The following is a 115,343-nucleotide window of genomic DNA, read 5'->3' on the forward strand; positions in this document are numbered from 1 at the left end:
CTTCCGGATGGACGCCGTGCCCTACCTGTTCGTCGAGGAGGGCACCAACGGCGAGAACCTCCCGCGCACCCACGAGTTCCTCAAGCTGGTGCGCAAGGTGGTGGACGACGAGTACCCGGGACGCGTGCTGCTCGCCGAGGCCAACCAGTGGCCCACGGACGCGGTGGAGTACTTCGGCGACCACGGCACCGGTGGCGACGAGGCCCAGATGGCCTTCCACTTCCCGTTGATGCCGCGCCTCTTCATGGCACTCCGCCAGGAGAGCCGGACGCCGATCTCCGAGATCCTCGCCCGGACACCCGTCATCCCGGCCGGCAGCCAGTGGGGCGTCTTCCTGCGCAACCACGACGAGCTGACCCTGGAGATGGTCACCGACGAGGAACGCGCCTACATGTACGCGGAGTACGCCAAGGACCCGCGGATGCGGGCCAACATCGGCATCCGCCGCCGGCTCGCCCCGCTGCTGGACAACGACCGACGACAGATCGAGCTGCTGACCGCGCTGCTGCTCTCCATGCCGGGCTCGCCGATCCTGTACTACGGCGACGAGATCGGCATGGGCGACAACATCTGGCTGACCGACCGGGACGGCGTGCGCACCCCGATGCAGTGGACACCCGACCGCAACGCCGGCTTCTCCACCGCCAACCCGGGTCGGCTGGTGCTCCCCGTGATCATGGACCCGACGTACGGGCACGCCTCCGTCAACGTCGAGGCACAGCTCTCGGTGGAGTCCTCGCTGCTGCACTGGACCCGCCGGATGCTGACCGTGCGCCGGTCGCATCCGGCCTTCGGGCTGGGGACGTTCGAGGAACTCGACACCGGCAACCCCGGCGTGCTCGCGTACGCCCGACGACTGGTCCGCCCCGGGCGCCCGGACGACCTGGTGATCTGCGTCAACAACCTCTCCCGGCACCCGCAACCGGCCTCCCTGCGACTGGCCGAGGCGGTCGGCCTGGTCCCGCTGGAGCTCACCGGCAACGTGCCCTTCCCCGTCGTCACCGACGAGCCCTACCAGGTGACGCTGGCCGGTCACGGATTCCTCTGGCTCTCCCTCTCCCTCCCTGGCGAGGCGTCATGACGACCCTGTTCGAGGCCCTCCCGGCGCCCGGGCTCACCGCCGCCCTGACCCACTGGCTCCCCCGGCAGCGCTGGTTCGCCGACAAGGGAAGGTCGGTGCGCCGGGTCGCCCTCCTGCACCAGCTCCCCTTCGCCGAGGCCACCGAGGCCGGCGGACCGGCGGGCGCGCTCGTGGTGGTCCGAGTCGACTTCGTGGACTCCGCCCAGTCGACCGACTACCTGCTCCCGCTCGGGGCACGGACGGTGCTGCCGTCCGGGCTCCGGATCCAGGCCGTCGCGGAGCTGCCCGGAGCGGTGGTCTACGACGCGCTGGAGGACCCGGAGCTGGTCACCCGGCTGGTCCGGCTGATCGCCGCCGGCGAGAGCGGTGGCGGGGTGCGCTTCGAGCCCGAGCTGCCCGCCTTCCGGCCGTCCGAGCAGCGCCTGGCCAGCCGACGGCTGGGGGTCGAGCAGAGCAACAGCTCGGTGGTGGTCGACGACCAGTACCTCCTGAAGGTCTTCCGCAAGCTCGTCCCCGGCACCAATCCGGACCTGGAGCTGCAACGACTGCTCCGGGACGCGAAGTCCACCCAGGTGCCCCGGCTGCTGGGTGCCGTGGAGGGCCCGCTCGGGGCGGGTCACGCCACCTTCGGCCTGCTCCAGGAGTACGTCCCCGCCGCCACCGAGGGCTGGCAGCTCGCGCTCACCGACCTCAGGCGGCTGCTCGAGGGCGAGCGGCCGGCCGGCCAGGACGAGCCGGCCGGTCCCTTCGCCGCCGAGGCCGCCCGGCTGGGCGCGGCGGTCGCGACGGTGCACGACGAACTCGCGGCACTGGGTGGGACGGTGTCCCTGCGGCGGGCCGACCTCGCACTGATCGCCGGCCGGATGACCACCCGGCTGGACGCCGCCCTGGAGCTGGTACCCGAGCTGGCGGTCCATCGCGACCGGGTGCGCGCCGTGTTCGCGGCGGTGGCCGACCTGTCGCCGGAGCTGGCCGGGGACGTCCAGCGGATCCACGGCGATCTGCACCTCGGCCAGGTCCTGCGGTCACCGTCCCGGTGGCTGGTCATCGACTTCGAAGGGGAGCCGGCCGCCCCGCGGGCCGAACGCGGCGCGATGCACCCGCCGGCCAAGGACCTCGCCGGCATGCTGCGCTCCTTCGACTACGCGGCCCACCACCAGCTGCAACAGTCCGCGCTGGGGGTCGCCCTCGACCGCCCCGGAACGCTGGTCAGGCAGTGGACGACGGAGAATCAACTGGCCTTCTGCACCGGCTACGCCTCGGTCAGCGGTCGCGACCCGGGCAGCCATGGAATTTTGCTGACGGCATATCAGCTCGATAAGGCTATTTACGAGTTGTGCTACGAGATCCGCAATCGACCCGGCTGGGCCTGGATACCACTGAGCGCGGTGGGCCGACTGCTGACCCCGTCGAGAGCGTAGCGACTCCGGCCGTGATCGTTGGATGCGCGGCCGACTCGGGTTGCCCACACGCCACACAGTCGGCCGCGTACTCCTACCCGAACCGGACAACTCTCGGCCATTTTCGGAACGCCCTTCAACAAGACCGTTCAGCATGTGTTTACTTGGGGCAAGCCTGCAGCATGTCGATCGCCGATCCAGGGAGGTAGAGCCATGATCGAACCACCCTTCGCCACTCGGCCACGGGGGGAACTTGCCTGCTGGGAACGGCTGCGGGCGGGGGAGCGCAGGTCACGGCGGCGCCCCGGGGCATTGGGTGACCGGATACCGGGACGCTCCGTTCGGGCGACCAAACCAAACCGATCGGTTTGTGCTGATGTGACGATCCATCAGCACTCCACCGGCCCGACCCAGAAGAATATCCCGGGAAGTATATTTCCCCTTTCAAAAACGTATGCATACGATCCGCATCGTATCGCGATTACGTTAGGTGGCCATTGCATGACCAACAGTCCTAGATAACCATGGTGCCCATCGGTGCCGAAGTTACTGGCGTGAACAGGGGGTAGAAAGTGTCAGTTCAGGCAGGCATAGTCAGACCGCTTACTGCATATGACAGCCTATCTGCGTACGCTAATGAAGTGTTCAGCCCGATGCTACGAGCTGATCAGCGACGCTGGGCCGAAGTATATCTCCGTGGATTACTGCTCGCCGACGGAAAGAAATCCGTCCGGCGAATAGCCGACAGTGTACGGATCTTTCGCGCCAACCAGTCCCTCCAGCAGTTCATCAACCAGAGTCCGTGGGAGTGGCAGCCGGTGCGCGCGCTGATCGCGAAGCGGGTCGAGGCCGTCCGGCCACCCGCGATCTGGCTGATCGAGCGGCTGGTGATCCCCAAACGGGGAGACCGCTCGGTCGGCGTGCAGCGCCGCTTCGTTCCCGAGGTCGGCCGCACGGTCAACAGCCAACTGGCTTTGAGCGTCGCCCTCGTGTCGGATTCCGGGAGCGTTCCGGTGAACTGGCGGATCGCCCTCGCCAACGCCTGGTCCAAGGACGCCGATCTGCGCCGGGCCGCCTACATCCCGGATTCCGCGACCGGAAAACCGGAGTGGGCGGAGGTGTCCGACATGGTGGACGAGATGGCAACCGGCTGGAGATTGTCGCCCGCGCCGATCGTGGGTGACGTGCGGCACCTCCCCGACGCCATGCGGCTGCTGTCCAATCTGGCCCGCCGGGGGATGAGTTTCTGTGTCCAGGTGGAGGGGTCGTTCCCCGTGGTGGGGACCGACTACCTGCCCCTGGCGGCGCGCCACGAGGCCACCGCACTGCCGGTCGGCCCGCAGGCCCTGGTGAGCGTGCAGCAGCACCTGGGCGGCACGGGGGCGCAGTTGCCCCGGACCTCGCAACGCACGCTCCCCGGGCTCGACCCGCGGCGTACTCGGATCGTGTCCTCGCTGGCCCGGATCCCGCTGCCCAAGAGCTCCGGCAACGGCGCCACCCAGATCGTGCGGGTGACCGGCGAGCTGAGCGGCCGGGACGGCCTCTCCAGATTCTGGGTCACCAACATGACGCACCAGAAGCTGGACGACGTGATGGCCCTCACCCGACTCGCGCAGCACAGCCGGCGAGAGGTGGAGACGGGCGCGTCGAGATTCGGGCTGCGCGACTTCGAAGGACGCTCCTACCCCGGGCTGCACCACCACCTGACCATGGTGTCGGCGGCCTTCGGCTACACCGCGATCGATCACGAGAGCGCGCTCGACGATGTCCTGAGCTCGTAGGAGGTTCCCAACGACTGACGACCACGACCGAGTGGCCGGAGGTGGAAGGGCATCGGGGCACCACGACCCCGAGCACCGTCCGGTGTCCAGCGCCCGCACCCCGGTGATCCGCGGGCCCATGGTCTGTGTCCGAGACCGGACGCAGGCCATGGGCCCGCGGATCAGTGCCGATGTCGTTCCCGACCGCTGCCCATGGGCGGTACCGCCCCTTCGATGTCCGGGTCCACGAGTCCGACCGCGGGGACCGTCCGACGCGGTCGCCGGAAGCCGAACTCTCCCTGGGAGGTGGCCCGTTGGTAGCGGCCGGAAACGGTCGCCCAGGGGCGCGGACTGGTGTCGCGTTCGAACCCCACCAGGAACCAGCCCGTTCCCGGGCCGACTACGGCCCCCAACTCCCCTACCAGTAGCGGGACATGGGAGCCGGCGGTCATCGGGTCATCGCCGCACCCCCTTCACCGGGGCCGCCTTGTGCGAGGCGTGGCGGTGCGTGCCCTTGCCCGCGAGGAGTTGCCGGACCAACTGGTGCAGCGAGACCACGGCGGTGATCGGCGGCAGGCCCGCGACGATCACGTCGGGGGCGGTGTGGGAGACGTCGGCGACACAGAGCCCGGTCGCCACGGTGGAGAAGACGACCACCACGACCCAGGAGTGCATGGGCCGGCGTCCGTCCAGGGCGGCGCGCAGCACCGACAGGCAGCCCACCAGCCACGGCCCGTAGACGATGAGCGGCCACAGCTGCGACAGCCCGCGCGGCACCCGGGTGAACGCCAGGTCCCGCAGCGGGTCGTAGGAGAGCAGCCAGCCCAGCACGCACACCGCGATCACGGTCACGGCGGTGAGCACGCCGAAGAGCGAGCCGAGCACCTGCGACCAGGTGGCCGTGAAGAGGCGCGCGCGCCGCCGGTGCCGGGGCACCGAGGGGACGGCGGGGCCGGCAGCGGACGGCCCGGGGTCGTCGACGGGAGTGCGGGGACGCGGAACGAAACCGAGGCCATCGGGGTCCCAGGCGCCCAACGCCTCGATGGTCGGATAGGGGTACAGGTCCTCCGGGTCGAACTGCACGGTGCCCCCGTGCGGGGGGAGGAACTCGCCTCTCGGGTCATACATGGCACCCTCCGTACCCTTGCCGCTCTCGCCGCCCCGGCCGCCCTCGCCGGCCGGCGGTCGTCCGCTCGGCGCGCTCCGCGGCCGTCATGCACCACTCAGGGCCGGGTCCACGCCGCAGCGCCTGGCGAAGTCCTCCTCCAGCGAACGGATCGTCCGCAGGAAGTCGGCCAGCTGGCGGGAGCAGTGCCGCAGCACGACCCGCTCGCCGTTGCACGACAGGTACCCGGTCCGCACGTCCCCCGCCGGGTTCCGCCGGTCCGGCACGAAGAGCCACTTCCCAAGACTGGTCACCGGCTCCTGCGGCGGATGATGCGGCGGAGCCATCGGCTGGCACATTGAACTCATGCCCCCATCAACGAAACGGCTTCCCGGACCCGTGTCCGGCATCCGGGCGTCGTTCCATATTCAGCATTCCGACTGCTCGCCGAAACTACCCGGCACGAGCATGACCTGGGTAATTTCGGAGCATCATTATCCGGAATTCATAATCGATCCTGCTCGTCGAAATTCCCCAGGGCCCGCCACATGCCGTCGTGGAATTTGTTGACCCGCCCGCAGCACGGCGATTCGTGGCCGGCCCGGACCGGCGCCGGTCGGTCGCGGCGGTGCGCGCGGCGCTCCGTGCCCGAGAGACCGGCACACATCGAAGTTTGATGATGATACTTTTTTGCTGGCGCACTCCCGGGCAGCCGCCCCACAAGATTCCACCGACCCCGCCCACACTGCGCCATTCGGGTTGGATTCGCCAGGGATATTTGTCCCGGGCATTTTCCACGACTCCCCCCGATCGGGTCACCCCGAGCCAGCCAAGCAGACCCGGTGGCGTCCGACAACCGATCCGTCGCAACCGGACGGACCACCCCCGCACTCCGCCGCCGTGAGCACCGAGATACTTTCCGTCATTCCTGGTCACCACCCGATCCGGACGGCCGCGCATAGTTGATCAACAGGCGTCGTTCCATATGAGTTTCCGGCAATGCTCGCCGAATCTCCCCAGTGGCGCGGGGCATGGCGCAATCCGCCCGAGCACGGTGCTCCCTGAAATTCCCCAGGGTCGCGGACCGGGACGACCTTGCCCGTTCCGCCATTCGCTCTGCCGCGATCGTGTAGCATTCACGGCCGCGTCGGGTCCAGCCGTAATTCAGGGGCCCGTCCGCGGAGGGAAGTCCGGTTTGTGAGGGGCAACGGATGCTCACCAAGGAGGAATACGAGGATGTGCGGGAACTGCAGCGGCAGGGGTGGTCCATCTCGGCGATCGCCCGGCACCTGGGGCGCGACCGCAAGACGGTGAGGTCCTATCTGGGCGGGGAGAAGATCGCGGGGGTCCGCAGTCCTGCCCAGGACGAGTTCTCCCGGTACCTGCCGTACTGCCGGCAACGGCTCACGGACGATCCGCACCTGCCGGCGTCCGCGCTCTTCGACGAGGTCGCGGCACTGGGCTATCCGGGTGCTTACTCGACCTTCACCCGGGCCCTGCGCAAGCACCAGGTCCGGCCGACCTGCGCGTTCTGCCGCTCCGCCAGGTCGAGCGAAGACGGCAGCGCCCCGCGGCCGGCGGACGAGAAGGTCCGGTTCGAGTGGCTGGAGCTGCCCGACCCGCCCGCGGAGTGGGACGGCGCGAGCCCCGCCCGCCTGCTGCTGGGCTCGCTGGTCCGGCTGGACCGCTGGCGCGCGGTGATCACCGAGGGCGGGGAACTCCCGCACCTCGTCGAGGCCGTCGACCAGGTGCTGCGGGGGCTGGGGGGTACCACCATGCGCTGGCGGTTCGGCCGGACGCCGGCCGTGTGGTGCCCGAAGACCGGCCGGGTGACGCCGGCCTTCGCGGAGGTGGCCAGGTACTACGGCGTCTCGGTCAAGGTCTGCCGCGCCGACCGCGCCGGCGCCGCGGACCCAGCCCACCACGCGGCCGTCCGGAGCTGGTGGCAGACCGTGCCGACCGGCGGCTCGCTCTGGGCCGCCCAGGAGAGCCTCGACCGCTTCGCGTCCGCCCTGGACGGCCGGCGCCGAACGACCGGTGACCCGGGTCAACCGGTTTCCGGGGAGGCGCTGTTGGACCTGCCGGCCGCCGCGTACCCGCTCCGGATCTGCGTCGAACGTACCGTCGCGTCGCAGGGCCTGGTGTCCTACCGCGGCAACTCCTACGCGGTCCCGCCCGATCTCGCGGGCGCGTCCGTGCAGGTACGCCGACGTCTTGGCGAGCCGTTCCTGTCGATCACCACCACGAGCGGAGCGGTCATCGCCCGCCACCCGGTGGCGCCGCAGGGAGCGGGGCTGCGACTGATCGGCCGGGGCGGGGCCATCGTGCTGGACCGTCCCGCCCGCCCGGCCCGGTCCGAGGCCTCGTCCTGCCGGCGCGGCCAGGGCCACCGTCCGCTCTCCCCGGCGGCCCTGGCCGAGGCCGACGCCCTGCGCGGAGCCGGCTCGGCGCCGGGGCGCTAGCCGGCCGGGATCGGCCGTCAGTCGGTGGGCTTCTCCCAGATCGAGACGTGCTGGCGGCTCTCGCCGGTGAAGGGCTCCCGCGTCCACCCGTCCCAGCGCTCGCGCAGCCGCAGCCCGGCGAGCTGGGCCATCAGGTCGAGTTCCGCCGGCCAGACGTACCGGAAGGGGATCGATCGGTACTCGCCGCGGCCGTCCACGACCTCGACGTAGTTCGAACTCATGGCCTGGGTGGCGACGTCGTAGAGGTCGAACGCCCACCGGGTCGGGCTCACCCGGAACGGCACCGCGTTCTGCCCGGCCGGGAGCCTCCGCAGCTCCGGGACCATCACCTCGACGACGAAACAGCCCCCGGGGTCCAGATGGGCCGCGACGTTGCGGAAGGAGGCCACCTGCGCCGCCTGCGTGGTCAGATTCATGATCGTGTTGAAGAGCAGGTACGCGACGGAGAACGTCCCGGCCACCCGGGTCGTCGCGAAGTCGCCGATCGTCACGCCCATCGCGTCGCCGCCCGGCTTGGCGCGCAGCCGGGCGACCATCGCCCGCGACAGGTCGATGCCGTGGACCGGGACCCCGCGGCGCGCCAGCGGCAACGCGACGCGTCCCGTCCCGACGCCCAGCTCGAGCGCCCGGCCCCGGCCGGCCAGCTCCGCCAGCACGCCGACCGTCGCGTCCACGACGCCCGGCTCGAACATCTCCGCCGACGACTCGTCGTACCTCGCCGCGACCCGTTCCCCGAAGTAGCCGTCCTCGTCATCCATGACCCGGACGGTACGGCGGAAGGCCGTTGCGAGGCACCCGAATTAACCGGCCGTCAGGAGAGGTGCTCCAGCAGTAGGGGGACGATCTGGTCCGCGTTGGCCTCGGGGAGCCAGTGGGTGGCGCCTTCCAGGGCGACGAAGCGGTACGGGGCGCGGACGTACTCCGCGGTGAGTTCCGCGGCCTCGCGGCCCAGGGCACGGTCGGCGGTGCCCCAGACGAAGAGGGTGGGCACGGTGACCTCGCCGACCGGGAGGTGCAGGTTCTCGCCGAGCGCGCGGTACCAGTTGAGCCCTCCGGTCAGCGGCCCGGGGTCGGACAGCCGGCGGACGTTGGACTCGGCCAGGTCGGCCGGCAGGATGTCGCGGTACAGGTTGCGCAGCGCGGCCGCGTCGTCCGCGAGCAGCGACTGTTCGGCGACGTGGCCGGGCGCCCGGAAGTGCTGGACGTACTCCGAGCGCTTCCGCTGGTCGCCCTCCCCGGTCATCGCCCGGTGGAGGGCCTGCGGGTGCGGGGTGGAGAGCACGGTGAGGGTGCGCAGCCGGGCCGGATTGGCGGCGGCCAGGGCCCAGGCCACCAGGCCGCCCCAGTCGTGCGCGACCAGGTGGAAGCGCTCGGCACCGAGTGCGTCGGCGAAGCCGAGCGCGTCCGCGACCAGGTGGTCCACCGCGTAGTCCGCGACGGCCTCCGGCCGGGCGCCCGGGGAGTAGCCGCGCTGGTCCACCGCGACGGCCCGGTAACCGGCCGCGCCGAGGGCGGCGAGTTCCGCCCGCCAGCAGTCGGCGAACTCGGGGAAGCCGTGCAGCAGGAGTACGAGCTCACCGGTGGCCGGTCCGGCGGCGAGTGTGTCGAAGGTGTGCGGTCCGACGGTCAGTTGGCTGGCGGCCAGTTCGGTCATGGGGCAACTCCGTTCCTTTTCGTGCGGGTTGATGGCTCACGGGAAGGTGTGTCGTGGATGACGGCGCATGGCGCGGCGGAGCGGGCGGGGCCGGCGTTGCGGGCCGCCGCGACACCGAGCAGGAACCTCGCCACGATGGCCGGGTCATGACGATCCGTGACGACCCGCTGGTGTGCCATGGTCACATCCTCACCGATGCGTGGCGCGTCGTGCACCGAAGTCGGCGCGCTGTGTCCTACCTCTCAGCAGGTCGGTCCCCGTGCCGAACAGCGCGAGGGGGACCGGGGCCCGGGGAGGGATCGTGGACGGACGGTGTCCTCGTGGGCCACACAGCCCGCCTCGGCCGGGCAGTGCGCCGCACGGGGTGCGCGCCGCCCGGCCGGGCCCGTCGCCGCCGTCGGACCCGACGGTGGCGGGGCGAGTGGGGCTGGAGTTCACCGAGTCGCCGTGTAGTGCTCATCCGCGGCGGCTCGGCGGGGGCGTCGGGGTCTCCTAGGGTGCGGGGCAAGGCGCCGGCGGGTCGCGGGTGCTGGTGAGTCTCCGGCCGTGCGGAGGTCGGAATCCCCTCGTCGAGCGGAAGATCCATGCACGTTCTCCAGCAGGCCCCACCCCCCGACACCACCGGATGCGCGCTGGAGCGACCGCTCCGGGCGCTGGTGATCACCGGGAGCGTCGGTGCCGGCCACAACGGGGCCGCGTTCGAGTTGGTGCGCCGACTGCGGGCGCGCGGCGTCGAGGCGAGCTGCCGGGACTACCTCGACGCGCTGCCGCGCCGGTACCAGCGGCTGTTGCGGGACGGCTACGAGTTCAGCGCCGGGCGCACGCCACGGGTGTTCGACTGGCTGTTCCGCAGCGAGGAGCACGACTCGGTGGTGCGCTCGCTCACCCTCTACCTGTGCCGGCTGGCCGGCCGGGAGCTGGCGCGCTGGGTCGGCGAGGGCGCGGGTTACGACGTGGTGGTCACCACCTTCCCGTTCGCCGCGCAGAGCCTGGGGATGCTGAAGGAGGACGGCACGCTGACCGCGCCCGTGGTCTGCTACCTCACCGATCCCGCGCCGCACCGTCTCTGGGTGCACCCCCGGATCGACGCGCACCTGACCGTCACCCGGGCCACGGCCGCCGAGGGCAGCGCGCGCTACGGCGTGCCGATGGCGGCCGCCGGCCCGCTCACCCCCGCCGCGTTCGCCGAACCGACCGACGCCGCCGCCCGGTCGGCGCTGCGCGCGGAGCTGGGCGTGCCGGCGGACCAGCGGATGGCGCTGCTGATGAGCGGCTCGCTGGGACTGGGAGACGTGCTGACCGGCGTCAAGGCGCTGCGGGCGGCGGACGGCACGGTGCCCGTCGTGCTCTGTGGCCGAAACGAGCGGTTGCGGCAGCGGCTCGCCGGGCTGTCCGGCGTGGTGGCGCTCGGCTGGCGCACCGACGTGCCGGCGCTGATGGCCGCCGCCGACGTGCTCGTGCACAACGCGGGCGGGCTCTCGCTGACCGAGGCGATGGTCGCCGGACTGCCGGCGGTGAGCTACCAGGTGCTGTCCGGCCACGGGCGCGCGAACGCGGCCACCCTGGCCCGGGCCGGGCTCGCCCCCTGGCCGCGCGACCCCGCCCGGCTGGCCGAGGCGCTCGCCCGGCAGGCCGCCCGCGGCCGGGTCCACCTGCCGCCACTGCCCGAGCAGCAGCAGGCGGCGCAGGTGGTCACCGAGTTGGCGCGGCGGTGGCGCGAGGAGGGGCCGACCTTCTCGGCCACCCGTCGGGGCGGTGGCATCCGGGTCGGGGCTCTTCGGGGGCGGCTGCGGCCGCGCCGGTCGTCCGTGGTCGCCGAGCCGGCCGCGAGTTCGGGGCGGGTGACCAGCGGGTGACCGGGCGGGTGACCAGCGGACGACCGCCTGGCGGGCCGCCGGTCACCGCGGTGCGCGGCTGCGGCGTCCACATCGTGGTAACCGGTTTGCCGGGGAGGTGCTCCTTACGTCAGACTCGAGCGCATGTCCGTTTCCAGCCATTCCGAGCCCTTGGTCTCGGCGCCGACCGGCGAGCTCGCCGGGTGTGCCGAGGCCCTTGCCATGCCGCCGTCCGCCAAGGGCGAGCCGGCCGGTGAGCGCGGGAGCTGGCGACGACGCGCGGACGGCGCTGCCACGGGAGGCCCCCCGGCCGGACCACCGTCCGGTCGAGGGATCGGACACCAGTTGCGGCGCCTGGGAAGCCTCCCGGCGCCGCTTCTCTGTGTGGTGGCCATGTGCACCCTCCAGGTCGGCATAGCGCTGAGCAAGCCGCTGTTCGGGCCGCTCGGCGTGGCCGGCGCGACCTTCCTGCGCCTGGGTTTCGCCGCACTGCTGCTGCTCGCGCTCACCCGGCCGCGGCTGCGCGGGCGGAGCCTGCGCGACCTGGCCTCGGCGGTACTGCTCGGGATGGCCTCGGCCGGGATGACCCTGCTGTTCGCCGGCGCGGTGGACCGGCTGCCGATGGGGACGGCGGCGACCATCGAGTTCCTCGGACCGCTCTCGGTCGCACTCGGGCTTTCCCGGCGGCTCGGCCAGCTGGCCTGGGCGCTTCTCGCGGGAACCGGGGTGGTGCTGCTGACCCTGCTCGGCGAGGGGACCGGCGGGTCGCGGCTCGACCCGGTCGGGCTGGGGTTCGCCTTCGGCGCCGCCGCCTGTTACGCCGGGTACATCCTGCTCACCAACAAGGTGGGCGCGGCGTTCGAGGGCTTCGAGGGCCTGGCGGTGTCGATCACCGTGGGCGCGCTGACGCTCGCCCCGTTCGGGCTCGGGCAGGCCTGGCACGGGCTGACCGCCTCCTCCTCCCCGGCGAGCCTGCTGCTCGGTGTGGCCGGAGTGGCACTGCTGCTGCCGGTGATCCCGTACGCGCTGGAGATGACCGCGCTGCGGCGGATGCCACAGCGGGTGTTCAGCGTGCTGGTCAGCCTGGAGCCGGCCGTCAGCGCCCTGGCCGGCCTGCTGGTTCTTGGCCAACTGCTCGGCGGGGCACAGCTGTTGGGGATCGCCTGCGTGGTCGCGGCAAGTGTCGGCGCGACCCTGACCGGCCGCCGGACGAACGCCTGACGGCCGGTCCTGGCCGGTCTCAGCCCTGGCGGTCCCGGGTGGCCTGGCGGTGCCGGCGGACCGCCCGGGTGGCCACCGGCGGCAGCAGGTCGAGCGCCAGCCGGCGGGCCGTCGTCTGCACGGCCGAGCGCGGCCGGCGCTCGGTACGGGCGGGCTCGGGCAGCCGCGGCGGGGCCTCGGGCGGGCGGTCCCGCGGCGGGCGGCCGGCGGGCAGCAGCTTCGCGACACCGCGCCCGGAGAACCGCACCAGGCGCTGCCCGGCGATCACGTCGACGTCCAGGTAGCAGTTCTCGGCGTCGCCGTTGAGCCCCAGCAGCTCCTCCTGCAGCGGCTCGGGGTCGGCCCAGGTGCCGTAGAGCTTCTCCGGGGTGACGCAGAGCGGGTGCAGATCGTGTTCGAAGACCGCCTCCCAGGTGGCGGCGGCCACGCCGGGGGTGTGCGGGGAGCGGAAGTCGTCCAGCACCACGATGCCGTGCTCGGCCAGCACCTTGCCGGCGGTCCGGATGTCCAACGCGACATGCTCGTACAGGTGCGAGGCGTCGATGTGCACGAAACGACAGCTGCTCGTCGCGATCCGGCCGTCCGCGAGCACCGAGGTGGGCGCCTGGACGATGGTGGGCAGGGCCGGGTGGAACGCCAGGTAGTTGTGCTCGAAGGCGGCCCGGGTCAGGGTCTGCCGGTAGGACCTGGTCATCTCGGCGGCGTTGTCGCCGTCTGGCGCGTCGGAGTCGAAGAGGTCACAGATCGTGAAGACCTCGCCCGGCTGGAGGTGGCGTCCCAACAGGATGGCGCTGCGCCCGAGGTAACTGCCCAGCTCCAGCAGGTCACCACGGAGCCCGGTGGCGGTCTGGCGCTTCAGCAGCCATCCGAAGAGCTGCTGGTCGAGCGGCCAGAACCAGCCGGGAACGTCGTCCAGGGTGCGGGGAAGGGGCAGCTGCGCAGGACGGGGGGACGCGGGACGGGGGTCGGTGGTGACCACGATGCCTCCTACGCGCGAGCGGTCCGGCGCCGCCGAGCACAGCCGGCACGGCTGGTAGGGGGAGACGGCGGACCGAGGTGGGCGTGATCCTCGTCACTTTCACTGTCCAGACGAGAATAGGATCATTTCCCCCGGAGCGCCCGTTCGGCCCAACGCTCGACCCGGCCCGATGCGACACCGATCGAGACGTCGACCCGGCCGACTTCCCGGGCCCGGGAGGAGAAGCGGCGCCGAAGCCGGTCAGCAGACCGAACAGGTCGATCCGGACCGGTCCAGTTCCAGTGGGCGGCGGAGGTGAACCCACCGTGACGGGGCGGTTCGCCGCTCGGCCCGGGACTCCCTAACGGCGCAACCGGCCCGGTACGGGATGCCGTCCGTGAGCATCCGTCAGGGGGCCACCGGCTTCGATCCGTTGCCGCTCGCGGTCCCGTCCGGACGGTGCGCGACCCGTCCTCGCGACGCTCGCGCGGTGTGGCCGAGCACGTCGCAGCGGGTGAGCATGGCCGGGTCAGCGACCCTTCGCGGGTGGCCCGGCCCGCTACCGGTGGGCCGCGGCGCCGTGCGAGAACGCCCGCCCGCACGCGGGGCGGCGAGAGGGAGACAACGGCGTGACGGACAGTGACGTGACACCGTCTACGGGAACCGGGCCCGCGCCCGCGCGCGACGGCAAGGCCGTGCGCGACCGCGGGGCCGCGCCGTCGGCGCTCGCCGAGCGGGGGCGCGACCACCACCCCGGACCGGTCGTGCCCCTCCTGGGAACCGCGCGGCACAAGATGAACCCGCCGGAGGTCGGCGGTACCCCGAGCGTCCCGATCGGCCTGCCTGGGGCGGTTCCCGCCCCCGTGGCGGCCGGCGGGACTGGAGCGGGGCAGGGAGCGGCGAGCCCCGGCGTCATGCCGGTGATCCCTGCCCCGCTGACCACACCGACCGGCTCGCCGCCGTCCGGTGAGGACGGTCGGCAGGTGCTCGGCGGCGTCCGCGGCGTGCCCGCCGCCCCGCGACCGGACGCGCGGCACACCTCGTACCCGGCCGCCCGGTCCGTGCCGACCTGCGGCCCGGCCCCGCCGCTGATGGCAATCGCCAAGCGCTACACGGAAGTTGCCGGTCGGGGCCGGGGCGCCGCGTGCCACCGCCGGTGCCACCGGAGGGACGACGGACGGAGACCGGGAGGAGAGCGGACGAGCTGATCGGCGACGGCACAGGAGAGGAACCCGACGGCATGACCTCCACGGACCGCCTGCTCCAGGGCTGGGGCCGGACCACGACCGGGCGTTCGCGGGTGCTCGGCCCACTGGAGCCGGACGCGCTGCGCGCGCTGGTCGCCCGCCGGCCGGAGGGCGGGTTGCTCGCCCGGGGCGCCGGGCGCAGCTACGGCGACGCCGCGCACAACACCGGCGGCCTGGTGCTGGCCCCCGCGATCGCGCCGCACATCGCGGTGGACCCGGTCGCCGGCACGGTCCGGGCCGCCGCCTCGACCACCTTCGCCCAGCTGCTCGCCGCGCTGGTGCCGCACGGTCTGCTGCTCCCGGTACTGCCCGGCACCAGCAGGCTCACCCTGGGCGGCGCCATCGCGGCCGACGTGCACGGCAGGAACCAGCGCACCGACGGCACCCTGGCCCGCTGGCTCGACTCCATCGAACTACTCTGCAGCGATGGCGAGTTGCTGGAGATCAGGGCGGATCGCGATGGGCCGGCCTTCGACGCCACGGTCGGCGGGATGGGTCTGACCGGGGTGATCACGGCCGCCACGCTGCGGCTGGTCCGGGTCCGCAGCGCGCTGGTCGAGGTCGGCTCGCACCGCGCGGCCGACCTGGACGCCGTACTCGCCCTGCTCGACCCGGCACCGAACCGCTACGCGATCGCCCGGGTGGACACCACGGCCGGCGGGCGGGCGCTCGGGCGCGGCATCGTCGACCTCGCCGACCACCGAGCCGTCCCCGACCCGGCCGCCGAGCCGGACGGCCCGCGCTACGCACCACCGCGCGGCCCGCGGGCGCCCCGGCTGCCGGTCGGCGTGGTCAACCCGCTGACCGCGCGCGCCTTCAACGGGCTCTGGTACCACCGCGCGCCCCGCCGGACCCGGACCGTGCAGGACCTGTCGACCTTCTTCCACCGGCTGGACGCCGTACGGGACTGGAACCGGTCGCTCGGGCCGGCCGGGTTCCTGCAGTACCAGTTCGTGGTGCCACCGGCGGCGCACGGCGTGGTCGCCGAGGTGCTGCAGTCGCTCCGCCGGGCCGGCGCCGCGCCGTTCCTGGGGACGCTGGAGCGGTTCGGCCCGGCGAGCGGCGGTCCGCTCTCGTTCCCGATGCCCGGCTGGTCGCTCGCGGTGGACATGCCGGCCGACCGCCCCGGACTCGGCGGCGTGCTCGACGACCTCGACCAGCGGGTCGCGGAGGCCGGCGGGCGGGTCTACCTGGCCAAGGACGCCCGGCTGGGCCGGACCGCGTTCGAGGCGATGTACGGCTCGCTGGAGGAGTGGCGGGCGACCCGCGCACGACTCGACCCGGCCGGGCTGATCCGGTCGGACCTGGGACGGAGACTGGGCCTGTGCTGAAGAAGACGACGTTCCCCACCCCGCCGGGGCGCCCCGCGCGGATCCTCCTGCTCGGCGGGACGAGCGAGATCGGCCTGGAGATCCTGCTCGCCCTCCGGGCCCCGAGCGACACCGAGGTGGTCCTGGCCGGCCGGGACGAGCAGCGCACCACCCGGGCCGCCGCGGCGCTCCCCTACCGGGTGCGGACCAGCCACTTCGACGCCGTCGAAGTGGACACCCACCAGGCCATCGTGGACGAGCTGTTCGCCGACGGGCCGATCGACCTGGTGATCTCGGCGGCCGGGATCCTGGTCCCGCAGGAGCTCCTCGACGAGGACCCGATGCAGGCCGCCCAGCTGCTCGACACCAACCTGACCGGCCAGGTGACCGCCCTGCTGGCCGCGGCCCGCCACCTGCGCGCCCAGGGCCACGGCACGGTCGTGATCCTCTCCTCGGTGGCCGCCGTCCGCCCGCGCCGCGCCAACTACGTCTACGGCGCGGCCAAGGCCGGCCTGGACGCCTTCGCCCGCGGCCTCTCCGACGCCCTGCACGGCAGTGGCGTCCGGGTCCTCCTGGTCCGCCCGGGCTTCGTGATCGGCCGGATGACGGCGGGCATGCCCCCGGCCCCGGCCGCCACCACACCCCCGGCGGTGGGCGCGGTCGTCGCCGCCGCCCTGTCCAGCACGGCATCGGTGGTCTGGATCCCCCGTCGCCTCGCCCTCCTGGCCCAGGCGCTGCGCCTGGTTCCCCGCCCCCTCTGGCGCCGCCTGCGGCGCTGACCCGGACGCCCCTCCGTGCTCGTCCGCTCTCCCGGCACCGACGAATAGTGCGGGGAATGCGGGCGGATATCGGGGCGAAAGGCGGGCGCGGCAGATTCTCCCCGACCACGTACGCACGTACGCACCGGGCCGGAGCGGCCGGGCGGTGGGACGGGAGGAATGGCGTGACGCAGGATGCGGGGCCTCCGGTGGGGGCGAGGGGATTGCGGATCTGTGTGTTCTGCGGAGCCCGGTCCGGGGAGCGGGCCGGGATCACCGAGGCGGCCCGGGAGGTCGGGCGGCTGATCGGGGAGCGCGGGCACCGGTTGGTGTACGGCGGGGGCGGCTCCGGGCTGATGGGTGAGGTCGCCTGGGCCGCCGCCAAGAGCGGCGCGCCGATCACCGGGTACACCCCGCGCTTCCTCTACGAGCGTGAACTCGCCATCGCCGCACCGGATCAGGAGCTGCACCTCACCGACGACATGTTCGAGCGCAAGCGGCTGATGATCGAGCACGCCGATGCCTTCCTCGCACTGCCCGGCGGATACGGCACGCTGGACGAGGTGTTGGACGTCCTGTCGCTCAACTGCCTTGGCGAGCAGGGAAAGCCGCTGGTGCTGGTGGACGCGGAGGGCTTCTGGGGGCCGATCCGGGCGGCGGTGGAGAAGCTGCGCGGGCTGGGGTTCGCGGACCACGGCGAGGGCGTGCTGTTCCGCACCGCGCGCGGTGGCGCCGAGGCGCTGGCGCTGGCGGAGGCCCTCGCCACCGGGGCGCGCACATGACCGCCCCGATCGCACGCACCGCCCTGCGCGTCGACGGGGTGCGCCTGCTCGACGTCCTGGCCCGGCTGGCCGAGATCGGCGCCGATCCCGCCGGCGGGGTCTCCCGGCTCGGGTTGAGTGCCGAGGAGAACGAGGGGCGCGCGTTCCTGCGCGAACTCGCCCGCGACGCGGGCCTGGTGACCGAGACCGACGCCGCCGGCAACCTGTTCGTCCGGCGCCCCGGCGGCCGCCCCGAGGCACCCGTGCTGCTGATGGGCTCGCACCTGGACAGCGTGCGCCAGGGCGGCCGGCTGGACGGCGCGTACGGCGTGGTGGCGGCCGTCGAGGTGCTCCGGGTCTTCGCCTCCGCCACGCCGTGGCTCGAACTGCCCTACGAGCCCGTGGTGGTGGCCTTCGCCAACGAGGAGGGCGCGCTGGTCCAGTACCCGTTCTGGGGCTCCCGGGCGCTCAGCGGGCAGCTGGCGGACGGGCTTTCGGCGCGGGACCGGGCCGGCCGCTCCGTGCGCGCGTACCTGCTGGCGGCGGGCGGCGACCCGGAGCGGTTGGACGCCGCCGCCTGGGCGCCCGGCCGGATCGGTGCCTTCCTGGAGCTGCACATCGAGCAGGGCCCGGTGCTGGAGCGGCGCGGCGTGCAGATCGGGGTGGTGGACGGGATCGTCGGCCGGACCATCTTCGACGCCGAGGTGGCCGGCCAGGTGCAGCACGCGGGCACCACCCCGATGCCCGACCGCCGGGACGCGCTGGCCGCGGCGGCCGACGTGGTGCTGGGCGTGCGGCGGATCGCCGCCACCGAGCGCCTCTGCTCCACCGCCACGGTCGGCTACCTCGACGTCTCGCCCAACGTCACCAACACCGTGCCGGGCACGGTCCGGCTCAGCGCCGAGGTCCGCGACACCGACCCGGAGCGGATCGCCCGGGCCGAGGCGGCCGTTCGCGAGGTGTGCGCGGAGGTGGAGAAGACCACCGGCTGCCGGGTGACGGTCACCGTCGCGGCTCGGTCCCGGCCGGTCTCCACCGACCCGCTGCTGCGCCGCGCGATCGCCGAGGCCGCCGAGGAGTTGGGGCTGACCCGGCTGACCATGCCGAGCGGCGCCGGCCACGACGCGCAGATGGTGGCCGAGATCGCCCCGGTCGGGATGATCTTCGTGCCGAGCCGGGACGGGATCAGTCACGCGCCGGCCGAGGACACCGCACCGGAGGCGCTGGTCTGCGGCGCGGACGTACTGCTGCAGGCCGCACTGCGCGTCCAGGAGCTGGTCACGGCCGTGGAGTTCGGGCCGGCGGCATTCGGCCCGGCGGAGCTCGACCCGACGGAACTCGACCCGGCGCGGACCGGCCGGCACCCGACGACCACCGACGACGGAGGTGGCCGATGAGCGTCTCGGTGCACGTCATCGACGCCTCGCTCGGCATGCCCGCCGCCAACCTGCGGGTCCGCCTGCGCGGCCGCACCGACCTCGCCTGGGAGGACCTCGCCCACAGCAGCACCGACCACCTGGGCCGGCTGGCGCACTGGCACCCGGCCGGGCTGACCCGCGGCACGTACCAGCTGGTGCTCGATCTGGACGGCTACTTCGCCGAGTTGGGCGCGGCGCCGCTCTACCCGCGGGCGATCGTCGAGTTCCGGCTCAGCGACCCCAGCACCGATCTGCACCTGCCGATGATGATCACCCCCACCTCGTACCTCACCTACCGTGGCACCTGAGCGGGGTACGGTATTTCGCCGCGCAGCCCATGAACGAGTCCATGTCAATTTGCCACCGCCATCGTTTCCGGTACCTCGACCCGGCCGGCCACGGCAGGCGCCGCCTGGCGGACGGGCAGCACCCGCACTTTGACCGGATCACCGCCGCCCACCGCAAGGCGCTTGCCGAATACGGACTCCGCCCGACAGTACGCAACGATTGGCAACACGGTCGCAACGAATCCGCTCAGAACATGTCAGGCCCCGCCCCATACCCGTGTGGGACGGGGCCTGTCGCCCTTCGTAGCGCATATCGGTGGATTGCGACTGCCAAACGCACAGGATCGTCCCCCGGGGGCAGTTTCTCGGTTCCTCTCATTGACGCCCAATCTGACGTCATGTGAAATTCCTTCGTAACCGCTGGCCGGGTTCCGGCCCGGGGGACGCTTCGGGGGGCGCGTCCGCCGGTCCGCTCCGGCCCGGCGCGCGCAGCGATGGCCACGGGGGGCCAGACACAGAGTGTATGGGGACATCCCGGTCCGCGCCGGGAGCGTTCGCCGCCCGGCCCCGGTGTGACGTGACGGTGCCCGGCGGGTGCGGGGCAGGGTTGGGCTGCCTCCGCGCGAGGGTCGGGAAGTCCGGCGGTCGCGCGCGGCCTGTGCCGTGCCGTGCGGTTCGCCGTTGCTCCCGTTTCTCCGGCGGTCCCCGCCCAGTTGACGGCGCGGTGATCCGACGAGAACCGCTGAGCAACCAGGAGTTTTTCTTTTGGACTTTCGGATTCTCGGCCCCCTGGAAGTGGCGCACGAGGGTGTTCCGGTCGATGTGAAGGGTCTGCGCCAGCAAACCGTGCTCGCCCTGCTCCTCCTGGAGGCCAATCGGATCGTCCCCAGCGACCGACTGGTGGACGGCGTCTGGGACGAGGATCCGCCCACCACCAGCCGGGGCCAGATCCAGATCGCCATCTCCTCGCTGCGCCAGCAACTGCCGAGCGATGAACTGGGGTTGGGGCGGATCGTCACGCGCGCGCCCGGCTACCTGCTGCGGGTCGCCGACGGCGAACTCGACCTGCGCCTCTTCGACGCCCGGGTCGCCACCGGCCGCCGGCTCGCGGACCAGCGACCGCGGCAGGCGGCGGAGGAACTGCGGGCCGCGCTGGCGTTCTGGCGCGGCCCGGCGCTCTCCGGGATCGGCAGCCGGCTGGTGCGGGCCGGGGTGGCGCAGCTGGACGAGCGCCGGCTGGTGGTGCTGGAGGAGTGCCTGGAACTGGAGCTGGGCCTGGGCGCGCACCACAAGCTGGTCGGTGAGCTGAGCACGCTGGTCGCGGCCAACCCGCTGCGCGAGCGGCTGCGGGTGCTGCTGATGACCGCGCTGTTCCGCGCCGGCCGGCAGGCGGAGGCGCTGGAGGAGTACCGGCGGGCCCGGGAGACCTTCGTCGACGAGCTGGGCATCGAGCCCGGCGAGGAGCTGCGGCGGCTCCAGCAGGCGATCCTGACCAGGGACCCGGTGCTGACCGGCGAGCCGGCCGTCCCAGCCGTCGGAACGCCTGCCGCCGGTACGCCTGCCACGGCCTCCGAGCACCCGGCCGCGGACCCGGCGGCCCCCGCACCGCCCAGCGTGCCACGGCTGCTGCCGGCCGGGATCGCCGACTTCACCGGCCGCGCACAGACCATCGAACGGATCCTGGCCGAGCCGGCCGGCGAGGCGGCGGGCGAGCAGGCGGTCCCGGTCACCGTGATCACCGGCCGTGGCGGGGTGGGCAAGACCACGCTGGCCGTCCACCTGGCACACCGGCTGGCGTCGGCCTTCCCGGACGGTCAGCTGTTCGCCCGGCTCTCCAACGCGGCCCAGCCGGAGAAGGCCTGCGACGTGCTCGGCCGGTTCCTGCGGGCGCTCGGGGTGGCCGCCCCGGCCGTCCCGGACGGGATCGAGGAGCGCGCCGAGATGTACCGGGACCGGCTGGCCGGGCGGCGGGTGCTGGTGGTGCTGGACGACGCGGTGTCGGAGAGCCAGGTGCTGCCGCTGCTGCCGGGCAGCGCGGAGTGCCGGGTGCTGGTCACCTCGCGGCGGCGGTTCACCGGGCTGCCGGCCGCCGACCGGGTCGAGGTGAGCGCCTTCAGCCAGCTCAGTTCGGCCGAGCTGCTGGCCCGGATCGCCGGCCGCTCGCGGATCACCGCCGAGCCCGAGGCGGTGGCCGCGCTGTGCGAGCTGTGCGGCCAACTCCCGCTGGCGTTGCGGATCGTGGCGGCCCGGCTGGCGGCCCGCCCGCACTGGTCGGTCTCCGACCTGATCGAGCGGCTGACCGACGAGTCGCGCCGGCTGGACGAACTGCGGCACGGCGAGATGGGCGTGCGGGCGAGCATCTCGCTCACCTACGAGAGCCTGAGCCCGGACGCCCGGCGGCTGTTCCGGCTGCTGGCGCTGCTGGAGACCCCGAGCTTCGCGTCCTGGATCGGCGCGCCGCTGCTGCGGACCGACCCGCTGCGCGGACAGGACCTGCTGGAGGAGCTGGCCGAGTCCTACCTGTTGGACGTCGAGGTGGACTCGACCACCCGGAGCGCCCGATACCGGTTCCACGACCTGGTACGCACCTTCGCCCGCGAGCGGCTGGCCACCGAGGAGCCGCCGTCGGCCCGGCAGGAGGCGCTGGAGCGGATCCTGGGCGCCCTGCTCTTCCTCACCGGGGAGGCCCACCGGCGGGAGTACGGCGGCGAGTTCATGCTGACCCGTAGTCCGGCCGGCCGCTGGGAGCTGCCGCCCCGGCTGGTGGACCGGGTGTTGGCCGACCCGCTCGGCTGGTACGACCAGGAGCGGATGTGGATCGTCTCGGCGGTCCGGCAGGCCGCCGCCTCCGGACTGGCCGGGCACGCCTGGGGGTTGGCGATGAACGCGGTGACCCTCTTCGAGGCGCGCGCGCACTTCCACGACTGGCGGGAGACCCACGACCTCGCGCTGCGGGCCGCCCGGCAGGCCGGCGACCGGCTGGGCGAGGCCGCGATGCGGTACTCGGCCGGCTCCCTGGACATGTTCGAGCAGCAGTTCACCCCGGCCGCCGAGCAGTTCGAGCGGGCCCTAGCGCTCTACCAGGAACTGGGCGACCGGCACGGCGCGGCCATGGTGTTGCGCAACATGGCCTTCCTGGACCGGATGAACGGTCGGCTGGACGACGCCCTGGACCGCTGCCGGCAGGCGATGGCGGTCTTCGAGGAGGCCGGCGACCGGATCGGCGAGGCGCACGTGCTCAACCACATGGCGCAGATCCACCTGGAGTACGGGGAGCACGAGTTGGCCCGTGGCCTGCTGGAGCGCGCGCTGCGGGTCTGCCAGGGGCTGGGCAACCGGCGGGTGGGCGCGCAGGTGCTGCACCGGCTGGGCGAGGCGCGGCTGGCGCTGGGCGACCTGGACGGCGCGCTGGCCGACTTCCGGCAGGTACTGGCGGACGTCCGGCTGGCCGAGGACCACATCGGCGAGACCTACGCGCTGCTGGGCCTGGCCGAGGTCCACCGGCTGCGCGGCGACCAGGCGGCGGCTGGCGAGCTGCTGGCCGCCGCGGACACCCTCGCGGTGACCGTCGGGGAGCGGCTGGCGGAGGCCCGGGTCGCCCTGGCGCTTGGCGAACTCTCCTTGGAAGCAGACGAGTTGGAGCTGGCCTGGGTACGCGCGGCACGAGCCAGGGAGTTGTTCACCGAGATGCGGGCGCCGCTGTTCCAGGCCTGCGCGCTGGAGCTGTGCGGACGGGTGCACGCGGCGGCGGGGCGACGGGCGCAGGCCGCGGAGTGCCGGCGGGACGCGCTGGCCGCGGTCGTCGGGCTGGACTCGGCCCGGGTGCGGCGGCTGGTGCAGCGGCTCAAGGAGCAGTTGGCGCGGCCCGAGCGGCCGAGCGGCCCGGGTCTGCTCCGGGCCGCCGGCGCCACCCGCTTCCCCGGCAGCTGAACGGACGAGCCGAACGGGCGCCCGGACTCCCCAGGCCGGGCGCCCGTTCGGCGTTTCCCGTGGAATTCGCCCCGACATTCCGGGGGAATTCTCGATTCAGCCCCAGTTGGTGTTCGCGGGAGCCTGCGGAACGCTGGTGGCGACCGGCGCCGGGGTGGTGCCGGCACTCGGCACGGCGGTGCCGGAGAAGCCGGTGGAGAGAACCAGCAGCGCGCCCGCCAGGGCGACCATGACGAGAGTGATTCCGCGAACGACCGACCGGGTGACTGCCACTGGTTCAGCTCCTTCGTCGAGGCCGCCGTCCCGGGCGGCCTGCTGTCTCACTGCCTGACCACCACGCTAGGAACGGCTGCTTTCCGATCGCTATCCGACCGCCCAGCCGCGCTATCGGCCGCCCGGGACCTGCCGATAGGGGATCCATAGCGTCGGAATGGCGGACAAAACCGCAGGTCAGCGCGGTGCAGCCGAGCGGGCCGGGGCACCGGGGCGCGGCCGGGTGGCTCGCCGGCAGCCGGGCGACGGTCCGTCCGGGCCGGTCAGCGGCCATTCGGACCGCCGCGCGAGAGCCCGAACACCGGTGCCACCAATGAGCCTTGACGACCCATTCAGCCCTCCCTACTGTCGGAGCACTCGATGCGGGAATTCCCGTCGCGGCTCTCCGCACCCCCTCCGTACCGAAATCCACCGGCGCCGGCGCGCACCCGCTCCGCCGTATTCCGAGGCCGCCCGAGCGCGGCCGTTCCCGGTGATTGTCCCGGCCTGGCGCCGGGTCACCCCGCTCATCCACCGGACCGACCAGAAGGGCTCTTTCATGGACGACATCCGCACCGCGGGGGACCCGATGCCGGCGCGCCCCGCCCCGGCCGGCCGCTCGGCCCGGGCGCTGCGTCCCCGGCCGCAGGAGCGCGGCCCGCTCTCCTACGGGCAGCGGCGGCTGTGGTTCCTGGACCGCTGGCTGGACGGCAGCGCGGCCTACAACGTGCCCGCGACCCTCCGGTTCTCCGGCCCGCTGGACGCCGACCGGCTGGTGCGCGCGCTCGCCGCGGTCGCCGCCCGGCACGAGGTGCTGTTCACCGGCTACGAGGAGGACGGCGGCGAGCCCCGGCAGCGGCTGCTGGACGTGCGCGAGCTGGACTGCCCGGTGGTCGACCTGACCGACCGGGCGCCGGCCGAGCGCGCGGGGGCCGCCGAGCGGCTGGTGCGGGCCGCCGCCCGGCAGCCGTTCGACCTGGCCAAGGGCCCGATGCTGCGGGCCGTGCTGTACCGGCTCGCCGAGGACGAGCACTGGCTCCACCTGACCCTCCACCACATCGCGTGCGACGGATGGTCGTTGGACGTCCTCCAGCGCCAGCTGCTGACCGCCTACCAGCACGGCGCGCAGGCGCTCGACCCGCTGCCCGTGCAGTACGCGGACTACGCGCTGTGGCAGCGCGAGGCGCTGGACGAGGAGCGGGTCGAGGCCGAGGTGGCTCGCTGGCGCGAGGCGCTGCGCGGCGCCCCGGCCGTGCTCGACCTGGGGGCCGACCACCCGCGCCCGGCCGAGCAGAGCCACCGCGGCCGCACCGTCGAGTTCCCGCTGACCGAGCTGCCGCTGCCGGAGCTGGAGGAGCTGGCCGCCGCCCAGGGGGCGAGCCTCTACATGGTGCTGCTGGCCGGCTTCCAGGCGCTGGCCGCCCGGCACTCCGGCGGCGGCGACATCGTGCTCGGCTCCCCCGCGGCCGGGCGCGGCGCGGCGAAGCTGGACGAGCTGGTGGGCTTCTTCGTCGACTCGCTGGTGCTGCGGGTCGACCTGGCCGACGACCCGAGCTTCCGCCAGCTGTTGGGCCGGGCCCGCGGCTCGGTGCTGGACGCGCTGTCGCGCGGCAGGCTGCCGTTCGACCTCGCGGTGAACCGGCTGCACCCGGAACGCTCGCTCGGCCACAACCCGATCGTCCAGGTGGTCTTCGCCTTCCACGAGGAGGGCGAGCCGGCCGTGCTCGGCGACGGCACGGTGGTGCGGCGCGAACTGGTGCCGACCGACACCGCCAAGTACGACCTGACCTGGTCGGTGCACCGCGGACCGGACGGCCTGCGGCTGGCGGTGGAGTACGCCACCGACCTGTTCGAGCCGGCCACCGTCCGGCTGCTGGTCGACCACTGGCAGCAGCTGCTGCGGCAGGCGGTGGCCGACCCCGACCTGCCGGTCGGCCGGCTCGACCTGACCACGCCGGCCGAGCGGGCGCTGCTGGCCGAGTGGACCGGCCGCGAGCTGGAGCTGCCGGTCGCCACCGTGCACGAGCTGGTCGAGCACCGGGCGGCCGAGACGCCGGACGCGGTGGCCGTGGTCTTCGAGGAGCACTCGCTCGACTACCGCGGGCTCAACACCCGCGCCAACGCGCTCGCCCACCACCTGCGCGATCTCGGCGTCGGACCGGAGACCCGGGTCGGGGTGTGCGTCGAGCGCTCGCTGGAGACCGTGGTGGCCACCCTGGCGGTACTCAAGGCGGGCGGCGTGTACGTGCCGCTGGACACCGCGTTCCCGGCCGAGCGGATGGCGCACATGCTGCGCGAGGTCGAGGCGCCGCTGGTGCTCACCCACGGGCCGACCACGGGGAGCGTGCCGGCCGGACCGTGGCGGGAGGTCGACCTGGACGCTCTCGACCTGTCCGCCGACGGCAGCCCGGGCGACGACCTGGACGGCCTGGTCGGCCCGGACAACGCCTGCTACGTGATCTTCACTTCCGGCTCCACCGGGCGGCCCAAGGGCACCACGGTCACCCACCGCAACGTGACCCGGCTGATCCAGTCGGTCCGGCAGCGGCTGGAGTTCGGCCCACGGGACGTCTGGTCGCTCTTCCACAGCTTCGCCTTCGACTTCTCGGTCTGGGAGATGTGGGGCGCGCTGACCACCGGTGGCCGGCTGGTCGTGGTGCCGTACTTCACCAGCCGCAACGCCGAGGCGTTCTACCGGCTGGTCGCCGACGAGGGGGTCACCCTGCTCAGTCAGACCCCCTCGGCGTTCCGCCAGTTCGAGACCGTGGACGAGCAGACCGGCGCCCGACTGGCGCTGCGTGCGGTGGTGTTCGGGGGTGAGGCGCTGCACCGGCCGTCGGTCCGCCGCTGGGCCGCCCGGCACGGCTACGCCGCTCCGCTGCTGGTCAACATGTACGGGATCACCGAGACCACCGTGCACGTCAGCTATCTGGAGCTGACCGAGGAGCACCTGGACCGGGCGCTCACCCAGCTCGGCCGGCCGCTGCCCGACCTGCGGGTGTACGTGCTGGACGAGCACGGCGAGCAGTGCCCGATCGGGGTGGCGGGCGAGCTCCACGTGGCCGGGCCGGGTGTCACCCGGGGCTACACCGCACGCCCCGAGCTGTCCGCCGACCGCTTCGTGCCGGACCACCTGGGAGGTGCCCCGGGCGGACTGTGCTACCGCAGCGGCGACCTGGCGCGCTGGAACACCGACGGCAGCCTGGAGTACCTGGGTCGGGCCGACGCGCAGGTCAAGGTGCGCGGCTACCGGATCGAACTGGGCGAGATCGAAACCGCGTTGGGCGCCCACCCGGGCGTGCTGGAGTGCGTGGTGACGGTCCGCGACGACCTGGGCGAGCGGGCCGACCTGGTGGGCTACCTGGTGCCCGGCGAGGTGGCACCCTCCACCAGCGAGCTGCGCGACTGGCTGGGTGAGCGGCTGCCGGGCTACATGGTGCCGCGCGCCTTCGTCCTGCTGGACGCGCTTCCACTCACCCCACAGGGCAAGGTGGACCGCCGGGCACTGCCCGCACCGGACGGCGAACGACCCGATCTGGCCCAGGAGTTCGTCGCCCCGCTGGCCGGCGCCGAGGAGCTGCTGGCCGGCATCTGGTCGGCCGTGCTCGGGGTCGACCGGGTCGGCCGGCACGACAACTTCTTCGACCTCGGCGGCGACTCGATCCGCAGCATCCAGGTGCTCAGTCAAGCCCGTTCCGCGGGGCTGCACTTCGCGTTGCAGGACCTCTTCCGGCACCCCGACCTCGCCACGTTGGCCGCCGTGGCCGCTCCGCAGGACTCCGGCGAGCAGGGCGAGTTGATCAGCGAGCCGTTCGCGCTGGTGTCGGCCGAGGACCGGGCCAGGCTGCCCGAGGGTCTGGAAGACGCCTACCCGATGGCCGAGTTGCAGGTCGGCATGGTCTACGAGATGGAACTCGACCCGGACCGCCGGCCCTACCACAACGTGGACAGCCTGCGGATCGCCGGCCCCTTCGACGAGGCGCGGTTCCGCGAGGCGACCGCCCGGGTGGTCGCCCGGCACCCGATCCTGCGCACCTCCTTCGACCTCAGCGGTTACGGCGTGCCGATGCAACTGGTGCACGCGAGCGCCGAGATGCCGTTCACCGTGGCCGACCTGCGCCCGCTCGACGAGGCGGCCCAGGAGGCGGCGATCGCCGCGTACGTGGAGGCCGAGCGGCTCAACGCCTTCGACCACGCCCGCCCGCTGCTGCTCCGGTTCGGCCTGCACCGGCTGGGCGAGGAGTCGTTCCAGTGGACGGTCACCGAGCACCACGCGATCTTCGACGGCTGGAGCCTGCACTCCACGCTCGCCGAGATCACCGCCGGGTACCAGCGGCTGCTCGCGGGCGAGGAACCGGAGTCGACGCCGACCCGGTCGGCGTACCGGGACTTCGTCGCCGCCGAGCGGGCCGCGCTCGACTCGGCCGAGAGCGAGGCGTTCTGGCTGGAGAAGGTCGCCGACCTACCGGACGGCCGGCTGCCGCGCTGGCCCACCGGCCGACCCACCGAACTGCGCGGCCGGGCCGACCCCGACGAGTGGCGGCTGCGCGACGAGACCGGCGGCTTCGGCTCGGTGGAGACCCTGCTGCCGGCGGAGGTCTGCGAAGGGCTGCAGGCGCTCGCCAAGCGCTGCGGAGTGCCGTTCAAGGCGGTGGTGCTGGCCGGCCACCTGCGGGTGGTCAGCCTGATCACCGGCAGCTCGGACGTCCTGGCCGGACTGTGCGCCAACGGGCGGCTGGAGGAGGCGGACGGCGCCGAGGTGCGCGGGCTCTTCCTGAACACCGTGCCGCTGCGGCTGAAGCTGCCCGAGGGCAGCTGGCTCGACCTGGTCCGGGCGGTCTTCGAGGCCGAGCGCGAGCTGCTGCCGCACCGCCGCTACCCGCTCGGCGCCCTGCAGCGCAAGCTCGGCGGCGGACCGCTGTTCGAGATCAACTTCGTCTACAACCACTTCCACGTGCTCGGCAAGGCGTTCGGGGCCGGGCGGATCGCCATCGTGGACGGCAAGATCGACAGTTTCAGTACCGTGCGGGCCGAGCCGAACAGCTTCCCGCTGAACGTCGGGGTGATCCGCAACCCGTACTCCTCCCGGCTGCTGCTCGGGCTGGACTACCACACCGACGTCCTCACCGAGGACCAGATGCTGCTGATCCGCGACTACTACCTGCGCACCTACGCCGCGATGGCCGCCGAGCCGGAGGCCCGCTACCGCGAGGTGCCGCTGCTCGGCGCGGACGAGCGGGCGCTGCTCACCCGGTGGAACGACACCGCCGCCGAGGTCGCGCCGGTCGCCGTGCACCGGCTGGTGGAGGCCCGGGTCGCGGCCACGCCGGACGCCGTCGCACTGGTGGCCGGCGACGACTCCCTGACGTACGCCGAACTCAACGCGCGGGCCAACCGCCTGGCGCACCACCTGCGCGACCAGGGGGTCGGGCCGGACGTCTGTGTCGGCCTGTGCATCCGGCGCTCGCTGGAGATGGTGGTCGGCGTGCTGGCCATCCTCAAGGCGGGCGGGGTGTACGTCCCGCTGGACGCGGACTTCCCATCCGAGCGGCTGGAGTTCATGCTCCAGCAGGTCGGGGCCGAGCTGGTGCTGACCCACGACAGCACCGACTCCCGGGTGCCACAGGGCTCCTGGCACACCGTCAACCTGGACGTCCTCGAGCCGCCCGCGACACCCGACCGCGACCGGAACCCGGCCAACCTGACCGGCCCGGACAACGCCTGCTACGTCATCTTCACCTCCGGCTCCACCGGTCGTCCCAAGGGCGTCATGACGCTGCACCGCAACGTCACCGAACTCCTCGCCGGCGGACCGTTCCTGAAGCTCGCCGAGGGCGACACCCTGCTCCAGCTCGCCCCGCTGCCGTTCGACAACTCCACCTTCGAGGTGTGGGCGCCGCTGGTCGGCGGCGCGACCCTGGTGCTGGCGCCGCCGATCCAGTACACCCCGAACGACATCGCCGGCTGGGTGGCCCGGTACGGGGTGAACGTGCTGCACGCCACCGCCTCGCTCTTCGCGCTGATGGTGGAGCACGAGCCGCAGCTCTTCGACGGGCTGCGGGCCTTCCTCACCGGCTCGGAGACCGTCTCGCCCCGGCACGCGGCGCTGATCCTGGCCCGCTGCCCGCAGTTGGAGCTGGTCAACTGCTGGGGACCGACCGAGACCACCACCTTCTCCGTCTGCGGGGTCTACACCCACGACACACTGCCCGACGGACCGTTGCCGCTGGGCAACCCGCTGGTCAACACCGAGGTCTGGGTGCTGGACGAGGCGGGGCTACCGGTCCCGGTCGGGACGCCGGGCGAGCTGCACGTGGCCGGCCCGTGCCTGGCCCGCGGCTACCTCGGCAACCCCGAGCTGACCGCTGACCGCTTCGCCCCGCACCCGTACGCGCCGGGCACCCGGCTCTACCGCACCGGCGACCGCGGCCGCTGGTCGGTCGACGGCCATGTGGAGTTCCTCGGCCGGGTCGACCACATGGTCAAGGTGCGCGGCTACCGGATCGAACTCGGCGAGGTGGAGGCCGCGTTGCGGGCCCACCGAAGCGTCCTGGAGTGCGTGGTGGTGGTCCGCCAGGACGACTCCGGCCGGCCCGACCTGGTCGGCTACCTGGTGGCCGACGGCGGCCCGCTCTCCACCACCGAGCTGCGCGGCTGGCTGCGCGGGCGGCTGCCCGAGTACATGGTGCCGCGGCTCTTCGTCTTCCTGGACGCGCTGCCACTCACCCCGCGGGCCAAGGTGGACCGCGCCGCGCTGCCCGCACCCGACGGCGAACGTCCCTTGTTGGACGGTGAGTTCGTGGCGCCGCTGGCCGGAGTCGAGGAGCTGCTGGCCGGCATCTGGTCCCGGGTGCTGGGGGTGGCCCGGGTCGGCCGGCACGACAACTTCTTCGACCTGGGCGGCGACTCGATCCGCAGCATCCAGGTGCTCGGCCAGGCCCGGACGGCCGGGTACGCGTTCGCCCTGCAGGACGTCTTCCGCAACCCGACGCTGGCCGAACTGGCCACCGCGGTCGGCACGGTGCTCGAGGAGCGGCCGGTCAGCACGCCGTTCTCGCTGCTCGCCGAGGAGGACCGGGAGCGGCTGCCGAAGGGCCTGCTGGACGCCTACCCGATGACCGAGCTCCAGCTCGGCATGGTCTACGAGATGGAACGCGATCCGGACCGGCTGCCGTACCACAACGTGGACAGCCTGCGGATCGCCGCCCGCTTCGACGAGCAGCGGTTCCGGCGGGCCGTCGCCCAGGTGGTCGAGCGGCACCCGGTGCTGCGCACCTCGTTCGACCTCAGCGGGTACGGCGAGCCGCTGCAACTGGTGCACGCCACCGCGGAGATACCGTTCAGCGCGGTGGACCTGCGCGGCCTGCCGACAGCCGAGCAGCACGAGGTGCTCACCGGCCACGTCGCACGGGAACAGCGGCACGGCTTCGACCTGCACAGCGCGCCGCTCTGCCGGATGGCCGTCCACCAGCTGGACGACACCGTCTTCCAGTGGACCGTCACCGAGCACCACGCGATCTTCGACGGCTGGAGCCTGGCCGCCACGCTCTCCGAGATCGTCGAGCGCTACCGGATGCTGCTGGCCGGCGAGCGGTCGGAGCCGGCGCCGGTGCGGTCGCTCTTCCGCGACTTCGTCGCCGCCGAGCGGGCCGCGGTGGAGTCCGCCGAGAGCGAGGAGTTCTGGCTGGCGAAGGTCGCCGACCGTCCGGACCACCGGCTGCCGCGCTGGGCGGTGGCCCGGCCGACCTCGCCGGTCGGGGAGACCGCGGCGGGCGAGTCGCACCAGCGCGACGAGCGGCAGGGCTACGGCGCGCTGGCGACCGTCCTGCCCGCCGAGCTGCTGACCCGCCTGGAGGGGGTGGCCAGGACCTGCGGGGTGCCGTTCAAGGCGGTCGTGCTGGCCGCGCACCTGCGGGTGATGAGCCTGGTCACCGGCGGCTCCGACGTGCTGGTCGGGCTGACCTCCAACGGGCGGCTGGAGGAGACGGACGGCACCGAGGCGCGCGGGCTCTTCCTGAACACCGTGCCGCTGCGACTCGGGCTGCCCGACGGCAGCTGGGCCGACCTGGTGCGGGCGGCCTTCGAGGCCGAGCGCGAGCTGCTGCCGCACCGCCGCTACCCGCTCGGCGCCCTGCAGCGCAAGCTCGGCGGTGCGCCGCTGTTCGAGGTCAACTTCGTCTACAACAACTTCCACCAGTTCGCCGACCTCGCCGAGGACGGCACACTCTCCCTCGGCGGGTCGGGGTCCGAGCCGCTGGGCGGGGTGTCCCGGACCCACTTCCCGCTGGTCACCGCGATCAGCCGGGAGCCCGGAGGGGCCGGACTGCGACTCGAACTCGAATACGACGCACGTGAGTTGAGCGCCGAACAGGTGACCCTGCTGCGCGGCTACTACCTGCGCGCGCTGACCGCCATCGCGACCGACCCACAGGCCCGCCACCGCGAGGCGTCGCTGCTGGGCGCGGCCGAACAGGCCCTGCTGGCCTCCTGGAACGACAACCCGACCGTGGTTCCGGCCGTCCCGGTCCACCAGCTGATCGAGCGGCGTGCCGCCGAGACGCCGGACGCGGTCGCCGTGCTCCTCGCCGACCAGGCGGTCAGCTACCGCGAACTCAACGCCCGGGCCAACCGGTTGGCCCACCGCCTGCGCGAACTCGGCGCCGGACCTGAGGAGTTCGTGGGCGTCTGCCTGGAACGCTCGGTGGAGCTGGTGGTCGGGCTGCTCGCGGTGCTCAAGTCGGGTGCCGCCTACGTCCCGATGGACGCCTCGTTCCCGACCGAGCGGCTGGAGTTCATGCTCCGGGAGACCGGTGCCCGACTGCTGCTGACCGGGGACGGCACCGCCGAGCGGATGCCGGCCGGCCCCTGGCAGGCGCTCGACCTCGACGACTCCTGCTCCGGCTGGCCCGAGGAGGATCCCGAGCCGCTGGCCGGTCCCGACAACGCCTGCTACGTCATCTTCACCTCCGGCTCCACCGGCCGACCCAAGGGCGTGGTCGCCCGGCACCGCAACGTCACCGAACTCCTCCACGGCGGCGACTGCCTGGTGCTGCGCCCGGACGACACGCTGCTGCACATCGCGCCGATCTCCTTCGACGTCTCCACCTACGAGCTGTGGGCACCGCTGGCCGCCGGGGCCCGGCTGGTGGTCGCGCCGCCCGTCCAGTACACGCCGAGCGACCTCGCCGGCTGGGTCGCCCGGTACGGGGTGACCGTCCTGCACGCCACCGCCTCGCTCTTCGCCCTGCTGGTGGAGCACGAGCCGCGGCTCTTCGAGGGCCTGCGCCGGCTGCTCACCGGATCGGAGACCGTCTCGCCTCGCCACACCGCCGAAATCCTTTGCCGGTACCCGGAGTTGGAGGTGGTGAACTGCTGGGGACCGACCGAGACCACCACCTTCTCGGTCTGCGGGGTCTACACCCGCGACACACTGCCCGACGGCCCACTGCCGCTCGGCGAGCCACTGGCCAACACCGAGGTCCTGGTGCTCGACGAGCGTGGACTGCCGGTCCCGGTCGGCACCCCCGGCGAGCTGCACGTGGCCGGCCCGTGCCTGGCCCGCGGCTACCTCGGCAACCCCGAGCTGACCGCCGACCGCTTCGCCCCGCACCCGACACTCCCCGGCGCCCGGCTCTACCGCACCGGCGACCGCGGCCGCTGGTCGGTCGACGGCCGCCTGGAGTTCCTCGGCCGGGTCGACCACATGGTCAAGGTGCGCGGCTACCGAATCGAACTCGGTGAGATCGAGGCCGCGTTGGAGCGCTCGCCGGAGGTACAGCGGGCCGTCGCGCTGACCGCCCCCGGGCCGGACGGGGTCACCGAGCTGCGCGCCTTCGCCGCCGCGGCGGTCGGGCAGCAGCCGGACACCGCGAGCCTGCGCGCACACCTGGAGTCGGTACTGCCGCGCTACCTGGTCCCGACCGTCCTCACCGTGCTGCCGGAGCTGCCGGTCACCGCCAACGGCAAGGTGGACAAGGCGGCCCTGCTCCGGCTGGAGCGGATCACCGAGTCCCGCCGCGGCGAGCCTCGGCCACCGGAGAGTCCGCTGGAGCAGGAGGTCGCGGCGATCTGGACCGAGGTGCTGGGCGTCGGCTCGGTCGACCTCGCCGACAACTTCTTCCTGCTGGGCGGGAATTCGCTGCTCGCGGTGCGGGTGCTGTTCCTGCTGCGGGACCGGCTCTTCGTCGAACTCCCGCTGCCGGCCTTCCTGGCAGCGCCGGACCTGGCCGCCTTCTGCGCCGATGTACAGGCCGCCTTCGACGAGTTGAGCGCGGACATCGACCTGGGCGGACTGCTCGCCGAGTCGGCCGGAGACGACCCGTCCCCCACCCGGCACGACACCCGGCAGGACGGCGACGAGCGGGCGAGCGAGGCCACGGCATGACGCAGACGCAGAACCTGGTGAGCCGGCTGAGCCGGCTCACCCCCGCCGAACGACAGGCGCTGCTCCAGCGGGTGCGGCAGCGCCGCGCCGGCGGCATACCGCCGATCCCCCGCGACGAACCCATCCCCGCGTCCTACGCGCAGGAACGCATGTGGTTCCTGTGGCAACTCGCCCCGGACAGTGCCACCTACCACGTGCCGTGGGCCTACCGGATCGACGGACCACTCGACCTGGCCCGCCTGGGCAACGCGCTGGACGCCCTCATCGAACGGCACGAGATCCTGCGCACCACCCTGCGCGAGGTGGACGGGGAGATCCGACAGATCATCCACCCCGCACGACCCACCCACCTCACCGCGACCCCCGCGCACCCGGAAGAGGCCCTCCGGCTCGCCCACCAGGCCGCCGAGCAGCCCTTCGACCTGACCACCGGCCCCCTCCTGCGGATCCATCTCTGGCGAACCGGCGACGACCGTCACCTGATCCTCTTCGCGGCCCACCACGTCATCCTCGACGAGTGGTCGCTGGCCATCCTGGAGCGCGAACTCTGGACCCTCTACCGGGGCGAGCAGCTCCCACCGCTGGACGTCCAGTACGCCGACTTCTCGGTCTGGCAGCGTGAGCACCTTGCCACCGGCGACGATCTCGCCCACTGGCAGCGCGAGTTGGCCGACGCCATCCCGGCCGCACCGCACCCGGACCGGACCCCGCCCGAGCACAGCGCGTTCGTCGGCGACCGGCGGACCGCCACCGTCCCCGACGACCGGCTCGGTTGGCTCACCGAACTGCAACAGAAGGTCGGCACCACCGACTTCACGGTGCTGTTCGCGCTCCACTGCCTCTTCCTGGCCCGGCACAGCGGTACGACGGACGTCACCGTCGGCACCCCCGTCTCCGGCCGCACCCACGCGGATCTCGCCGGGCAACTCGGCTTCTTCGTCAACACCTTGGCGGTGCGAGTGCGCCTCGACCCCACCGAGGACTTCCCGACCTACCTCCGTCGGGTGCGCGGCATCGTACTGGACGCCTTCGCCCACCAGGAGCTGCCGTTCGAGCAGGTGGTCCGCGCCGTCGCACCGGCGCGGGCCGCCGCCCGCAACCCGCTGTTCAGCACGATGTTCTCCTACGCCCCGGCGCAGGTCTCCGCCGAGCTGTTGGCCGGGCTGCCGGCCGGACTGAGCGTCGAGCACGTCCAACTGCCTTTCAGCGGCAGCCACTTCGACCTGTCCCTGGCAGCCAACCGGACCACCGACGGCCTGCTGCTCACGCTGGACTTCAGCACCGAGCGGTACGAGGGCGCGACCGCCGACCAGTTGCTGCGGTCGTTGACCGACCTGTTCGCGGCCCTTGCCGCCGATCCCGGCGCGTCCATGGGCACCCTGCTGCGGCCCAGCCCACGCGAACTCACCCAACTCCAGGCCTGGAACGACACCGTCACCGCGCGGCCTGACGCTCCCGTCCACGAGCTGCTCCGCGCCCAGGCCCGCCGCACCCCGGACGCCGTCGCGATCGAGGCCGACGACACCACGCTCACGTTCGCGGAGCTCGACACCGCCAGCGACCACCTCGCCCACCACCTGCACCACCACGGCATCCGGTGCGGCGACCTGATCGGCATCCAACTCCGCCCCGGAGCCCGCGCGCTGATCGCGGTCTGGGGGGTGTGGAAGGCCGGCGCCGCCTTCCTCCCCCTCGACCCCGACCTCCCCACCGCCCGCCTCCACACCATGATCGAAGACGCCCGGCCGGCGCTGCTGCTCACCGAGGACACCACCCTCGAGGACGCCCCCACCACCGACCTCCCCCAGGTGGGCGCACGCGACCTCGCCTACGTGATGTACACCTCCGGCTCCACCGGACGCCCCAAGGGCGTCATGGTCGACCACGGCAACCTCACCAACTTCGCCACCGCCCAACTCATCCCGCGCCTGCGCGGCGCCGAAACCGGCCAACACCTGCGGGTCGCCATCGGGACCTCGGCCTTCATCTCCGACTTCTTCATCGCCCAGCTCCTCACCCTGCTCGACGGCCACACCCTCACCGTCCTCACCCCCGAGGAGCGCAGCGACCCCCGCATGCTGCTCGCCCGCGCCCAACACCCCAACCGCGCAGTGGAGGCGCTCGACTGCACCACCTCCCAACTCCACCTCCTCGTCGACGCCGGCCTGCTCGACGCACCCCACCCACCCCGGATCCTCACCTTCGGCGGCGAGGCCTGCCCACCCGACCTCTGGACCACCCTGCGCGCCGCCCATCCCCGTGCTGTCGCGCTCAACACCTACGGGCCCACCGAAGCCACCGTCGAAGCCACCGTCACCGACGTCATGACCAGCCCGACCCCGGTGATCGGCAAGCCCTACGGCAACACCCGGATCCATCTGCTGGACCCGCAGGGCAAGCCAGTGGTCCCCGGCACGCTCGGCGAGATCCACATCAGCGGACCCGGCGTCGGACCCGGCTACCTCAACCGCCCCGACCTCACCGCCGACGCCTTCGTCCCCGACCCCTGGGGACCACCAGGAGCCCGCCTCTACCGCACCGGCGACCTCGGCCGGCAACGGGCGGACGGGCAGCTGGAGTTCCACGGCCGCAACGACCACCAGATCAAGATCCTCGGACAACGCATCGAACCCGAGGAGGTCGAGGCCGCGCTGCGCACCCATCCGCGCGTCGCTTCCGCCGCTGTCAGCGCCACGGGCACACAGCTCGCCGCCCACCTCGTCCTCACCGACGGACCCACCCCCGACCCGCAGGAGATCCGCGCCCACCTCACCGGCCTGCTCCCCAAGGCCGCCGTGCCCACGCTGTTGGTCTTCGTGGACGCCCTGCCGCTCACCACCAACGGCAAGCTCGACCGCAAGGCCCTGCACGTTCCCGAACACACCGCACCCACCACCACCGAACCCCGCACCGACACCGAACGACGGGTCGCGGAAATCTGGCACGAACTCCTCGGCCGCGACACCATCGGCATCCACGACGACTTCTTCGCCCTCGGCGGCCACTCCCTACTGGCCTCCCGCCTGGTCCTGCGACTCGGCACCGACTTCCCCCTCCACCAGGCCTTCAACTCACCCACCATCGCCGAACAGGCCGCCTGGCTCGACACCCACGCCACCACCACCAGCGGCATACCGCCGATCCCCCGCGACGAACCCATCCCCGCGTCCTACGCGCAGGAACGCATGTGGTTCCTGTGGCAACTCGCCCCGGACAGTGCCACCTACCACGTGCCGTGGGCCTACCGGATCGACGGACCACTCGACCTGGCCCGCCTGGGCAACGCGCTGGACGCCCTCACCGAGCGGCACGAGATCCTGCGCACCACCCTGCGCGAGGTGGACGGGGAGATCCGACAGATCATCCACCCCGCACGACCCACCCACCTCACCGCGACCCCCGCGCACCCGGAAGAGGCCCTCCGGCTCGCCCACCAGGCCGCCGAGGAACCCTTCGACCTCACCACCGGCCCCCTCCTGCGCGTCCACGCCTGGCAGACCGGCGACAACCGCCACCTGATCCTCTTCGCGGCCCACCACGCCATCCTCGACGAATGGTCACTGACCATCCTGGAAAGCGAACTCTGGACCCTCTACCAGGGCGAGCAACTCCCACCCCTGAACGTCCAGTACGCCGACTTCTCCACCTGGCAACGCCAACAACCCACCGACCTCGCCCACTGGCAGCAGGAGCTGGCCGACTGCACCCCCACGGCGCCGCTCCCCGACCACACTCCACCCGAACACCCCAGCTTCGCCGGTGACCGCCGCACCACCACCATCCCCATCCGGCTCGACGACCTGCGACAGGACGTCGGCACCACCGACTTCACCATCCTGTTCGCGCTCTACTGCCTCTTCCTCGCCCGCCACACCGGCGAGACCGACATCACCGTCGGCACCCCCGTCTCCGGCCGCACCCACCCCGACACCGCCGACCAACTCGGCCTCTTCGTCAACACCCTCGCCCTTCGCATCCACATCAACCCCACCGAGGACTTCCCCAACTACCTCACCCGCGTCCGCACCACCCTCCTCGAAGCCTTCGCGCATCAGGACACCCCCTTCGACCAGGTGGTCCGCGCCGTCGCACCGGCACGGGCCGCCGCCCGCAACCCGCTCTTCAGCACGATGTTCTCCCACGGCCGCCAGAGCGAGTCGGCATCGCCCGGCGAACTCGGCATCGCCGGAGTGGAACTCGGTTCAGGTGGCAGTCACTTCGACCTCTCACTCGGGATCGCCGAGACGGCCGAGGGGCTGGTGCTGGCCCTGGACTTCAGCACCGAGCTGTACGAAGGCACGACGATCGACGGCTACCTCGCCTCGCTGACCGACCTGTTCGCGGCCCTTGCCGCCGATCCCGGCGCGTCCATCGGCACCCTGCTGCGGCCCAGCCCACGCGAACTCACTCAACTCCAGGCCTGGAACGACACCGTCACCGCACAGCCCGACGCTCCCGTCCACGAGCTGCTCCGCGCCCAGGCCCGCCGCACCCCGGACGCCATCGCGATCGAGGCCGACGACACCACGCTCACGTTCGCGGAGCTCGACACCGCCAGCGACCACCTCGCCCACCACCTGCACCACCACGGCATCCAGTGCGGCGACCTGGTGGGCATCCAACTCCGCCCCGGAGCCCGCGCGCTGATCGCGGTCTGGGGGGTGTGGAAGGCCGGCGCCGCCTTCCTCCCCCTCGACCCCGACCTCCCCACCGCCCGCCTCCACACCATGATCGAAGATGCCCGGCCGGCGCTGCTGCTCACCGAGGACACCACCCTCGAGGACGCCCCCACCACCGACCTCCCCCAGGTGGGCGCACGCGACCTCGCCTATGTGATGTACACCTCCGGCTCCACCGGACGCCCCAAGGGCGTCATGGTCGACCACGGCAACCTCACCAACTTCGCCACCGCCCAACTCATCCCGCGCCTGCGCGGCGCCGAAACCGGCCAACACCTGCGGGTGGCCATCGGGACCTCGGCCTTCATCTCCGACTTCTTCATCGCCCAGCTCCTCACCCTGCTCGACGGCCACACCCTCACCGTCCTCACCCCCGAGGAGCGCAGCGACCCCCGCATGCTGCTCGCCCGCGCCCAACACCCCGACCGCGCGATCCAGGCGCTCGACTGCACCACCTCCCAACTCCACCTCCTCGTCGACGCCGGCCTGCTCGACGCACCCCACCCACCCCGGATCCTCACCTTCGGCGGCGAGGCCTGCCCACCCGACCTCTGGACCACCCTGCGGGGACACCGACGGACCGTGGCGTTCAACGCCTACGGGCCGACCGAAGCCACCGTCGAAGCCACCGTCACCGACGTCATGACCAGCCCGACCCCGGTGATCGGCAAGCCCTACGGCAACACCCGGATCCATCTGCTGGACCCGCAGGGCAAGCCAGTGGTCCCCGGCACGCTCGGCGAGATCCACATCGGCGGACCCGGCGTCGGACCCGGCTACCTCAACCGCCCCGACCTCACCGCCGACGCCTTCGTCCCCGACCCCTGGGGACCACCAGGAGCCCGCCTCTACCGCACCGGCGACCTCGCCCGCCACCGCACCAACGGCCACCTCGAATTCCACGGCCGCAACGACCACCAAATCAAGATCCTCGGACAACGCATCGAACCCGAAGAGGTCGAAGCCGCCCTGCGCACCCACCCCCGCGTCATCGCGGCCGCCGTCAGCAGCACCGGCACGCACCTCGCCGCCCACCTCGTCCTCACCGACGGACCCGCCCCCGACCCACAGGAGATCCGCACCCACCTCACCGGCCTGCTCCCCAAGGCCGCCATCCCCACCCAACTGGTCCACCTCGACGCCCTCCCCCTCACCACCAACGGCAAGCTCGACCGCAAAGCCCTGCGCATCCCCGAACACACCGCACCCACCACCACCGAACCCCGCACCGACACCGAACGGCGAGTCGCGGAAATCTGGCACGAACTCCTCGGCCACGACACCATCGACATCCACGACGACTTCTTCGCCCTCGGCGGCCACTCCCTACTGGCCTCCCGCCTGGTCCTGCGACTCGGCACCGACTTCCCCCTCCACCAGGCCTTCAACTCACCCACCATCGCCGAACAGGCCGCCTGGCTCGACACCCACGCCACCACCACCAGCGGCATCCCCCGCACAGCTCGCGACCAGCCCATCCCCGCGTCCTACGCACAGGAACGCATGTGGTTCCTCTGGCAACTCGCCCCCGACAGCCCGACCTACCATGTCCCCTGGGCCTACCGGATCGACGGACCACTCGACCTCACCCGCCTGAGCAACGCCCTCGACGCCCTCACCGAACGCCACGAGATCCTCCGCACCACCCTGCGGGAAGCAGAAGGCCAGATCCAGCAGGTCATCCACCCCGCGCCCACCACGAACCTCACCGCCGCGATCGCGACACCCGACCAGGCCCTCCAGCTGGCCCGCCAAGCCGCCGAGGAACCCTTCGACCTCACCACCGGCCCCCTCCTGCGCGTCCACGCCTGGCAGACCGGCGACAACCGCCACCTGATCCTCTTCGCGGCCCACCACGTCATCCTCGACGAATGGTCACTGACCATCCTGGAAAGCGAACTCTGGACCCTCTACCAGGGCGAGCAACTCCCACCCCTGAACGTCCAGTACGCCGACTTCTCCACCTGGCAACGCCAACAACCCACCGACCTCGCCCACTGGCAGCACACCCTCACCGGCTCAACCCCCACCGCGCCACACCCGGACCGCACCCCACCCGAACACCCCACCTTCGCCGGCGACCGCCGCACCACCACCATCGGTGCACAACAGCTGAGTTGGCTCGACGACCTGCGACAGGACGTCGGCACCACCGACTTCACCATCCTGTTCGCGCTCTACTGCCTCTTCCTCGCCCGCCACACCGGCGAGACCGACATCACCGTCGGCACCCCCGTCTCCGGCCGCACCCACCCCGACACCGCCGACCAACTCGGCCTCTTCGTCAACACCCTCGCCCTTCGCATCCACATCAACCCCACCGAGGACTTCCCCAACTACCTCACCCGCGTCCGCACCACCCTCCTCGAAGCCTTCGCCCACCAGCACTCCCCCTTCGACCACGTCGTCCGCGCCATCGCCCCCGCCCGCGCCACCACCCGCAACCCGCTCTTCAGCACCGGGTTCCTGTACACCCACGAGAACGCCACACCCCAACACCCGCTCCCCGTCGGCCTCACCCTCCAGAGCGTCGAACTCGCCACCGGTGGGAGTCACTTCGATCTGCTGCTCGGCACCTCTCGGACTCCCGACGGCCTGGTGCTCGCACTCGACTTCAGCACCGACCACTACGACGGCGAGACCGCCGACCGGTTCCTCACCTCCCTCACCGACCTCTTCGCCTCCCTCACCGCCGATCCCGCCGCCCCGATCGCCACCCTGCTCCGCCCGTCCCCCCGCGAACTCACCCGGCTCCAGCGCTGGAACGACACCACCACCAGGCACCCCGACACCCCCGTCCACGACCTCCTCCGCGCCCAGGCCCGCCGCACCCCGGACGCCATCGCCATCGAAGCCGACGGGATCGAGCTGACCTTCGCCGAACTCGACGCCGCGAGCGAGCGGATGGCCCACCGGCTGTCCCACCGCGGTGTGCGGCACGGTGACCTGGTCGGCATCAATCTCCGCCCCGGAGCCCGCGCGCTGATCGCGGTCTGGGCCGTCTGGAAGGCCGGCGCCGCCTTCCTCCCCCTCGACCCCGACCTCCCCACCGCCCGCCTCGACACCATGATCCAGGATGCCCGGCCCGCCCTCCTGCTCACCGAGGACACCACCCTCGAGGACGCCCCCACCACCGACCTCCCCCAGGTCAGCGCACGCGACCTCGCCTACGTGATGTACACCTCCGGCTCCACCGGACGGCCCAAGGGCGTCATGGTCGACCACGGCAACCTCACCAACCACGCGACGAGCCAGCTCATCCCGCGGCTCAGGTCGGCGGTCGCCGAGCGGAAGCTCCGAGTGGTGACGGGTACGTCGGCCTTCATCTCCGACTTCTTCATCGCCCAGTTCCTCACCCTGCTCGACGGCCACACCCTCACCGTCCTCACTCCGGACGAGCGCCGCGACCCCCGGCACCTGGTCGAACGCGCGCACGACAGCGACCGGGCGATCGGCATGGTCGAGGCCACCACCTCCCAGGTCCAACTCCTCGCCGACGAGGGCCTGCTGGACGCACCCCACCCACCTCGCGTGCTGATCGTGGCCGGTGAGGCCTGCCCGCCCGACCTCTGGACCACCCTGCGCGCCGCCCACCCTCGCACCATCTCCTTCAACGCCTACGGCCCGACCGAGGCGACCGTCGAGGCCACCTGCGCCGACCTCACCGCCAGCCCGACTCCCGTGATCGGCAAGCCCTTCGGCAACGTCCGGATCCATCTGCTCGACGCACACGGCGAACCGGTCGTCCCCGGGACCATCGGCGAGATCCACATCGGCGGACCCGGCGTCGGACCCGGCTACCTCAACCGCCCCGACCTCACCGCCGACGCCTTCGTCCCCGACCCCTGGGGACCACCAGGAGCCCGCCTCTACCGCACCGGCGACCTCGCCCGCCACCGCACCAACGGCCACCTCGAATTCCACGGCCGCAACGACCACCAGATCAAGATCCTCGGACAACGCATCGAACCCGAGGAGGTCGAAGCCGCCCTGCGCACCCACCCCCGCGTCATCGCGGCCGCCATCACCCAACGCCCCGGAACCACCCAGCTGGTGGCCCACCTCGTCCTCACCGACGGACCCGCCCCCGACCCGCAGGAGATCCGCACCCACCTCACCGGCCTGCTCCCCAAGGCCGCCATCCCCACCCAACTGGTCCACCTCGACGCCCTCCCCCTCACCACCAACGGCAAGCTCGACCGCAAAGCCCTGCACATCCCCGAACACACCGCACCCACCACCACCGAACCCCGCACCGACACCGAACGGCGAGTCGCGGAAATCTGGCACGAACTCCTCGGCCACGACACCATCGACATCCACGACGACTTCTTCGCCCTCGGCGGCCACTCCCTACTGGCCGTCCGGCTGGCCACCGCGCTCCGCACCAAACTGGGCACCGGACTGCCGCTCGCGCGACTGCTCGCCGTTCCGACCGTGGCCGGCCAGGCCGCCCTGCTGGACGCTTCGGACCAGCAACCCCCGGCCGGCCGCACCCTGATCCCGCTCGGTGGTCGCCCCGGCCTCCAACCACTCGTCCTGGTACACCCGTTGGGAGGAACGGTCCACTGCTATCAGCAGCTGGCCGACGAGCTCGGCTCGTCCTTCGAGATCCTCGGCGTGCAGGGCGACCTGCTCGGCGGCTCCGCCATCCCCGGTCTCGCCTCCCTCGCCACGCGCTACGCCCAGGACCTCGCGCCGCTCCTGACCGGCCGCCGCCCGGTGCTCGCCGGCTGGTCGGCCGGTGGCCTCCTCGCCCACGAACTCGCCGCCCAGCTGGGTGCCCTGGGCGTCACCATCGACCGTCTGGTGATCCTGGACGCGGATCCCCACACCGGCGAGCAGGCTCCGGAGTCCGCCGAGCAGCTCACCGCCGAGGCCGCCGCGCTGGAACTGCTGCGGACCGAGGTGGAACGGCACGGGCCGGGTCGGCTGCTCCAAGCCCCGTCCGCCGAGCGGCTGTTCGCCGTCCTCGGCACCGATCCGGGCGCGCTGGCCGATCTCGACGGCCGGACCGTGGCCACCCTGATGGCGTTCTGGCGCGACCTGCTGGTCGGGCTGGCCGAGCACCGGCCAGCCCGCTTCGCCGGCCGGGCCGAGCTGGTGCTCGCGCTCGCCGAAGGACCGCACTCGCGGGACGGATTCGCCGACTCCTGGCGGGAGTTGGCCGACGAGATGACCGTCACGACGATCGACACGGCGGACCACTACCAGCTGCTGCGCCACCCCTCGGTCAGGACCGTGGCCGAGATCCTCCGCACTCCCACCCCCACTCCCCAGACAGGAGCATGACCGTGCTTGTTCTCGGTATCAGCGGGCTCGACCGTTCGTTGTCCGTCAAGCAGCAGCTGGTGCCCGGCCTCGACTGGCGCGAGCAGCGGCTCGCCCAGGGCCTGGACTCCGCCGCCGCCCTGGTCAGCGAGGACGGCGTGCTGGCCGCCTCCGCCCAGGAGCGCCACGACGGCGTGAAGGGCACCGGCGCCTTCCCGGTGGACGCCATCGAGGCCTGCCTGCGGATGGCCGGTGTCACCCTCGACGAGGTCGACGTGGTCGCGCACGGCTTCCGCTACCAGCCCTCGGTGGCCTGGGACCTGGACCCGATCACCCGCCGCTGGTTCGACGAAGTCTATTGCGAGCAGGTCCAGTTGGACGTACTACGCACGCACTACCCGGACCAGGACTGGGCCCGCAAGCTGGTCCGGGTCCCGCACCACCTGGCGCACGCCGCCAGCGCCTACTATCTGAGCGGCTTCCAGGACGCCACGGTGCTGGTGGCGGACGGCATGGGCGAGGCGGAGTCCACCTCGGTGCTCGCCGGCCGCGGCAGCCGGATCCGCTCGACCAGGACATATCCGATCTCCAGCTCGCTGGGCATCCTCTACACGGTGGTCACCCAGTTCCTGGGCTTCCTGCCGGGCATGGACGAGTACAAGGTGATGGGGCTCGCCCCCTACGGTGACCCGAAGCGCTACGAATCCGCCCTGGAGCACCTGGTACGGCTGGGCGACTGCGGCCGGCTGCTGCTCCCGGTGCTCTCCTTCGACCGCACGGCGGTGGAGCGGGAGACCCACCGCGGGGTGATCCGGCGGCTGGAGGAGCTGTTCGGCCCGGCCCGGCATCCCGACGCGCCGGTCGAGCAGCGGCACATGGACATCGCGGCCACGCTCCAACACGTCCTGGAGCGCAGCCTGCTGCACGTGCTGGACTCGGCGGTGGCGCAGGCCGAGCAGGCCGGCGAGCGCTCCCGCAACCTCTGCATGGCCGGCGGGGTGGCGCTCAACTGCACCGCGAACGGCCTGATCTCGCGCAGCGGCCTGTTCGACGACCTGTTCGTCCAGCCGGCCGCCGGGGACGACGGCACGGCGCTCGGCGCCGCGCTCTGGCAGCTGCACCAGACCACCGCCGCGCCGGCGCCCCGGATGGCGATGCCGTACTGGGGCGAGGAGTTCGACGACGCCGCGGTCTCGGCGGCGGTGGCCGGGCTCGGTGACGGCTATCGCGCCCGTCGGCTGGCCGAGGAGGAACTGGTCGGCGAGGTGGCGGGGTTGATCGCCGAAGGCTCGGTGGTGGCCTGGTTCCAGGGGCGGATGGAGTTCGGCCCGCGGGCCCTGGGCAACCGCAGCATCCTGGCCGACGCGACCGCGCCGGACATGCGGGCGCACCTGAACACCGTGGTCAAGCAGCGCGAGGAGTTCCGGCCGTTCGCCCCGGCGGTGGTCGCCGAGGAGGCGGGCGAGTTCTTCGAGATCGAGCCGGGCCGGGAGCACGTCTTCCAGCACATGCTCTTCATCACCCAGGTCCGCGAGAAGTACCGGGACCTGCTGCCGGCGGCCACCCACTTCGACGGCTCGGCGCGGGTCCAGGTGGTCGACCGGCTGACCGCACCCCGGTTCTGGCGGCTGATCAGCGAGGTCGGCACGCACCGCGGAGTGCCGATCGTGCTGAACACCTCGTTCAACCTCAAGGGGCAGCCCATCGTGCGGACGCCGCGGGAGGCGGTGGACACCTTCGCCCGATCCACCATCGACGCGCTGGCCATCGGCGACTGGCTGGTCACCCGCACCGTTCCGGACGCCGGGACCGACGCGGTGGCCGGGACCGGGGCGGAGGGCTCCCGTGCCTGAGCCGACCAGCACCCCCGGCCTGCCGCTCCGCGCCGCGGTCGCCGAGCTCTGGCGCGGCGCCCTCGGCCTCGACCAGGTCCAGGACGACCACAACTTCTTCTTCGAGGGCGGTCACTCCGTCCTCGCGGTGGAGACCGCGATCGGTCTGCGCGCCCTGACCGGCGTCGAGCTGGACCTCGACATCCTCTACGAGTACCCGGAGTTCGGTTCCCTGATGGCGGCCCTGGAGGCGCGGACCACCGACCGCCCCGGTGCCCGGCGCGGCGAGCCCCGCCCGCTCACCGCGGCCGAGGAGCGGCTCTGGGTGGTCGAGCAGCTGCACCCGGGCACGCCCGTCTACCACGTCGCCGCCCTGCTGCACTGCACCACCGCGCTCGACCCCGACCGGTTGCGGAGCGCGCTGGACGCTCTCGCCGACCGCCACGAGGCGCTGCGTCGCGGCTTCGAGGCACCGGGCCGGGCGTTCGCCCTGGAGGGTGCCCCGGTCCCACTGCGCCGCCTGGCGGCCGGCGGCCTGGCCGATCCCGAACTGCGCCGGCTGCTGGACGAGGAGGCCCGACTGCCCTTCGACCTCGCCCAACCCCCGCTACTGCGTGCCCTGTTGGTACGGCGCGGACCGCAGGACGGCGATCTGCTCCTGCTCACCGTGCACCATCTGGTCTGTGACGGCTTGTCACTTTCTCTACTGGAGGCGGACCTTCGGCGGTTCTACACCGGATCGGCGCCGGACGAGTCCCCCGCCGGCACGCTCCCGCAAGGGGTCTCGGTCGGCCCGCGGGACAGCACGGAGGCCCTGGAGTACTGGCGCGGCGCCCTCGCCGGGCTGCCGGAGGGCCCCTCGCTGCCGTACGACCGGCCGCGCCCCGCGCTGCTCGGCGTGACGGGCGCGGTGCACCGGCTGGAGTTCGGCGCGGAGGCACTGGCCGCAATGACCGCGGTGGCCGCGCAGGAGCGGCTGAGTCCGTTCATGGCCTGGGTGGCGGCCTATCTCGCCGGGCTGGCCGCGGTGACCGGTGATCGGGACCTGGTGATCGCGGTACCGGTCTCCTCGCGCGGCCCCGGAGAGCTGGCCGAGGTGGGCATGTTCGTCGACACCCTGCCGCTGCGCCTCGAGCTGCCGCCGGGCACCACCGCCCGCGGGCTGGCCCGACTGGTCCGCCGCGTGGTGACCGGAGCGTTGGCCCACCAGCAGGTGCCGTTCCAGACCATGATGGACGAGCTGCGCCTGGGTGGCGACCTGTCCCGGGCGCCACTGGCCCAACTCGCCCTCTCCTACCAGGACGCCGCGGACTGGGGCTGGCCGGCGGGGGAGCCCCAGGCCAGCCGCGAGCTGCTGCCGACCGGCACCGCCAAGTACGAGCTGCTCTGGTCGGTGACCCGGCGCGGCGAGCGCGTCCTCGCCGAACTGGAGTACCACACCGAGCTGTTCTCGGACCACGCGGCAGCCCGGCTGCACCAGGACCTGCTGGCGGCGATCGAGGTCGCCTTCGCCGACCCGGACGCCGAACTGCCGTCATCCGCCCGCCCCGAGGAGCCGTACCGGGCGGTACCGGAGCTGGTCCACCGGCAGGCCCTCGAGCGCCCGGAGGCGGTCGCGGTCGAGCACGGGGACGAGCAACTGACGTACGGTCAACTCGACGAGCGGGCCGACGCGGTGGCCGCTGCCCTGATGGCCGCGGGACTGCGGCGCGGAGCCGTGGTGGCCGTCCCGATGCCCCGCGGCACCGACGCGGTGACCGCCTGCCTGGGCGTGCTGCGCGCGGGCTGCGCCTACCTGCCACTGGACACCGACCAGCCCGACGCCCGGCTGCACGCCGCGCTGCGGACCGGTGCCGAGGCCGCCCTGGTCGCCGGCGAAGCCACCGCCGAGCGGCTGGCGAACCTGCTCCCGGTCCACCGGCTGGACCGGATCGGATCGCCGGGCCGGGCCGCTCTCGCCCAGGTCGGGGCGGTGGAGTTGCTCGCCGAGGACGCCGCCTACGTCATCTCGACCTCCGGCTCGACCGGCCGGCCGAAGGGCGTCCTGGTCCCGCACGGCGCGATCTCCCGGCTCGTCCCGAACGGGAACTTCGCCCCCGTCGAGGCCACCGACCGGATGGCACACCTGTCGAACCCGGCGTTCGACGCGGCGACCTTCGAGATCTGGGGCGCACTGGCCGCCGGCGCCACCCTGGTGGTGGTCGACCGGGAGGTGGCCCTCTCCCCGACCCGGCTGCGCACCTTCCTCACCGAGCGGCGGATCACCGTGATGTTCCTGACCACCTCACTGCTCAACCAGGTGGCGGACTTCGCCCCCGACGCCTTCCGACACCTGCGGACCCTGGTCTTCGGCGGCGAGAAGCACGACGCCCGCCGGCTGGAGAAGGTGCTGGCCTGCCGTCCCCCGGGTCGGATGGTGAACGGCTACGGCCCGACCGAGAACACCACGTTCAGCACCTACCACGAGGTCACCCTGGACGACGTGCGCTCCGGCACGGTGCCGATCGGCCGGCCGATCTCCCGCAGCACGGCCTACGCGCTCGGCCCGGACGGCGAGTTGGTGGGCGTCGGCGAGGTCGGCGAGCTGTACGTCGGTGGAGCCGGGCTGGCCCGGGGCTACCACAACGCCCCGGAGGCCACCGCCGACTCCTTCGTACCGGACCCGTTCGACCCGCGCGGCGGCCAACGGCTCTACCGCACCGGCGACCAGGTCCGGGTGCTGCCGGACGGCGGGTTCGAGTACCTGGGCCGGCTCGACGACCAGGTGAAGATCCGCGGCTTCCGGGTGGAGCTGGGCGAGATCGAGCTGGCGATCGGACGGCAGCCCGGCGTTCGGGACGTGGTGGTGACCAGCCGGGCCACCGCCGACAGCGCCGAGATCATCGCCTACGTCACGGCCGACGCCCCGGCGGACGCCCCGGCCGACCCGGCGACGTTCCGCGGCGGACTGCGCGAACGGCTGCGCGGTGAGCTGCCCGACTACATGGTGCCCACCCTGGTGCTGCTGGACGAGCTGCCGGTCAACGCCAACGGCAAGCTCGACCGCAGGGCCCTGCCCGAACCCACCGCCACGGACCGCGCGGCGCCCCCGGACCGCACAGCGCACACCGGGCACACCACGACGCGACCCGCCCCCGAGCCGGCCGACCCGCTGCTCGGCGAGCTCGCCGCCCTCTGGTGCGAGGTGCTCGACCTCGACCGGGTGGATCCCGAGGACAACTTCCTCACTCTGGGCGGCCACTCCATCAAGGCCCTGCGTCTGCTGGCCCGGATCGACGAGGAGTCCGGCGTCCAGCTGGAACTCGCCGCCTTCCTGCGGTACCCGACCCTGCGCGGCACCGCCGCGCTGATCCGCCAGGCCGCCGGTCACGAGTTCGTCTGGAGCAGCGATGTCCAACCGCACTGAGGAGCCGGGGCCGCGACCCGACCCGGCCGGCGACACACTGCAGCGCTTCCTGCACCACGCCCGCTCCACCCCGGACGCCCCGGCCGTCGAGGACGAGACCGGCCGGCTCGGCTACGCCGAGCTGCTCGCCGCGGCCCGGCGGCGCGCGGCGGAACTGGCCGCCGCCGGGGCCGGGCGCGGCTCGCGGATCGCCATCGAGTCGGCGTACGGCACGGACTACCTGGTCGCCCTGCTGGCCACCTGGCTGCTGGGGGCGGTGGCGGTCCCGCTGGACCCGGCCTCGCCGGCCGACCGCCGCCGCTACCAGATCCGGCAGGCCCGCTGCGACGCGGCGGCGGTCGGCCCGCGCTCCGACGGGGTGGTCGAACGCGCGGTGGCCGAGTGCACCGCGACCGACCGCGACACCACCCGGGACCGTGACACCGCCGACCCGGCCGCGTACATCCTCTTCACCTCGGGCTCGACCGGCGTGCCCAAGGGCGTCGAGGTCGGCCATCCGGGGCTGGCGAACCTGCTGGACCACTTCGTCCGGGTGCTGCCGCTCGGCGCCGGCGACCGGATGCTCGCACACAGCAGCACCATCTTCGACATGTCCGTCCCGGAGCTGCTGCTCCCCCTGGTGAGCGGCGGTGTCGTGGCGGTGGCCCCGCCGCGCTCGGCCCGCAATCCGGAGTTCTTCGCGAACTGGCTGCGCGCCCACCCGGTCGCCGCGGCCTGGGCCACCCCCAGCCAACTCCGTTTGCTGCTTCCCTACTTGCGCGGCGAGCGGGTCTTCGGCACGCTGATCAGTGGCGGCGAGGCGCTCACCGCGGCGCTGGCCGAGGAGCTGCGACCGGTGACCGGCCGGCTGTGGAACGCCTACGGGCCGACCGAGATCACCGTGGTCGGCCTGGCCACCGAGGTGACACCGCCGTTCACCGACCCGATGCCGATCGGGCTGCCGCTGACCGGGCTGGGCGCGCACGTGCTGGACGAGGAGCTGCGCCCGGTCCCGACGGGGACGGTCGGCGAGCTGTGCCTGTCCGGGGTCGGGCTGGCCCGCGGCTACGTCGGCAGCCCCGAGCAGACCGCACGCGCCTTCGTCACCGGGCCGGGCGATGAACCGGTCTACCGCACCGGGGACCTGGTCCGGGTCCGCGCCGACGGCCGGTACTGCTTCCACGGCCGGCGCGACGACCAGGTGAAGATCCGTGGCCACCGGGTGGAACTCGGCGAGATCGAGACGGTCGCCCAGCGCTCCCCCGCGATCGCCCAGGCCAGCGCGTTGGTCAGCGAACTGCCCAACGGGCGGGCCGAGTTGTACCTCGCGGTGGCGCCGGCCCGGGACACCGCGGCCGGGCCCGGCGAGCTGCGCGACCACCTGCGACGCCTGCTGCCGACCCACATGCAGCCGCAACGGGTTCTGCTCTTCCCGGAGTTGCCCCGCAACACGGCCGGCAAGACCGATCGGCGGGCGGTCCGGCAGCTGGTCGAGGACCACCTCCGCGCGAACTGAGACCACCTCCGCACACCCACCACCCCACCACACCGAAGGGATCACGTCATGACCGAGCAGACCACCGAGGCCCGTCACGTCGTCGTCGTCAACGACGAGGAGCAGTACTCCGTCTGGGCCGTCGGCCGGCCCCTCCCGGCCGGCTGGCACGCCACCGGGACGACCGGCAGCCGCGAGGAGTGCCTGGCCCACATCGGCCGGGTCTGGACCGACATGCGCCCGAAGAGCCTGCGCCTCGCGATGGGCCAGAGCTGACGGATCGCCGGTCGGCGCGTCCCCGCCGCCGGGCGGCGGGGACGCGCCGGGCCAACTCCCCTACCCCCGATGCTCCTTCCGAAGGACAGCCACATGTGGGAACTCCTGCGCCGCAACCGGCGCTTCCGCCTGCTCTTCCTCGGTTCCTCGCTGTCGACCTTCGGGGACACCGCGATGTACCTCACGCTCCCGATCTGGGTGAAGTCCCTGCTGCACAGCAACAGCGCGGCCGGCGCGGTCTTCTTCGTGCTCGGCCTGGCCTCCCTCGCCGACCCGCTGAGCGGCGTGCTGGTCGACCGTCTCTCCCGGCACCGGGTGCTGATCGTCGTCAACGTCCTGACCGGGCTGGTGGTCTCGGCGCTCTTCCTGGTCCACGGCGCCGGGCAGGCCTGGCTGCTCTTCGCCGTCACCCTGCTCTACGGCGGCTCGATGAACATGATCGGCGGCGCCAAGTCCGCGCTGCTCACCGATCTGGTCGACGACGAGGCGCTGGGGCACGCCAACGCCGGGATGCAGACCACCACGACCAGCCTGCGCCTGCTCGCCCCGCTGACCGGCGCCGGGCTGTTCACCCTGGTCGGCGCGCACGCGGTGGTCCTGCTGGACGTGCTGACCTTCGTCGCCGCCGTTCTCTGCCTCGCGTTCATCAGGGTGGACGAGACCCCGCCCGAGCCGCGCACGGGCTCGTTCCGCCAGGAGGTCACGGCCGGCTTCGGATACGTCCGCCGCTCGCCGGTACTGTCCCGGATGATCGGCGCCGCCGCGCTCGCCTTCCTGGTGCTCGGGCTCTACGAGAGCCTCCCGTTCGCGCTGATCGACGGGCTGCACGGCAAACCCTCGCTGTTCGGCGTGCTCACCTGCGTGCAGGGAGTGGGTGCGGTGGCCGGCGGGTTCGCGGTGGCCAGGACGATGGCGCGGCTCGGCGAACCGCGCGCGCTGGCGGCCGGGTTCGGCCTGATGGCGCTGGCCACCGCGCTGCTGCTGGCCCGTTCGCTGCCCGTGGTCCTGGTCGGCTTCGTCGTGATGGGGCTGAGCCTGCCGCTGATCGGGGTCACCTACTCGACCGCGATCCAACGGTACACACCGGGACGGCTGTTGGGCCGGGTCTTCTCCGCCGGCGAACTGCTGGTCGGCGGCTCGCAGACCGCGTCGGTGGCGGTGGGCGCGCTGCTGATCGCCCACGTGGACTACCGGTTCTTCCTGGTGGCGATCATCGTGGTGCTGCTGCCGGTGGGTTCGGCGCTGGCGGCCCGCCCTCCGCACGGCGAACCACCCAGCGAGGAAGCCGAGTTGGCGGAGCCCACCGGGGAGGCGACGGCCGCCGCACACCCCTAACGCGACACCACACCCACCTCGGCGGGCAGCGGCCCGAGCCACACCGCCGTCACGCCGCTGATGTAGCGTGCCCCGCAGCCGTCCGCCGGCACCACCAGCTGCGGCCCCGCCTCGTCCAGCGGCCGGCCGTCGATGCTGGTGGCGAGCAGGATCCGCTGCCCGCCGAAGTCCGGGTCGATCTCGGCCCAGGAGAGCACCGCCCGGTGCCCGTCCGCCCCGGTGACGGCGAGCAGGTGGCCGAGCCGCTGCTTGCGTCCCGCGAAGTCGATCCGGGGCCGTGCCGCGCGCAGCACGTCCCACAGCAGCGGGCCCTCGAAGCCGTGGTGCTGCGCGCCCTGGCTGAGGCAGTCGAAGGTCACCGCCACTCGCTCCGCCGGCAGCTCGCGCAGCTGCGGCACCGTCAACTCGGCGGGCGCGGCGAGGTCTCCGTGCAGGCGGACGGTGGCAGGGGTGGCGGGTGGTCTCATCGTCGCGCTCCTCCCGGCCCGCGCCCTGCGGCCCGGGAAGGTGGTACCCGGGCGCCGCGAGGTCACACGCAGCTGCCAGCCTGAAATCATCTCTTCAGCCGCAGCCGCAAGCCGAGGGACGCTTTTCCCCTCGCATACCCGGCACCCTCGAAAGCGCCCTGCCGCCCCCCGGACGCGGGCGGCGCGGCGCTCGGGTGAATCATGATCGGCGGCCGGTCCGGACCCCGGGCCGGCCGCCGATCAACGACGATCACACCGCGAGGGTCCCATGCACTCCCTGTTCTCCGGCTTCGTACCGATCTGGGTGCTCACCGCGGCCGGCTACCTGGTCGGCCGCGCCGGGTTGCTCGGCGAACAGGCGGAGGCGGTGCTCGGCCGCTTCGTCTTCCACGTCGCCATGCCCGCCTCGCTCTTCGCGATGCTGGAGAGGTCCCCGCTGGGCGCCTTCGGGAACAGCTCGATGATCGCCTTCGCGGCGGGCACGGCGCTGACCTCGCTGCTGGGCGCGCTGGCCGCGCGGCGGCTGTTCGGGCGTGGACCCGCCGACCAGGCGATCGCCGCGATGGCCGCCGGCTACGTCAACTCCGCCAACCTGGGCATCCCGGTGGCGGTCCAGGTGCTCGGCGACGCGTCGTTCATCGTGCCGGTGCTGCTCTTCCAGGTGCTGCTGGTGAGCCCGGCCGTGCTCGCCGTCCTGGACTCCGCCACCGCCACGAGCGGCGGCGGAGCACGCACCGCCCTCCGCCGGATGGTGCTGCTGCCGGTGCGCAACCCGATCATCATGGCGGCGGCGCTCGGCTGCCTGGCCTCGGCCACCGGCTTCCGGCTGCCCGGCGAGCTGGACCACTCCTGCCAGGTGCTCGGCGGCGCCGCCGTGCCCACCGCCCTGGTCACCCTGGGCCTGTCGCTGCACGGCCGGCGGCCCGCCACCGGCACCAACGGGCGCGCCGAGGTGGGCCTGCAGGTCGTCCTCAAGACGCTGGTCCAGCCGCTGGTCGCGTACGCCGTCGGCGCGCTGCTGCTCGGGCTGCCCCCGCACCAGTTGCTCGCGGTGGTGATCTGTTCGGCCCTGCCGACCGCGCAGAACGTCTACATCTACGCCCAGCAGTACCGCCTGGACACCGCGCTGGCCCGCGACTCGGTGCTGATCTCGACGCTGGTCTCGATGGCCACCCTGTCCGGCATCGCCTGGGCCCTCGGCGGCAGGGGCTGAGCCCTCAGCCCGCCGGCGCCGAATCCGTCGCGAACTCCGCGCGGACCCGGCGGCGGATCTCGGCGACCTCCGGCGAGCGGGTGAACGCCTCGGTCACCGTGAGCAGCCAGTCCGCCTCGGCGTCCACCGTCCCCGGCACCGGCCGCGGCGCGCCCCTCCCGGCCGGCCCGCCGAGCCGGCGCCGTCCGCTGCCCCGTGCCTCCAGCGCCGCCGCCAACAGCGCGGCCTCCTCCAGCGCGTCGTACGACACCGCACCGTGCGCCGCCGCGCCAGACGCCCCGCCGCCACCCGTCAGTTCGGCCACCCATCCGGGAACCGCCGGATGGAAGCACGGCCGCAGCGCCAGATGCGCGTCCCGGATCTCGATGATCCGCCGGTACAACGCGAACTCCGCCCGGCGCAGCTCCGGCCCCCGCCCGCCGTCCGGCTCGGCCAGCTCGATCTCCGGCACCGCCCGGCGCAGCGCCGACCAGAGCGGCTCCAGCGCCCGGTAGCGCCGCCGGGCCCGTAGCCAGCGGACCGGCGCGGTCAGCGGACCGGCCCAGGCCGCCCCGCCCCAGACGCTCACCGTGGCGCCGCCGACCGCCAGCGCGGCGCAGAGCGCGCCGAGCGCGGTGGACGGCAGGTCCTCGCCGCTGTCCTGACGGCCGGCGCGCAGCATGTCCAGGACGTCGTCCAGCCCCCACAGCGTCCACGCCACCGCGACCAGGTCCGCCAGCAGCATCAGCACCAGCCCGGCCCGCAGCAGCCCGGGCGCGGCCCGGCGGATCCGCTCGGTCAGCACCGCGCCGAACGCCAGCACGCAGCGCAGCGAGTAACCGACGAACAGCACGTCATATCCCGCCAGCGGCCAGCGCCGAGCCCCCGGCGCGACCGTGCAGGAGCCCACCAGGACCGGGTGGGCCGCCGCGAAGAGCAGCCCGCAGGCCAGCTGCACCACGACCGCCTCGATCAGGGCCGGGCGCGGCAGCAGGCGCCCGTCGGACTCCCGCAGCGCGGAGGCCAGCAGCAGGAGCATGCCGAGCGCCCCGATCCGCACGCCGTCGCCGAGCAGCATGGCGAGCTCGCGGCCGACACCGAGGCGACTCACCGCGGCCAGCGTGGCGGGCGTCAGCATCACCAGCCAGACGCCCAGGCCGAGCGCGGCCGCGGTGGCGTAGCGCTGCACCCGGTCGGCCTGGTGGGTCCGGACGGCCCGGAAGCGGTGCAGCGCGAAGCCGAGGAAGACCGCGGCCGCGAGGTACCCGGCGAGGTCAGCCACGCCCCGCGCCCCCGTCACGCGCCCCACCGGACACCCCGAACACCGACTCCATCCAGGACCGCGGCGCCGGCCCGCCCGCTCCCGGCGCGGCCCGCCGGGTGGCGTCGGAGAGGATCAGCGAGGCCACCAACTCGGCCTCCCGCTCCTGGGGTTCGGTGTAGACGGCGCGGCCCAGCACCCGTCGCATCAGCGCGGCCGGCAGGTGGGGCAGCAGCACCTCGGCCGCCGCCGAGGCCGCCGCCGAGGTCTCGTGGTGCCCGCAGACCAGGTGGGCGGCCTCGTGCAGCAGGATGTGCTGCTGGTGCAGCGCCGTGGTGTCGGCGGAGTAGAGGATGCAGTCGGCCTCGTCGGTGGTGACCAGCAGCCCGCACGGGATGTTCGGCCGGGCGGTGACCGGGATCAACCGGATCGGCCGGCCGCGCCGTTCGGCGAGCCGGGCCACGAACACCGCGGCGTCGAAGGGGTGCGGCAGATCGAGGGCGTCGACGATCCGCCGACATCGCCGCCAGAGCCGCCGTCGCTCCCGCTCGGTGCCCCCGTCACCGCCGCCGTCACCGTCGCGCCGCACCCGAGTCCCTCCCGCCGTCGCCCGGGCCGGTTGCCGGCGAGCGCCCGCGGCCACCCGGGGAGGTGATCAGCCGTTCGTGGGCGGCGGGGTGCCGCCGTTCTCCCGCCGGGCGATCACGTCGATCAGGTCGCTGACCGTGCCGACCCCCTCCGGCGAGAGGTTGACCGCGCGCAGCGCCATGCTGCGCACCCCGGCGTCGCGCAGCGCGCCGAGCAGCTCGAGCTCCTGGGTGATCGCGGCACCCTGCTCGTCGTCGAAGAAGTAGGCGACCGGGACCTGGAAGAACTGTGCCAGCGCCTCCAGGTGACGCTTGGTCGGATTGTCCCGCCGTCCGGTGCGCAGTTGCCACAGGTAGGTGGCCGAGAAGGTCTCGCCGGTCGCCTCCCGGCAGGCCTTGGCGACCTCCTCGTGGCTGTACTGGTCGCGGTTGGGCCGGCGCACGACGCGGAACAGCCCGTCGATCTTCTCCGCCAGCGTGGACGCCGCGGCCTCCGGCTCCGCCATGTCGCACCTCCCTACCCCGACGCCTCGCACCTAGCACGCGTGGACTGTCTTTTCCGTGCCGTTCATCCTAGTTGCCCGAACTGCTCATTGTCAGCCGCCCGCGGTCCGCTGCCCTTGTCAAGGCTGGACGAAATGGGTTATATGGCCCTAATGGATGGATAAGTGCGGCCCGGCGGAGCGGCACGGTCGCCTCCCGGCAGCGGAGCCCGCGCGGCCCGCCCACCGACCGCCCAGGGCGGAAGGGTGCACCACCATGATCACTGAACTGGCCGTCGAGCACGTCGAGTTCACCTGCGGGCACTGCTGGCACCAGTGGGCCGCCGACTACGACGTGCAGCACTACCGAGACGAGGACGGCAGGGACTGGGAGAACTACTCCCGGGCCGGCATCCCCGCCTCCTCCCCGTACTCGACGGACGGCGCACCCGCCTGCCCCGAGTGCCACCGGCACTGGGTCGGCCACCTCACCGAACGCCACCTGCTGCCGCTGCCCACCGGCCAGGCCGAGACCGTCGACCCGGTCCACTCGCACGCGCCCTGGCAGGGCTGACCGGACCGGGCCACCGCCCTCAGACCCCCACCATCTCGCCCAGCTCCTCCTCCTCGGCCATCTCGGCCCGAGCCCGCACGGCCCCGTCGGCCCGCACGGCCTCGTCGGCCCGCTCGGCCGTCCGCCGGTGCCCGGCCGCGTGCGCCGGAGTCCGCCGCGGCCGCTCGTACCAACCGGCCGCACCGAGTGCCAGCACGCCCAGCACCAGCCAGAGCAACAGCGCGACCACCCGACCGCCGAGCCCGGCCCCGCCCCCGAAGTAGAGGATGTCGCGGGCGCCCTCGACGAAGCCGGCACCATTCCAGAACCCGTGCAGCACACCGAAGAAACCGTTCTGCAGATCGGGCCGGAAGACCCCGCCCGAGCTGGTGAAGTTGAGCATCACGAAGAGCACCATCAGGGTCAGCGTGGTCCACCGCTTGAGGAAGGTGTGCAGCCCGGTCCCGATCGCGATGATGCCCGCCGAGTAGAGCCAGGCCAGCGCCCAGATCGCCACCCGATGGTGGTCGACCACGTGGAAGACCGGGCCGGCCGTCACGATGCCGATCACGCTGACCACCAGCGAGGTGGCCAGGCCCACCAGCGCCCGCACCCGGACGCCGACCACCGCGCCGGCCGTGCCGATCACCGCGACACTGCCGTACGAGCCGATGCTCAACGCCACCAGCAGGAAGAAGAGCCCCTGGCCGGTCGGGTCACCGGGGACCGGCGGCGCCAGGTCGGTGACCTTCAGCGGCACGCCCTGCTGGTCGGTGACCATCCGGAAGGCCTGCTCGGCGGCGGTGGCCGAGGTGCTGGACCCGGCCGTGGCGACCAGCAGCTCCGGGTGCCGGGCGTCCGGCACGAAGGCGCCGACCAGGTCGCGGTCACGCAGTTGCCGGGCGGCGGCGTCCCGGTCGGACAGTTCGCCGACGTCCAGCGCCGAGCCGGCCCTGGCCTGGACGGCCTCGGCCAGGCCGCGTGCCTGCGGCGTGGTGCCGACCACGGCGACCTTGAGGTGGTGCGGGGTGGGCTGGTGGAACGCGCCCTGGTAGGCGAGCGCCATGCCCAGGCACATCAGCAGCGGGGTGAGCAGGTGGACGGCGATGTGCCGGAGCGCGTGGCGCAGCTCGGGCGCGGATCCCTGGTCGGCGGTCATGGTGCGGGCGGTCCTTTCGCGCTAGGTTGCTAAATACAACCTATCTAGATGCACTATACAACCAAGAGCCCGAACGCGACATTCCCTCCCCGGACGAACGACCCCTACGGCACCACGGTGACCGGCCACCGCCCGGCCCGGACCAGCCGCACCGCGAGCGAGCCGACCAGCCGGTGCCCGCGCTGCTCGGAGGCGCCGACCACCAGCGCGTCCGCCCGCACCTCGTCGGCGAACCGGGTGATCTCGGTGTACGGGTCACCCGTGCGGGTCACGAAGGTGATCGCCATCCCGCGCTCCCGGGCCGACTGGTCGATCAGCTCCCGCAGCTCCGCGGTGGTCTGCTCGGTGCCCTCCCGGACCGCGACCACGGCCGCCGCGCTGGCACCCGCCAGCACGCCGACGGTCGCCACGTACACCGCCAGCAGCCGGCTGCCCTGCCGGCGGGCCAGCCCGGCCGCGTACGCGCAGGCGCGCAGTGAGGTGACCGTGCCGTCCACCGCGACCACGATGGTGGTCGGGCCGTCCGTGCCGAGTTCGAAGGAGTTCGCCGTTGCCGCCATGCCTCCAGTATCCCGAGCCCGGCCGCCGCCGGCCGACCGACCCCGGCGGCTTTCCGGCGAGTTGGCGCAGCTGATCTGATGATCCATAAGATGCGGGCCGTGATCATCAACCGACGAACGGCACTGCGGCTCTCCCGGCTGCTCGCCGCCCTGGCGGTCACCGGTGCCTCGCTGCTCGGCGGGTATCCGGCGCTGGCCGACGAACCAGCCGGTGGCCCACCGCCCGCCTCCTCCTCCGAGCCCCCCAAGGTCGACCTGATCCTGGACGACAGCGGGTCCATGCGGACCGCCGACGTCCAGGGCCGCAGCCGGATCTCGGTCGCCCAGCAGTCGCTGGACGAGGTGGTGGACGCCCTACCGGACCAGACCGAGTTCGGCATCCGGGTGCTCGGCGCCACCTACCCCGGCAACGACAAGAGCATCGGCTGCCAGGACACCCAGGCGCTCTACCCGGTCGGCCACACCGACAAGGTCCAGGCGAAGACCGCGGTGGCCACCCTGCGGCCGACCGGCTGGACGCCGATCGGCCTGGCGCTGCGCGACGCCGCCCAGGACCTCGGCCCCGGGCAGACCACCCGCCGGATCGTGCTGATCACCGACGGCGAGGACGACTGCGCCCCGCCCGACCCCTGTGACGTGGCCCGCCAGCTGGCCGCCCAGGGCATCCACCTGGTGATCGACACGCTCGGCCTGGCCCACGACGACCAGGTCCGCGACCAGCTGCTCTGCATCGCCAACGCGACCGGCGGCACCTACACCGACGTCTACACCCAGGACCAGCTCAGCCAGCGACTGAAGCAGATCGTCGGCCGGGCCACCACCACCTACCAGGACACCCCGGCCCTGGCCACCGGCACCGACCAGTGCGCCACCGCGCCGCTGCTCGCCCCCGGCGTCTACGACGACCGGGAGAAGTTCTCCGAGCACCGGTACTACCGGGTGCCGGTCAGGCCGGGCCAGGAGCTGCGCGCCTCGGTGAGCGTCTCGCTGGACCGCGCGGTGGCGCCCGACTACGGCGTGCTGCTGCAGGCCACCGACCCCACCGGGCAGGAGCTGGTGCGCGGGACGGACGCCGGCAGCGGGCGCACCGACGTGATCTCCACCGGCCTGCGCTGGGCCGCGAACGGCGCGCCCACCGCCGCGACCACGACCGGTGGTGACGTCTGCCTGGTGGTCAGCAGCTCGCTCTCCCCCCAACCGGGCGTGGCGACCGACCCCGGGCTGCCGCTGGAGCTGACCGTGGACGTCACCAAGGCCTCGCCCGCCCCCGCCGGCCCCGCGCTGGGTCTGGGCCGCGGCTGGGTGCTGCTGCTGGTACTGACCGGCGCCGGCCTGCTGGCCGGGCTGCTGTTCGGCTGGATCGCACGCTGGCGGATCACCGTCTGGCAGGAGGACTGACCATGCACCGGCACCTCCGTACCGGCCTGACCGCGCTCGCCGGCGGCCTGCTGACGCTCGGCCCGGCCACCGCGGCCCGGGCCGACGCGGCCCCTTCCGCGTCCCCCTCCCCCTCGGCCGGCGGCATCGCTCCGGCGACCACCGCGGGAACGTCCTTCCTGACCGCCACCAACCTGGCCCCCGGCCAGGACGCCACGGTCGCCGCCTCCACCGGCGACTACCTCTACTGGGGCTTCGGCGCCTCCGAGGGGCAGACCCCGACCGCCACCCTGACGGTCACCCTGCCGCCCGCCGCCGACCGGCACGGCCCGCAGACCTGGACGGTCGAGCTGCTCGACGGCCTGCGCCGTCGCCAGGCCTGCACCGCGGGCACCCAGATCGCCACCGCCGCGCCCAGCGCGCCGAGCGTCACGGTCAGCTGCACGCTGCGGCAGATCAGGTCCTGGGCCGAGCCCTGGTCCGGCGACCCGCTGCCGGGCACGTACTACGTCAAGCTGTCCGCCACCGACGCGCCGCAGCAGGACCTCGGCCTGCCCACCACCGCGCAGCTGCACATCAGCAGCACCGGCGACGCGGACGATGCCCAGCCGGAGGGCGGCGCGCTGAAGGCGCCGCTGGTCCCGCCGGTGCACGCCGGAGTGACCCTGGCGCCGGACGCGACCGCGCTGCCGAGCGCCACGCCGAGCCCGGGTGCCGGTGCGGTGGCCGCCACCCCGGCGGGCCGGGTGGCGCACTGGTACTCCGACTGGTTCTCGCAGTGGAACAGCCGCTGGGGCTGGACCCTGGCCGGCGGGGTGCTGGCCGCGCTGGCCGGCGTGGGCGGCTTCACGCTCACCCGCCACCCGCGCGGTAGGCGCCCGGGCGCCTACCGTCCGGGCGCGGTGCCCCGGCCCGCGAGCGCCGAGCGGTACACCCCGGACCGGCTCTAGGACGGGTGCCGTCCGGACCGGGTGGTCCGGACGGCACCCGCCGCGCGTGCGAAGATGGCTGAGCGAGGTGGTCTCTCCTCCGAGCAGGTTCCCAGCCATGCAGGCAGACGAACGGCACGAGGACAGCCTGGACGCCCGTCGCGGCGCGGCGGACGCCTGGCCCGGTCGTGCCGCTCCCGAGTACCCGGCCCGACGCGGCGACGGCCTGCTGCGGATCCCGATCGCCACCGCCCTGATCGAGCGCGACGGGCGCATCCTGCACTGGAGCGCCGACGCCGAGGCGCTCCTCGGCTACTCCGCGGAGCAGGCGATCGGCCGCCAGGCCGCGCAGCTGTTGATCACCCCGGAGCAGCGCCCGCAGGTGCTGGAGCTCTTCGACCAGATCCTGCGCGGGCGGGCCTGGTCGGGGGTCTTCCCGGTCCGCCACCGGGCCGGCCACCACGTCAACCTGGAGTTCCGCACCCATCCGGTGATCGGCCCCGACGGCCACCCGCTGGTGCTCGCGCTGGCCTCCGACGTCACGTCGGTCCGCCGGATCCAGTCCGACCTGGCCCTGCTGGACGGTTTCTTCACCCAGGCCCCGGTGGGCATGGCGGTCTACGACAACGACCTGCGGTTCGTTCGGCTCAACGAGGCGCTGGCCAGGATCAACGGACTGTCGATCGCCGCCCACCTGGGCCGTCGGCTCAGCGAGGTGCTGCCGGGGATCAACGGCGCGGAGATCGAGGCGGTGATGCGGCACGTGCTGGAGACCGGCGAGCCGGTGGTCGACGCCCGCTCCCACGGCCGCACGCCCGGTGACCCGACCCGCGACCACGCCTGGTCCGCCTCGTACTTCCGGCTGGAGGACCCGCCGGGCATGGTGCACGGGGTCAGCTCGACCGTCGTCGACGTCAGCGAGCGGTTTCGGGCCGAGTCGCGGGCGGCCAGGGCCAGCGAGCGGCTCGCTCTGCTGGCGGACGCCACCGCCTCCATCGGGACCACCCTCGACCTGCGGCGCACCGCGCGGGAGCTGGCCGACGCGCTGGTGCCCCGGCTGGCCGACGTGGCCGGGGTGTTCGCGGTGGAGCGGCTGGTCAGCGGCGAGCAGGACGGCGGTGCGCGGGACGGCGGCCGGCCGGGTGACACGGTGCGGGTGAGGCGGCTCGCCGTGGTCAGCGCCGACCCGCTCTACCCGCTGGAGCACCTGCCGGTGGACGGCGTCTACGACCTCAGGTCCAACACCCCGTACGCCCGGGCCATGGCGGCCGGACAGACCGTGGTGGTGCCGTCCTGGGAGCTGCCGCCGCTGACCACCGGCCTGACCGGTCCGGCGCTGCGCACCTTCTGGGGCCGTCGCTCCCGCTCGGTGCGGATCACCCCGCTGGTGGCCCGCGGCACCGTGCTCGGCATGGTGGTCTACGCCCGGCACGGCGGGCGCGAGCCCTTCGTCGAGGAGGACGTCACGCTCGGCGAGGAGCTGGCCTCGCGGGCCGCGGTGGCGATCGACAACGCCCGCCTCTACACCCTGGAACGGGACGCCGCCAAGGCCCGCCAGCGGGCGCTGGAGGAGGCCCACTCCGCGCAGCAGCGCCTCGCGCTGCTGAACGAGGCCAGCACCCGGCTCGGCACCACCCTGGACCTGGCCCGCACCGCCGAGGAGCTGGTGGAGGTGGTGATCCCGCGGTTCGCCGACTTCGTCACGGTGGACCTGCTGGAGGCGGTGCTGGAGGGCGAGGAGATGCCGACCGTGCCGGCGTCCGGCTCGGCGACGCTCCGCGCGGTGGCGGTCGGCGAGGCCGGCCCGGGCGAGGTGCTGACCGGCGCGGCCGACGAGGTCGGCGGCACCAGCCAGTCCGCCCAGCTGTACGCGGAGAGCCTGCGCACCGGCCGCTCGATCCTGGTCGCCGAGGTGGACGAGGAGTCGCTGCGTCGGATCGTGGCCACCCCCGACCGGGTGCGGCCGGCCCTGGACGCCGGGGTGCACTCGTACCTGATGGTCCCGCTGGTGGCCCGCGGCCGGGTACTGGGTGGCGCGGAGTTCATCCGGATCTCCACCCCGGAGCCCTTCGACGCCGCCGACCTGGCACTGGCCGAGGAGCTGGCCGCGCGGGCCGCGGTCTGCATGGACAACGCCCGGCTCTACCGCCGCGAGCGGGACACCGCGCTGACCCTGCAGCGCAGCCTGCTGCCGCAGGACGTGCACCACTCGCCCGGTCTGGAGATCGCCTACCGCTACCTGCCGAGCAGCGTGCTCAGCGAGGTCGGCGGCGACTGGTTCGACGTGGTGCCGCTCTCCTGCGGGCGGGTCGCACTGGTGGTCGGCGACGTCACCGGGCACGGCATCCGGGCTGCCGCGACCATGGGTCAACTGCGCACGGTGGCGAGAACGTTGATCACTCTTGAGATGGATCCGGCACGGGTCCTGCGGCGGCTGGACGAGGCCGCGGCGACGGCCGGCGAGGGCCAGTTCGCCACCTGCGTCTGCGTGGTGCTCGACCCGGTGGAACGGGTCTGCACAGCGGCCTGCGCCGGCCACCTCCCGCCGATCGCGAGCACCGCGGGTGGCGGCGTCGAACTGCTCGACCTGCCCTCGGGCGTGCCGCTCGGGGTGGGCGGAGTGCCGTTCGAGAACGTGGAGTTCACCCTCCCCGAGGACGGCCTGCTGGTGCTCTGCACGGACGGTCTGGTGGAGCGGCGCGACCGCGACCTGGACGCCGGCCTGGAGCTGCTCCGGCGCACCGTGGCCGACCGGCGCGGCACCCTGGAGGAGGCCTGCGACGCCGTGCTCGACGACCTGGTCACCGGCACCCGGGAGGACGACATCGCGGTGATCATGGCGCAGACCCGCCCGCTGGGCCCCGACGTCATCGCCACCCTCGCGCTCAGCGGGGACCGCGCGCTGGTCGGCCGTGCCCGCCGGTTCGTCCGCCGGGTCCTGGCCGGCTGGGGCCTGTCGCCGCTCACCGACCAGACCGAGCTGCTCACCAGCGAGCTGATCACCAACGCCCTGGTGCACGCCGGCGCCCCCACCCGGCTACGGCTGTTCCGCAACCGGGTGCTCACCGTCGAGGTCGCCGACGCGGACAGCCATCCGCCGCGGATGCGCCGGGCGCTGGAGGACGACGAGGGCGGCCGCGGCATGCAGCTGGTCAACGAGCTGGCGCACCGCTGGGGCAGCCGCGGCACCCGGCAGGGCAAGGTCGTCTGGTTCGAGCTGGAACTCCCGCTCGGTACCGTCTGAACCCGCTCTGAGTCCTCTGTCCGTTTTTGTCTCTCCGTCAGGTCGCCCGTTCCGCAGGTGCGCTGAAGATCACCCACACCTTTGTGAAGATCCGCCACACCCGGTCTGAACTGCACTTGACCGAATATCGGACACTCTTCCGGGGCAATCGCCCGCGCGCGTGCCCCGCACCCCCTTGTCCAAACACCCGTCCATGCGCTGAAATGCGGGAGCTTGTCGGGACGGGTGTTCCAGAGGCATGCACGCGTCCGATCCCGGCACGTGTGCTCTGACACGCCCCCTGACGTCTTATCAGACGAAGGGATGTTCATGATCGGCTGGCGCAAACCGCAGCTAGCAGCCGTCACCCTCACCGCCGCCTCCATGGTCCTGGCCTTCGGGACCAGTGCCTACGGCGCTCCGCTCCCCAGCCCGGGGCCCCTCGCGGCCACGGACAGCGGCGCTCCGAGCGCGGTGATCGTGATTATGAAGAACCAGCTTCCCAGCGCGCCGGCCGACGCCGGACACCTGAACGCGCGCAAGCAGCAGGCCGCCTCCTCGCAGGCGCCGCTGCTGGCCAAGGTCAAGGCCAACGGTGGCACCGACGTCAAGAGCTTCGTGGTCGGCAACGCCTTCTCGGCGACCGTCAGCCCGGCGCTGCGTGCCCAGCTCGCCGCCGACCCGGCGGTCGCCCAGGTGGTCCCGGACCAGACGGTCACCGTGACCCCGCCGAGCTCCGGCACCACCACCGCCACCGGTCCGGCGGCCGGTGCCAAGGCCGCCGCCGCCCCCGCCGACGCCAAGAAGGCGGACGACGCCCAGGACCCGGGCGCGATCTGCCCGAGCGACCCCTCCAAGCCCCTGCTGGAGCCCGAGGCGCTCTACTCGACGCACGACGCGAGCACCGCGGCCTCCCCCGGCGCGGACCAGATCGCCACCGGCAAGGGCGTCAAGGTCGCCTACATCGCGGACGGCCTCGACCCCAACGACCCGGACTTCATCCGGCCCGACGGCTCGCACGCGGTCGTCGACTACAAGGACTTCTCGGGCAACGGCTTCTTCGCGCCGAGCGGCGCGGCGGAGGCCTTCGGCGACGCCTCGGCGATGATCGCGCAGGGCCGGGAGAGCTACGACCTGTCGAAGTTCGTCAACCCGACCCACCCGCTGCCGGCCGGCTGCAACATCCGGATCCAGGGCATCTCGCCGGACGCCTCGCTGGTCGCGCTGAAGGCCGGTGGCACCACCTTCCCGAACTCGGCGATCCTGCAGTCGATCGACTACGCCGTCTCGGTGGCCCACGTCGACGTGCTGAACGAGTCGTTCGGCAGCAACGTGACCCCGGACAGCGGCGCGCACGACACCATCTCGCTCTTCAACGACGAGGCCGTCGCGGCCGGCGTGACCGTCACGGTCTCCAGCGGCGACGCGGGCATCAACGGGACCATCGGCACCCCGTCCACCGACCCCAAGGTGATCTCGGCCGGCGCCTCGACCGACAACCAGTCGTACGCCCAGACCGGTTACGCGGCCGCCCAGTTCTCCAACGGGACCTGGGACAACAACCGCATCTCGGCGCTCTCCTCGGGCGGCTTCACCCAGGGCGGCAAGACCGTCGACCTGGTGGCCCCGGGTGAGTCCGACTGGGCGCTCTGCTCGGCGGACATCAGCATCTACACCGAGTGCACCAACTTCAACGGCCAGGGCAGCCCGATCCAGCCCTTCGGCGGTACCAGCCAGGCCGCGCCGCTGACCGCGGGTGCGGCGGCCGACGTGATCCAGGCCTACCGTGACGGGCACCACGGCGTCTCGCCGACGCCGGCCCTGGTCAAGGCGTTCCTCACCGGCACCGCCACCGACCTCGGCCTGCCCGCCCAGGAGCAGGGCGCCGGTCTGCTGGACGTCCGGGCCGCCGTCGAGGCCGCCCGTGGCTACCAGGCCCCGGCCCAGAACAGCTCCACCGTCGCGGTCACCAGCGGCCAGGTGGACATCACCGGCACGCCGGGCTCGACCCACACCGCGGACGTCACGGTGGCCAACACCAGCAGCAGCCCGCAGACCGTCAGCGGTGCCACCCGCACCTTCGCCCCGCTGTCGGACGCGCAGCAGAACGTGCCGCTGAACTCGTCCACCGACCCGCAGTTCCCGTACGCGACCAACGGCGCGCCCTGGGTGCACCACGACGTCACGTTCACCGTCCCGGCCGGCGCCGACCGGCTCGCCGCGTCGATAGCGTGGCAGGGCAAGGCGCAGCAGTCGGGCAGCAACACGGTCACCCCGGTGGTCCGGCTCACCCTGCTCGACCCGTCCGGCAAGTTCGAGACCAACACCCGTCCGCAGGGCGGCGCGGTCTCGGCCAACTTCGGCATCGTGGACGTCCCGCACCCGGTCGCCGGCCAGTGGAAGGCGATCTTCTACACCCCGGCCGGCACCGACGGCTTCACCGGCCCGGTCCTGTTCGACACCTCGTTCCAGCGGGCGGTCCCGGCCGGTGCGGTGAGCCCGCAGGTCACCACGCTGGCGCCGGGTCAGAGCAAGACCCTGCACGTGCAGCTGACCACCCCGACCACCAGCGGCGACAGCTCCGAGTCGGTCACCGTCGCCAGCTCGAACGGCCGCACCACCAGCGTGCCGGTCATCCTGCGCACCCTGGTTCCGGTCTCCGGTGACACCGGCAGCTTCACCGGCACCATCACTGGTGGCAACGCCCGTGACTCCTCCCCCGCGCAGAGCTTCACCTACGCCTTCGACGTGCCGAAGGGCCACAAGGACCTCCGGGTCGGCCTGACCCTCGGCCAGGACTCGAACGTGCTGCTGCAGGGCTCGCTGATCAGCCCGGACGGCACCCCGGTCGACATCGAGAGCAACGCGCTGCTCAACGCGCAGGGCACGCTCACCGGCACCGCGGCCGGCGTCTCGGCCACCGCGATCAACCCGGCGGCCGGCCGCTGGCGCTTCGTGCTGGTGGTCGTCAACCCGGTCAGCGGCGCCGAGCTGAGCCAGCCGTTCAACGGCACCATCGGCCTGGACCAGGACCGCGCCGCGGCCCCCGGCCTGCCGAACAGCAACAAGACCAAGCTGCCCGCCGGCAAGGCGACCACGGTGACGGTGTCCTACACCAACAACACCGCCGCGACCCAGGTGGTCCAGGCCGACGGCCGGCTGAACAGCAAGGTCGACCTGCCGCTGGTGCCGCAGGGCGCCTCCGGGACGGTCAACCTGCCGCTCAGCCCGACCTCGACCGTCCCCAGCTTCATCGTGCCCCCGGGCACCGACAAGCTGACCGCGGTCGCCGCGTCGAGCACCCCGGCGCAGCTGGAGATCAACGGCACGGCCGGTTCGCCCGACCTCTTCGGCAACCTGAAGCAGGCCCAGAACGGCTCGACCATCTCGGTCGCGCAGGACTCCAACGCGGGCGGCCAGCCGATCGTGTCGGGCTTCTGGAGCACCTACGTGCAGCAGATCGGCCCGTTCCCGAACTCGGGCGCGCCGGCCGGCACCTCCACCATCACCGCGACCGCGCACACCCTGGCGTTCGACCCGGCGCTGACCTCCAGCACCGGTGACCCGTTCGCCGCGGCGTTCAACGCCACCGCGCCGGCCGTCACCCCGGTGACCGTCCAGCCGGGTGCCACCGGCTCGCTGCAGGTCACCATCACCCCGACCGGCGCCAAGGGCAGCACCGTCTCCGGCGTGCTGTACCTGGTCTCCGCGCCCGGTGGTGTGGTCACCGCGAACAACCAGATCGGTACCACCGGTTCCGTTCTGGCGGCGATCCCGTACAGCTACACCGTGAGCTGACGCCCGCCCTCGCACCGCGCCGAGGCCGCCCCGCTTGGGGCGGCCTCGGTCGCGTTTCCGGGCGCTGCCTATGCTCGTGGGCATGAACGACGCCGACCCCCCGCTCTCCCCCGCCCGCCGCAACCCGATCGGCGCGCACGTGCCGGTCGCCGGGCGCGGGCTGGTCGGCACCGGGCTGGCGTACGCGGAGCGGATCGGCGGCGAGGCGGTCCAGGTCTTCACCGCCAACCCGCGCGGCTGGGCCACCCCGCCCGGCGACCCGGCCCAGGACGCCGCGTTCCGGGCGGCCTGCGCCGAGCGGGCGATCCCGGCCTACGTGCACGCGCCGTACCTGATCAACTTCGGCTCGGACAACGCCGAGACCCGCCGGCGCTCCACCGACTCGCTGCGCCATTCGCTGCTGCGCGGGCACGCGATCGGCGCGCTGGGCGTGGTGGTGCACACCGGCTCGGCGGTCGGCACCGCGCCGGACGGCGGCTCCCGTTACGCCGAGGCGATGGCCCAGGTGCGCGCCGACGTCCGGCCGCTGCTGGAGGAGCTGGACCGGCTCGGCGACGACGTGCCCTGGCTGCTGCTGGAGCCCACCGCCGGCCAGGGCCGCTCGCTCTGCTCCCGGCTGGAGCAACTCGCCGAGTACGCCGAGGCACTGGACCACCACCCCCGGGTCGGGGTCTGCCTGGACACCTGCCACGCCTTCGCCGCCGGCCACGACCTGGCCGCGCCCGGCGGGGTGGCCGAGGCGCTGGACCTGCTGGAGACCGCGATCGGCCCGGGCCGGCTGCGGCTGATCCACGCCAACGACTCCAAGGACGTGGTCGGCGCCCGCAAGGACCGGCACGCCAACATCGGCGACGGCCACATCGGCGCCGACCCGTTCCGCGACCTCTTCGCCCACCCCGCCACCGCGGGCGTCCCGCTGATCCTGGAGACCCCGGACCGCAGCGCGGCCCCCGGCTTCGGCCACTGCTCCGACGTGACCCGCCTCAAGCAGCTCCGCGCCGAGGCGGCGGCCCGGCGCGGATGAACGACCGCTTCCCGACGGACCGGGACGGGCTCAGGCAGCCGGCTCGCCCAGCCGTTCGACCCGGCCCAGCGCCTCGATCTGGGCCTGCGGGACGTACGCCGGTGGCACCTCCCGCCCCCGGCCGACGTGGTTGAAGAGCAGGTTCAGCGTCACCGCCAGCAGGCAGCCGGCCGAGATGCCCGAGCCGAGGATGGTGGCGACCTGCTGCGGCAGGGCGTGGTAGATGCCCGGGTAGGCGATCGGGAAGATCCCGAAGGCCAGGCTCACCGCGACGATCACGGCGTTCGACCCGACGCTCAGGTCGGCCCGGCCCAGGGTCCGGATGCCGGCCACCGCCACCGTGCCGAAGAGCACCACTCCGGCCCCGCCCAGCACCGGTTGCGGAACCAGCGCGACCAGACCACCGACCACCGGCAGCAGACCCATCACGACCAGCAGCGCGCCGCCGAGCGCGACCACGAACCGGCTGCGGATCCGGGTCAGCGCCACCAGGCCGATGTTCTGCGCGAAGGCCGAGCAGATGAAGGTGCCGAAGACCCCGCCGAGCGCGCTGGCCAGGCCGTCGGCCCGCAGGCCGGCGGCGATCGTCCGGGCGTCGGCCGGGCGCTCCACCACCTCGCCGAGCGCGATCATGTCGGCGGTGGACTCGGTCATCGACACCACCATCACCACCAGCATGGCGACGATCGAGGAGACCTCGAACCGCGGGGCGCCGAAGGCGAACGGGTGCGGCAGCTCGAAGACCGGCAGGCTGCGCAGGGTGTGGAAGTCCACCCGGCCCAGCGGGATCGCCACCAGCGTGCCGAGCAGCAGGCCGATCAGGATCGAGATCCGCTGCAGGAACCCGGTCAGGAAGCGGTTCAGCAGCAGTACGGTGAGCAGCGTGAAGGCGGCCAGCCCGAGGTTGACCGGCGAGCCGTAGCTCTTCGAGGTCGCGTCACCGCCCTGCGCCCAGTTGCCCGCCACCGGAAGCAGCGAGACCCCGATCAGCGTGATCACCGTCCCGCTGACCACCGGCGGGAAGAACCTGACCAACCGGCAGAAGGCCGGTGCCAGCAGGAAGCAGCAGACCCCGGCGACCATGGTCGAGCCGAAGATCAGCGGCAGGGCGGCGCCCTTGCGGGCCGCCAGCACGGCCAGGATCGGCGAGACGGTCGCGAACGAGACGCCGTTGACGAACGGCAGCCGCGACCCGACCCGCCAGAACCCCAGGGTCTGCAGCAGCGTGGCGATGCCCGCGACGAAGAGGGTGGCGGCGAGCAGCGTGGTCAGCTGGGCGGGCGTCAGGCCGGCCGCACCGCCGATGACCAGCGGTGGCGCGGCGACCCCGGCGTACATGCTGGCCACGTGCTGCAGCGCGACCGCGGCCATCCGACCGGGCGGCAGCAGCTGGTCGACCGGGTGCGCGGGCTGCTCCGGGTCGTGACGGCGCATGGGTGGTCCTCCACATCTGACGCCACCTCGGCACTGAGACGGCGTCGGGCGGACGGCGGGCCGGCCCGGCCAACCGGGGCGGCCCGCCGCTGGCGGCTTCGGGTCCGGGCACGACGACCGAAGTGCTGGGACGGTGCACGGTGACGCTGGGACGACCCCGGTGGGCGGCGGTGGGGGCCGCCCACCTCCGGCACCCGCGGCGAACGGGTCCGGTCCATGAGCTCCTGCTGGGCTGCTGCTGGGTTCTGCTGCGCGCACGACCTTGCCATCCGGGCGTGGGGGATTCCGCATCCCGGAACAACAATTTCGTGTTGCAGGAAATCTAGAAAGCCCGCCTCCCCTCGTCAAGAGATCCGGTTCCACAATCTGTGGACCGCCACACCCTTGGAGCTTCGTCCAGGCCCGGCGGACGGCCCGGCGGACGGCCCGGGGGACGAGCCGGGGGACGAGCCCGCCGAGCGGGCCGCCCTCCGCTAGGCCATCCCCATCGCGGCGTTGACCTCGGCCAGCGTGGCGTCGGCGATCTCGCGGGCCCGCTCGTTCCCGCGGGAGAGGACGGCGCGCAGGTGGGCGCGGTCGGCGGCGAACGCGGCACGGCGGGCCCGGAACGGGCGCAGGTGCTCGTTGACCGCCTCGGTGACCACCGCCTTGAGCCGGCCGGCCCCCGCGTCGCCGATCTCGGCGGCCACCGTGTGCGGGTCACGGCCCTGACAGAGCGCGGCCAGCAGCAGCAGGCTGGACACCTCGGGGCGACCGGCCGGGTCGTAGCAGATCCGGCGGTCGGCGTCGGTCTTGGCGCCGCGCAGCAGCCGGGCGGTCTCGTCCTCGTCCGCGCCGAGCGCGATGGCGTTGCCACGGCTCTTGCTCATCTTGCCGCCGTCCGTGCCGAGCAGTAGTGGGGCGGCCGAGAGGAGCGCCTCCGGAACCGGGAAGACCGGTGAACCGCCCTTGCCGTAGCGGGCGTTGAAGCGGCGGGCGATGGTCCGGGTGGCCTCCAGGTGGGGCAGCTGATCCTGGCCGACCGGGACGATCCCGGCCTTGCAGAACAGGATGTCGGCGGCCTGGTGCACCGGATAGGTGAGCATCAGGCCGCTCACGCCGGCCTGTCGGGAGTGCGCGATCTCGTCCTTGACCGTCGGGTTGCGGTGCAGTTCGGCCACGCTGACCAGGCTGAGGAAGGGCAGCAGTAGTTGGTTGAGAGCGGGCACCGCACTGTGCCGGAAGATCACGGTACGTTCCGGATCCAGCCCGAGGGCCAGGTAGTCGACCACCAACTCCTCTACGAAGAAAGGTAGTTGATCGGCCGTGTCGCGGTCGGTGAGCACCTGGTAGTCCGGGATCACGATGAACAGCTCGGCGCCCTCGGACTGCAGCCGCAGGCGGTTCAGCAGGCTGCCGAAGTAGTGGCCGAGATGGAGCGGACCGGTCGGGCGGTCACCGGTCAGCACCCGGGGCAACTCCGGGGCGGGCCGGGACACGGCGGGACGGACGAGGGCGGTCCGGGCGGCGCGGATGGCGTGCGACGGGGCCGGGTTGGGCAGCGTCATCGGGGCTTCTCCTCTGGTGTGGGTCGACCGTCCGGCGGGCCCGTGCAGTGGAGCAAGCAAGAGGGCCGTCCAACCGGACGGCCCAGGGCATGGGAAATGCGCGGCCGTCCTAGGACGGCCACCAGCTGAGCGGGAGCAGCAGCGTGCGCATGGAGCCCACTGTAACCGTTCAGGACGGCGTCCGACACCGTTCACCGGTTCGGCGGGCGGCACCCCTAGCCTGAGCGACCGTCATATCACCAGAGCTGTGAGGAGATTCCGCGTGGAAAGTGCCATCAACGGCGGTGCCGACCAGGAGAGTGACGCGAACGGCGTGAGCCGTCGCACCGCGCTGCGGCTGGCCGGGGTGGGCGGCGCGCTGACCGCGGCGCCGCTGCTGACCGCCGGCCCGGCGGACGCGGCGGACGGCGCCGGCGGCCAGGGCTCGCCGCTGCTGCTCACCCGGCCGGAGGCGCTCGGTGCCCCCGCCGTCGAGGGGCTGCACCTGACCTTCGGCGCCGACCCGTCCCGGGAGATGACCGCCTCCTGGACCACCGACGGTCCGGTCCGCAACCCCCGGCTCCGGCTCGGCTCGCTGGACGGCGGCTTCGGCCGGACCGTGGCCGCCGAGACCCGCACCTACACCGACGGCGTCAGCAACCGGACCGTCCACACCCACCACGCCCGGATGCGGAACCTCCACCCCGGCAGCTACTACACCTACGCGGCGCTGCACGACGGCGGCCGCCCGGACGCCGGCACCTTCCGCACCGCGGCCCAGGGCCGGCAGGCCTTCACCTTCACCAGCTTCGGCGACCAGGCGGTGCCGGACACCACCTGGCAGCCGGACGGCAAGGGCGACTTCACGGTGGTGCCCAGCGGGATCGCCTCCCCCGCCTCGGCGGACATCGTGGCCGGGATCGAGCAGTTGGACCCGCTCTTCCACCTGCTCAACGGCGACCTCTGCTACGCCAACATCAGCCCGGACCGGCTGCGCACCTGGCAGGGCTTCTTCGCCAACAACACCCGCTCGGCCCGCTACCGTCCGTGGATGCCGGCCGCGGGCAACCACGAGAACGAGAAGGCCAACGGCCCGATCGGCTTCTCCGCCTTCCAGACCCGTTTCGACCTGCCCGACAACGGCGGCGACAGCGAGTTCGCCGGGCTCTGGTACTCGTTCACGGTCGGCTCGGTGCACGTGGTGGTGCTGCAGAACGACGACGTCGCCTACCAGGACGCCGGCGACGCCTACGTGCACGGCTACAGCGGCGGCGCCCAACGGGCCTGGCTGGAGCGGGACTTGCGCAAGGCCCGGGCCGACCGGTCGATCGACTGGGTGGTGGTCTGCATGCACCAGGTGGTGGTGAGCTCCTCGGACGCCAACGGCGCCGACCGGGGCGTGCGCGAGCAGTGGGGCCCGCTCTTCGACCGTTACCAGGTCGACCTGGTGGTCTGCGGGCACGAGCACAACTACGAGCGCTCGCTGGCGGTGCGCGGCACGGTCTCCGGCTCCGAGACGCTCACCCCGGCGCCGGTCTCCGGCGCGACCGACGTGATCGACACCTCGCAGGGCACCGTGCACATGGTGCTCGGCGGTGGCGGCACCTCCTCGCCGACCAACGACAAGTTCTTCGCCCCGGCCAGGGCCAAGGTGATCACCGGGGTCGGCCCGGTGGCCGCGGGCGGCAAGCGGCCGCCGGTGTACGTGTACGAGGACGCGCCCTGGGTGGGCGTGCGCGACCTGGACCACTCGTACGGCTTCGCCGCGTTCACCGTGGACCCGGGCAGCGGGCCGGGCGCGACCACCAGCATCCACGTCACGTACTACACGGTCGCCCAGCCGGACGGGACGATCAGCCCGCTGGAGAGCTTCGTGCTGCACCGCCGCCGCTCCGACGGCCACTGAGCCTCCTCCCGCCCGCTCCGAGCCGCGTCCGCCATCCAGGCGGCCGCGGCTCGCGCGTTCGTGCCGCCCGTTGACATCCCGCCTCACCGGCACGAAGCTAAGCAAGCGCTTAGTCATCTTCGTGCGGGCACTCTTCGTGAGGACACCATGACCGACAATCCCCCCGGGCTCGACCTCCAGCGACTCGCCGACCACCTGGGGACCGGCCCGCTCCGGGCCGAGTTGATCGAGGGCGGCCGCTCCAACCTGACCTACCGGCTCACCGACGGCACCGAACGGTGGGTGCTGCGCCGGCCGCCGCTGGGACACGTGCTGGCCACCGCCCACGACATGACCCGCGAGTACCGGGTGCTCACGGCGCTGCACGGCTCGCCGGTCCCGGTCCCGCGCACGGTGCGGCTGGTGACCGACTCCGAGGTGATCGGCGCGCCGTTCTACCTGATGGAGTTCGTGCCCGGCACCGCGCACCGCAGCAGCGCGGAGCTGGCGGCGCTCGGACCGGAACGGGTCCGGGCGCTGGCCGACCACCTGGCGGACACCCTGGTCGCGCTGCACGCCATCGACCCGCGGGAGGTCGAGCTGGCCGACTTCGGGCGCCCCGAGGGCTTCCTCGCCCGCCAGGTGCAGCGCTGGGGCAAGCAGTTGGCGGCCTCCCGGAGCCGGGAGGTGCCGGGGATCGACGAGCTGGCCGCCCAGCTGGCCGCCACCCTGCCGGAGTCCCCCGCCCCGACCCTGCTCCACGGCGACTACCGGCTGGACAACGTGCTGGTCGGTCCGGACGACCGGATCACCGCCGTGCTGGACTGGGAGATGTCCACTCTCGGCGACCCGCTCACCGATCTCGGCCTGCTGGTGATGTACACCCAGCTGGCCGGCCGCTTCGCCGGGGTGATCCCGGGCGTGGCGCTCGCGCCGGGCTTCCCGTCCAGCGCCGAACTGGTCGACCGCTACGCGCGGGGCTCCGGCCGGGACGTCTCGGCGGTGCCCTGGTACGTCGCGTTCGCCTCGTTCAAGCTCGCCGTGGTGCTGGAGGGAATCCACTTCCGCTACAGCCAGGGCCGTACCGTCGGCGCCGGCTTCGACCGGGTCGGCGAGCTGGTCCCGCGCTTCGTCGAGCACGGCCTGACCGCCCTCAAGGAGAGCTGAGAGAGATGGACTTCGGTTACGACGCCCGCACCGAGCGGCTGCGCGAACAGCTCACCGCCTTCCTGGAGCAGCACGTCCACCCGGCCGAGCCGGTGCTGGACGCCCAACTCGCCGACCCCGCGCGGGAGCGGTGGGCGACCCCGCCGATCATCGGCGAACTCCAGCAGGAGGCCCGGCGGCAGGGCCTGTGGAACCTCTTCCTCCCCGGGGACCTGGGCGCCGGCCTGACCAACCTCCAGTACGCCCCGCTCGCCGAACTCACCGGCCGGAGCATCCAGTTGGCCCCAGCTGCGGTCAACTGCGCGGCCCCGGACACCGGGAACATGGAGCTGCTCGCCGAGTTCGGCGACGAGGCGCAGCGCAAGCAGTGGCTGGAGCCGCTGCTCGCCGGTGAGATCCGCTCGGCCTTCGCGATGACCGAACCCGACGTCGCCTCATCGGACGCGAGCAACATCGAGACCCGGATCGAGCGCGTCGGCGACGAGTACGTCGTCAACGGCCGCAAGTGGTACATCACCGGGGCGATGAACCCGAACTGCCGGGTCTTCATCGTGATGGGCAAGACCGACCCGACCGCCGACCCGCGCCGCCAGCAGTCGATGCTCCTGGTGCCGCGGGACACTCCGGGGGTGACCGTCAAGCGCGGCATGACGGTCTTCGGCTACGACGACCGGGACCACGGGGGCCATGCCGAGGTGCTCTTCGAGGACGTCCGGGTGCCGGCCGCCAACCTGATCGGTGCGGAGGGCTCCGGGTTCGCCATCGCCCAGGCCCGGCTGGGGCCGGGACGGATCCACCACTGCATGCGGGCGATCGGGATCGCCGAGCGGGCACTGGAGCTGATGTGCCGGCGGGTGACCGAGCGGGTCGCCTTCGGCAAGCCGTTGGCCGCGCAGGGCGTGGTGCGGGACTGGATCGCCGAGTCCCGGGTGCGGATCGAGCAGGCGCGGCTGCTGGTGCTGAAGACCGCGTGGCTGATGGACACCGTGGGCAACCGCGGCGCGCACACCGAGATCCAGGCCATCAAGATCGTGGTCCCGCAGACCGTCGAGTGGATCCTCGACAAGGCCGTCCAGGCGCACGGCGCGGCGGGGGTCAGCCAGGACACCCCGCTCGCCCACCTCTGGGCCGGCAACCGCACCCTCCGGCTGGCCGACGGCCCCGACGAGGTGCACCGCCGCTCACTGGCCCGCCGCGAACTGCGCAAGTACGAGGGGGTGCGCGGGTGAGCACCGACCCGGCCGCCGCGGGAGAGCACCGCTCTCAAAAGGAAGCACCGCTCTCCCAGGAGACCTCCGCCCTCGCTCGAGAGCACCGCTCACAAACACGAGCACCGCTCTCCTCGATCGCCGCCCCCACCGCCCCGCCCAGCGTCGAAGAGCTCCGCTCTCGAACGCGAGCACTGCTCTCGGCCCACCCGCCCGCGAGCACCGCGCCCCTCGACTTCCTGCGCGCCCGCTTCGACGCCGGCCTGGCCTGGGTGCACTTCCCGGTCGGGCTCGGCGGCCTCGGCGCCCCACGCGCGCTGCAAGCCGTCGTGGACGCCCAACTGGCCGCGGCCGGCGCGCCCGACAACGACCCGCGCCGGATCGGCATCGGCCTCGGCATGGCCGCGCCGACCATCCTGCGCTACGGCACCGAGGAGCAGAAGTTCCGCCTGCTGCGCCCGCTCTGGACCGGCGAGGAGGTCTGGTGCCAGCTCTTCAGCGAGCCCGGCGCCGGCTCCGACCTCGCCGCCCTGGCCACCCGCGCGGTCCTCGGCCCAGACGACGTCTGGACGGTGGACGGCCAGAAGGTGTGGACCTCCTCCGCCCACACCGCCCGCTGGGCCATCCTGATCGCCCGCACCGACCCCACCGTCCCCAAGCACCGGGGCATCACCTACTTCGTCTGCGACATGACCGCCCCCGGGGTCGAGGTCCGCCCACTGCGCCAGATCACCGGCGAGGCCGAGTTCAACGAGGTCTTCCTGACCGGCGTGCGGATCCCCGACAGCGACCGGCTGGGCCCGGTCGGCGAGGGCTGGCAGGTCGCGCAGACCACGCTCAACAACGAACGGGTCTCCATCGGCGGCCAGCGGGTGCCCCGCGAGGGCGGCCTGATCGGCATCGTCGCCGAAACCTGGCGCGAGCGGCCCGAGTTGCGCACCCCCGAACTCCACCAGCGGCTGCTCCAGCACTGGTTGGACGCCGAGGTGCTGCGGCTGACCGGCGAGCGGCTGCGCCAGCAGCTGGCGGCCGGCCAGCCGGGCCCGGAGGGTGCCGGCACCAAGCTCGGATTCGCGCGGCTGGCCCAGGAGTTGACCGGCTTCGAGGTCGAACTCAATGGTGAGGAGGGCCTCTCCTACGACGACTGGACGATGGTCCGGCCCGAACTGGTGGACTTCAACGGCCGCGAGGCCGGCTACCGCTACCTGCGGGCCAAGGGGAACTCCATCGAGGGCGGCAGCTCGGAGATCCTGCGCAACATCATCGCCGAACGGGTGCTGGGCCTCCCGCCCGAGCCGCGCACCGACAAGGACGTCCCCTGGAAGGATCTGGCGCGATGAACCTGCTCTACTCGGAGGTCGAGGAGGAACTGCGGGCCAGTGTGCGCGCGCTGCTCGCCGACCACAGCCCGGCCGCCGTGACGCTGGCCCGGATCGAGGCACCGGACGTTCACGACCCGGCGCTCTGGCGGACCCTGGCGGCCGACCTCGGCACGGCCGGGCTGCCGGTGCCCGAGGCGCTCGGTGGCGCGGGCGCCTCGGTGCGCGAGACCGCCGTGGTGCTGGAGGAGTTGGGGCGCTCGGTGGCGCCGGTACCCTTCCTCGGCAGTGCCGTGCTGGCCACCACCGCGCTGCTGGCGGCGGGTGATCCGGCGGTGGCCGACCTCGCAGACGGGACACGGACCGGCAGTCTGGCCGTCCCGCTCTCCACCGCGCCGGGGCGCCCGTTCACCCCGTCGGTGCGGCGCGACCCGGACGGCACGCTGAGCGGACGGGTCACCTCGGTGGCCGACGCCCGCTCGGCCGATCTGCTGGTGGTCCCCGCCGAGGGCGGTGCACTCTTCGTGGTCGAGCCGGCGGCGGGCGGCTGCACGATCGAACCGCGCCGCTCGCTGGACCTGACCCGCCCACTCGCCGATGTGCTGCTGGACCGCGCTCCGGCCCGCCAACTCGCCGATGAACCAGCCGTGTTGGAGCGCACCCTACAGACCGGAGCCGGCCTGCTCGCCTCCGAACAGCTGGGCATCGCCGAGTGGTGCCTGGCCGAGACGGTCGGATACCTGCGCGAGCGCCGGCAGTTCAACCGTCCGGTCGGCTCGTTCCAAGGGCTCAAGCACCGGCTGGCCGACCTCTGGCTGCAACTGACCGGCGCCCGCGCGGCGGCTCGCCACGCGGCCGACGCCCTGGCCGCCGAGACCGTCACCGCCACCGCCCTCTCCCCCGACACCGCGATCGCCGTGGCGGTCGCCCAGGCACACTGCGGCACGGTGGCGGTCCGGGCCGCCGAGGAGTGCGTCCAGTTGCACGGTGGGATCGGGATGACCTGGGAGCACCCGGCCCACCTCTACCTGAAGCGCGCCAAGGCCGACCAGCTCGCCCTCGGCACCCCGGGGCACCACCGGTCCCTGCTCGCCGAGTTGGCGGATCTCCCGGCCTGACCAACCGGACCAGCCTGACCAACCGGACCTGCCAGACCGGCCCGACCAACCGGACCGGCCCGACCGTTCGGAGCGGGGACGCGCAAGGCGCCTGCCGATCCGCTCCCGGCCGGCCCGAACGACGACGCGGCGGCGGAGGCGGACGGCGTTCGGGCCCGGCGGACCGTCAGACGAGCACCACGACCCGCCCCGTCGTGCCGCCCTCCGCGACCCGCTGGACACCGTCCGCCGCCTGGTCGAACGGCAGTCGCTCGCTCACCAACGGCCGGATCACGCCCGCCTCGGCCAGCTTGCCCAGCTCCTCGTGGGCGGTCCGCACCGCCCGCGGGTCCTTGGTGTTGTAGAGGCCCCAGTGCAGGCCCAGTACCGAGTAGTTCTTCACCAGCGCATGCCCGAGCGCGGGCGTCGGGATGGTCCCACTGGCGAAGCCGACCACCACGATCCGCCCCTCGAAGGCGACGCACCGGGTCGAACCGGCATAGGCGTCACCACCCACCGGGTCGAAGACCACATCCGCCCCGCGTCCGCCCGTGGCCTCCTTGACCGCCGCCACGAAGTCCTCCGACTTCCGGTCGATCACCACGTCGGCGCCCAACTCCCGCGCCACCGAGGCCTTCTCGGCACCACCCACGACACCGATCACCCGCGCCCCGGCCGCCCTGCCGAGCTGCACGGCCGCGCTGCCCACCCCGCCGGCCGCGGCGTGCACCAGCAGTGTCTCCCCGGCCCGCAGCGCGGCCCGCCGGTGCAGCCCGAACCAGGCGGTCTGGTAACCGATGTGCAGCGCCGCCGCCTCGGCGTCGTCCAGGGCGGCGGGCGCCGGGAAGGCGGAGCCGGCGTCCAGCAACGCGTACTCGGCGAACGCCCCGCCGGGCAGCACCGGATTCCCGATCACCCTCCCCCAGCCCCCGGCCGGGGGGACCCCCTCCCCCGAGAGGACGTCACCGCACAGCTCGACGCCCGGGGTGAACGGCAGCGGCGGCTTCACCTGGTACATGCCGAGACACATCAGCGCGTCCGGGAAGTTGACCGCCGCCGCCCGCACCCGGACCAGCAGCTGCCCGGGCCCCGGCTCGGGCACCGGAACGTCCTCGGCCAACCGCATCACGTCCCGCGGCAGCCCCAACTCGCCTACCTGCCAAGCCTTCATACCGACCAGTCCTCAGTCCCGTGCCTCGACGCCGCGTGCCTCGACGTCCCGTGCCTCGACGATCTTCTGCTGCAGGTGGTTCATCGCCCCTAGCCAGCGGTCCGGATCGGTGGCCCGGGCCGCGTAGTAGTCGGCCACCGCGGGGTGCGGCAGGATCAGGAACCGTTCCTCCGCCAGCGCCCGCAGCACCGACCGCGCCACCTCCTCCGGCTCCAGCGCGTCCGCCGCCAGCAGGGCCTGGCCGACCTCGCCGGAGTCCGCCAGGATCCGGGTCCGCACCCCCTGCGGACAGAGTGCGTGTACCCGCACACCGCGGTGCCGGTAGGTCGCGGAGAGCCACTCGGCGAAGGCCAGCGCGCCGTGCTTGGTGACCGCGTACGGCGCCGAGCCGAGCATGGTGAGCAGCCCCGCCGCCGACACGGTGGCCACGAACCGCCCGCCGCCGCGCTCCAACCACTCCGGCAGCAGCAGCTCGGCGGCCCGGACGTGGGCGAGCACGTTCACCTCCCAGGCGGACTCCCAGGCCTGCCCCGGGGCGTCCGCGCCACCGGTGGGTGCGACCCCGGCGTTGGCACAGAAGACGTCGATCCCGCCCAACTCGGCCCGGGCCGCCTCGACCAGCGCGGCGACGCCCGCCCGGCTCGCCGCGTCACCGGGCACCGCGAGTGCGCCGATCCCCGCCGCGGTCCCGGCGGCCGCCTCCGGGTCGAGGTCGTTGACCACCACCCGGGCACCCGCCGCCGCGAAGGCGGTGGCCAGCGCGGCCCCGATCCCGCGCCCGGCACCGGTGACCACCACCCGCGCCCCGACGGCGCTGAAGCCGGCACCCACTCCCCCCGCGCTCAAAACCCGCCGCCCAGCGTCACGCCACCGTCCACCACCAGGGTCTGCCCGGTGATCCAGGCCGCCTCGTCCGACAGCAGGAAGGCCACCGCTCCCGCGACGTCCGCCGGCACGCCGAGCCGCTTCAGCGGGTACGCCGCCGCGACCTCCTCCTCCCGGTCCAGGTAGAGCGCCTCGGCGAAGCGGGTCTTGACCACCGCCGGCGCCACCGCGTTGACCCGGATCCGCGGGCCCAGCTCGCCCGCCAGCTCCATGGTGAGCCGGGACAGCGCCGCCTTGCTGACCCCGTACATGCCGATCCCGGGCGAGTTGCGCAGCCCGGCGACCGAGGAGACGTTGACGACCGCGCCGCCGTGCTCGCGCATCCAGGCGGCGTGCGCCAGCCGGGTCCAGGCCAGCGGGCCGAGCACGTTCGCGGTGAGGATCTTCGCCGCGGCAGCCGGATCGGTCTCCAGCACCGGCCCGAACACCGGGTTGATCCCGGTGTTGTTGACCAGCAGGTCGAGCCGGCCGAAGGCCTCCATGGTGCGGGCGACCGCGTCCTGCTGGTGGGCCGGGTCGTCGGCCTTGCCGGCCACCGCGATCGCGTGCTCCGCACCGCCCAGCTCGCGCACCGCCTCGGCGAGCGGCTCGGGCGTCCGGGCGGTGACGCAGACCTGGGCGCCGCGCTCCACCAGCTCGCGGGCGATGCCGAGCCCGATTCCCCGGCTGGCGCCGGTGACCAACGCTACCTGTCCCTTGAACGAATGCGTCATGGCCGTCCTCACTCGGATGCTGCTGCGGGGGTGTCCGTCGCGGACGCCTGTCGCCGCGAACGTCCGCGGCCGGCCTACGCGGCGGTAACTAAGCGCTTGCTTAGCATGTTGTCCCCGGGCCACACTGTCAACCGTCCGTGACCCGCCCCATGCGAGGATGTCGCTCATGACCGAACCGCAGCACCTCGCCGACCTGTGGCCCGGGGACCGGCCCGAGGCCGCGCGGCGGCTGCTGCTCGCCGCCGTCGAGGCCTTCGCCACCCGCGGCTACCACGCCACCACCACCCGTGACATCGCCACCGCCGCCGGAATGAGCCCGGCCGCGCTCTACATCCACTACACCTCCAAGGCCGCGCTGCTCGCCGAGATCAGCCGGAACGGGCACGCCGGCACGCTCGCGCTGGTCGAGGCGGCGGTGGCGGAGAGCAGCGACCCGCGCGAGCAGATGCGCCGGCTGGTGGCGGCGTTCACCGCCTGGCACGCCCGCGGCCACACCGTCGGGCGGATCGTCAACTACGAGCTGCGGGCACTGCCGGCGGAGGACTTCGAGGTGGTCGCCGAGCTGCGCCGACGGATCGAGGACACCGTGATGCGGGTGATCGAGGCGGGCGTCGCGGCCGGCCTCTTCGACGTGCCGCCGGCCACCACCCGCACCACCGCCCGCGCGGTCACCTCGCTCGGCATCGACGTCGCCCGCTGGTACAACGAGCGCAGCACCGAGACCCCGGAACAGCTCGGCGACCGCTACGCGACCCTGGTTCTGCGGATGGTCGGCGCCGGATAGCGGTCGCCGGGCCGGCAACCCGACACGGGCGGCAGCCGGACACGAACGGCAACCCGACGCGGGCGGCAGCCCGACGCGAACGGCGGCGCGGGCAGGAAAGCCCACGCCGCCGTCTCGACCACCGGCCGGCTCCGCCGCGGCACCACGGGGACCGGCCCGGCGCCCGCCGCGGTCAGCACCGCGGGTGTCGCGCGGGCGCACCCGGCCGAGGACGTCCCGACCGGCGCCCGGGGAACACCGGTCAGGGGGTGGGCAGCGTGCACCCGGGCAGTGTCAGGTCGAGCTGGTTGCCGGGCGCGAAGCAGGCCGGCAGCAGATAGGTCTCCTCGGCGTAGTTGGTTCCCCGATGGACCGTCACGTTGCCGTCCTGGTCGACCTCGCAGGGATTGTCGAGGGTGCAGCTCTCGCCGTCCTCGTTGCCGGTGTTGTTGACCGCGACCAGCAACCCGGTGTTGGTGTCGATCACCGGCGAACCCGACGTACCCGCGACGGTGTCGCAGGTCGAGGTGTAGCGAACCGAGTCGTCCCAGACCCAGTTCGCCTCGTGCAACTGGTACACGAAGCCGTCGATGCCACACGAGTAGGTGGTCCGCCAGTACCCGGAGACCACCTCGATCGGCTCGCCGACCGTGGGATGGTCCGGCGAGATGGTCAACGGGCTGATGCCGTAGCGCTGTTGGATCGCCGCGTAGCTACTGGTGAGCTGGTAGAGCGTCACGTCGGTGTTGGTCATGGTGGCGTACACGACCTTGCTCGCCCGCAGGGTGCCGAGTCTGCCGCCGGAGGCGCTCAGCAGCGTGAAGCTGCGGCTGGACGGCTGGTCGGTGATCACCTGCCCCGGGTCGGGCATGCCGGTCTCCAGGCAGTGACCGTTGGTCAGCACCAGGGCCGGGTCGGTGGCAACGGAGTCGGGCATCCGCACCACCGAGCCGGAGCAGTCGCTCAGGGCGACCGTCCCGGCGAAGCTCACGGTGGCCGCGGGCGCGACGGTGGACCTGACCGGGACCGCGGCCTGCGCCGGAACCGCGCCGGCCAGCGCGCTGGCCGAACCGAGCAGCAGGGCGGCGAGCGCACCGAGAAGAGGCTTCTGCACAGCGGGACTCCTTGTCGTCGGTCCCGCCAAGGTGACCCGTACATGTCCAACTGTCAAGACGACAAGCGGAGTTGACCAGCAACTCGTCGCTAGCGAACGTCCGTCCCGATGATCCGCCGGACGATCTCCTCCGGCCGGGCCGGCCGCCCGAAGTACCAGCCCTGGGCCCGGTCGCAGCCCATCTCGCGCAGCCGCCGGGCGTGGTCGGCGTTCTCCACGCCCTCCGCCGTGACGGTCAGCCCGAGCGTGTGGGCGAGCGAGACCAGACCGCCCACGATCCGCCAGCCGAGCACCTGCTCCTTGCCGGACTCCTTCAGGTCACTGACGAACGAGCCGGCGATCTTCAGACAGGAGACCGGCAGGTCGCGCAGGTAGGCCAGGTTGGACCAGCCGGTCCCGAAGTCGTCGACGGCGAGCGAGACGCCCAGGTCGACCAGCGAGTGCAGGGACCGCAGCGACTCGTCCTCCGGACCGACCACCGCGCTCTCGGTGATCTCCAGTTGCAGCCGGGCCGGGTCCAGCCCGGTGGAGCGCAGGATCCGGTCGATGTCGCCGACCAGCCCCGCGTTGCGGACCTGCCGGACCGCCAGGTTGACGTTGACCTGCGGCGCCCGGTCGCCGAACCGGGCCACCCAGTCCGCCGCCTGGCCGCAGGCCTGCTCCAGCACCCAGCGGCCGAGCGGCATGATCAGCCCGGTCTCCTCGGCGGTGCCGATGAACTCGTCCGGACCCAGCACGCCCAGCTGCGGGTGCCGCCAGCGGACCAGCGCCTCGACCGCCGCGAGCCGGCCGCTCGCGAGGTCGCAGAGCGGCTGGTAGTCGATGAAGAACTCGCCGCGGTCCAGCGCCACCGGCATCCGCACCGAGACCGCGTACCGGCTCACCGCGCGGGCGTTGCGCTGCGGGTCGAAGAGCGTCCACCGGCCCCGGCCCTCCTCCTTGGCGCGGTAGAGCGTCAGGTCGGCGGCGCGCACCGCGGCCAGCGGCGTGGTCGCGGCGACCGGCCGCTCCAGCACGCCCACGCTGGCACCCACCGCCAGCCGGTGCCCGTCGATCGGCACCGGTTTGGCGAGCGCCGCCAGCACCGTCTTGGCCGCCGCGACCGCCTCCTGCTCCCCCCGGCAGTCCTCCAGCAGCACCACGAACTCGTCGCCGCCCAGCCGGGCCACCAGGTGCCCGAGCGGGCGCAACGCGGTCTCCAGCCGCAGCGCCACGGCGGCCAGCAGCTGGTCGCCCATCTCGTGGCCCAGGCTGTCGTTGACCACCTTGAAGCCGTCCAGGTCGACGTAGCAGAGCCCGAACCGGGCCCCCGGCTCGGGGGACTCGAACAGCGCCTCCAGCCGCTCGAAGAAGGCCGAACGGTTCGGCAGCCCGGTCAGCGGGTCGTGGGTGGCCTGGTGGCGCAGCCGCTCCTGGAGCCGGTAGCGGTCCGTGATGTCCTCCAACATCGCCACCTGGTACACCGGGGTGCCTTCGTCGTCGCGGATCAGCGAGACGGTCAGGTGGGTCCAGACCACCTCGCCGTCCGCCCGGTAGTACGGCTTGTCGAACTGGAAGTGCTCGCGCTTGCCGCTGACCAGTTCCTCGTAGGCCTCCCAGACCCCCGGGGTGTCCTCCGGGTGCACCAGGTCGTTGACCCGGCGGCCGCGCATGTCCTCCGGACGGGCACCGAAGATCTCCTGGAGCGCCTTGTTCACCGCCAGGATGTTGCCCTCGACGTCGCCGATGCCGATCCCGATCGCCGCGCTCTCGAAGAGCGCCCGGAACCTGGCCTCGGACTCCCGCAGGGCCCGTTCGGCGTCCCGGCGGGCGGTGTCGGCGGCCAGCCGGATGGCCTCCTGCTCGCGCAGGGTGCGCTCGCGCAGCGCCGCCGCCCAGCCGGCCGCGAAGGCACCGGAGAGCGCCGGGGACAGCTCGCTGGTCTGGAGCAGCTGGATCGCCCGGGCCAGCAGGTCGGGGTCGGTGAAGTGGTGGTCCACCAGCAGCGCGCCGGCCTCCGCGGCGGGGGCGGTGTCGAAGGCTCCCTCGTGCTGCTGGGCCTGGTGCAGCAGCGCGCTGGTCCGCTTGACCAACCGGCGCAGTGCCACGGGGTGCATCGCGGCGCCCTGGCCGCCGCGCAGCAGCCGTGCCCAGTCCTCCGCGAAGGCGGCGACGGCACGCTCGTCCGCCGCCCGGGCCGTGGTCACGTCCGCAGCCCCACCCCGGCCACGCCGGTCATCCGCTCCGGATGCGGACCCACCGAGGTCGGATCCTCCGGCCGCCACTGCGGCAGGAAGACCACGCCGGGCTCGACCGGTTCGAAGCCCTCGAAGAGGCCGGTGATCCGCTCGATCCCGCGCATGGTCAGCGGGTTGGGGGTTCTGGCGTAGAGGTCCTGGTGGGAGTCGGCCTGGTCGGGGCGGCCCTCCAGCGAGGCGTGGCTGAGCGCCATCGCGCTGCCCGGCGGCAGGGCGTCGCGCAGCGTGCGGACGATGCCCTCCGGGTCCTGCTCGTCGCCGACGAAGTGCAGCACGGCGACCAGCAGCAGCGCCACCGGCTCACCGGGGGCCAGCAGCTCGGCCACCTCGGGGCGGTCCAGCAGGTCGACCGGGTCGGTGAGGTCCGCCCGCACCACCTGGCTCAGCGGGTCGTCCTGCAACAGCAGGCGGCTGTGCGCGACGGCGACCGGGTCGTTGTCCACGTAGACCACCCGGGCTTCCGGATGGATCTCCCGGGCCACCTCGTGCACCGGCCCGAAGGTCGGGATGCCCGAGCCGATGTCCAGGAAGCGGGTGATGCCGCGCTCGGCCAGGAACTGGACCGAACGGCGCAGGAAGGCCCGGTTGGCACGCATGATCAACGGCAGGTCGGGCCAGAGCTTCATCGCCTGCCGGGCCATCTCGCGGTCCGCGGCGAAGTTGTGCGAGCCGCCGAGGTAGTAGTCGTACACCCGAGCCGCGGCCGGCCGGTCAAGATCCATGCCCGCGGGTACCCATGGCGGTCTCCGCATCTGGGACCCCTTCCGGAACAGGAATAGACAAGAGGCACGGGGATCATCCTATGAATGGGCCGTCCCTCGCAACCGCCGGCCCCGACGCGGAGCGATCCGCGCCGGGGCCGGCGGGCGCCTACTCGACCGTCACGCTCTTCGCCAGGTTGCGCGGCTTGTCGACGTCCCGCTCCAGGGCCACCGCCGCGTGGTAGGAGAGCAGCTGCAGCGGGATGTTGAGCAGCAGCGGGTCCAGCTCCGGCTCGCTCTTGGGGACGGTGATGCTGTGGTTGGCCAGCTTCGGGTCGTGCACGCGGTGGCCGACCGCGATCACCCGACCGGCCCGGGCCCGGATCTCACCGAGCGTGGTGAGGTTCTTGTCGAGCAGCTCGTCGTCCGGAACCAGCGCCACGGTGGGCAGTTCGGGGCTGATCAGGGCCAGCGGGCCGTGCTTCAACTCGCTTGCCGGGTAGGCCTCGGCGTGCACGTAGCTGATCTCCTTCAGCTTCTGCGCACCCTCCCGGGCCACCGGGTAGCCACGCACCCGGCCGATGAACATCATGCCCTGGCAGTCGGCGTACTCGGCGGCCAGCGCGGCGATCTCCTTCTCCTGCTCCAGGATCTCCTGGATCTGGCCGGGCAGCGCCTTCAGACCCTCGACGATCCGGCGGCCGTCGGCCGGCGAGAGGTCGTGGATCCGGCCGAAGTGGAGTGCCAGCAGCGCGAAGGCGACCACGGTGGAGGTGAAGGCCTTGGTGGAGGCGACCGAGATCTCCGGTCCGGCGTGCAGGTAGATGCCGCCGTCGCAGGCCCGGGCGATGGCGCTGCCGACCGTGTTGACCACGCCCAGCACCCGACCGCCCTTGCGCTTGACCTCCTGCACGGCGGCCAGCGTGTCGTAGGTCTCGCCGGACTGGCTGACCGCGACGTAGAGGGTGTCCGCCTCGATCACCGGGTTGCGGTAGCGGAACTCCGAGGCCGGCTCGCTGTCGGCGGGGATCCGGGCCAGCTCCTCGATCAGCTGGGCGCCCATCTGGCCGGCGTAGTAGGCCGATCCGCAGCCGATGATCTTCACTCGGCGGATGTCGCGCAGCTCCCGGGGCTCCAGGTTCAGGCCGCCCAGGTGCGCGGTGGCGAAGCGCTCGTCGAGCCGGCCGCCGAGCGTGCGCTCGACGGCGGCGGGCTGCTCGTGGATCTCCTTGACCAGGTAGTGCGCGTGCCCGGCGGTGTCGTAGGAGTCGACCTCCCAGTCCACGGTGGAGGGCTGACGGTTCGTCGGGCGCGCGTCCTCGGTGAAGGTGCGGAATCCGTCGGCCCGCACCACGGCCAGCTCGCCGTCCTCCAGGTGCACCACCTGGCGGGTGTAGCGGACCAGCGCGGCGACGTCGGAGGCGGCGAACATCTCCTTCTCGCCGATGCCGAGCACGATCGGGCTGCCGTTGCGAGCCACCACGATCCGGTCCGGCCGCTCGGCGTCGAGCACGGCGATGCCGTAGGTGCCGACCACCAGGGCGAGCGCGGAGCGGACCGCCTCCTCCAGCTCGGTGCCCTCCGCCGCGTGCGCGGCGACCAGGTGGACCAGCACCTCGGTGTCGGTCTCCGAGCGGAACACCGCGCCCTCGGCGGTGAGCTTCTCGCGGAGCTGGTCGGCGTTCTCGATGATCCCGTTGTGCACCACCGCGAAGCGCTCGGCGTTGTCCAGGTGCGGGTGGGCGTTGGCGTCGCTGGGCTCGCCGTGGGTGGCCCAGCGGGTGTGGCCGATGCCGGTGGAGCCCTTGAAGCGGGCCGGCACGGTGGCGGCCAGGTCGGCCACCCGGCCCTTGGTCTTGCGCGTCTTCAGGCCCGCGCCCTTGCCGGTGACGGCGACCCCGGCCGAGTCGTAACCGCGGTACTCCAGGCGCTGCAGGCCTTCGAGCAGGAAGGGGGTGGCGTCCTTGGGGCCGATGTAGGCGACGATTCCGCACATGGCTGGTGGCTCTCCTGAGGGTGGGAGGGACGGGTGGGGTACGGCGGGGTCCGGCGGGTGGGCTCGGCGGCTCAGCCGTAGACGATGCGGCGCAGTTGGCGGGCCGACAGCTCGGGTGCCACGACCCGGCGGGCCGGCAGCTCCTCGGCGATCCGCGTGAAGATCTGCTCGTTGGTCAGTCCACGCGCCTGGAGCTCGGCGTGCCGGCGCTGGACGTACTCGCCGGTGGTCTCGTTGAAGTACGCGAGCACCTCGGCGACCACCCGGGCGGCCTCGCCCGGGGCCAGCGCGCTGCTGCGGGTCAGGTGGGCGAGCAGGTCGCCGTACTGGGGCGGTGGAGTGGTGGACACGGAGAGCGAGCCTAGGCGTACGGTCGGAATAAACCAAGAATCCTGCCCGATATCGGGCAGGATTCTCAGTTTCGACGCCGCTCGGCCTGGCTGGCGGCCTCAGGCCGGGGTCGCCGAGCCGCCCCGACCGCGCCGCAACAGGCGACGTCGGGCCGGTTGCTCGGGCAGCCATCCGAAGGCCAGCGAGCTGCCGATCAAGCCGAGCAGCATGCCGAGCAGGAAGCCCCCGAGGTTGGAGGTGATCCAGGTGCCCAGGGTCAGCAGCACCGCGAGGATCGAGTAGAACAGCCGCTGGGCCGGGTTGAAGAGCAGCAGCAGGCCGGTCACCAGCAACAGGATCGGCACCAGGTAGCCCGCCAGGCCCTGCATGCCGATGTGCAGGATGACGGGCAGCGGCGCCTTCTCGGTGACCAGGATCTCCGCACCGGCCAGGGTGACCAGCAGGCCGCCCCAGAACGGCCGGCGACCCCGCCAGGCGGCGAAGGACCGGACCCGGGCGACGGGGACGACGGGAGCGGCGACCGCGGACGCGGGGACGGGCACCTCGACCTCGGGCACCTCGACCTCGGGGGCCTCGACCTCCGGCACGGCGGGCTCCGGCGCGGCGGCCTCCGGAACCGCGGGCCCGGCCTCGGCCCTCGACCCGGGGTCCGACCCCTCCGCCTCCGGGCCATCCGGCTCCGGCTCGTCCGTCACCTCAGCAACCCTGGCCGCTGAAGCTGAGGCGCAGCCCCGGCAGCTTGAACGACGCCGCCGTGGTGGCGTAGTTGTCCTGCCGCAGGTTCTGGATGGTCACGGTGTCCGACTGCTGCCCGAAGACCCCGGGCGGACCCGCCACCCCCGCCTCGTTCAGGGTGCTGGCGTCCCCGCCGATCTGGATGTTGCCGAACTGGGCGTCGCCGGTGAGCAGGTCGGAGTCGGTGGTCAGTTCGCTCGCGGTCACCGGGGTGCCCTGGTTACCCGCGGTGATCTTCAGGTTGGTGCCGCCCAGGTTGACGCTCTGGCACAGGTTGGTCAGCGTGGCCTGCTTGACCGCGGAGACCGCGACCAGCACCTGGCCGCCCGTCTTCCCGGCGTTGGGGCTGTTCGGGATCATGTGGTCCATCGCGCCGAACTGCTCGAACCCGGTGCCGTCCAGCCGGTCGGCGGTGACGGAGAAGGCCATGCCGGAGATGGAGAACTGGGCGGCCAGCACGCCCTGCGCGGTGAGCCCCATCAGGACGGCTCCGGCCGCGACGGCCGGTACCGCCATCAGGGCCGCTCGACGTAGCCGGACCCGCCCCTTCCGGGCTGGGCCGGGCGCCACCGGCTCCGGCGTCGACGCTTCGGACATGGCCATGTGTGCTCCAGGGTGTCGTTGTGGACCGGTGGTTCACCAACACGTCGTCCTGGCGCGGACAGCGCCCACGGGAGCAGCCAACCACCATCCCTGGCAGGGGAGTTGATGATCGCGACAACCTCCGTGGCAGTTCACTGGAAGTTATCTCGCGGTCGACGGAGGGTCAAGGGGTTCCGGGTGCGCCCGCGCCGCCCGCCGGTCCGCGGCCGCGGGCCGCCCGGGCCGGTCCAGGGTGCAGGCGAGCACCGGCTTGGGCCACGGCGCCCCAGCCGCCTCGGCCCGGGCCAACCGCTCGGCCGCCTCCGCCGGACCGAGGAAGGGTGCCAGCGCGAACTGCGCCAAAGTCGGTAGCAAGTAGGGGAGTTCGGCGTGCCGGTCGGCCGCTATGCAGCGGTAGATGCTGGCGTGCAGCCCGCCCACCACGGTGTCGGTGAGCAACTCGGCGACCACCCCGTCCGGCGGCGCCGGACACTCGGTGAAGAGCCGGCGGAACCTGGTCAGCAGCCGCTCGCGCACCAGCCGCCCGGCCGGTCCGAGCGCGTCCAGCTCGACCACCGCCATGGTGGCGAAGGCCGGCACCTCCGCGAGGATCGCCAGCAGTGCCCGCAGCGCGGCCTGCACCCCGGCGCACCAGTCCGGCTGCGCCGCGAAGGCCTCCTCCATCCGGCGGATCACCACCGCCGTACCGTGCCGGTGCGCGGCCAGGTAGGCCTCCTCCTTGCCGCTGAACTGCTCGTAGAAGACCGGCCGGGTGACCCCGGCGGCCTGGCAGATGTCGCTCACCCGGGCACCCGCGTAGCCGTGCCGGGCCACCGTGTGCACCACACCGTCCAGCAGCCGGTCACGCTGGGTCGCCGCCACCACTTCGGGGGGCAACCGGCTCGGTCCACGGCGGATCGACCGGGCGGGATCCCGACCACTGCGGGTGCCCGGTAGCACGGACTCGTCGGAGAGCGTGGCGAATTCAAGATTTATTGTCAACTCGTGTGCCATCCCTTGACGATGACGAAGAGTCAGGTTTAGAACCTTCACAGGTTTTCAATGTTTCGGCACTGTTGCTTCCCGGTCTCGGGGGCTATCCGGCCTCGGGACAGTGCCGGTTTCCGCAGCCCGCCGGGCGGGTTCGGAGGAGGGCGTGGCGAACTCGTGACGCCCTCAGTATGGCGAAGGCGGGCCGCGGTGGCAGCCGTCCGGACCCGCCGGCTCTCCGGCCGTACACCCGCTCGTGGCGCCGAGCGGGCCGCTCCGAACTCCCCGGCGGGGCTGTCCCGTTGCTCCCGCTCACCCCCGTGCCGTGAGGAGTACCCCCGCATGCCCCGAACCCCTCGGTCACTTGGCCGGATCGCCGCCGTCGCCGCTGCCGCCACCGGCCTCCTGGTCGGCGCCGTCCCGGCACACGCCGCCGGCGGCGCGCCCGGTGGACCGTACACCGGAATGGGCGCCTGTCCGGTGACCGCACCGGCCATGACCGACCCGACCAACCTCCAGGTCGGCTGCGTGGTCTCGGTGACCCAGGCCGGCAGCTTCACCATCGGCACCACCACGGTGCCACTCACCTCACCGATCACGCTGCAGTTCGGCGTCTACTGGGACAAGTCGGCCCCGGTGGTGAAGTTCCCCGACGGCAGCACCGCCAACCAGTACCGCACCGTCGCGCCCACCGGCGCCGCGCTGCTCGACGCGCAGCCCGCCCAGATCACCATCCCCGGCATCACCAACTTCCTGCCCGGCATCACGAGTATCTTCGCCCAGGTCGAACTGGCCGGTCCGGTAACCGACTTCACCCCGTTGGCGGCCGGCGAGCCCTATCCTGTGTTCCAACTCCCGGTGAAGCTCCACCTGTCCAACCTCTTCTTCGGCGACGACTGCTACCTCGGTTCGGACACCTCGCCGATCGTGCTGCGGCCGACCACCGGCCGTACCGCGCCGCCGCCTCCCGCCCAACCGATGACCGGCAGCCCCGGCACGATCAGCGTGGCCGGCGACCCGAACGGCCACCACTCCCTGATCGCCTCGTTCACCGGCGCCCAGTTGGTGGACAACACCTTCAGCGTGCCCGGCGCCACCGGCTGCGGCCTGGGCGGCATCCTCGACCCGGTGATCGACCTGGCCATGGGCCTGCCCTCGGGCGCCGGCCAGGGCTCGGTGAGCTTCCAGCAGACCGACACCACACTCGCCCTGGACACCAGCCTGAGCGACCTGACCGGCGCCCTCGCCGCGTCCGCCGGCAGCTCGGCGGTCCAGCACTGAGCCCCCTCAGCCCCCGTTCCCTCCCCATCCCACCCCACCCCAGTGGAAACGAGGAACTCCCGTGCGCAACCGTCTCTACCTCGGCGCGGCCCTGACCGCCCTCGCCGCCGCCGTGCTGCCCGCGCTGCCCGCCTCGGCGGACGGCCCCGCCGTGCTGACCTACGGCTCGGCGGGCGGCAGCCCGGCCGCGGTCGGTGACGCGCTCACCGCCTCACTCAGCCCCAACACCGCCGCGACGCTCTACTCCACCGCCGCCGGCGGCACCGGGGTCAGCTGCGCCTCCTCCGGCTTCGCCGCCACCGTCGCCTCGAACCCGAGCGCGCCGGGCACCGCCGTGGAGACCCTGACCAGCCAGACCTTCGGCAACTGCAGCGCGGTCAACATCCCGGGTGTGATGGGCGTGCAGAGCGTGACGGTGGACAACCTCAGCTACAGCAACGACGTCAGCGACGCGACCGGCAGCCCGGTCACCCTGAACCCGACCACGGGCCCGATCCAGACCGACATCGTGCTGCAGACCCTGCTCGGCACGGTCACCTGCAGCTACCAGGCCTCGCCGAGCAGCCTCTCCGGCACCACCTCCAACACCGACCAGAGCATCAGCTTCAACGCGCAGCCGTTCACCCTGAGCAGCGGCCCGGCCACCTGCTTCTCGGCCGGGTACTTCACCGCCGCCTACGGCCCGGTGACCGACACCAGCCAGGCCGGAAGCCCCAGCATCTACGTCAACTGAGCCTCGTTCAGAGCTGGTTGGCCGCCTTCCGGGCGGCCACCAGCACCGGGTCCCAGACCGGCGAGAACGGTGGCGCGTAGCCCAGGTCCTGGTGGACCAGCTGCTCCACCGTCAGCCGGCCGGCCAGCGCGACCGCGGCGACGTCGATCCGCTTGGCGGCGCCCGGTCCGCCGACGATCTGCATCCCGAGCAGCCGCCCGGTGCCGTGCTCGGCGAGGATCTTGACGGTCAGCCGGGGCGCCCCTGGCAGGTAGCCCGCCTGCGCGGTCGACTCCACCACCGCCACGGTGTGGCGAAGGCCGGCCGCGGTCGCCTGGCGCTCGGTCAGCCCGGTGCGGGCGATCTCCAGGTCGCACACCCGGGTCACCGCGGTGCCGACCACGCCGGGGAAGGCGGCCCGGCCACCACCCAGGTTGGTGCCGATCACCAACCCGTGCTTGTTGGCGTGGGTGCCCAGGGCGACGTGCTGGTGACGGCCGGAGACCAGGTTGAGCACCTCGACGCAGTCCCCGCCCGCCCAGACGTCCTCGGTGCCGAGCACCCGCATCGTCTCGTCGGTGCGCAGCCCGCCGTAGACGCCGAGCGGCAGGCCGGCCGCCCGGGCCAGCGCCGTCCGCGGCCGCACCCCGAGCCCCAGCACCACCAGGTCGGCCGGGTGCTCGCCGGCCGTGCTGCGCACCGCGCGCGGCCGGCCGTCCGGCCCGAGCAGCACCTCCAGCGCCTCGGCGCCGGGCAGCACCGCGACGCCGAGCCTCTCCAGCCCCTCGCGCACCAGCCGGCCGAGGTCAAGGTCGAGGGTGGGCATCGGCTCCGGCGTGCGGTGCAGCATGGTGACCTCCAGGCCACGGCGCAGCATCGCCTCGGCCACCTCCACGCCGATGTAGCCGCCGCCGACCACCACCACCTGCCGCACCCCGTGTCGTAGCGAGTCCAGCAGCGCCGCACCCTCGTCCAGCGTCTGCACCCCGTGCACACCGGGCGCGGTGAAGCCGGGACGGTCCGGGCGGACCGGCTCGGCGCCGGTGGCGATGACTAGGTGGTCGTACCCGGTCCACTGCTCGGCGCCGGTGGCGAGCTCGCGACCGCGCACCCGGCGGCCGACCGGGTCGATCTCCACCACCTCGGTGCCCAGCCGCAGGTCGATGCCCCGGGACCGGTGCTCGGCGGGCGTCCGGGCGATCAGCGCGTCGCGCCCGGGGACCTCGCCACCGACCCAGTACGGGATGCCGCAGGCCGAGTACGAGCTGAACGTGCCGCGCTCGAAGGCGGTGATCCGCAGCTGGTCGAGCCCGCGTCGCCGCCGGGCCTGCGAGGCCGCGGACATGCCCGCCGCGTCCGCGCCGATGACCACCAGATGCTCCGTCATAACCATGCCCCGATCCGCCGGTGGGCGTCCCTGACGGGCCACCACGGCCCGCGCGGCTCCCATCATCGATCACACGGCGCCGCGTGGGGTGCCGTGTCGGGTCGGGCGCGGGGTCATGCACGGGTATTGACATGCCCTTGGCTAAGTTAAGAAACTTTCCTAACCCCCCTCCTCCCCCACCGGAGAGCTGATGTCCCCTCGACCGTCACCTCGAATCCGCCGGTTCGTGGCCGCCGGCTCCGCACTCGCCACCACCACGCTCGGCCTCGGCCTCGCCGGCGCGGCCCCCGCCACCGCCGCCGGTGTCACCCACCCGTTTCCCACCCACGTCACCTACCAGGTCGGCGTGATGCCCTCGACCTCGCAGTCGGCCCGGGACGCCGCCGTCGAGAAGGAGTACGACTCCTGGAAGGCCGACTACCTGGTCCACGGCTGCGCTTCGAACGAGTACTACGTCTCGACCAAGGGCGACAGCGACGCCCGCGACAACGGCCCGGTCTCCGAGGGACAGGGCTACGGGATGAACATCGTCCCCCTGATGGCGGGGTACGACCCGAACGCGCGGACCGAGTTCGACGGCCTCTGGCAGTTGGTCAAGGACCACCGGGACCAGTGGGGCCTGATGCAGTGGCAGTTGGACGGCAGGACCTGCGAGTACTACAGCAGCGGTACCCCGGACGCGGCCACCGACGGCGACCTCGACATCGGCTACGGCCTGATCCTCGCCGACCGGCAGTGGGGCGGCTACACCGCGGACGCCAAGGCCTGGCTGGCCGACGTCTACGCCCACGACGTCGCCCCCGACGGCCACCTGAAGTGCGAGGACGACGGGCCGAACACCGACACCCGGCCGTCCGACTCGATGATCGACCACCTGCGCGCGTTCGCCGCGTACGACCCGGCGCACGACTGGACCAAGGTGCTCGACCGGACCCAGGCGGTGATCAGCGAGTTCACCCACGGCTACTCGGCCAAGGGCGGCCTGCTCTCCGACTTCGTGGTGAACGCCGACACCACCAGCCCCAAGCCGGCCCCCGCCGACTACCAGGAGGACCAGCCCGACAACATCGTCGGCTACAACTCCATCCGGGTCCCCTGGCACCTGGGCACCGACGCGCTGCTGTACGGCAGCTCCACGGCGGCGGTCTCGTACACCACCGCGAAGCTCGAATCCGCCTGCCTGAAGGGCGAGTCGGGCGGCAACCCGCAGAAGGTCTACCCGCACACCAAGCTCAACTGCACGCCGTACTCGACCAGCGACCAGGCCGAGGAGGCCGGCGACGCGGTCGGTCCGGCCGCGATGGCGGCGGGCGACCGGGCGTGGACCGACGCGATCTGGAAGCAGCTCGGCACCAACCCGTTCGGGGACGGGTACTACGGGGAGAGCATCAAGATGCTGGTGTACCTGGTGATGTCGGGCGACTACTGGAAGCCGTAGGGCCGCCGGGCCTCCCGGCCGGGAGGCCCGGCACCACCGTCCGGGTGGTCCGCCGCCCCGGATCCCGCCGGATCAGCCGCGGAACAGGTTGTGCCCGACGTCGGACGGGACGACGTCCTGGACCGGGTGGCTGCCCGGCCCCGGAACCTCCTCGCCGGGGATCGGCACGTCCCTGACCCGGTGCAGCAGCACCACGCCGTCGTCCCCCCAGATCTGCTGGTAGCCGTTGGCCAGCAGCAGCTGGATCCGGTCGGCCTGCTGCTTGTCGGAGGAGAACGGGAAGGACCGGCCGACCGAGCGGATCAGCACGTAGTCCATCCCGCGCGGAGTCTCGTCCACCAGCACGACGTTGGTGCGGGCGGTGAGCCGCGGCACCACCTGGTTGTCGGCCTCCACCGTGGCGCCGTTGGGGATCATCGCGGCCGCCCTGACCAGCGCGGCCTCGCTCGCCTCCGGCCGCCAACGCCCCGGGGTGGCCAGCGAGATCAGGCCCAGCGGCAGCGCGGCGGCGACCGTGAAGCCGACCACCGTGACGCCGAGCCAGTGCGCCGTACGCCGGGTCCGCTCGACGGCGTACAGCCGGGCCAGCGCCTCGATCGTCGCGGTCACCAACACCGGCCACAGGAACGCGTCGTAGTGCCGGGCGATCGACCAGTGGTTGGGGTTGGTGGAGAGGATCCGCTCGGCCAGCAGCGGCACCGCGCAGAGCACCGTCAGCGAGCGCAGCGGCAGCAACAGCAGCGTGCCGAACAGCCAGAGCACCAGCAGCGGCTTGAGCGGAGCGCTGAACGCGCCGTGCACCAGCAGCATCGGGTCGTGCAGGACGTTGACCGCCGCCGCGCCGGCGTTCGGCCCGAGCTCCTGGTAGTTCCAGTAGTAGCCGGGCTCACCGCCCATCGCGGGGATCAGCCACTGGATCGCCACCGCCGTCGCGATCGGGCCGCCGACCAGCAGCCCGGCGCCGACCCGCACGCCGCGCCGGTCGCCGGAGCGCCGGCCGCGCAGGATGAGCACCAGGCCGTAGGCGCCGACCAACAGTCCGAGGTCCTCCTTGGTGCAGCAGAGCAGCACCGCGGCGGCGATCGTCATGCCGTACCGCCGGGCCGCCCCCCGCTCCAGCATCAGCAGGGTCAGCGGGACGGCGAACCCGACCTCGTGGAAACCGACCTTGGCGGCGTTCAGCAGCGGCCAGCCCAGGCCGTAGGCCAGCATGGCCAGGTCGGCGGCGCGGCGGGCCACCCGCCCCGGCGCCTGTGCGAAGTTCGCCAGCGCGATCCGCCGCACCAGCGGGACGCCCGCCGCGAAGAGCAGCGACTGCCCGATCAGCAGCGAGCGCGGATCGTTCCAGATCCAGTAGAGCGGGGCCAAGAGCGCCAGGATCGGCGAGAAGTGGTCACCGAGCAGTGAGAATCCGGGCGGGAATTCGTGGTGGTAACGCTTGACCTCGGATATCGGCAGGTGGAAATGCGCGTATCCGCGGATCCCCTGATCGAAGATCCCCAGGTCGAATCCGCCGAGTTGGACCGAGGTCCAGTACTGCATGTCGGTCGCGCAGGTCACCGCGAAGCAGAGCAGCGCGAACAACACCGTGCGGCGCCGGCCCGAACCGAGCGTTCCGGTCAACAGATTGCCGGCCTGCCGGCGGACCTGTGCCGGGATCAGGCCACGCGTCGGCGCGGCTACCTGTACCTGTTGGGTGACCATCTTGTACCTCTGACTACCTTTGACCTGTCAACGCGGCGCTGCGGGCCGGTTCCTGAGCGGTTTCGGCCCGGCCGAGCTGCCACTGGCGGATCATGTCGCGACCGACCGGCCACATCCGGTACGCCATCGCGCCGAGCACCGCGAGGCTGGTCACCGGATAGACCGACGACGGCACCTGCCAGTTCCACGGCACCCCGAGCCCCCCGGCCTGCGGCACCAGCCACATCGCGTAGGAGAGGAAGGCCAGCAGCACCGCGACGAACGCCGGCCGCCAGCGCAGCCGGCGCAGCCCACTCGGTTGCCCGGCCTCCTGGACCGCCTCGGTGAGCAGCAGGATCAACAGCGGCACGCACCAGACGTAGTGGTGCGTCCAGCTGATCGGCGAGACCAGCAGGGAGGTCAGCGCGGCGCAGATCACGCCCCACGCCTCGGCCCGGCGCATCACCCGGGCCGAGCGACCGGCCACCACGGCGACCGACAGGCCGAGCAGCAGCGCCAGCCCGGTGCCGACGGTGGCGATCATGCCCGGGTCGTGCCTGCTCAGCAGTCGGCAGATCGCCCCGCGCAGCGACTGGTTGTCCACCAGTTCGGTGATGCCGACCCGGCGGGTGTCCCACATGTAGTCGGTCCAGTAGCCCCAGGACGCACCGGGCAACGTGACGACGCCGATCAGCGCGCTGGCCAGGAAGGTGCCGCCGGCGACCAGAGCGGCCCGGATCCGGCCGGTGAGCAGCAGATAGACGGCGAACAGGCCCGGCACCAGCTTGATCCCGGCCGCCAGGCCGATCCCGACGCCCTTGTAGCGGTGGTTGTCGGGACGGGTGAAGTCGTAGAGCACCAGGCAGGCGATGCCCAGGTTGACCTGGCCGTACTGCAGCGTGGTGTAGACCGGTTCCAGCCAGACGCCGAAGCCGGCCACCAGGATCGCCCCGATCAGCCGGTGCCGCTCCCGCGGCCAGCCGACCAGCTTGAACGCCAGGTAGGCGAGCAGGCCCAGCAGGGCCACGTTCAGCAGCGTGACGATCGCGCGCAGCGGGGTCACGTCGAACCAGGAGCTCGGCACGAAGAGCATGGCCGCGAAGGGCGGATAGGTCGCCGGCAGGTCCCAGCCGGGCAGCCGCATCGCGTAGAGGTCCTGGTGGTTCCAGACGGCCGCACCCTCGGCGCGGTAGACCAGCATGTCGACCATGGACATGTTCTGGAAGTGCCGCAGCACCGCGAAGCTCATCAGGGAGATCAGGGACGCCGCGGCGGCGAGGGCGGTCCGGGTGCGCAGGAAGGAGCGGAGTCTGGCCGGCCCGCTCGGCGATCCGCGGTCAGACATCGGACCCCGCAGTTCGCCGGGGAACGGGTCGGAGCCGTGTGATCGTGGACATGCCGCTTTACCCTTCGAAATTCAGTTCGGTGACTGGTTGCACAGCGTGACCCGCGGGCCATGTCCGAACACGCGAGCCGAGTAACCAGCTACCCTCCGTGATCCCCCGCTGCTCCAACCGGCACGCCATGCTGCCACACGGTGCTCGACCATACCTCCACCGGTACGCGGCACTCCAGCCGTTGATCGCAATCTTCATGATCCTCACGCCTCGACGGTGAGGTTGACCGCTCCGTTGCCGGAGTGGGCGTGAGGAATATCTCGGAATGGCGCGGTGCGACGGAAGAAACCTGCTCGGAAAAATGGGATCACGCTATTCCGAGTGGCCAGTCCCGATCGCCGCCCGACCGGTCGGAGAGCGGCGGCTCGCGCCGGACCACCGCGCCCAGCGCCGTGGTCAGCGCCCCCCGGCAGCAGCGGCGGCCGGCGGACCCGGCCGGGGTCGCGGCGGCCAGCAGGGTGCGTCCAGCGGGGCGAAGGGGAGCAGCCGGGCGGCCAGGGCGTTGATCACCGGGAACCGCCGCCCGGCCGCCACCCGCCCCGGTCCGCCGAGCCGGACCGACCGTGCATGCCGCCCCCGGGCCGCCAACGACCACCCTGCAGCCGCGGATACCCTCAACTCCCCTTCCCCCGGCGCACAATGGAGTCAGCCGACGAACGGGGGGCCAGATGTTGGGCCGGATTCTGCACCTGCACCGCAGGCACGTCGACGTCGCCGAGCTCCTGCTCCGCGCGCGGGCCCACCCGGCGGGCGACCACCGGCGCCGGCGGGTGCTCGACGAGGCCGGCGGCGCGACCGCCGGGGAGGTGTTCGACGAGGGGGCCGCACTGCTGCGCTCGGGGGATCCGGAGTCGGTCGCACTCGGCGCCGAACTGCTCGAGGTGCTGGTGACCGGCCACGACAAGGGCCGGCGGTTCGTCCCGGTGCTGGCGCGGCTGCTCGACGGGATCTGCGGGCCGGCGCAGCACCCCGTGGTGCTCGTCGCCGCGCTCCCGCTCTACCTGGCCGTCCGCGACGACTGCGCGCCGGTGCTCCTGGAGCTGCTCGACCACCCGGACGGCGGCGTGCGGCGGGCGGCCGCCGCGGTGGTGGCCGTGCGGCCGGACGTCCCGTGCGACCGCCGGACCGTCTCGCTGCTGGTCCGGTTGCTGGACGACGACCCGGAACCGACGGTCCGCACCGAGGCCGCCGCCGCGCTGGCCCGGCTGCACCAGCTCGACGAGCGGCACCGGCCGGGGATCGAGGAGGTGCTGGCCGAGTACGAGGACGACCCGCTGCCCGGCGTCCGGGTCGCCGCCCTGAAGGTGCTGGCGGCGACCGCCCCCGGGCAGGCCCTCGCCGCGCTCGCCGCCGAACTCGCCGTGGCCGATCCCGACTGGCGGTTCGTGGCGGCCTGTGCCGACGCCTCGCGGTGGACCGACCCGGGCGACCTGCACCGGGAGCTGCTCCGGCTCCAGGAGCGGGGCTGGGCCGAGCACGACGTGTCGCCGGCCCGCTTCCCGCCGGCCGACGAGCGGGCCGCCCTGCTCACGGCCGCCCTCACCGCCCTGTCCGAAAAGCGACGTTACGAATACGAACGGAAAGTGGACGCATGCTAACTTCCGGTGACCGAGGCGTGATCGAACTGCGTCTTCGTCACCACACTTTCCCCATCGAGGAGTTGCTCGCCCATGCGTCACCCCGTCGCCCGGCTCACCGTCAGCACCCTGCTCACCTTCGGTCTTTCGGCCGCCTTCGCCCCGGCCGTGCAGGCCGAGCCCAACGCCGCCGCCTGCAAGCAGGGTTACCTCTGCCTGTTCGAGGGACCGCAGCAGACCGGGCGGGTGCTCCTCGCCGTGGACGCGAAGGTGACGAAGACCGGCTTCGACCTCCGCGAGCTGGACGACATCGAGCCGGCCATCTTCCCCAGGTCCGTTCGCAACCCGCTCCCGGACGGCTTCGGCTGCATAGTCCGCCTCAACGACCGGCCCGACTTCGCCGGCGAGGAGCAGGAGGTCAGCGGCTACGGCAACCACGAGCTGGACGGCCGCCGGGTCGGCTCGCTCACGCCTGACTGCGGCTGAGCTGGTAAGCGTGCTGTGTGGGGGAAGTCGGCCGGGCCGACTTCCCCTTTCGCAGTGGGTCCTAAAGTGCTTCCAGCACCGTCGCGTTGGCCAGGCCGCCCGCCTCGCACATCGTCTGCAGCGCGTAGCGCGCGCCGCGCTGCCGCATCGCGTGGACGAGTGTGGTCATCAGGCGGGCGCCGCTCGCGCCCAGCGGGTGCCCGAGGGCGATCGCACCGCCGTTCACGTTGACCCTGGCCGGGTCCGCGCCGGTCTCCTGGAGCCAGGTCAGCACCACGCTCGCGAAGGCCTCGTTGACCTCGAACAGATCGATGTCGCCGAGGCCGAGCCCGGCCCGGCGCAGCACCTTCTCGGTGGCGGGGACGACGCCGGTGAGCATCAGCAGCGGGTCGGAGCCGGTGACGGCGAAGCTGTGCAGCCGCGCCAACGGCCGCAGGCCGAGCCGGGCCGCGGTCTCGCCGCTGGTGATCAGGACGGCGGAGGCGCCGTCGTTGACCGGGCTGCTGTTCCCGGCCGTCACCGACCACTCGATCTGCGGGAACCGCTCGGCGAAGCCGGGGTCGGCGAAGGACGGGCGCAGGCCGGCGAGGATCTCGGGCGTGGTGGTGGGACGGACGGACTCGTCCATGGCGACGGTCCCCCACGCCGTCGGCACGGGGGCGATTTCGGCGTCGAACTGCCCGTCCCGGTGCGCCTGGGCGGCCTTCTGGTGCGAGGCGGCGGCGAAGGCGTCCATCTCCTCCCGGCCGATCGACCACTTGGCGGCGATGAGTTCGGCACTGACGCCCTGCGGGACGAGCCCCTCGGGGTAGCGGGCGGCCACACCGGGCCCGAAGACGTCGGCGCCCTTCGGCACGTTGGACCACATCGGCACCCGGCTCATCGACTCGACCCCGCACGCCACCACCAGGTCGTACGCCCCGGACATCACGCCCTGCGCGGCGAAGTGAACGGCCTGCTGCGAGGAGCCGCACTGCCGGTCCACCGTGGTGGCCGGCACGGAGTCCGGGAACCCCGCCGACAGCCAGGCGTACCGGGTGGTGTTCATCGCCTGCTCGCCGACCTGGTCGACGCACCCGCCGATCACGTCGTCGACGAGGGCCGGATCGATCCCACTGCGAGTGACGAGCGCGCGCAGGGTGTGAGCGAGCAGTTCCACCGGATGCACCGTGGAGAGCGCCCCGCCCGGCTTCCCCTTGCCGATCGGGGTCCGGACGGCCTCGACGATGACGGCATCACGCATGACGGTCTCCTTCTCGAGCCCGGAAGCGAGTTTGAAAACTGGATTCACTGTAGCTCCGGAACCGTTGGAGAACCAAGCCCACCCTCGCGGCGCCGGCCGGACGGCCAGCCGGTCCTGGGGCGCCGTGCGGTAGGTTGATCAGACATGGATCATCTGCACGATCTGCCCACCACCCCCATCACCCTGGCGGCCGGCCAGGCGCCCTGCGTCCCGCTGGACGTCGCCGCCAATGTCGCCACCAGTGCCGAACTGGTCAGGCGGGCCGCCGATCGGGGAGCTTCCCTGCTGGTGCTGCCGGAGCTGTTCCTCACCGGGTACGAGCTGCCCGGGATCCTGGCCGACCCGGGCCGCCAGACGCTGAGCGGCACGGACCCCCGGCTCGACCCGTTGGCCGCCGCCTGCGCCGAGACCCGCACCGCCGTGGCGGTCGGGGCCCCGACGGTCGATCCCGGGAACGGGGGACCGCTCATCTCGCAGCTCGTCCTCGGCCGGGACGGCCACCTGGTCGCCCAGTACGACAAGCAGCACGTCACCCCGACCGAACGCGCGGCCGGCTTCGGCGCGGGGTCGAGCGGCTGCACGGTCGAGCTGGACGGCTGGCGCCTCGGGCTCGGCATCTGCTGGGACTCCGGCTTCCCCGAGCACGCCCGGGCCGCCGCGCTCGCCGGGTGCCACGGGTACCTGGTGGGCGCGATGTTCGGCCGCGGGAACGGTGAACGGCAGCGCGACATCCTCTTCCCGGCCCGGGCGCTGGACAACACCGGCTACGTACTGCTGGCCAACTTCAGCGGTCCCAGCGGTCCCTACCACGGCTGCGGCGGCAGCGCGGTCTGGGGGCCGGACGGCACCCTGCTCGCCGACGCCGGTCCAGCCGAAAGCGCTCTGGCCGCAGCCGAGTTGGACCCGACAGAGCTGGCGCGGGTACGGACGGCGGAGCCGGTCCTGCTCGATCCCTCACTGAACGCGGCGGCCGGGCGCGGGTAGGCGAGGAGCCGGCCGGGGCGCGCCCGGCGCTCAGAGGTGGTGCGGCAGCCAGCCGTGCTGGACGGCCCGGACGCCGGCCTCGAAGCGGCTGCGGGCGCCGATCCGGGTCATCAGGTCGGTGGCGATCCGGCGGGCGGTGCGGGTCGAGACGCCGAGGCGCTTGGCGATCGTCTCGTCCGTCAGGCCCTCGGCGAGCAGCCTGACCACGGCCGCCTCCTGGCCGGTGAGCCCACCGGTCTCCCGCGGGGCCACCGCGCCCAGCGGCTCGGCCGCCGCCCAGACGCTCTCGAACAGCGCGCACAGCGCGGTCAGCGTGCCGTGGCCGGTGAGCACGACGGCACCAGCCGCGGTGTCGTCGTTGTTGACCGGGATCACCGCGGTGCTCCGGTCCACCACGATCATGCGGATCGGCAGCGCGGCCACCGTGCGGACCTGCCCGCCCAGGGTGGCCAGCCACTCGGTGTACTCGACGGTGGGCGCGCTGTTGCGGACGCTGTCCAGGTAGACGGTCCGCATCCGGATGCCGCGGCCCAACAGGTTCTCGTCGAGCGGCCGCGCGGCGGCGATGCTCTCCGGAGTGTGGCCGCCGTCCGGCGCGAAGGTCATCACCTCGGTCTCCACCTGGCGGGTGAGCGTGGCGAGGCGGTCGCGGATCTCGTCCAGTCCGACCAACTGCTCGACGCCCGGGTGGGGCGCCGCCGGCCGGAGTTCGGCGTACTCCGCGATGAGCCGGGCCGCCGCCGCCCTGGACGCCTCGATCCGCTGCTGCTGGGCCGCCAGCTCCTCCTGCTGCCGGGCCATCAGCAACTCCATGCCGATGTCCGGCGGGACCGCCCGCGGCTCGCCGTCCCGGTCGTGCGACGGACGGACCAGCGCCAGCTCGCTCAGCGTGTCCAACCCCTGCCGCACCTCGTCCTCCGGCAGTGCCAGCACGGCCGCCAGCCCCGCCACGCCCTCCCGTGGCCTGGCGAGCATGGCCCGGTAGACCGCCTCGGCCGTCGCGTCCAGCCCGAAAGTCGCGAGCATTCCTTGAACCCCCCGGTGACAAGGTCTCCTAAACGTGCGACCTGATCATTGCACGACGTTAAGACGCCGGCCAACGCCACTTCGTGGACGGTTCCGGCCATGGACCACCACGGTCGGCGGAGGTGCTCCCCACCGGTGGGAGGGCTGCCCGCTGGACAGAACCGTCCAAGGCCGTTTTCGTCCAGCCGGCAGCCCTTCCACCGGCTCTGACCAGCGATGAGAGTAGTTCTCACCGGACGGCGCGTCACCGCGGGACGCACGACCGGACCACCCCTCTCGCCCTCAGCCAAGGACGCCCATCATGCTCCGGTCCCGTCTCGCCCAGGCCGCCACCGCCGCGCTCGTCACCCTGGCCGCCGCCGTCCTCGCCACCCTCGGCGCACCGGCCGCCGTACACACCACACACACCGCGCACACCGTCCAGGCCGACGGCGTGAAGGCGAACAACATGATCTGGCAGTGAACGGACGGAGTCAGCCGGCCGGTGCCGCAGCGGTCCGCACGTGCAGGTGCCCCTCCCGGGGGAACGCCGGCGGCCGAGCGGACAGCAACTGCCGGAAGGGATAGCCCGCCTTCTCGGCGACCCGACAGGAGCCGTGGTTGTCCACCCGGTGGAACAGCTCCAGCCGGTCCAACTCGTAGCTGGCGAAGGCCCATCGGGTGAGCGCCTCCAGGGCGCGCGGTGCGACCGCGCGACCACGGGCCGGAGCGGACGTCCAGTAACCGACCTCGGCGACGCCCTGACCGGCCTCCGAGTTCCGCTTGAGAACCGTCTGGCCGAGCAACTCGCCTTCCACTGCGTCGGATCGTGCCGCGAAGACGGCGAACGCCAGGCGCTCGCCGGTCCGCCAGCCGTGCCGCTGGACGTCGATCCAGGCGCGCGCCTCGGTCGGATCCGCCACGGCGAGCGAGGTGAACCGGCGGAGCAGGGCGTCCCGGGCGGCGTCGGCCAGCGCCGTCGCGTCCTCGGGCCGCCAGGGGCGGAGCAGCAGGCCCTCCGCCCTCAGGGTGGTCGTGGTCGTCATGGGCCGATCGTCTCAGGCCGGGCCGGACGCCGACGGCCGTGGAGCACCGCCGGGCCGCGCGGTACCCGATCGCCGGCGCGCGGAGGATCACACCGGTCCGCCGGTCACCCGGGCCGCGCCGCCCGGTAGGCTGCCCGTGCCCACCCGCCCGGACCTGCGAGGAGACCCCGTTGACCAGTCAGCCCACACCCCCGCCGGTGACGGTCGTGGGGATCGGGGCGGACGGCTGGGCCGGGCTCGCGCCGGACGGGCGCGCCGCGCTGACGGCCGCCCAGGTGGTGATCGGCGGACGCCGGCAGCTCGACCTGCTGCCCGCCGAGGTCACCGCCGAGCGGGTCGGCTGGCCCTCGCCGCTGCGCCCGGCCGTGCCCGGGCTGCTGGCCGCCCAGGGCGACCGCCGGGTCGCGGTGCTGGCCAGCGGCGACCCGATGTTCTTCGGCATCGGCCGCACCCTGACCGAGCTGCTGGGGGCCGAGCGGCTGCGGGTACTGCCCCACCCGTCGGCCGCCTCCTACGCCTGTGCCCGGCTGGGTTGGGCACTGGAGGAGACCGGCACGGTCAGCCTGGTCGGCCGGGACCTCGCCACGCTGGCCGGTGCGCTGCACGACGGCGGACGGCTGCTGGTGCTGAGCGCCGACGCCAGCACCCCGGCGGCGGTCGCCGGCCTGCTGCGCGAGCGCGGCTACGGGCCCAGCCGGCTGCGCCTGTTGGAGCAGCTGGGCGGTCCGGCCGAGCGCGTGCTGACCGGCACCGCGGACGACTGGCCACACCCGCCGGGCGACCCGCTCAACCTGGTCGCCGTCGAGTGCCGGGCCGCCCCGGGCACCCCGCGCGGCTCGCTGGTGCCCGGCCTGTGCGACGAACTCTACGAAAATGATGGCCAGTTGACGAAGCGTCAGGTTCGGGCGGTCACGCTCGCGACGCTCGCGCCGGCACCCGGCGAACTGCTCTGGGACGTCGGCGGCGGCTCCGGCAGCATCGCCATCGAGTGGCTGCGGGCACACCGCGCCTGCCAGGCGGTCAGCATCGAACGCGACCCGGTGCGGGCCGCCCGGATCGAGCGCAACGCCGCCGCACTGGGCGTGCCGCGACTACGCGTGGTGACCGGACCTGCGCCCGCCGCGCTGGTCGAACTCCCGCGCCCCGACGCGGTGTTCATCGGCGGCGGGCTCACCGCAGCCGGCCTGCTGGAGGCCTGCTGGGCGGCGCTGCCGCCGGGCGGCCGGCTGGTGGCCAACACCGTGACGCTGGAGTCGGAGGCGCTGCTCACCCAGTGGTACCGCGAGCACGGCGGGGAGCTGCTGCGACTGGCGGTCGCGCAGGCCGTGCCGGTCGGCGGGTTCACCGGGTGGCGGCAGGCGATGCCGGTCACCCAGTGGTCGGTGGTCAAGCCCCCGCTACGGGGACAGGAAGGACAGCAGTGACCGTCTACTTCATCGGTGCGGGCCCCGGAGCGGCCGACCTGATCACCGTCCGCGGGGCCCGGACGCTGGCACGCTGCGGCGTCTGCCTCTACGCCGGCAGCCTGGTCCCGGCCGAACTGCTGGCCGAGTGCCCGCCGGACGCCCGGCTGGTCGACACCGCCCGGCTGAACCTGGACGAGATCACCACCGAACTGGTCGGGGCCCACCGGGCGGGCCAGGACGTCGCCCGGCTGCACTCCGGCGACCCGTCCGTGTTCAGCGCGGTCGCCGAGCAGATGCGCAGGCTGGACGCGGCCGGCGTGCCGTACGAGGTGGTGCCCGGCGTACCGGCGTTCGCCGCCGCGGCGGCCGCGCTGAAGCGCGAACTGACCGTGCCGACCGTCGGCCAGACGGTGATCCTGACCCGGATCGCCCAGCAGGCCACCCCGATGCCCGAGGGCGAGGACCTGGCCACCCTGGGCCGCAGCGGAGCACTGCTGGTGCTGCACCTGGCCGCCCGCTACGTGGAGCGGATCGTGGCGGAGCTGCTGCCGCACTACGGCGCCGACTGTCCGGCCGCGGTGGTCGCGATGGCCAGCCGCCCCGACGAGCTGGTGCTGCGCGGGACCCTGGCCGACATCGCCGGCCAGGTCAGGGAGGCGGGGGTGATCCGCACCGCGGTGATCCTGGTCGGCCGCACCCTGGGCGCCGAGCAGTTCCGGGACAGCCACCTGTACTCGACCGACCGCGACCGCTCCTGCCAGCTGTAGCCCTCTAGCCGGCGTCGCGGTCAGGGACGTCAGGGAGCTGCCAGCCGCCGCCCCGGTCCTCCTTCGCGTGGCGCGCGACGAGATCGGGGAGGCGCAGGGAGCAGGCCAGCGCCGCGAGGGCGTGAAAGGCGTCGATGGCCCGCTGGTTCGTGGGCATGGCCAGGCGCAGCAGGCGCGGTTTCACCGCGGCCTGGATCTCGTCGACGAACGGCCGCAGCACGGTGTCGTAGTTCGCCAGGGCCGTGGGCAGGTCGTGGGCGTGCCGGTTGATCTCACCGGCCAGGACGTATGCGCCGACCAGGCCGCCGGAGATCCCCATGCCGCTGTACGGGGATGCGCAGTGTGCGGCATCGCCGACCAGGACCACGCGCCCCTGGGACCACGTGTCCGTGCGCACCTGCACGACCTCCTGGGAGTAGAAGCTCTCGGTCTCCACCATGCCTTCGAGGAACCGCTCGGTCTGCCAGCCCGCGTCGCGGAACCGCTCGGTCCAGAACCGCTTCTGGCGCTCGACCGGCTCCCGGTGGACGGCTGAGGCTTCCGAAGACCGCTCCCGCAGCGCGAAGTAGACCTGGGTCTCGGTCGGGTTGTGACTCCTGCGCATGATCATCCGGCCGCCGGGGGCGTGGTAGGTGTCCCGGATGTTGCCGTCCGACGCGATGCGCGGGATGAACCAGTAGGCCAGGTGGATTCCCAGCGGCCGGTACGGATCGGCGGAGCCCGGCGGAAGGATGGCCCGGCGGATGCGCGATCCCTGCCCGTCCGCACCGACCAGGAGGTCGAACTCGTCGCAGGAGCCGTCGGAGAAGTGGGCGACGACCCTCTTCTCGTCCTGCTCGAAACGCTCCACGCTGATGCCGAACACGTGGTCCACGCCGTCCTTCGTCGCGTCGTGGAGGATTTGTACCAGGTCCCCGCGCATGATCTCGTACTCGGACGTCAGGGTCTGCCGGCCCCTGCCGGAGGTGTTGGCCATGATCGTCCCCCGCACCCTGCCACGGGCGTTCACGAAGGCGACACCGGGCTCGTCCACGAGCCTGCTCCTGACGGCGTCGAGGAGCCCCATGCGCTCGACGGCGGCTATGCCCTGGCCGCGAAGGTCGACCTGGGCACCCGTGGCCCGCAGCGCCGGGAAGCGCTCGACGACGGTCACCCGGTGACCTCCCCGGGCGAGCCAGTGGGCCAGAGCCTGACCGGCGATCCCGCCGCCGCAGATGAGGACCCGCAGGGAGGTGGTTCCTGGTCCGAGCGTCATGCCGCACACCATTTCTATCGGTGATAGTTTCCCTTTGAGAGAGTCACCTATCAGCGATAGGTTGTCAAGGTGGCGAAAATGAACCGCGAGACCGTCCTCTCCTCCGCGCTCGACCTGCTCGACGAGGTCGGCCTGGACGCCGTCAGCACGAGACAGCTGGCGAAGCGACTGGGCGTCGAACAGCCGTCGCTCTACTACCACTTCCGCAACAAGAAGGAGCTGCTCGGCGCCATGGCCGAAGCCGCCATGGCACCCCATGCCACGGCCCCGCTGCCGGAGCCCGACGACGACTGGCGCGACTGGTTCCCGGAGAACATGCGCAGCTTCCGGCGGGCCCTGCTGATGCGCCGCGACGGCGCACGGCTCCACGCCGGCAGCATGCCCGGCGGAGCGGACCTCGACCGGCTCGCCCACAAGACGGCGTTCCTGATCGCGTCGGGCGTGCCGGAGCGGGCCGCTTGGACGGCGATGCTGGCCGCCGGCCGTTTCACCCTGGGCAGCGTCCTGGAGGAACAGGTGGACGCCGACCGCGGCGACGGCGCCGACCGCACGGCCGACGTCCCACCGATGGATCACGAGTCGGCCTTCGAGGCCGGACTGGCCCTCATCCTGGACGGCTTGGCACGTCACGTCGGGCGCGAGTAGGAACCGGACCCGCGACCCGCTGACCGTCCCGCAGCGGCCGCGGCGGTACGGTCGTCGGGCGCCCCAGCCACGCCGGCCCCCGCGGACCCGGCCCCGACCGGTGGAAGGAACCCCGTTGAAGCAGCACGTACTGATCCTCGGCGGCACCACCGAGGGCCGCCGGCTCGCGGCCGAGCTGGCCGGCGACCCCGCGCTGCGGGTCACCAGCTCGCTGGCCGGCCGGGTCGCCGAGCCCCGGCTGCCGGCCGGGGAGGTCCGGGTGGGCGGCTTCGGCGGCGCGGTCGGCCTCGCCGACTGGCTGCGGTCGGAGCACGTGCACACCCTCGTCGATGCCACGCACCCCTTCGCCCAGGCCATCAGCCGCAACGCGGCCGAGGCGGCCGCCGCCGTCCGCGTTCCCCTGCTCGCGCTGCGGCGGCCCGGCTGGGTCCCGGTCCCGGGCGACCGCTGGCACCCGGTGGACTCGCTGGCCGAGGCCGCCGCCGCGCTGCCCGCTCTGGGCCGCCGGGCGCTGCTGACCACCGGGCGGCTCGGGCTGGCGGCGTTCGCCGCGGTGCCCGGAGTGCACCTGGTGGCACGTTCGGTCGACGCCCCCGAACCGCCGCTGCCGCCGAACCTGGAGGTGCTGCTGGCCCGCGGCCCGTTCGGGCCGGCGGACGAGCGGGAGGTGTTCCGGCGGTACGGGATCGACCTGCTGGTCACCAAGGACAGCGGCGGCGCGGCCACCGCGCCCAAGCTGGCGGTGGCCCGGGAGCTGGGGCTGCCGGTGGTGATCGTCCGACGGCCGGCCGCCCCGGCCGGGGTGCCGGTGGTGCCGGACGTCGCGGGCGCTCTGGACTGGCTACGGGCCCGCTGAGGTACCGTCAGCTCCCGACCGTGCACGGTCGGACACCGCGACCCCGGCCCGGACCCAGTCGCCTGGCCGGAACTCCCACCCACCACCTGAGGAGCCCTGGTGGCACACCGGATCAAGGACATCGCCCTCCCCGACCAGAGCGGCCGACTGGCCGTGGTCACCGGAGCGAACAGCGGGATCGGCTTCGAGACGGCCCGCCGGCTGGCGCTGGCGGGGGCGGAGGTGGTGCTGGCCGTCCGGACCGCCGCCAAGGGCGAGACGTCGGCGGCCCGGATCCGCGCCGACCTGGCGGAGTCGACCGACACCAGCGGCAAGGCCGGCTCGGTGACCGTCGAGGTGCTGGACCTGGCGAGCCTGGAGTCGGTGGCCGACTTCGCCGCCCGGCTGACCGAGCAGGACCGGCCGCTCGACCTGCTGGTCAACAACGCCGGGGTGATGGCCGTCCCGAGCCGGCACCTGACCCGGGACGGCTTCGAGCTGCAGTTCGGCACCAACCACCTCGGGCACTTCGCGCTCACCAGCCGGCTGCTGCCGCTGCTGCGCCGCAGCGGCGCGCCGCGGGTGGTCTCGGTCAGCAGCCTGGCGGCGCACTTCGGCCGGATCGACCTCGGCAACCTCAACTCCGAGCGCGGCTACCACGCATGGGAGGCGTACGGGCGCTCCAAGCTGGCCAACCTGATGTTCACCCAGGAGCTGGCCAGGCGCAGCCGCCGGCACGGCTGGGGCCTGCGGGCCAACGCCGCGCACCCGGGCTTCACCCGGACCAACCTGACGTCCAGCGGGCCGATGATGGACCGCGCGCCCCAGCGGGCCGCACTCAACGTCAGCGAGTGGCCGGCGATGATCCCCGGCCTCACCCAGGAGACGGCCCGCGGCGCGCTGCCCTCCCTGGTCGCGGCCACCAGCCCGCGCGCGGTCAGCGGCGGGTACTACGGACCGGACGGCCCCGGCGGGCTGACCGGGCTGCCGACCACCGCCCGGCCCCCGCGGCAGTGCCGGGACCTGGCTCGGGCGGCGCAGCTGTGGGAGGCCTCGGAGCGGCTGACCGGGGTGACCTTCCCGGGCTGACCCGCCGTCCACCGACGACAGCCGACCCCACCCGCCGGCCCGCCTCCCCCGGGGAATAAATGCGGTACCCGTTGTCGGTACCGACCGGTACCTTCTTAGGTGTTGGCCCGGAGCGGTCGGCTGTCGAGCAGGGGACGACAGCCGACACCTCCTGACCATTGGTTTCGAGGAATCCCGCTGACCAGCAGGTCCGGCGCCTCCCTCGGCAGCATGCACGGCCTGCGTTACGGGGGTGAGCGGGGTGCCTCGCCATCACGGGGATGAGAGGTAGCGAAATGACGCGGTACGGGGGGATCCAGCAGGGTCGGGCAATCGCACGAACAGTCGTGCTGTCTGCTGGTGCGTCGGGTGAGGACACCAGCTGGACCTGACCGCCCGAGCAGTACGGCCAGGTCCCGGGGCCCCTCGGTGTGAACCGAGGGGCCCCTCGCCCTTTCAGCTCTCCGGGTAGCGGCGCGGGGTCCAGACCACCTCGCTGCCGTCGGCGCGCCGAACGGCCCGGGTCTGCGAGGAGCCGACCAGCAGGATGGTCCGCATGTCGACCTCGGCCGGGTCCAGCTCGCCGAGCCGGACGGTGCGCACCCGCTCCTCCGGGCCGCCGACGTCGCGGGCCAGCACCACCGGGGTGTCCGGCGCGCGGTGCTCCAGCAGCACGTCGCGGGCCAGGCCGACCTGGGTGGTCCGGCTGCGCGAACCGGGGTTGTAGAGCGCGAGCACCAGGTCGGCGGCGGCCGCCGCGCGCAGCCGCTCGGCCACCACCGCCCAGGGCTTGAGCCGGTCGGAGAGCGAGACCACGGCGTAGTCGTGCCCGAGCGGGGCACCTGCCCGGGAGGCCGCCGCGTGGGCGGCGGTCATGCCCGGAACGATCCGCACCGGCACCTCGCGGTACGGGTCGGCGCAGGCCGCCTCCAGCACGGCGGTGGCCATCGCGAAGACGCCCGGGTCGCCGGAGGAGACCACCGCGACCCGACGGCCGCGCCGGGCCAGGTCGAGGGCGAACTCGGCGCGCTCGGCCTCGACCTTGTTGTCGGAGCCGTGCCGCCGCTGACCGGCCCGGACCGGGACCCGGTTCAGGTAGGTGGTGTAGCCCACCAGGTCGTCGGCGGCGGCGAGTTCACCGCGAGCCTCGGGGGTGAGCCAGAGCGGGCCGGCCGGGCCGAGCCCGACCACGACCACACTGCCCCGGTCGGCCCGTGCGTCGTCCTCGGTGGCGGCCGGCAGCCCGATCCGGCTCGGCAGCACCGCCAGCGAGAAGTACGGCACGCTTTCCGGATCCACCTCGGCGAGCGGCGCGGTGCGCTCCCCGGCCATGGTGGCCCGCTCGACGAACTGCGCCTCCGCCAGCCGCCCGGAGCGCTCCAGGGCCCGCCGCACGGTGGGGAAGGTCCGGCCGAGCTTGAGGATCGCGGCCGAGTCGGTGGCCGCCAGCCGGGCGGTCAGCTCCTCCTCGGGCAGCGTGCCCGGCAGGATGGTCAGCACCTCCTCCGCCTCCACCAGCGGCCGCCCGAGCCGGGCCGCCGCGGCGCTGACCGAGGTCACCCCGGGGACCACCTCGGTCGGGTAGCGGTCGGCCAGCCGCTTGTGCATGTGCATGTACGAGCCGTAGAACATCGGGTCGCCCTCGGCGAGCACCACCACGTCGCGCCCGGCGTCCAGGTGCGCGGCCAGCCGGGCCGCCGCCTCCGCGTAGAACTCGTCCATCGCCCCGCGGTAGCCGCCCGGGTGGTCGGTGGTCTCGGTGGTGACCGGGTAGACCAGCGGCTCCTCCAGCTGTCCCTCGCGCAGGTAGCGGGCGGCGATCGAGCGGGCGATCGAGCGGCCGTGCCGGGCGCTGTGGTACGCCACCACGTCGGCCTTGCCGATGAGTTCGGCGGCCCGCACGGTCATCAGGTCCGGGTCGCCGGGGCCGAGGCCGACCCCGTAGAGCCGCCCCACCGAATGCTGACGGTCCGTCATTCCACTTCACTCGCAATCGCGTTGAGCGCGGCAGCGGCCATCGCGCTGCCGCCACGGCGCCCGCGGACCACCAGGTACTCCAGGCCCGAGGGGTGTTCGGCCAGCGCCTGCTTGGACTCGGCCGCGCCGACGAAACCCACCGGCACGCCGATCACCGCGGCCGGCCGGGGCGCGCCCGCCTCGACCATCTCCAGCAGCCGGAACAGCGAGGTCGGCGCGTTGCCGACGGCGACCACCGAGCCGGCCAGCCGGTCCCGCCACAGTTCCATCGCGGCGGCGCTGCGGGTGGTGCCCAACTCCGCGGCCAGGCCCGGCACGGCGGGGTCGGAGAGGGTGCAGACGACCTCGTTGTCGGCGGGCAGCCGCTTGCGGGTGACGCCGCTGGCCACCATCGAGACGTCACACAGGATCGGCGCGCCGGCCCGCAGCGCGGACCGGGCGGCGGCCACCACGCCGGGACTGTAGAGCAGGTCGGCGACCAGGTCGGTCATCCCACAGGCGTGGATCATCCGTACCGCGACCTGGGAGACGTCGGCGGGCAGGCCGGCGAGGTCCGCCTCGGCGCGGATGGTGGCAAAGGACTCGCGGTAGATCGCCGCACCGTCCTTCTCGTACTCGATCACGTGGTCCTCCGGGCGGCGGCGACCGCTGCCACCATCTGTTGGGTCGTCACTTCTGTTCCACTGTCGTCGTACTGGCGCACCGCGACGCGGTAGCCGGAGCCGGTGGCCAGCACGTCGACCCAGCGGCCGGCGGGGTGGCCGCAGCGCCGCTCGCAGCCGGACCAGTGCACCGGGAGCAGCCGCGCCTCGCCCGGCGCGTCCGCCGCCAGCGCCGTCGCGGCGTCCGCGCGCACGTCGGCCAGCGACTTGGCGCAGCCGGGCGCGCCGGTGCAGGCACTGGCCTGCTCCCACGGCGAGCGCGGGTCGGTGCGCAGGCCCGCCGCGGCGAGCCCGGGCAGCGCCGCCGGGTCGGCCCCGGGCAGCACCACGCCGCGCCAGGGGGTGATCCGCAGCTCGCCGCGGGCGGCACCGGCCAGCGCCCGCCACTGCTCGACGCTCGCCCGTCCGAACCGCAGCCCCACCGAGAGGGCGCCGCCCCCGGCCACCGCGCCGACCACCGGCCGGGTCCCGGGCAGCGCGGGCAGCGAACGCCACGGCAGGCCCTCGGCACCCAGCCGCTCCGCCAGCAACGAGCCGTCCGGGTCGGCCTCGCGCACCCGCCAGGCGCCGCTGCGCAGCCGGACGAACTCCTCCGCCGCCCGCAGCGCCAGTCGTGGCCCGTCCGCGAGCCCGGCGAGCTCCGCGACGCGCGCGGACCGCCCGAGCCGCAGCCAGGCGCCGGCACCCGCCGGCCGTGCGATCAAGGTCACATCGGCGTCCAGCGCCGCGACGTCGCCGCGCCCGTCGTCCAGCGCGAAGAGGAACCGTCCGGACAGCTCCCGGGCGGTCTCGCTGCCGCGCAGCAGCTCGTCCAGTTCGCATACCCACGGCCGCAGTTCCGCGAAACCCACGCCGTCCAGCCCGGCCAGCGGCGAGGCCACGATGTTGCGCACCCGCTCGTGCGACTCCGAGGGCAGCAGCCCGACCGCCCGCAGCCGCGCGGCGAGTTCCGCGCCGGCGTCCGCCGCCAGGCCGCGCAGCTGCACGTTGCCGCGCGAGGTGGTCTCCAGCTCGCCGTCCCCCAGCGCCTGAGCGGCCTCCGCCAGCGCGAGGGCCTGATCGACCGCCAGCAGCCCGGCGGGGACCCGCACCCTGGCGAGCCCGCCGTCGTCCGCCGCGTGCAGCCGCAGCGCCCCCGGGCAGGCGTCGTCGCGCCCCCGGCCGGCCCGCACGGGGGCAGCCTCGGGCGGCGTGGGAGTGGCTGACATGGCGGCGAGCATACCGATGATCCGACCGGACGTATGCCCCGCTACCAGCGTGATCCATGTCTCCGGCGTCCCTCGGCGCGCTGTGTGCTTCGTCCCGTTGCCGGCCACCCGCCGGCACCGAGGCTCTACTATGTCGCCGGGCGGGCCGGCTGGTTCGCCCTCGCCAGCGACGGCGCAAAGGGGAGGAAACCGGTGTGAAACCGGTGCGGTCCCGCCACTGTGACCGCGGCTCACCGGCCGCGGGAGCCAGGAACTCCTGCCGTCCGTGATTCTTACGGGGCGCGGACCCCGAGGAAGGCTAGCCGTATGCGCTGCCCTGCCCTGCCCGTTCCCGAGGGCCTGCCCGTTCCCGGCGCCCTGCCCCTCCCCGCCACCCGCCGTGGGAGGGCCGCCGCGTGATCCTGCTGCTCTCCACCTCCGACACCGACCTGCTCTCCGCCCGCGCCAGCACCGGCCCGGTCGGCTACCGCCTCGGCAACCCCGCCCGGCTCACCCCCGAGGACCTGCCCGCCCTGCTGGAGGGCACCGACCTGGTGGTGGTCCGCCTGCTCGGCGGCCGTCGCGCCTGGCAGGAGGGGCTGGACGCGCTCCTCGCCGGCCCCCGCCCGGTGATCGTGCTGAGCGGTGAACAGGCGCCGGACGCCCAGCTGATGGAGCTCTCCACCGTCCCGGCCGGCCTGGCCGCCGAGGCGCACGCCT

General features: G+C 73.1%; 80 protein-coding genes and 1 riboswitch (2 of these 81 cut by a window edge). Of the genes, 45 read left to right on the forward strand and 35 right to left on the reverse strand.

The window, feature by feature from the left end; all coding sequences use genetic code 11:
• The 3 genes from treS to ACIGXM_RS10355 form a co-directional block, all read left to right on the forward strand.
• Positions 1-1,081, forward strand: partial view of a maltose alpha-D-glucosyltransferase gene (treS, locus tag ACIGXM_RS10345; RefSeq protein ID WP_396559172.1) — the 3' portion only. The gene continues 593 nt to the left of window position 1, outside the view; only the last 1,081 of its 1,674 coding nucleotides appear in the window; its start codon lies beyond the left edge, outside the window; the stop codon is at positions 1,079-1,081.
• The gene (locus tag ACIGXM_RS10350) at positions 1,078-2,502 is read left to right on the forward strand and encodes a hypothetical protein (protein WP_396558953.1); all 1,425 of its coding nucleotides are present in this window, start codon (positions 1,078-1,080) and stop codon (positions 2,500-2,502) included. The genes treS and ACIGXM_RS10350 overlap by 4 nt, the downstream gene beginning before the upstream one ends.
• Before the next feature lie 620 nt (positions 2,503-3,122).
• The gene (locus ACIGXM_RS10355; RefSeq protein ID WP_396558955.1) at positions 3,123-4,262 is read left to right on the forward strand and encodes an IS701 family transposase; all 1,140 of its coding nucleotides are present in this window, start codon (positions 3,123-3,125) and stop codon (positions 4,260-4,262) included.
• Positions 4,263-4,697: 435 nt separating this feature from the next.
• On the opposite strand, the gene ACIGXM_RS10360 is transcribed toward ACIGXM_RS10355, so the two are convergent.
• Entirely contained in the window at positions 4,698-5,369 is a 672-nt protein-coding gene (locus ACIGXM_RS10360; protein ID WP_396558957.1) for a DUF2637 domain-containing protein, read from the reverse strand.
• A gap of 84 nt (positions 5,370-5,453) precedes the next feature.
• Positions 5,454-5,660, reverse strand: a complete 207-nt coding sequence (locus ACIGXM_RS10365; RefSeq protein WP_396558959.1) for a hypothetical protein — start codon at positions 5,658-5,660, stop codon at positions 5,454-5,456.
• Between the two features lie 897 nt (positions 5,661-6,557).
• Here ACIGXM_RS10365 and ACIGXM_RS10370 point away from each other — a divergent pair.
• Positions 6,558-7,808 carry a Mu transposase domain-containing protein gene (locus ACIGXM_RS10370; protein ID WP_396558961.1) on the forward strand — a complete coding sequence of 417 codons (1,251 nt, stop codon included), beginning with the start codon at positions 6,558-6,560 and terminating at the stop codon, positions 7,806-7,808.
• Between the two features lie 17 nt (positions 7,809-7,825).
• Here the strand turns inward: ACIGXM_RS10370 and ACIGXM_RS10375 are convergent, their stop codons facing one another.
• Complete coding sequence (locus ACIGXM_RS10375; protein WP_396558963.1) at positions 7,826-8,566, reverse strand: class I SAM-dependent DNA methyltransferase; 741 nt, start codon at positions 8,564-8,566, stop codon at positions 7,826-7,828.
• 53 nt (positions 8,567-8,619) lie between these two features.
• Positions 8,620-9,462: an alpha/beta fold hydrolase gene (locus ACIGXM_RS10380; protein ID WP_396558965.1), complete on the reverse strand. Its 843-nt coding sequence runs from the start codon at positions 9,460-9,462 to the stop codon at positions 8,620-8,622.
• A 584-nt stretch (positions 9,463-10,046) separates the two neighbouring features.
• On the opposite strand from ACIGXM_RS10380, the gene ACIGXM_RS10385 reads away from it, so the two are divergent.
• Positions 10,047-11,318: a glycosyltransferase gene (locus ACIGXM_RS10385; protein ID WP_396558967.1), complete on the forward strand. Its 1,272-nt coding sequence runs from the start codon at positions 10,047-10,049 to the stop codon at positions 11,316-11,318.
• Positions 11,319-11,690: 372 nt separating this feature from the next.
• Positions 11,691-12,518: an EamA family transporter gene (locus tag ACIGXM_RS10390; RefSeq protein WP_396558969.1), complete on the forward strand. Its 828-nt coding sequence runs from the start codon at positions 11,691-11,693 to the stop codon at positions 12,516-12,518.
• A 19-nt stretch (positions 12,519-12,537) separates the two neighbouring features.
• Here the strand turns inward: ACIGXM_RS10390 and ACIGXM_RS10395 are convergent, their stop codons facing one another.
• On the reverse strand, positions 12,538-13,497 hold the full coding sequence (locus ACIGXM_RS10395) for a class I SAM-dependent methyltransferase (protein WP_396558971.1): 960 nt from the start codon (positions 13,495-13,497) through the stop codon (positions 12,538-12,540).
• A 1,219-nt stretch (positions 13,498-14,716) separates the two neighbouring features.
• Between ACIGXM_RS10395 and ACIGXM_RS10400 the strand changes: the two genes are divergently transcribed.
• The 6 genes from ACIGXM_RS10400 to ACIGXM_RS10425 all read left to right on the forward strand — a co-directional run bounded on the left by ACIGXM_RS10400 (position 14,717) and on the right by ACIGXM_RS10425 (position 23,187).
• Positions 14,717-16,054: an FAD-binding protein gene (locus ACIGXM_RS10400; RefSeq protein WP_396558973.1), complete on the forward strand. Its 1,338-nt coding sequence runs from the start codon at positions 14,717-14,719 to the stop codon at positions 16,052-16,054.
• The gene (locus ACIGXM_RS10405; RefSeq protein ID WP_396558975.1) at positions 16,048-16,812 is read left to right on the forward strand and encodes an SDR family NAD(P)-dependent oxidoreductase; all 765 of its coding nucleotides are present in this window, start codon (positions 16,048-16,050) and stop codon (positions 16,810-16,812) included. The genes ACIGXM_RS10400 and ACIGXM_RS10405 overlap by 7 nt, the downstream gene beginning before the upstream one ends.
• Before the next feature lie 215 nt (positions 16,813-17,027).
• Entirely contained in the window at positions 17,028-17,573 is a 546-nt protein-coding gene (locus ACIGXM_RS10410) for a TIGR00730 family Rossman fold protein (RefSeq protein ID WP_396558977.1), read from the forward strand.
• A complete protein-coding gene (locus tag ACIGXM_RS10415) occupies positions 17,570-18,949 on the forward strand; it encodes a Zn-dependent hydrolase (RefSeq protein WP_396558979.1) in 1,380 nt (459 codons plus the stop codon). Before ACIGXM_RS10410 ends, ACIGXM_RS10415 begins: the two co-directional genes overlap by 4 nt.
• On the forward strand, positions 18,946-19,278 hold the full coding sequence (locus ACIGXM_RS10420) for a hydroxyisourate hydrolase (protein WP_396558981.1): 333 nt from the start codon (positions 18,946-18,948) through the stop codon (positions 19,276-19,278). Before ACIGXM_RS10415 ends, ACIGXM_RS10420 begins: the two co-directional genes overlap by 4 nt.
• A 744-nt stretch (positions 19,279-20,022) precedes the next feature.
• Positions 20,023-23,187, forward strand: a complete 3,165-nt coding sequence (locus ACIGXM_RS10425) for an AfsR/SARP family transcriptional regulator (RefSeq protein WP_396558983.1) — start codon at positions 20,023-20,025, stop codon at positions 23,185-23,187.
• Between the two features lie 96 nt (positions 23,188-23,283).
• Here ACIGXM_RS10425 and ACIGXM_RS10430 read toward each other — a convergent pair whose 3' ends face one another.
• The gene (locus ACIGXM_RS10430; protein ID WP_396558985.1) at positions 23,284-23,460 is read right to left on the reverse strand and encodes a hypothetical protein; all 177 of its coding nucleotides are present in this window, start codon (positions 23,458-23,460) and stop codon (positions 23,284-23,286) included.
• A 538-nt stretch (positions 23,461-23,998) separates the two neighbouring features.
• Here ACIGXM_RS10430 and ACIGXM_RS10435 point away from each other — a divergent pair.
• The 7 genes from ACIGXM_RS10435 to ACIGXM_RS10465 all read left to right on the forward strand — a co-directional run bounded on the left by ACIGXM_RS10435 (position 23,999) and on the right by ACIGXM_RS10465 (position 52,096).
• The gene (locus ACIGXM_RS10435) at positions 23,999-33,823 is read left to right on the forward strand and encodes an amino acid adenylation domain-containing protein (RefSeq protein ID WP_396558987.1); all 9,825 of its coding nucleotides are present in this window, start codon (positions 23,999-24,001) and stop codon (positions 33,821-33,823) included.
• Positions 33,820-43,794 (forward strand): amino acid adenylation domain-containing protein, encoded by a 9,975-nt coding sequence (locus ACIGXM_RS10440; protein ID WP_396558989.1) that lies wholly within the window; start codon positions 33,820-33,822, stop codon positions 43,792-43,794. Before ACIGXM_RS10435 ends, ACIGXM_RS10440 begins: the two co-directional genes overlap by 4 nt.
• Positions 43,791-45,626: a carbamoyltransferase gene (locus ACIGXM_RS10445; protein ID WP_396558991.1), complete on the forward strand. Its 1,836-nt coding sequence runs from the start codon at positions 43,791-43,793 to the stop codon at positions 45,624-45,626. The genes ACIGXM_RS10440 and ACIGXM_RS10445 overlap by 4 nt, the downstream gene beginning before the upstream one ends.
• Complete coding sequence (locus tag ACIGXM_RS10450) at positions 45,619-49,011, forward strand: amino acid adenylation domain-containing protein (RefSeq protein ID WP_396558993.1); 3,393 nt, start codon at positions 45,619-45,621, stop codon at positions 49,009-49,011. Before ACIGXM_RS10445 ends, ACIGXM_RS10450 begins: the two co-directional genes overlap by 8 nt.
• A complete protein-coding gene (locus ACIGXM_RS10455; protein WP_396558995.1) occupies positions 48,995-50,506 on the forward strand; it encodes an amino acid adenylation domain-containing protein in 1,512 nt (503 codons plus the stop codon). The genes ACIGXM_RS10450 and ACIGXM_RS10455 overlap by 17 nt, the downstream gene beginning before the upstream one ends.
• A 48-nt stretch (positions 50,507-50,554) precedes the next feature.
• Complete coding sequence (locus ACIGXM_RS10460) at positions 50,555-50,761, forward strand: MbtH family protein (protein WP_396558997.1); 207 nt, start codon at positions 50,555-50,557, stop codon at positions 50,759-50,761.
• A 69-nt stretch (positions 50,762-50,830) separates the two neighbouring features.
• Complete coding sequence (locus ACIGXM_RS10465) at positions 50,831-52,096, forward strand: MFS transporter (RefSeq protein WP_396558999.1); 1,266 nt, start codon at positions 50,831-50,833, stop codon at positions 52,094-52,096.
• Here the strand turns inward: ACIGXM_RS10465 and ACIGXM_RS10470 are convergent.
• A complete protein-coding gene (locus ACIGXM_RS10470; protein ID WP_396559001.1) occupies positions 52,093-52,563 on the reverse strand; it encodes a molybdopterin-dependent oxidoreductase in 471 nt (156 codons plus the stop codon). The two genes, ACIGXM_RS10465 and ACIGXM_RS10470, sit on opposite strands and share 4 nt — an antisense overlap.
• Before the next feature lie 268 nt (positions 52,564-52,831).
• Here ACIGXM_RS10470 and ACIGXM_RS10475 point away from each other — a divergent pair, with 268 nt between their 5' ends.
• Positions 52,832-53,776: an AEC family transporter gene (locus ACIGXM_RS10475; protein WP_396559003.1), complete on the forward strand. Its 945-nt coding sequence runs from the start codon at positions 52,832-52,834 to the stop codon at positions 53,774-53,776.
• Between the two features lie 4 nt (positions 53,777-53,780).
• On the opposite strand, the gene ACIGXM_RS10480 is transcribed toward ACIGXM_RS10475, so the two are convergent.
• From ACIGXM_RS10480 to ACIGXM_RS10490, 3 genes are all read right to left on the reverse strand, one after another.
• Positions 53,781-55,037 (reverse strand): MAB_1171c family putative transporter, encoded by a 1,257-nt coding sequence (locus tag ACIGXM_RS10480; protein WP_396559005.1) that lies wholly within the window; start codon positions 55,035-55,037, stop codon positions 53,781-53,783.
• Complete coding sequence (locus tag ACIGXM_RS10485) at positions 55,030-55,605, reverse strand: ParH-like protein (protein WP_396559007.1); 576 nt, start codon at positions 55,603-55,605, stop codon at positions 55,030-55,032. Before ACIGXM_RS10485 ends, ACIGXM_RS10480 begins: the two co-directional genes overlap by 8 nt.
• Positions 55,606-55,671: 66 nt before the next feature.
• Positions 55,672-56,109, reverse strand: coding sequence for an XRE family transcriptional regulator (locus ACIGXM_RS10490; RefSeq protein ID WP_396559009.1), 438 nt, complete (start codon positions 56,107-56,109; stop codon positions 55,672-55,674).
• Positions 56,110-56,362: 253 nt separating this feature from the next.
• Between ACIGXM_RS10490 and ACIGXM_RS10495 the strand changes: the two genes are divergently transcribed.
• A complete protein-coding gene (locus tag ACIGXM_RS10495; protein ID WP_396559011.1) occupies positions 56,363-56,659 on the forward strand; it encodes a hypothetical protein in 297 nt (98 codons plus the stop codon).
• Positions 56,660-56,678: 19 nt separating this feature from the next.
• Here the strand turns inward: ACIGXM_RS10495 and ACIGXM_RS10500 are convergent, their stop codons facing one another.
• Together ACIGXM_RS10500 and ACIGXM_RS10505 are read right to left on the reverse strand one after the other, a co-directional pair.
• Complete coding sequence (locus tag ACIGXM_RS10500; RefSeq protein ID WP_396559013.1) at positions 56,679-57,797, reverse strand: hypothetical protein; 1,119 nt, start codon at positions 57,795-57,797, stop codon at positions 56,679-56,681.
• Between the two features lie 104 nt (positions 57,798-57,901).
• The gene (locus ACIGXM_RS10505; RefSeq protein ID WP_396559015.1) at positions 57,902-58,357 is read right to left on the reverse strand and encodes a universal stress protein; all 456 of its coding nucleotides are present in this window, start codon (positions 58,355-58,357) and stop codon (positions 57,902-57,904) included.
• Positions 58,358-58,456: 99 nt separating this feature from the next.
• Between ACIGXM_RS10505 and ACIGXM_RS10510 the strand changes: the two genes are divergently transcribed.
• The 5 genes from ACIGXM_RS10510 (at position 58,457) to ACIGXM_RS10530 (ending at position 68,708) form a co-directional block, all read left to right on the forward strand.
• Positions 58,457-59,755, forward strand: coding sequence for a VWA domain-containing protein (locus ACIGXM_RS10510; protein WP_396559017.1), 1,299 nt, complete (start codon positions 58,457-58,459; stop codon positions 59,753-59,755).
• Between the two features lie 2 nt (positions 59,756-59,757).
• On the forward strand, positions 59,758-60,684 hold the full coding sequence (locus ACIGXM_RS10515; protein WP_396559019.1) for a peptidase: 927 nt from the start codon (positions 59,758-59,760) through the stop codon (positions 60,682-60,684).
• Positions 60,685-60,781: 97 nt separating this feature from the next.
• Complete coding sequence (locus tag ACIGXM_RS10520) at positions 60,782-63,907, forward strand: SpoIIE family protein phosphatase (protein ID WP_396559021.1); 3,126 nt, start codon at positions 60,782-60,784, stop codon at positions 63,905-63,907.
• A 309-nt stretch (positions 63,908-64,216) separates the two neighbouring features.
• Complete coding sequence (locus tag ACIGXM_RS10525) at positions 64,217-67,684, forward strand: protease inhibitor I9 family protein (protein ID WP_396559023.1); 3,468 nt, start codon at positions 64,217-64,219, stop codon at positions 67,682-67,684.
• 82 nt (positions 67,685-67,766) lie between these two features.
• A complete protein-coding gene (locus ACIGXM_RS10530) occupies positions 67,767-68,708 on the forward strand; it encodes a deoxyribonuclease IV (RefSeq protein ID WP_396559025.1) in 942 nt (313 codons plus the stop codon).
• Between the two features lie 30 nt (positions 68,709-68,738).
• Here the strand turns inward: ACIGXM_RS10530 and ACIGXM_RS10535 are convergent, their stop codons facing one another.
• On the reverse strand, positions 68,739-70,142 hold the full coding sequence (locus ACIGXM_RS10535) for a nucleobase:cation symporter-2 family protein (protein ID WP_396559027.1): 1,404 nt from the start codon (positions 70,140-70,142) through the stop codon (positions 68,739-68,741).
• Between the two features lie 473 nt (positions 70,143-70,615).
• Entirely contained in the window at positions 70,616-71,689 is a 1,074-nt protein-coding gene (gene trpS, locus ACIGXM_RS10540; RefSeq protein ID WP_396559029.1) for a tryptophan--tRNA ligase, read from the reverse strand.
• A 262-nt stretch (positions 71,690-71,951) separates the two neighbouring features.
• On the opposite strand from trpS, the gene ACIGXM_RS10545 reads away from it, so the two are divergent.
• The 5 genes from ACIGXM_RS10545 to ACIGXM_RS10565 all read left to right on the forward strand — a co-directional run bounded on the left by ACIGXM_RS10545 (position 71,952) and on the right by ACIGXM_RS10565 (position 78,365).
• Positions 71,952-73,574 carry a purple acid phosphatase family protein gene (locus ACIGXM_RS10545; protein WP_396559031.1) on the forward strand — a complete coding sequence of 541 codons (1,623 nt, stop codon included), beginning with the start codon at positions 71,952-71,954 and terminating at the stop codon, positions 73,572-73,574.
• Positions 73,575-73,721: 147 nt separating this feature from the next.
• Positions 73,722-74,720 (forward strand): phosphotransferase family protein, encoded by a 999-nt coding sequence (locus tag ACIGXM_RS10550; RefSeq protein WP_396559033.1) that lies wholly within the window; start codon positions 73,722-73,724, stop codon positions 74,718-74,720.
• Between the two features lie 5 nt (positions 74,721-74,725).
• On the forward strand, positions 74,726-75,949 hold the full coding sequence (locus tag ACIGXM_RS10555) for an acyl-CoA dehydrogenase family protein (protein ID WP_396559035.1): 1,224 nt from the start codon (positions 74,726-74,728) through the stop codon (positions 75,947-75,949).
• Between the two features lie 116 nt (positions 75,950-76,065).
• Entirely contained in the window at positions 76,066-77,268 is a 1,203-nt protein-coding gene (locus ACIGXM_RS10560) for an acyl-CoA dehydrogenase family protein (RefSeq protein WP_396559174.1), read from the forward strand.
• Positions 77,265-78,365, forward strand: a complete 1,101-nt coding sequence (locus tag ACIGXM_RS10565) for an acyl-CoA dehydrogenase family protein (RefSeq protein ID WP_396559037.1) — start codon at positions 77,265-77,267, stop codon at positions 78,363-78,365. The genes ACIGXM_RS10560 and ACIGXM_RS10565 overlap by 4 nt, the downstream gene beginning before the upstream one ends.
• Before the next feature lie 166 nt (positions 78,366-78,531).
• Here the strand turns inward: ACIGXM_RS10565 and ACIGXM_RS10570 are convergent, their stop codons facing one another.
• Genes ACIGXM_RS10570 through ACIGXM_RS10580 form a run of 3 tightly spaced genes read right to left on the reverse strand, consistent with a single transcriptional unit; the run spans position 78,532 to position 81,113 of the window.
• A complete protein-coding gene (locus ACIGXM_RS10570; RefSeq protein WP_396559039.1) occupies positions 78,532-79,515 on the reverse strand; it encodes an NADPH:quinone oxidoreductase family protein in 984 nt (327 codons plus the stop codon).
• Between the two features lie 12 nt (positions 79,516-79,527).
• Positions 79,528-80,346: an SDR family oxidoreductase gene (locus ACIGXM_RS10575; protein ID WP_396559041.1), complete on the reverse strand. Its 819-nt coding sequence runs from the start codon at positions 80,344-80,346 to the stop codon at positions 79,528-79,530.
• A gap of 11 nt (positions 80,347-80,357) precedes the next feature.
• Positions 80,358-81,113, reverse strand: a complete 756-nt coding sequence (locus tag ACIGXM_RS10580; protein ID WP_396559043.1) for an SDR family oxidoreductase — start codon at positions 81,111-81,113, stop codon at positions 80,358-80,360.
• Between the two features lie 166 nt (positions 81,114-81,279).
• Here ACIGXM_RS10580 and ACIGXM_RS10585 point away from each other — a divergent pair, with 166 nt between their 5' ends.
• Positions 81,280-81,897: a TetR/AcrR family transcriptional regulator gene (locus ACIGXM_RS10585; RefSeq protein WP_396559045.1), complete on the forward strand. Its 618-nt coding sequence runs from the start codon at positions 81,280-81,282 to the stop codon at positions 81,895-81,897.
• Positions 81,898-82,138: 241 nt separating this feature from the next.
• On the opposite strand, the gene ACIGXM_RS10590 is transcribed toward ACIGXM_RS10585, so the two are convergent.
• The 8 genes from ACIGXM_RS10590 to ACIGXM_RS10625 form a co-directional block, all read right to left on the reverse strand.
• A complete protein-coding gene (locus ACIGXM_RS10590; protein WP_396559047.1) occupies positions 82,139-82,990 on the reverse strand; it encodes a trypsin-like serine peptidase in 852 nt (283 codons plus the stop codon).
• A gap of 89 nt (positions 82,991-83,079) precedes the next feature.
• On the reverse strand, positions 83,080-85,176 hold the full coding sequence (locus ACIGXM_RS10595; protein WP_396559049.1) for a putative bifunctional diguanylate cyclase/phosphodiesterase: 2,097 nt from the start codon (positions 85,174-85,176) through the stop codon (positions 83,080-83,082).
• A complete protein-coding gene (locus ACIGXM_RS10600) occupies positions 85,173-85,979 on the reverse strand; it encodes an SAM-dependent methyltransferase (protein WP_396559051.1) in 807 nt (268 codons plus the stop codon). Before ACIGXM_RS10600 ends, ACIGXM_RS10595 begins: the two co-directional genes overlap by 4 nt.
• A gap of 118 nt (positions 85,980-86,097) precedes the next feature.
• Positions 86,098-87,924 carry a glutamine--fructose-6-phosphate transaminase (isomerizing) gene (gene glmS / locus ACIGXM_RS10605; RefSeq protein ID WP_396559053.1) on the reverse strand — a complete coding sequence of 609 codons (1,827 nt, stop codon included), beginning with the start codon at positions 87,922-87,924 and terminating at the stop codon, positions 86,098-86,100.
• 71 nt (positions 87,925-87,995) lie between these two features.
• On the reverse strand, positions 87,996-88,274 hold the full coding sequence (locus ACIGXM_RS10610) for a hypothetical protein (RefSeq protein WP_396559055.1): 279 nt from the start codon (positions 88,272-88,274) through the stop codon (positions 87,996-87,998).
• Between the two features lie 99 nt (positions 88,275-88,373).
• Positions 88,374-88,970, reverse strand: coding sequence for a DUF6114 domain-containing protein (locus tag ACIGXM_RS10615; protein WP_396559057.1), 597 nt, complete (start codon positions 88,968-88,970; stop codon positions 88,374-88,376).
• Between the two features lies 1 nt (position 88,971).
• A complete protein-coding gene (locus tag ACIGXM_RS10620; protein ID WP_396559059.1) occupies positions 88,972-89,613 on the reverse strand; it encodes a DUF6230 family protein in 642 nt (213 codons plus the stop codon).
• 141 nt (positions 89,614-89,754) lie between these two features.
• On the reverse strand, positions 89,755-90,606 hold the full coding sequence (locus tag ACIGXM_RS10625; protein WP_396559061.1) for a TetR/AcrR family transcriptional regulator: 852 nt from the start codon (positions 90,604-90,606) through the stop codon (positions 89,755-89,757).
• Positions 90,607-90,924: 318 nt separating this feature from the next.
• On the opposite strand from ACIGXM_RS10625, the gene ACIGXM_RS10630 reads away from it, so the two are divergent.
• Entirely contained in the window at positions 90,925-91,863 is a 939-nt protein-coding gene (locus ACIGXM_RS10630; protein WP_396559063.1) for a hypothetical protein, read from the forward strand.
• A 61-nt stretch (positions 91,864-91,924) separates the two neighbouring features.
• Positions 91,925-92,596 (forward strand): Tat pathway signal sequence domain protein, encoded by a 672-nt coding sequence (locus ACIGXM_RS10635; protein WP_396559065.1) that lies wholly within the window; start codon positions 91,925-91,927, stop codon positions 92,594-92,596.
• A gap of 7 nt (positions 92,597-92,603) precedes the next feature.
• Here ACIGXM_RS10635 and ACIGXM_RS10640 read toward each other — a convergent pair whose 3' ends face one another.
• Positions 92,604-93,962 carry an FAD-dependent oxidoreductase gene (locus tag ACIGXM_RS10640; RefSeq protein ID WP_396559176.1) on the reverse strand — a complete coding sequence of 453 codons (1,359 nt, stop codon included), beginning with the start codon at positions 93,960-93,962 and terminating at the stop codon, positions 92,604-92,606.
• Between the two features lie 190 nt (positions 93,963-94,152).
• Between ACIGXM_RS10640 and ACIGXM_RS10645 the strand changes: the two genes are divergently transcribed.
• Positions 94,153-95,400 carry a glycosyl hydrolase family 8 gene (locus tag ACIGXM_RS10645; protein ID WP_396559067.1) on the forward strand — a complete coding sequence of 416 codons (1,248 nt, stop codon included), beginning with the start codon at positions 94,153-94,155 and terminating at the stop codon, positions 95,398-95,400.
• A gap of 72 nt (positions 95,401-95,472) precedes the next feature.
• Here the strand turns inward: ACIGXM_RS10645 and ACIGXM_RS10650 are convergent, their stop codons facing one another.
• Together ACIGXM_RS10650 and ACIGXM_RS10655 are read right to left on the reverse strand one after the other, a co-directional pair.
• Positions 95,473-97,104, reverse strand: a complete 1,632-nt coding sequence (locus tag ACIGXM_RS10650) for a DUF2079 domain-containing protein (RefSeq protein WP_396559069.1) — start codon at positions 97,102-97,104, stop codon at positions 95,473-95,475.
• A gap of 13 nt (positions 97,105-97,117) precedes the next feature.
• Positions 97,118-98,428 (reverse strand): glycosyltransferase 87 family protein, encoded by a 1,311-nt coding sequence (locus tag ACIGXM_RS10655; protein ID WP_396559071.1) that lies wholly within the window; start codon positions 98,426-98,428, stop codon positions 97,118-97,120.
• A 720-nt stretch (positions 98,429-99,148) separates the two neighbouring features.
• Between ACIGXM_RS10655 and ACIGXM_RS10660 the strand changes: the two genes are divergently transcribed.
• Together ACIGXM_RS10660 and ACIGXM_RS10665 are read left to right on the forward strand one after the other, a co-directional pair.
• The gene (locus tag ACIGXM_RS10660; RefSeq protein WP_396559073.1) at positions 99,149-100,078 is read left to right on the forward strand and encodes a HEAT repeat domain-containing protein; all 930 of its coding nucleotides are present in this window, start codon (positions 99,149-99,151) and stop codon (positions 100,076-100,078) included.
• Between the two features lie 72 nt (positions 100,079-100,150).
• Positions 100,151-100,543, forward strand: coding sequence for a peptidase inhibitor family I36 protein (locus ACIGXM_RS10665; protein WP_396559075.1), 393 nt, complete (start codon positions 100,151-100,153; stop codon positions 100,541-100,543).
• A gap of 61 nt (positions 100,544-100,604) precedes the next feature.
• On the opposite strand, the gene ACIGXM_RS10670 is transcribed toward ACIGXM_RS10665, so the two are convergent.
• Entirely contained in the window at positions 100,605-101,786 is a 1,182-nt protein-coding gene (locus ACIGXM_RS10670; protein WP_396559077.1) for a thiolase family protein, read from the reverse strand.
• 144 nt (positions 101,787-101,930) lie between these two features.
• On the opposite strand from ACIGXM_RS10670, the gene ACIGXM_RS10675 reads away from it, so the two are divergent.
• The gene (locus tag ACIGXM_RS10675; protein ID WP_396559078.1) at positions 101,931-102,770 is read left to right on the forward strand and encodes a carbon-nitrogen hydrolase family protein; all 840 of its coding nucleotides are present in this window, start codon (positions 101,931-101,933) and stop codon (positions 102,768-102,770) included.
• Between the two features lie 30 nt (positions 102,771-102,800).
• Here the strand turns inward: ACIGXM_RS10675 and ACIGXM_RS10680 are convergent, their stop codons facing one another.
• Positions 102,801-103,796 (reverse strand): LuxR C-terminal-related transcriptional regulator, encoded by a 996-nt coding sequence (locus tag ACIGXM_RS10680; protein ID WP_396559080.1) that lies wholly within the window; start codon positions 103,794-103,796, stop codon positions 102,801-102,803.
• Between the two features lie 301 nt (positions 103,797-104,097).
• On the opposite strand from ACIGXM_RS10680, the gene ACIGXM_RS10685 reads away from it, so the two are divergent.
• Entirely contained in the window at positions 104,098-104,259 is a 162-nt protein-coding gene (locus ACIGXM_RS10685; protein ID WP_396559082.1) for a hypothetical protein, read from the forward strand.
• Between the two features lie 10 nt (positions 104,260-104,269).
• On the opposite strand, the gene ACIGXM_RS10690 is transcribed toward ACIGXM_RS10685, so the two are convergent.
• Positions 104,270-104,821 carry a GNAT family N-acetyltransferase gene (locus tag ACIGXM_RS10690; protein ID WP_396559084.1) on the reverse strand — a complete coding sequence of 184 codons (552 nt, stop codon included), beginning with the start codon at positions 104,819-104,821 and terminating at the stop codon, positions 104,270-104,272.
• A 170-nt stretch (positions 104,822-104,991) separates the two neighbouring features.
• Here ACIGXM_RS10690 and cbiE point away from each other — a divergent pair, with 170 nt between their 5' ends.
• The gene (cbiE, locus tag ACIGXM_RS10695; protein WP_396559086.1) at positions 104,992-106,245 is read left to right on the forward strand and encodes a precorrin-6y C5,15-methyltransferase (decarboxylating) subunit CbiE; all 1,254 of its coding nucleotides are present in this window, start codon (positions 104,992-104,994) and stop codon (positions 106,243-106,245) included.
• Positions 106,242-106,994: a precorrin-4 C(11)-methyltransferase gene (gene cobM / locus ACIGXM_RS10700; protein ID WP_396559088.1), complete on the forward strand. Its 753-nt coding sequence runs from the start codon at positions 106,242-106,244 to the stop codon at positions 106,992-106,994. The genes cbiE and cobM overlap by 4 nt, the downstream gene beginning before the upstream one ends.
• A 4-nt stretch (positions 106,995-106,998) precedes the next feature.
• Here cobM and ACIGXM_RS10705 read toward each other — a convergent pair whose 3' ends face one another.
• On the reverse strand, positions 106,999-108,249 hold the full coding sequence (locus tag ACIGXM_RS10705; protein ID WP_396559090.1) for an FAD-dependent oxidoreductase: 1,251 nt from the start codon (positions 108,247-108,249) through the stop codon (positions 106,999-107,001).
• Positions 108,250-108,327: 78 nt separating this feature from the next.
• Here ACIGXM_RS10705 and ACIGXM_RS10710 point away from each other — a divergent pair, with 78 nt between their 5' ends.
• The 3 genes from ACIGXM_RS10710 (at position 108,328) to ACIGXM_RS10720 (ending at position 110,818) form a co-directional block, all read left to right on the forward strand.
• Positions 108,328-108,894 (forward strand): TetR/AcrR family transcriptional regulator C-terminal domain-containing protein, encoded by a 567-nt coding sequence (locus ACIGXM_RS10710; protein WP_396559092.1) that lies wholly within the window; start codon positions 108,328-108,330, stop codon positions 108,892-108,894.
• Positions 108,895-109,009: 115 nt separating this feature from the next.
• Positions 109,010-109,750: a cobalt-precorrin-6A reductase gene (locus ACIGXM_RS10715; protein WP_396559094.1), complete on the forward strand. Its 741-nt coding sequence runs from the start codon at positions 109,010-109,012 to the stop codon at positions 109,748-109,750.
• A 99-nt stretch (positions 109,751-109,849) separates the two neighbouring features.
• Positions 109,850-110,818 (forward strand): SDR family oxidoreductase, encoded by a 969-nt coding sequence (locus ACIGXM_RS10720; protein WP_396559096.1) that lies wholly within the window; start codon positions 109,850-109,852, stop codon positions 110,816-110,818.
• A 435-nt stretch (positions 110,819-111,253) separates the two neighbouring features.
• On the opposite strand, the gene ACIGXM_RS10725 is transcribed toward ACIGXM_RS10720, so the two are convergent.
• The 3 genes from ACIGXM_RS10725 to cobG are packed head-to-tail and all read right to left on the reverse strand — an operon-like array spanning position 111,254 to position 114,656.
• On the reverse strand, positions 111,254-112,774 hold the full coding sequence (locus tag ACIGXM_RS10725; RefSeq protein ID WP_396559098.1) for a precorrin-2 C(20)-methyltransferase: 1,521 nt from the start codon (positions 112,772-112,774) through the stop codon (positions 111,254-111,256).
• A complete protein-coding gene (locus ACIGXM_RS10730; protein WP_396559100.1) occupies positions 112,771-113,397 on the reverse strand; it encodes a precorrin-8X methylmutase in 627 nt (208 codons plus the stop codon). Before ACIGXM_RS10730 ends, ACIGXM_RS10725 begins: the two co-directional genes overlap by 4 nt.
• On the reverse strand, positions 113,394-114,656 hold the full coding sequence (cobG, locus tag ACIGXM_RS10735; protein WP_396559102.1) for a precorrin-3B synthase: 1,263 nt from the start codon (positions 114,654-114,656) through the stop codon (positions 113,394-113,396). Before cobG ends, ACIGXM_RS10730 begins: the two co-directional genes overlap by 4 nt.
• 141 nt (positions 114,657-114,797) lie before the next feature.
• A riboswitch (cobalamin riboswitch) is annotated at positions 114,798-114,923 on the forward strand.
• 116 nt (positions 114,924-115,039) lie between these two features.
• Between cobG and cobN the strand changes: the two genes are divergently transcribed.
• Positions 115,040-115,343, forward strand: partial view of a cobaltochelatase subunit CobN gene (gene cobN, locus ACIGXM_RS10740; protein ID WP_396559104.1) — the 5' portion only. Its footprint extends 3,329 nt past the window's final position; the window shows 304 of its 3,633 coding nt (coding positions 1-304); the start codon lies at positions 115,040-115,042; the stop codon falls past the right edge of the window.

It is taken from the genome of Kitasatospora sp. NPDC052896, assembly GCF_044547075.1.
Lineage (GTDB): Bacteria > Actinomycetota > Actinomycetes > Streptomycetales > Streptomycetaceae > Kitasatospora.

What these genes read in the sequence shown, in the direction of transcription:
- ACIGXM_RS10680 (WP_396559080.1), bottom strand. Translation starts at nt 103,796, where the DNA reads ATGCTCGCGACTTTCGGGCTGGACGCGACGGCCGAGGCGGTCTACCGG.
- ACIGXM_RS10415 (WP_396558979.1), top strand. Translation starts at nt 17,570, where the DNA reads ATGACCGCCCCGATCGCACGCACCGCCCTGCGCGTCGACGGGGTGCGC.
- ACIGXM_RS10375 (WP_396558963.1), bottom strand. Translation starts at nt 8,566, where the DNA reads ATGGATGACGAGGACGGCTACTTCGGGGAACGGGTCGCGGCGAGGTAC.
- ACIGXM_RS10665 (WP_396559075.1), top strand. Translation starts at nt 100,151, where the DNA reads ATGCGTCACCCCGTCGCCCGGCTCACCGTCAGCACCCTGCTCACCTTC.
- ACIGXM_RS10655 (WP_396559071.1), bottom strand. Translation starts at nt 98,428, where the DNA reads ATGTCTGACCGCGGATCGCCGAGCGGGCCGGCCAGACTCCGCTCCTTC.
- ACIGXM_RS10585 (WP_396559045.1), top strand. Translation starts at nt 81,280, where the DNA reads ATGACCGAACCGCAGCACCTCGCCGACCTGTGGCCCGGGGACCGGCCC.
- ACIGXM_RS10640 (WP_396559176.1), bottom strand. Translation starts at nt 93,962, where the DNA reads ATGACGGAGCATCTGGTGGTCATCGGCGCGGACGCGGCGGGCATGTCC.
- ACIGXM_RS10520 (WP_396559021.1), top strand. Translation starts at nt 60,782, where the DNA reads ATGCAGGCAGACGAACGGCACGAGGACAGCCTGGACGCCCGTCGCGGC.
- ACIGXM_RS10530 (WP_396559025.1), top strand. Translation starts at nt 67,767, where the DNA reads ATGAACGACGCCGACCCCCCGCTCTCCCCCGCCCGCCGCAACCCGATC.
- ACIGXM_RS10460 (WP_396558997.1), top strand. Translation starts at nt 50,555, where the DNA reads ATGACCGAGCAGACCACCGAGGCCCGTCACGTCGTCGTCGTCAACGAC.
- ACIGXM_RS10500 (WP_396559013.1), bottom strand. Translation starts at nt 57,797, where the DNA reads ATGACCGCCGACCAGGGATCCGCGCCCGAGCTGCGCCACGCGCTCCGG.
- ACIGXM_RS10465 (WP_396558999.1), top strand. Translation starts at nt 50,831, where the DNA reads ATGCTCCTTCCGAAGGACAGCCACATGTGGGAACTCCTGCGCCGCAAC.
- ACIGXM_RS10495 (WP_396559011.1), top strand. Translation starts at nt 56,363, where the DNA reads ATGATCACTGAACTGGCCGTCGAGCACGTCGAGTTCACCTGCGGGCAC.
- ACIGXM_RS10360 (WP_396558957.1), bottom strand. Translation starts at nt 5,369, where the DNA reads ATGTATGACCCGAGAGGCGAGTTCCTCCCCCCGCACGGGGGCACCGTG.
- ACIGXM_RS10390 (WP_396558969.1), top strand. Translation starts at nt 11,691, where the DNA reads ATGTGCACCCTCCAGGTCGGCATAGCGCTGAGCAAGCCGCTGTTCGGG.
- ACIGXM_RS10625 (WP_396559061.1), bottom strand. Translation starts at nt 90,606, where the DNA reads ATGGCACACGAGTTGACAATAAATCTTGAATTCGCCACGCTCTCCGAC.
- ACIGXM_RS10570 (WP_396559039.1), bottom strand. Translation starts at nt 79,515, where the DNA reads ATGAAGGCTTGGCAGGTAGGCGAGTTGGGGCTGCCGCGGGACGTGATG.
- ACIGXM_RS10385 (WP_396558967.1), top strand. Translation starts at nt 10,047, where the DNA reads ATGCACGTTCTCCAGCAGGCCCCACCCCCCGACACCACCGGATGCGCG.
- ACIGXM_RS10555 (WP_396559035.1), top strand. Translation starts at nt 74,726, where the DNA reads ATGGACTTCGGTTACGACGCCCGCACCGAGCGGCTGCGCGAACAGCTC.
- ACIGXM_RS10600 (WP_396559051.1), bottom strand. Translation starts at nt 85,979, where the DNA reads ATGCGGAGACCGCCATGGGTACCCGCGGGCATGGATCTTGACCGGCCG.
- ACIGXM_RS10435 (WP_396558987.1), top strand. Translation starts at nt 23,999, where the DNA reads ATGGACGACATCCGCACCGCGGGGGACCCGATGCCGGCGCGCCCCGCC.
- ACIGXM_RS10525 (WP_396559023.1), top strand. Translation starts at nt 64,217, where the DNA reads ATGATCGGCTGGCGCAAACCGCAGCTAGCAGCCGTCACCCTCACCGCC.
- ACIGXM_RS10675 (WP_396559078.1), top strand. Translation starts at nt 101,931, where the DNA reads ATGGATCATCTGCACGATCTGCCCACCACCCCCATCACCCTGGCGGCC.
- ACIGXM_RS10535 (WP_396559027.1), bottom strand. Translation starts at nt 70,142, where the DNA reads ATGCGCCGTCACGACCCGGAGCAGCCCGCGCACCCGGTCGACCAGCTG.
- glmS (WP_396559053.1), bottom strand. Translation starts at nt 87,924, where the DNA reads ATGTGCGGAATCGTCGCCTACATCGGCCCCAAGGACGCCACCCCCTTC.
- ACIGXM_RS10455 (WP_396558995.1), top strand. Translation starts at nt 48,995, where the DNA reads ATGTCCAACCGCACTGAGGAGCCGGGGCCGCGACCCGACCCGGCCGGC.
- ACIGXM_RS10440 (WP_396558989.1), top strand. Translation starts at nt 33,820, where the DNA reads ATGACGCAGACGCAGAACCTGGTGAGCCGGCTGAGCCGGCTCACCCCC.
- ACIGXM_RS10515 (WP_396559019.1), top strand. Translation starts at nt 59,758, where the DNA reads ATGCACCGGCACCTCCGTACCGGCCTGACCGCGCTCGCCGGCGGCCTG.
- ACIGXM_RS10400 (WP_396558973.1), top strand. Translation starts at nt 14,717, where the DNA reads ATGACCTCCACGGACCGCCTGCTCCAGGGCTGGGGCCGGACCACGACC.
- ACIGXM_RS10580 (WP_396559043.1), bottom strand. Translation starts at nt 81,113, where the DNA reads ATGACGCATTCGTTCAAGGGACAGGTAGCGTTGGTCACCGGCGCCAGC.
- ACIGXM_RS10380 (WP_396558965.1), bottom strand. Translation starts at nt 9,462, where the DNA reads ATGACCGAACTGGCCGCCAGCCAACTGACCGTCGGACCGCACACCTTC.
- ACIGXM_RS10660 (WP_396559073.1), top strand. Translation starts at nt 99,149, where the DNA reads ATGTTGGGCCGGATTCTGCACCTGCACCGCAGGCACGTCGACGTCGCC.
- ACIGXM_RS10710 (WP_396559092.1), top strand. Translation starts at nt 108,328, where the DNA reads ATGAACCGCGAGACCGTCCTCTCCTCCGCGCTCGACCTGCTCGACGAG.
- ACIGXM_RS10620 (WP_396559059.1), bottom strand. Translation starts at nt 89,613, where the DNA reads ATGGCCATGTCCGAAGCGTCGACGCCGGAGCCGGTGGCGCCCGGCCCA.
- ACIGXM_RS10350 (WP_396558953.1), top strand. Translation starts at nt 1,078, where the DNA reads ATGACGACCCTGTTCGAGGCCCTCCCGGCGCCCGGGCTCACCGCCGCC.
- ACIGXM_RS10470 (WP_396559001.1), bottom strand. Translation starts at nt 52,563, where the DNA reads ATGAGACCACCCGCCACCCCTGCCACCGTCCGCCTGCACGGAGACCTC.
- ACIGXM_RS10490 (WP_396559009.1), bottom strand. Translation starts at nt 56,109, where the DNA reads ATGGCGGAGCCGGAGGCCGCGGCGTCCACGCTGGCGGAGAAGATCGAC.
- ACIGXM_RS10705 (WP_396559090.1), bottom strand. Translation starts at nt 108,249, where the DNA reads ATGACGCTCGGACCAGGAACCACCTCCCTGCGGGTCCTCATCTGCGGC.
- ACIGXM_RS10475 (WP_396559003.1), top strand. Translation starts at nt 52,832, where the DNA reads ATGCACTCCCTGTTCTCCGGCTTCGTACCGATCTGGGTGCTCACCGCG.
- ACIGXM_RS10370 (WP_396558961.1), top strand. Translation starts at nt 6,558, where the DNA reads ATGCTCACCAAGGAGGAATACGAGGATGTGCGGGAACTGCAGCGGCAG.
- ACIGXM_RS10630 (WP_396559063.1), top strand. Translation starts at nt 90,925, where the DNA reads ATGCCCCGAACCCCTCGGTCACTTGGCCGGATCGCCGCCGTCGCCGCT.
- ACIGXM_RS10420 (WP_396558981.1), top strand. Translation starts at nt 18,946, where the DNA reads ATGAGCGTCTCGGTGCACGTCATCGACGCCTCGCTCGGCATGCCCGCC.
- ACIGXM_RS10445 (WP_396558991.1), top strand. Translation starts at nt 43,791, where the DNA reads ATGACCGTGCTTGTTCTCGGTATCAGCGGGCTCGACCGTTCGTTGTCC.
- cobG (WP_396559102.1), bottom strand. Translation starts at nt 114,656, where the DNA reads ATGCTCGCCGCCATGTCAGCCACTCCCACGCCGCCCGAGGCTGCCCCC.
- ACIGXM_RS10650 (WP_396559069.1), bottom strand. Translation starts at nt 97,104, where the DNA reads ATGGTCACCCAACAGGTACAGGTAGCCGCGCCGACGCGTGGCCTGATC.
- ACIGXM_RS10725 (WP_396559098.1), bottom strand. Translation starts at nt 112,774, where the DNA reads ATGACGGACCGTCAGCATTCGGTGGGGCGGCTCTACGGGGTCGGCCTC.
- ACIGXM_RS10670 (WP_396559077.1), bottom strand. Translation starts at nt 101,786, where the DNA reads ATGCGTGATGCCGTCATCGTCGAGGCCGTCCGGACCCCGATCGGCAAG.
- ACIGXM_RS10565 (WP_396559037.1), top strand. Translation starts at nt 77,265, where the DNA reads ATGAACCTGCTCTACTCGGAGGTCGAGGAGGAACTGCGGGCCAGTGTG.
- ACIGXM_RS10685 (WP_396559082.1), top strand. Translation starts at nt 104,098, where the DNA reads ATGCTCCGGTCCCGTCTCGCCCAGGCCGCCACCGCCGCGCTCGTCACC.
- ACIGXM_RS10690 (WP_396559084.1), bottom strand. Translation starts at nt 104,821, where the DNA reads ATGACGACCACGACCACCCTGAGGGCGGAGGGCCTGCTGCTCCGCCCC.
- ACIGXM_RS10550 (WP_396559033.1), top strand. Translation starts at nt 73,722, where the DNA reads ATGACCGACAATCCCCCCGGGCTCGACCTCCAGCGACTCGCCGACCAC.
- ACIGXM_RS10645 (WP_396559067.1), top strand. Translation starts at nt 94,153, where the DNA reads ATGTCCCCTCGACCGTCACCTCGAATCCGCCGGTTCGTGGCCGCCGGC.
- trpS (WP_396559029.1), bottom strand. Translation starts at nt 71,689, where the DNA reads ATGACGCTGCCCAACCCGGCCCCGTCGCACGCCATCCGCGCCGCCCGG.
- ACIGXM_RS10505 (WP_396559015.1), bottom strand. Translation starts at nt 58,357, where the DNA reads ATGGCGGCAACGGCGAACTCCTTCGAACTCGGCACGGACGGCCCGACC.